The 115,343-nt window shown below is 36.9% G+C and carries 115 protein-coding genes, 1 tRNA gene, 3 pseudogenes and 1 other annotated feature; of the genes and pseudogenes, 39 read left to right on the top strand and 80 right to left on the bottom strand.

The window, feature by feature from the left end; all coding sequences use genetic code 11:
• Positions 1–902: 902 nt before the first annotated feature.
• From HMPREF2846_RS06165 to tarA, 6 genes and pseudogenes are all read right to left on the bottom strand, one after another.
• Positions 903–1,994: a YkvI family membrane protein gene (locus tag HMPREF2846_RS06165; protein ID WP_070626150.1), complete on the bottom strand. Its 1,092-nt coding sequence runs from the start codon at positions 1,992–1,994 to the stop codon at positions 903–905.
• 13 nt (positions 1,995–2,007) lie between these two features.
• Positions 2,008–3,344, bottom strand: a pseudogene (locus HMPREF2846_RS06160) (aspartate aminotransferase family protein).
• 241 nt (positions 3,345–3,585) lie between these two features.
• On the bottom strand, positions 3,586–5,493 hold the full coding sequence (gene thrS, locus HMPREF2846_RS06155) for a threonine--tRNA ligase (RefSeq protein WP_070626148.1): 1,908 nt from the start codon (positions 5,491–5,493) through the stop codon (positions 3,586–3,588).
• Between the two features lie 428 nt (positions 5,494–5,921).
• Positions 5,922–6,272: a DUF2200 domain-containing protein gene (locus tag HMPREF2846_RS06150; RefSeq protein ID WP_023015450.1), complete on the bottom strand. Its 351-nt coding sequence runs from the start codon at positions 6,270–6,272 to the stop codon at positions 5,922–5,924.
• Positions 6,273–6,304: 32 nt separating this feature from the next.
• Positions 6,305–7,501, bottom strand: coding sequence for an MFS transporter (locus HMPREF2846_RS06145; protein WP_070626146.1), 1,197 nt, complete (start codon positions 7,499–7,501; stop codon positions 6,305–6,307).
• Between the two features lie 235 nt (positions 7,502–7,736).
• Positions 7,737–8,492 carry an N-acetylglucosaminyldiphosphoundecaprenol N-acetyl-beta-D-mannosaminyltransferase TarA gene (gene tarA, locus HMPREF2846_RS06140; protein ID WP_061054889.1) on the bottom strand — a complete coding sequence of 252 codons (756 nt, stop codon included), beginning with the start codon at positions 8,490–8,492 and terminating at the stop codon, positions 7,737–7,739.
• Between the two features lie 137 nt (positions 8,493–8,629).
• Here tarA and HMPREF2846_RS06135 point away from each other — a divergent pair, with 137 nt between their 5' ends.
• The 3 genes from HMPREF2846_RS06135 to HMPREF2846_RS06125 all read left to right on the top strand — a co-directional run bounded on the left by HMPREF2846_RS06135 (position 8,630) and on the right by HMPREF2846_RS06125 (position 10,552).
• Entirely contained in the window at positions 8,630–9,187 is a 558-nt protein-coding gene (locus HMPREF2846_RS06135; RefSeq protein WP_070626144.1) for a sugar O-acetyltransferase, read from the top strand.
• A 110-nt stretch (positions 9,188–9,297) separates the two neighbouring features.
• The gene (locus tag HMPREF2846_RS06130; RefSeq protein ID WP_002481413.1) at positions 9,298–10,050 is read left to right on the top strand and encodes a M50 family metallopeptidase; all 753 of its coding nucleotides are present in this window, start codon (positions 9,298–9,300) and stop codon (positions 10,048–10,050) included.
• A 10-nt stretch (positions 10,051–10,060) separates the two neighbouring features.
• Entirely contained in the window at positions 10,061–10,552 is a 492-nt protein-coding gene (locus HMPREF2846_RS06125; protein ID WP_002481412.1) for a GNAT family N-acetyltransferase, read from the top strand.
• Between the two features lie 58 nt (positions 10,553–10,610).
• Here HMPREF2846_RS06125 and HMPREF2846_RS06120 read toward each other — a convergent pair whose 3' ends face one another.
• Positions 10,611–11,315, bottom strand: a complete 705-nt coding sequence (locus HMPREF2846_RS06120; protein WP_070626142.1) for a phosphatase PAP2 family protein — start codon at positions 11,313–11,315, stop codon at positions 10,611–10,613.
• Positions 11,316–11,471: 156 nt separating this feature from the next.
• Positions 11,472–12,128, bottom strand: a complete 657-nt coding sequence (locus HMPREF2846_RS06115) for a metal-dependent transcriptional regulator (protein ID WP_002481410.1) — start codon at positions 12,126–12,128, stop codon at positions 11,472–11,474.
• Between the two features lie 125 nt (positions 12,129–12,253).
• On the opposite strand from HMPREF2846_RS06115, the gene HMPREF2846_RS06110 reads away from it, so the two are divergent.
• The 5 genes from HMPREF2846_RS06110 (at position 12,254) to lif (ending at position 16,597) form a co-directional block, all read left to right on the top strand.
• Positions 12,254–12,967: a metal ABC transporter ATP-binding protein gene (locus HMPREF2846_RS06110; protein WP_023015455.1), complete on the top strand. Its 714-nt coding sequence runs from the start codon at positions 12,254–12,256 to the stop codon at positions 12,965–12,967.
• Between the two features lie 24 nt (positions 12,968–12,991).
• Positions 12,992–13,828: a metal ABC transporter permease gene (locus HMPREF2846_RS06105; RefSeq protein ID WP_002481408.1), complete on the top strand. Its 837-nt coding sequence runs from the start codon at positions 12,992–12,994 to the stop codon at positions 13,826–13,828.
• Positions 13,825–14,757, top strand: coding sequence for a manganese ABC transporter substrate-binding lipoprotein MntC (mntC, locus tag HMPREF2846_RS06100; protein WP_002481407.1), 933 nt, complete (start codon positions 13,825–13,827; stop codon positions 14,755–14,757). Before HMPREF2846_RS06105 ends, mntC begins: the two co-directional genes overlap by 4 nt.
• 382 nt (positions 14,758–15,139) lie before the next feature.
• Positions 15,140–15,234, top strand: a tRNA-OTHER gene (locus tag HMPREF2846_RS14360).
• A 121-nt stretch (positions 15,235–15,355) separates the two neighbouring features.
• On the top strand, positions 15,356–16,597 hold the full coding sequence (gene lif / locus HMPREF2846_RS06095; RefSeq protein ID WP_141751869.1) for a lysostaphin resistance FemAB family serine transferase Lif: 1,242 nt from the start codon (positions 15,356–15,358) through the stop codon (positions 16,595–16,597).
• A gap of 107 nt (positions 16,598–16,704) precedes the next feature.
• On the opposite strand, the gene HMPREF2846_RS06090 is transcribed toward lif, so the two are convergent.
• Positions 16,705–18,753, bottom strand: a complete 2,049-nt coding sequence (locus HMPREF2846_RS06090; protein ID WP_070626138.1) for a cation:proton antiporter — start codon at positions 18,751–18,753, stop codon at positions 16,705–16,707.
• A 329-nt stretch (positions 18,754–19,082) separates the two neighbouring features.
• On the opposite strand from HMPREF2846_RS06090, the gene HMPREF2846_RS06085 reads away from it, so the two are divergent.
• A complete protein-coding gene (locus tag HMPREF2846_RS06085) occupies positions 19,083–19,262 on the top strand; it encodes a DUF1659 domain-containing protein (protein WP_256274432.1) in 180 nt (59 codons plus the stop codon).
• 15 nt (positions 19,263–19,277) lie between these two features.
• Positions 19,278–19,490: a DUF2922 domain-containing protein gene (locus tag HMPREF2846_RS06080; RefSeq protein ID WP_002481403.1), complete on the top strand. Its 213-nt coding sequence runs from the start codon at positions 19,278–19,280 to the stop codon at positions 19,488–19,490.
• A gap of 52 nt (positions 19,491–19,542) precedes the next feature.
• On the opposite strand, the gene HMPREF2846_RS06075 is transcribed toward HMPREF2846_RS06080, so the two are convergent.
• A complete protein-coding gene (locus HMPREF2846_RS06075) occupies positions 19,543–19,767 on the bottom strand; it encodes a hypothetical protein (RefSeq protein WP_002481402.1) in 225 nt (74 codons plus the stop codon).
• A 321-nt stretch (positions 19,768–20,088) separates the two neighbouring features.
• Between HMPREF2846_RS06075 and HMPREF2846_RS06070 the strand changes: the two genes are divergently transcribed.
• Together HMPREF2846_RS06070 and sarA are read left to right on the top strand one after the other, a co-directional pair.
• Complete coding sequence (locus tag HMPREF2846_RS06070) at positions 20,089–21,012, top strand: efflux RND transporter periplasmic adaptor subunit (protein ID WP_070626133.1); 924 nt, start codon at positions 20,089–20,091, stop codon at positions 21,010–21,012.
• 326 nt (positions 21,013–21,338) lie between these two features.
• Positions 21,339–21,713, top strand: coding sequence for a global transcriptional regulator SarA (gene sarA / locus HMPREF2846_RS06065; protein WP_002481400.1), 375 nt, complete (start codon positions 21,339–21,341; stop codon positions 21,711–21,713).
• 138 nt (positions 21,714–21,851) lie between these two features.
• Here the strand turns inward: sarA and HMPREF2846_RS06060 are convergent, their stop codons facing one another.
• The 12 genes and pseudogenes from HMPREF2846_RS06060 to HMPREF2846_RS06005 all read right to left on the bottom strand — a co-directional run bounded on the left by HMPREF2846_RS06060 (position 21,852) and on the right by HMPREF2846_RS06005 (position 32,898).
• Positions 21,852–22,565: a hypothetical protein gene (locus HMPREF2846_RS06060; protein ID WP_002481399.1), complete on the bottom strand. Its 714-nt coding sequence runs from the start codon at positions 22,563–22,565 to the stop codon at positions 21,852–21,854.
• Between the two features lie 116 nt (positions 22,566–22,681).
• Entirely contained in the window at positions 22,682–23,188 is a 507-nt protein-coding gene (locus tag HMPREF2846_RS06055) for an SA0570 family protein (protein ID WP_002481398.1), read from the bottom strand.
• Positions 23,189–23,354: 166 nt separating this feature from the next.
• On the bottom strand, positions 23,355–24,179 hold the full coding sequence (locus tag HMPREF2846_RS06050) for an alpha/beta fold hydrolase (RefSeq protein WP_070626131.1): 825 nt from the start codon (positions 24,177–24,179) through the stop codon (positions 23,355–23,357).
• 39 nt (positions 24,180–24,218) lie between these two features.
• Positions 24,219–24,895, bottom strand: a pseudogene (locus tag HMPREF2846_RS06045) (HAD family hydrolase).
• A 58-nt stretch (positions 24,896–24,953) separates the two neighbouring features.
• Entirely contained in the window at positions 24,954–25,901 is a 948-nt protein-coding gene (locus HMPREF2846_RS06040; protein ID WP_070626176.1) for a FecCD family ABC transporter permease, read from the bottom strand.
• Between the two features lies 1 nt (position 25,902).
• Positions 25,903–26,808, bottom strand: coding sequence for an ABC transporter substrate-binding protein (locus tag HMPREF2846_RS06035; protein WP_070626129.1), 906 nt, complete (start codon positions 26,806–26,808; stop codon positions 25,903–25,905).
• Between the two features lie 136 nt (positions 26,809–26,944).
• Entirely contained in the window at positions 26,945–28,609 is a 1,665-nt protein-coding gene (gene argS, locus HMPREF2846_RS06030; RefSeq protein ID WP_002481393.1) for an arginine--tRNA ligase, read from the bottom strand.
• Positions 28,610–29,026 (bottom strand): YwiB family protein, encoded by a 417-nt coding sequence (locus tag HMPREF2846_RS06025; protein ID WP_070626127.1) that lies wholly within the window; start codon positions 29,024–29,026, stop codon positions 28,610–28,612.
• 130 nt (positions 29,027–29,156) lie between these two features.
• Positions 29,157–30,341 (bottom strand): amidohydrolase, encoded by a 1,185-nt coding sequence (locus HMPREF2846_RS06020; RefSeq protein WP_070626125.1) that lies wholly within the window; start codon positions 30,339–30,341, stop codon positions 29,157–29,159.
• A 156-nt stretch (positions 30,342–30,497) separates the two neighbouring features.
• Positions 30,498–31,025, bottom strand: coding sequence for a YwhD family protein (locus tag HMPREF2846_RS06015; protein WP_141751868.1), 528 nt, complete (start codon positions 31,023–31,025; stop codon positions 30,498–30,500).
• A gap of 64 nt (positions 31,026–31,089) precedes the next feature.
• Positions 31,090–32,388, bottom strand: a complete 1,299-nt coding sequence (locus tag HMPREF2846_RS06010; protein WP_057510145.1) for an HD domain-containing protein — start codon at positions 32,386–32,388, stop codon at positions 31,090–31,092.
• 33 nt (positions 32,389–32,421) lie between these two features.
• Positions 32,422–32,898, bottom strand: a complete 477-nt coding sequence (locus HMPREF2846_RS06005; RefSeq protein WP_057510144.1) for a GNAT family N-acetyltransferase — start codon at positions 32,896–32,898, stop codon at positions 32,422–32,424.
• Between the two features lie 424 nt (positions 32,899–33,322).
• Between HMPREF2846_RS06005 and HMPREF2846_RS06000 the strand changes: the two genes are divergently transcribed.
• Positions 33,323–33,556, top strand: a complete 234-nt coding sequence (locus HMPREF2846_RS06000; protein WP_070626121.1) for a hypothetical protein — start codon at positions 33,323–33,325, stop codon at positions 33,554–33,556.
• Between the two features lie 151 nt (positions 33,557–33,707).
• Here the strand turns inward: HMPREF2846_RS06000 and HMPREF2846_RS05995 are convergent, their stop codons facing one another.
• The 6 genes from HMPREF2846_RS05995 to pta form a co-directional block, all read right to left on the bottom strand.
• Positions 33,708–34,049: a YuzB family protein gene (locus HMPREF2846_RS05995; RefSeq protein ID WP_002481386.1), complete on the bottom strand. Its 342-nt coding sequence runs from the start codon at positions 34,047–34,049 to the stop codon at positions 33,708–33,710.
• A gap of 162 nt (positions 34,050–34,211) precedes the next feature.
• Positions 34,212–35,288, bottom strand: coding sequence for a phosphomevalonate kinase (locus HMPREF2846_RS05990; RefSeq protein ID WP_060803732.1), 1,077 nt, complete (start codon positions 35,286–35,288; stop codon positions 34,212–34,214).
• Complete coding sequence (gene mvaD, locus HMPREF2846_RS05985; protein ID WP_070626119.1) at positions 35,285–36,280, bottom strand: diphosphomevalonate decarboxylase; 996 nt, start codon at positions 36,278–36,280, stop codon at positions 35,285–35,287. Before mvaD ends, HMPREF2846_RS05990 begins: the two co-directional genes overlap by 4 nt.
• Positions 36,281–36,285: 5 nt before the next feature.
• A complete protein-coding gene (gene mvk, locus HMPREF2846_RS05980; protein ID WP_002481383.1) occupies positions 36,286–37,209 on the bottom strand; it encodes a mevalonate kinase in 924 nt (307 codons plus the stop codon).
• 460 nt (positions 37,210–37,669) lie between these two features.
• Entirely contained in the window at positions 37,670–38,509 is an 840-nt protein-coding gene (locus tag HMPREF2846_RS05975) for a lipoate--protein ligase family protein (protein WP_002481382.1), read from the bottom strand.
• Positions 38,509–39,498, bottom strand: coding sequence for a phosphate acetyltransferase (pta, locus tag HMPREF2846_RS05970; RefSeq protein WP_070626117.1), 990 nt, complete (start codon positions 39,496–39,498; stop codon positions 38,509–38,511). Before pta ends, HMPREF2846_RS05975 begins: the two co-directional genes overlap by 1 nt.
• 168 nt (positions 39,499–39,666) lie before the next feature.
• Between pta and hemQ the strand changes: the two genes are divergently transcribed.
• The 4 genes from hemQ (at position 39,667) to HMPREF2846_RS05950 (ending at position 43,479) form a co-directional block, all read left to right on the top strand.
• Complete coding sequence (hemQ, locus tag HMPREF2846_RS05965; protein ID WP_023015472.1) at positions 39,667–40,416, top strand: hydrogen peroxide-dependent heme synthase; 750 nt, start codon at positions 39,667–39,669, stop codon at positions 40,414–40,416.
• Between the two features lie 809 nt (positions 40,417–41,225).
• Positions 41,226–42,008, top strand: a complete 783-nt coding sequence (locus tag HMPREF2846_RS05960) for a threonine/serine exporter family protein (protein ID WP_002481379.1) — start codon at positions 41,226–41,228, stop codon at positions 42,006–42,008.
• Positions 42,009–42,023: 15 nt separating this feature from the next.
• Entirely contained in the window at positions 42,024–42,485 is a 462-nt protein-coding gene (locus tag HMPREF2846_RS05955; protein ID WP_002481378.1) for a threonine/serine exporter family protein, read from the top strand.
• Between the two features lie 205 nt (positions 42,486–42,690).
• Positions 42,691–43,479, top strand: a complete 789-nt coding sequence (locus HMPREF2846_RS05950) for a hypothetical protein (protein ID WP_070626115.1) — start codon at positions 42,691–42,693, stop codon at positions 43,477–43,479.
• Between the two features lie 592 nt (positions 43,480–44,071).
• On the opposite strand, the gene HMPREF2846_RS05945 is transcribed toward HMPREF2846_RS05950, so the two are convergent.
• The 5 genes from HMPREF2846_RS05945 to HMPREF2846_RS05925 form a co-directional block, all read right to left on the bottom strand.
• A complete protein-coding gene (locus HMPREF2846_RS05945) occupies positions 44,072–44,698 on the bottom strand; it encodes a DedA family protein (protein ID WP_023015475.1) in 627 nt (208 codons plus the stop codon).
• Between the two features lie 195 nt (positions 44,699–44,893).
• Positions 44,894–46,396, bottom strand: a complete 1,503-nt coding sequence (locus HMPREF2846_RS05940) for an APC family permease (protein ID WP_371099743.1) — start codon at positions 46,394–46,396, stop codon at positions 44,894–44,896.
• A 65-nt stretch (positions 46,397–46,461) separates the two neighbouring features.
• Positions 46,462–46,845 (bottom strand): DUF423 domain-containing protein, encoded by a 384-nt coding sequence (locus HMPREF2846_RS05935; RefSeq protein ID WP_002481372.1) that lies wholly within the window; start codon positions 46,843–46,845, stop codon positions 46,462–46,464.
• 20 nt (positions 46,846–46,865) lie between these two features.
• A complete protein-coding gene (locus HMPREF2846_RS05930) occupies positions 46,866–47,243 on the bottom strand; it encodes a DUF5327 family protein (protein WP_002481371.1) in 378 nt (125 codons plus the stop codon).
• Positions 47,236–47,901: a uracil-DNA glycosylase gene (locus tag HMPREF2846_RS05925; protein ID WP_070626113.1), complete on the bottom strand. Its 666-nt coding sequence runs from the start codon at positions 47,899–47,901 to the stop codon at positions 47,236–47,238. Before HMPREF2846_RS05925 ends, HMPREF2846_RS05930 begins: the two co-directional genes overlap by 8 nt.
• Positions 47,902–48,008: 107 nt before the next feature.
• Between HMPREF2846_RS05925 and thiD the strand changes: the two genes are divergently transcribed.
• The gene (gene thiD / locus HMPREF2846_RS05920) at positions 48,009–48,839 is read left to right on the top strand and encodes a bifunctional hydroxymethylpyrimidine kinase/phosphomethylpyrimidine kinase (RefSeq protein ID WP_070626111.1); all 831 of its coding nucleotides are present in this window, start codon (positions 48,009–48,011) and stop codon (positions 48,837–48,839) included.
• 207 nt (positions 48,840–49,046) lie between these two features.
• On the opposite strand, the gene HMPREF2846_RS05915 is transcribed toward thiD, so the two are convergent.
• Both HMPREF2846_RS05915 and HMPREF2846_RS05910 read right to left on the bottom strand, forming a co-directional pair.
• On the bottom strand, positions 49,047–50,594 hold the full coding sequence (locus HMPREF2846_RS05915; protein ID WP_070626109.1) for a bifunctional metallophosphatase/5'-nucleotidase: 1,548 nt from the start codon (positions 50,592–50,594) through the stop codon (positions 49,047–49,049).
• A gap of 21 nt (positions 50,595–50,615) precedes the next feature.
• Positions 50,616–52,247: a DNA-binding protein gene (locus HMPREF2846_RS05910; RefSeq protein ID WP_176745472.1), complete on the bottom strand. Its 1,632-nt coding sequence runs from the start codon at positions 52,245–52,247 to the stop codon at positions 50,616–50,618.
• A 187-nt stretch (positions 52,248–52,434) separates the two neighbouring features.
• Between HMPREF2846_RS05910 and HMPREF2846_RS05905 the strand changes: the two genes are divergently transcribed.
• The 4 genes from HMPREF2846_RS05905 to phnE (HMPREF2846_RS05890) all read left to right on the top strand — a co-directional run bounded on the left by HMPREF2846_RS05905 (position 52,435) and on the right by phnE (HMPREF2846_RS05890) (position 55,901).
• Positions 52,435–53,385: a phosphate/phosphite/phosphonate ABC transporter substrate-binding protein gene (locus HMPREF2846_RS05905; protein WP_070626105.1), complete on the top strand. Its 951-nt coding sequence runs from the start codon at positions 52,435–52,437 to the stop codon at positions 53,383–53,385.
• 137 nt (positions 53,386–53,522) lie between these two features.
• On the top strand, positions 53,523–54,296 hold the full coding sequence (gene phnC, locus HMPREF2846_RS05900; RefSeq protein WP_070626103.1) for a phosphonate ABC transporter ATP-binding protein: 774 nt from the start codon (positions 53,523–53,525) through the stop codon (positions 54,294–54,296).
• A gap of 1 nt (position 54,297) precedes the next feature.
• A complete protein-coding gene (gene phnE, locus HMPREF2846_RS05895) occupies positions 54,298–55,092 on the top strand; it encodes a phosphonate ABC transporter, permease protein PhnE (protein WP_002481364.1) in 795 nt (264 codons plus the stop codon).
• Entirely contained in the window at positions 55,089–55,901 is an 813-nt protein-coding gene (phnE, locus tag HMPREF2846_RS05890; RefSeq protein WP_002481363.1) for a phosphonate ABC transporter, permease protein PhnE, read from the top strand. Before phnE (HMPREF2846_RS05895) ends, phnE (HMPREF2846_RS05890) begins: the two co-directional genes overlap by 4 nt.
• Positions 55,902–56,509: 608 nt before the next feature.
• Here phnE (HMPREF2846_RS05890) and folE2 read toward each other — a convergent pair.
• The 3 genes from folE2 to HMPREF2846_RS05875 are packed head-to-tail and all read right to left on the bottom strand — an operon-like array spanning position 56,510 to position 58,442.
• Positions 56,510–57,388, bottom strand: a complete 879-nt coding sequence (gene folE2 / locus HMPREF2846_RS05885) for a GTP cyclohydrolase FolE2 (RefSeq protein WP_023015484.1) — start codon at positions 57,386–57,388, stop codon at positions 56,510–56,512.
• Positions 57,389–57,404: 16 nt separating this feature from the next.
• Positions 57,405–58,070: a bacillithiol biosynthesis deacetylase BshB2 gene (gene bshB2, locus HMPREF2846_RS05880; protein ID WP_023015485.1), complete on the bottom strand. Its 666-nt coding sequence runs from the start codon at positions 58,068–58,070 to the stop codon at positions 57,405–57,407.
• A 12-nt stretch (positions 58,071–58,082) separates the two neighbouring features.
• Positions 58,083–58,442 (bottom strand): YojF family protein, encoded by a 360-nt coding sequence (locus tag HMPREF2846_RS05875; protein ID WP_002481360.1) that lies wholly within the window; start codon positions 58,440–58,442, stop codon positions 58,083–58,085.
• Positions 58,443–58,782: 340 nt separating this feature from the next.
• Here HMPREF2846_RS05875 and nagB point away from each other — a divergent pair, with 340 nt between their 5' ends.
• The 3 genes from nagB (at position 58,783) to hxlB (ending at position 60,784) form a co-directional block, all read left to right on the top strand.
• Complete coding sequence (gene nagB / locus HMPREF2846_RS05870) at positions 58,783–59,511, top strand: glucosamine-6-phosphate deaminase (RefSeq protein ID WP_002481359.1); 729 nt, start codon at positions 58,783–58,785, stop codon at positions 59,509–59,511.
• Positions 59,512–59,602: 91 nt separating this feature from the next.
• Positions 59,603–60,235 (top strand): 3-hexulose-6-phosphate synthase, encoded by a 633-nt coding sequence (hxlA, locus tag HMPREF2846_RS05865; RefSeq protein WP_002481358.1) that lies wholly within the window; start codon positions 59,603–59,605, stop codon positions 60,233–60,235.
• Positions 60,236–60,238: 3 nt separating this feature from the next.
• A complete protein-coding gene (gene hxlB, locus HMPREF2846_RS05860; RefSeq protein ID WP_002481357.1) occupies positions 60,239–60,784 on the top strand; it encodes a 6-phospho-3-hexuloisomerase in 546 nt (181 codons plus the stop codon).
• Between the two features lie 214 nt (positions 60,785–60,998).
• Here hxlB and HMPREF2846_RS05855 read toward each other — a convergent pair whose 3' ends face one another.
• The 3 genes from HMPREF2846_RS05855 to tadA all read right to left on the bottom strand — a co-directional run bounded on the left by HMPREF2846_RS05855 (position 60,999) and on the right by tadA (position 63,194).
• Complete coding sequence (locus HMPREF2846_RS05855) at positions 60,999–61,565, bottom strand: NADPH-dependent FMN reductase (RefSeq protein WP_002481356.1); 567 nt, start codon at positions 61,563–61,565, stop codon at positions 60,999–61,001.
• A 21-nt stretch (positions 61,566–61,586) separates the two neighbouring features.
• Positions 61,587–62,456: a Cof-type HAD-IIB family hydrolase gene (locus tag HMPREF2846_RS05850; protein WP_002481355.1), complete on the bottom strand. Its 870-nt coding sequence runs from the start codon at positions 62,454–62,456 to the stop codon at positions 61,587–61,589.
• Positions 62,457–62,693: 237 nt separating this feature from the next.
• Entirely contained in the window at positions 62,694–63,194 is a 501-nt protein-coding gene (gene tadA / locus HMPREF2846_RS05845; RefSeq protein ID WP_002481354.1) for a tRNA adenosine(34) deaminase TadA, read from the bottom strand.
• Between the two features lie 64 nt (positions 63,195–63,258).
• On the opposite strand from tadA, the gene HMPREF2846_RS05840 reads away from it, so the two are divergent.
• The gene (locus HMPREF2846_RS05840) at positions 63,259–63,876 is read left to right on the top strand and encodes a deoxynucleoside kinase (RefSeq protein ID WP_023015487.1); all 618 of its coding nucleotides are present in this window, start codon (positions 63,259–63,261) and stop codon (positions 63,874–63,876) included.
• Positions 63,869–64,534, top strand: a complete 666-nt coding sequence (locus HMPREF2846_RS05835) for a deoxynucleoside kinase (RefSeq protein ID WP_002481352.1) — start codon at positions 63,869–63,871, stop codon at positions 64,532–64,534. Before HMPREF2846_RS05840 ends, HMPREF2846_RS05835 begins: the two co-directional genes overlap by 8 nt.
• Before the next feature lie 84 nt (positions 64,535–64,618).
• On the opposite strand, the gene HMPREF2846_RS05830 is transcribed toward HMPREF2846_RS05835, so the two are convergent.
• The 4 genes from HMPREF2846_RS05830 to HMPREF2846_RS05815 all read right to left on the bottom strand — a co-directional run bounded on the left by HMPREF2846_RS05830 (position 64,619) and on the right by HMPREF2846_RS05815 (position 67,122).
• Positions 64,619–65,422, bottom strand: a complete 804-nt coding sequence (locus HMPREF2846_RS05830) for an HAD-IIB family hydrolase (protein ID WP_241965726.1) — start codon at positions 65,420–65,422, stop codon at positions 64,619–64,621.
• A gap of 22 nt (positions 65,423–65,444) precedes the next feature.
• Positions 65,445–65,855 carry a hypothetical protein gene (locus HMPREF2846_RS05825; RefSeq protein ID WP_070626099.1) on the bottom strand — a complete coding sequence of 137 codons (411 nt, stop codon included), beginning with the start codon at positions 65,853–65,855 and terminating at the stop codon, positions 65,445–65,447.
• A 32-nt stretch (positions 65,856–65,887) separates the two neighbouring features.
• Positions 65,888–66,601 carry an HAD family hydrolase gene (locus HMPREF2846_RS05820; protein ID WP_070626172.1) on the bottom strand — a complete coding sequence of 238 codons (714 nt, stop codon included), beginning with the start codon at positions 66,599–66,601 and terminating at the stop codon, positions 65,888–65,890.
• Positions 66,602–66,726: 125 nt separating this feature from the next.
• Positions 66,727–67,122: a YbaN family protein gene (locus tag HMPREF2846_RS05815; protein WP_002481348.1), complete on the bottom strand. Its 396-nt coding sequence runs from the start codon at positions 67,120–67,122 to the stop codon at positions 66,727–66,729.
• A gap of 200 nt (positions 67,123–67,322) precedes the next feature.
• On the opposite strand from HMPREF2846_RS05815, the gene HMPREF2846_RS05810 reads away from it, so the two are divergent.
• Positions 67,323–68,150 (top strand): hypothetical protein, encoded by an 828-nt coding sequence (locus HMPREF2846_RS05810; protein ID WP_070626097.1) that lies wholly within the window; start codon positions 67,323–67,325, stop codon positions 68,148–68,150.
• A gap of 124 nt (positions 68,151–68,274) precedes the next feature.
• On the opposite strand, the gene HMPREF2846_RS05805 is transcribed toward HMPREF2846_RS05810, so the two are convergent.
• The 4 genes from HMPREF2846_RS05805 to HMPREF2846_RS05795 form a co-directional block, all read right to left on the bottom strand.
• Entirely contained in the window at positions 68,275–69,354 is a 1,080-nt protein-coding gene (locus tag HMPREF2846_RS05805; RefSeq protein WP_002481346.1) for a branched-chain amino acid aminotransferase, read from the bottom strand.
• Positions 69,355–69,627: 273 nt separating this feature from the next.
• Positions 69,628–69,759: a hypothetical protein gene (locus HMPREF2846_RS14685; RefSeq protein WP_256274415.1), complete on the bottom strand. Its 132-nt coding sequence runs from the start codon at positions 69,757–69,759 to the stop codon at positions 69,628–69,630.
• 162 nt (positions 69,760–69,921) lie between these two features.
• Positions 69,922–70,884 carry an L-threonine 3-dehydrogenase gene (locus HMPREF2846_RS05800; protein WP_070626095.1) on the bottom strand — a complete coding sequence of 321 codons (963 nt, stop codon included), beginning with the start codon at positions 70,882–70,884 and terminating at the stop codon, positions 69,922–69,924.
• Positions 70,885–71,087: 203 nt separating this feature from the next.
• Positions 71,088–71,552, bottom strand: coding sequence for a GNAT family N-acetyltransferase (locus tag HMPREF2846_RS05795; protein ID WP_070626093.1), 465 nt, complete (start codon positions 71,550–71,552; stop codon positions 71,088–71,090).
• Positions 71,553–71,672: 120 nt separating this feature from the next.
• Between HMPREF2846_RS05795 and HMPREF2846_RS05790 the strand changes: the two genes are divergently transcribed.
• The 4 genes from HMPREF2846_RS05790 to HMPREF2846_RS05775 all read left to right on the top strand — a co-directional run bounded on the left by HMPREF2846_RS05790 (position 71,673) and on the right by HMPREF2846_RS05775 (position 74,265).
• Positions 71,673–72,674 carry a choloylglycine hydrolase family protein gene (locus HMPREF2846_RS05790; RefSeq protein ID WP_070626091.1) on the top strand — a complete coding sequence of 334 codons (1,002 nt, stop codon included), beginning with the start codon at positions 71,673–71,675 and terminating at the stop codon, positions 72,672–72,674.
• A 108-nt stretch (positions 72,675–72,782) separates the two neighbouring features.
• Positions 72,783–73,802, top strand: a complete 1,020-nt coding sequence (locus HMPREF2846_RS05785; RefSeq protein ID WP_070626089.1) for a choloylglycine hydrolase family protein — start codon at positions 72,783–72,785, stop codon at positions 73,800–73,802.
• Between the two features lies 1 nt (position 73,803).
• Positions 73,804–73,995, top strand: coding sequence for a hypothetical protein (locus HMPREF2846_RS05780; protein ID WP_002481341.1), 192 nt, complete (start codon positions 73,804–73,806; stop codon positions 73,993–73,995).
• 78 nt (positions 73,996–74,073) lie between these two features.
• Positions 74,074–74,265: a hypothetical protein gene (locus tag HMPREF2846_RS05775; protein WP_002481340.1), complete on the top strand. Its 192-nt coding sequence runs from the start codon at positions 74,074–74,076 to the stop codon at positions 74,263–74,265.
• A gap of 109 nt (positions 74,266–74,374) precedes the next feature.
• Here the strand turns inward: HMPREF2846_RS05775 and HMPREF2846_RS05770 are convergent, their stop codons facing one another.
• Positions 74,375–75,562 (bottom strand): glycine C-acetyltransferase, encoded by a 1,188-nt coding sequence (locus tag HMPREF2846_RS05770; protein WP_070626087.1) that lies wholly within the window; start codon positions 75,560–75,562, stop codon positions 74,375–74,377.
• A gap of 215 nt (positions 75,563–75,777) precedes the next feature.
• Here HMPREF2846_RS05770 and HMPREF2846_RS05765 point away from each other — a divergent pair, with 215 nt between their 5' ends.
• Complete coding sequence (locus HMPREF2846_RS05765; protein WP_002481338.1) at positions 75,778–76,959, top strand: M20 family metallopeptidase; 1,182 nt, start codon at positions 75,778–75,780, stop codon at positions 76,957–76,959.
• Positions 76,960–77,115: 156 nt separating this feature from the next.
• On the opposite strand, the gene tuf is transcribed toward HMPREF2846_RS05765, so the two are convergent.
• The 28 genes and pseudogenes from tuf to HMPREF2846_RS05630 all read right to left on the bottom strand — a co-directional run bounded on the left by tuf (position 77,116) and on the right by HMPREF2846_RS05630 (position 108,078).
• A complete protein-coding gene (gene tuf, locus HMPREF2846_RS05760) occupies positions 77,116–78,303 on the bottom strand; it encodes an elongation factor Tu (RefSeq protein WP_002481337.1) in 1,188 nt (395 codons plus the stop codon).
• A 188-nt stretch (positions 78,304–78,491) separates the two neighbouring features.
• Positions 78,492–80,573 (bottom strand): elongation factor G, encoded by a 2,082-nt coding sequence (fusA, locus tag HMPREF2846_RS05755; protein WP_002481336.1) that lies wholly within the window; start codon positions 80,571–80,573, stop codon positions 78,492–78,494.
• Between the two features lie 112 nt (positions 80,574–80,685).
• Positions 80,686–81,156, bottom strand: coding sequence for a 30S ribosomal protein S7 (rpsG, locus tag HMPREF2846_RS05750; RefSeq protein WP_070626085.1), 471 nt, complete (start codon positions 81,154–81,156; stop codon positions 80,686–80,688).
• A gap of 70 nt (positions 81,157–81,226) precedes the next feature.
• Positions 81,227–81,640, bottom strand: coding sequence for a 30S ribosomal protein S12 (gene rpsL, locus HMPREF2846_RS05745; RefSeq protein WP_002481334.1), 414 nt, complete (start codon positions 81,638–81,640; stop codon positions 81,227–81,229).
• Between the two features lie 97 nt (positions 81,641–81,737).
• Positions 81,738–81,992 (bottom strand): ribosomal L7Ae/L30e/S12e/Gadd45 family protein, encoded by a 255-nt coding sequence (locus tag HMPREF2846_RS05740; RefSeq protein ID WP_002481333.1) that lies wholly within the window; start codon positions 81,990–81,992, stop codon positions 81,738–81,740.
• Between the two features lie 228 nt (positions 81,993–82,220).
• On the bottom strand, positions 82,221–85,832 hold the full coding sequence (rpoC, locus tag HMPREF2846_RS05735; RefSeq protein WP_226956325.1) for a DNA-directed RNA polymerase subunit beta': 3,612 nt from the start codon (positions 85,830–85,832) through the stop codon (positions 82,221–82,223).
• 197 nt (positions 85,833–86,029) lie between these two features.
• A complete protein-coding gene (gene rpoB, locus HMPREF2846_RS05730; RefSeq protein ID WP_070626083.1) occupies positions 86,030–89,581 on the bottom strand; it encodes a DNA-directed RNA polymerase subunit beta in 3,552 nt (1,183 codons plus the stop codon).
• 221 nt (positions 89,582–89,802) lie between these two features.
• Positions 89,803–90,408, bottom strand: a complete 606-nt coding sequence (locus tag HMPREF2846_RS05725) for a class I SAM-dependent methyltransferase (RefSeq protein ID WP_070626081.1) — start codon at positions 90,406–90,408, stop codon at positions 89,803–89,805.
• A 281-nt stretch (positions 90,409–90,689) separates the two neighbouring features.
• A complete protein-coding gene (gene rplL / locus HMPREF2846_RS05720) occupies positions 90,690–91,058 on the bottom strand; it encodes a 50S ribosomal protein L7/L12 (RefSeq protein WP_002481329.1) in 369 nt (122 codons plus the stop codon).
• Between the two features lie 44 nt (positions 91,059–91,102).
• Positions 91,103–91,606, bottom strand: coding sequence for a 50S ribosomal protein L10 (rplJ, locus tag HMPREF2846_RS05715; RefSeq protein ID WP_002481328.1), 504 nt, complete (start codon positions 91,604–91,606; stop codon positions 91,103–91,105).
• Between the two features lie 45 nt (positions 91,607–91,651).
• Positions 91,652–91,797, bottom strand: a sequence feature (ribosomal protein L10 leader region).
• Positions 91,798–91,937: 140 nt separating this feature from the next.
• On the bottom strand, positions 91,938–92,633 hold the full coding sequence (gene rplA / locus HMPREF2846_RS05710; RefSeq protein WP_002481327.1) for a 50S ribosomal protein L1: 696 nt from the start codon (positions 92,631–92,633) through the stop codon (positions 91,938–91,940).
• Positions 92,634–92,827: 194 nt separating this feature from the next.
• On the bottom strand, positions 92,828–93,250 hold the full coding sequence (gene rplK / locus HMPREF2846_RS05705) for a 50S ribosomal protein L11 (RefSeq protein WP_002481326.1): 423 nt from the start codon (positions 93,248–93,250) through the stop codon (positions 92,828–92,830).
• 152 nt (positions 93,251–93,402) lie between these two features.
• Entirely contained in the window at positions 93,403–93,951 is a 549-nt protein-coding gene (gene nusG, locus HMPREF2846_RS05700; protein WP_002481325.1) for a transcription termination/antitermination protein NusG, read from the bottom strand.
• Between the two features lie 14 nt (positions 93,952–93,965).
• Positions 93,966–94,172 (bottom strand): preprotein translocase subunit SecE, encoded by a 207-nt coding sequence (gene secE, locus HMPREF2846_RS05695; protein ID WP_023016303.1) that lies wholly within the window; start codon positions 94,170–94,172, stop codon positions 93,966–93,968.
• A gap of 46 nt (positions 94,173–94,218) precedes the next feature.
• On the bottom strand, positions 94,219–94,362 hold the full coding sequence (rpmG, locus tag HMPREF2846_RS13855; protein ID WP_081600403.1) for a 50S ribosomal protein L33: 144 nt from the start codon (positions 94,360–94,362) through the stop codon (positions 94,219–94,221).
• 112 nt (positions 94,363–94,474) lie between these two features.
• Positions 94,475–95,050 carry an RNA polymerase sigma factor gene (locus HMPREF2846_RS05690; RefSeq protein ID WP_002481323.1) on the bottom strand — a complete coding sequence of 192 codons (576 nt, stop codon included), beginning with the start codon at positions 95,048–95,050 and terminating at the stop codon, positions 94,475–94,477.
• 77 nt (positions 95,051–95,127) lie between these two features.
• A complete protein-coding gene (locus tag HMPREF2846_RS05685) occupies positions 95,128–95,658 on the bottom strand; it encodes an NYN domain-containing protein (RefSeq protein ID WP_002481322.1) in 531 nt (176 codons plus the stop codon).
• 3 nt (positions 95,659–95,661) lie between these two features.
• Positions 95,662–96,405, bottom strand: a complete 744-nt coding sequence (rlmB, locus tag HMPREF2846_RS05680; protein ID WP_002481321.1) for a 23S rRNA (guanosine(2251)-2'-O)-methyltransferase RlmB — start codon at positions 96,403–96,405, stop codon at positions 95,662–95,664.
• A gap of 4 nt (positions 96,406–96,409) precedes the next feature.
• Positions 96,410–96,811: a Mini-ribonuclease 3 gene (locus HMPREF2846_RS05675; protein ID WP_002481320.1), complete on the bottom strand. Its 402-nt coding sequence runs from the start codon at positions 96,809–96,811 to the stop codon at positions 96,410–96,412.
• Positions 96,804–98,204 (bottom strand): cysteine--tRNA ligase, encoded by a 1,401-nt coding sequence (gene cysS / locus HMPREF2846_RS05670; protein WP_070626079.1) that lies wholly within the window; start codon positions 98,202–98,204, stop codon positions 96,804–96,806. The genes HMPREF2846_RS05675 and cysS overlap by 8 nt, the downstream gene beginning before the upstream one ends.
• Positions 98,188–98,817 carry a serine O-acetyltransferase gene (gene cysE / locus HMPREF2846_RS05665; protein WP_172954255.1) on the bottom strand — a complete coding sequence of 210 codons (630 nt, stop codon included), beginning with the start codon at positions 98,815–98,817 and terminating at the stop codon, positions 98,188–98,190. The genes cysS and cysE overlap by 17 nt, the downstream gene beginning before the upstream one ends.
• A gap of 299 nt (positions 98,818–99,116) precedes the next feature.
• Entirely contained in the window at positions 99,117–100,571 is a 1,455-nt protein-coding gene (gene gltX / locus HMPREF2846_RS05660; protein WP_002481317.1) for a glutamate--tRNA ligase, read from the bottom strand.
• Positions 100,572–100,857: 286 nt separating this feature from the next.
• Positions 100,858–101,922 carry a PIN/TRAM domain-containing protein gene (locus HMPREF2846_RS05655; RefSeq protein WP_070626077.1) on the bottom strand — a complete coding sequence of 355 codons (1,065 nt, stop codon included), beginning with the start codon at positions 101,920–101,922 and terminating at the stop codon, positions 100,858–100,860.
• Between the two features lie 27 nt (positions 101,923–101,949).
• Entirely contained in the window at positions 101,950–103,320 is a 1,371-nt protein-coding gene (radA, locus tag HMPREF2846_RS05650; protein ID WP_070626075.1) for a DNA repair protein RadA, read from the bottom strand.
• A gap of 287 nt (positions 103,321–103,607) precedes the next feature.
• Positions 103,608–106,073, bottom strand: coding sequence for an ATP-dependent Clp protease ATP-binding subunit (locus HMPREF2846_RS05645; protein ID WP_023016302.1), 2,466 nt, complete (start codon positions 106,071–106,073; stop codon positions 103,608–103,610).
• 11 nt (positions 106,074–106,084) lie between these two features.
• Positions 106,085–107,089 (bottom strand): protein arginine kinase, encoded by a 1,005-nt coding sequence (locus tag HMPREF2846_RS05640; RefSeq protein WP_070626072.1) that lies wholly within the window; start codon positions 107,087–107,089, stop codon positions 106,085–106,087.
• Positions 107,090–107,092: 3 nt separating this feature from the next.
• Positions 107,093–107,497, bottom strand: a pseudogene (locus HMPREF2846_RS05635) (UvrB/UvrC motif-containing protein); the annotation flags it as partial.
• Positions 107,498–107,616: 119 nt separating this feature from the next.
• Positions 107,617–108,078: a CtsR family transcriptional regulator gene (locus tag HMPREF2846_RS05630; RefSeq protein ID WP_023016300.1), complete on the bottom strand. Its 462-nt coding sequence runs from the start codon at positions 108,076–108,078 to the stop codon at positions 107,617–107,619.
• Positions 108,079–108,249: 171 nt separating this feature from the next.
• Between HMPREF2846_RS05630 and HMPREF2846_RS05625 the strand changes: the two genes are divergently transcribed.
• The 3 genes from HMPREF2846_RS05625 to HMPREF2846_RS05615 all read left to right on the top strand — a co-directional run bounded on the left by HMPREF2846_RS05625 (position 108,250) and on the right by HMPREF2846_RS05615 (position 110,507).
• Positions 108,250–109,461, top strand: coding sequence for a NupC/NupG family nucleoside CNT transporter (locus tag HMPREF2846_RS05625; RefSeq protein WP_002481310.1), 1,212 nt, complete (start codon positions 108,250–108,252; stop codon positions 109,459–109,461).
• Between the two features lie 99 nt (positions 109,462–109,560).
• Positions 109,561–110,004, top strand: a complete 444-nt coding sequence (locus HMPREF2846_RS05620; protein ID WP_070626070.1) for an ASCH domain-containing protein — start codon at positions 109,561–109,563, stop codon at positions 110,002–110,004.
• Between the two features lie 17 nt (positions 110,005–110,021).
• Complete coding sequence (locus tag HMPREF2846_RS05615; protein WP_002481308.1) at positions 110,022–110,507, top strand: GNAT family N-acetyltransferase; 486 nt, start codon at positions 110,022–110,024, stop codon at positions 110,505–110,507.
• Between the two features lie 40 nt (positions 110,508–110,547).
• On the opposite strand, the gene pdxT is transcribed toward HMPREF2846_RS05615, so the two are convergent.
• Together pdxT and pdxS are read right to left on the bottom strand one after the other, a co-directional pair.
• Positions 110,548–111,126, bottom strand: a complete 579-nt coding sequence (gene pdxT / locus HMPREF2846_RS05610) for a pyridoxal 5'-phosphate synthase glutaminase subunit PdxT (protein WP_070626068.1) — start codon at positions 111,124–111,126, stop codon at positions 110,548–110,550.
• A gap of 1 nt (position 111,127) precedes the next feature.
• Positions 111,128–112,015 (bottom strand): pyridoxal 5'-phosphate synthase lyase subunit PdxS, encoded by an 888-nt coding sequence (gene pdxS / locus HMPREF2846_RS05605; RefSeq protein ID WP_002481306.1) that lies wholly within the window; start codon positions 112,013–112,015, stop codon positions 111,128–111,130.
• Between the two features lie 96 nt (positions 112,016–112,111).
• Here pdxS and HMPREF2846_RS05600 point away from each other — a divergent pair, with 96 nt between their 5' ends.
• From HMPREF2846_RS05600 to HMPREF2846_RS05590, 3 genes are all read left to right on the top strand, one after another.
• Positions 112,112–113,479, top strand: coding sequence for a MocR-like pyridoxine biosynthesis transcription factor PdxR (locus HMPREF2846_RS05600; protein WP_057510396.1), 1,368 nt, complete (start codon positions 112,112–112,114; stop codon positions 113,477–113,479).
• 19 nt (positions 113,480–113,498) lie between these two features.
• Positions 113,499–113,969, top strand: coding sequence for a GNAT family N-acetyltransferase (locus HMPREF2846_RS05595; RefSeq protein WP_002481304.1), 471 nt, complete (start codon positions 113,499–113,501; stop codon positions 113,967–113,969).
• A gap of 99 nt (positions 113,970–114,068) precedes the next feature.
• Positions 114,069–115,235, top strand: a complete 1,167-nt coding sequence (locus HMPREF2846_RS05590; RefSeq protein ID WP_226956283.1) for an MFS transporter — start codon at positions 114,069–114,071, stop codon at positions 115,233–115,235.
• Positions 115,236–115,343 lie beyond the last annotated feature (108 nt).

Raw genomic sequence — 115,343 nt, 5'->3', positions numbered from 1 at the left:
TTAGGATTGGTGTAAGGTACTCGGTGCTGTTTACTAACCTACTTTGAAACTCGTAAAGACTTTTCAAGGAGGTGATGCATGTAAACAGGAGCGAGTTTTTTATTTCCATATAACATTAAATTGAACTTACCTTATTAAACAACCATTCATTTCTATAAAAATTTTCAATACGCTACACTCACCACTATAGTAGTCTATTGAAACCAGCCCAATTATAACAATGTGCTTTACGTATAAGAAAACAGCCCATTCTATACGCACAAAGCTGATACAGCAGCAATTCTCTTGCAACCTCCTGTTTTAAAATGTTTGATTGAAAAAGCTAATCATAAACATTGCAAGATGCTGTCATAGCTACACAATAACCCTAACAACAACCGGTAAGTTCAAATTAAGTGCCAAATAGTAATCAGTATGCCTATAACAGCAATTGATGGTTAAAATAAAACTGCGTTAAAAATTTAAAACGCGCTAAGTATTGAAATAAGGTAACAATGCATATATTCTGCTGATTGAATTCCCACAATTCATCACCACCAGCAGTGCCCTCAACTTTCTTATGCTTCACGTTACTATTTCAAACTTACAACACAACCCTTACTCAAATAAAACAGAGTTTAAGTCGCTCTGAATGATAATCATCGATCAAACGCACACCTGTTATATGGAAATGAGCCCAAACAAAACGTTTAAACTCAATCTTGAAAATCACACGACGATTCAGAACGTGATTAGCCCTGCATTCTGAATCCTACCCTCATTAATAAAAATGTCAAAAAACCTGTGTTCAATTAAGCTCCCTCAACTACTTAATTGAAACACATGAAACTATAAAATAATAACCCTTAAAAATAAAACGCATTGCAGCTACCCTTTCTACTGCAATGCGTATTTTTTATTTCTTAAATTTTACTATTAGTAGTTTTGAATTTAGACCATATAGTTCGTGCGAAAATGACTATAACTAATGCTAATCCAACATATCCTACAAATGGATAAATCATTGCAACCAATTCTCCAAATGGAAGTGTACCTCCAGCCATAAAAACAATACCTAATAAAACAGTGATAAGCACACCAAATTTTGATGGAATAAAACGCATAAACTCATTTTTAATCAACCAATACATCGGTGCTGTTGTTGAATAAATACCTAGCAATATACAAATAGAGAAAATAGTCGCTACCCAAGGACTAATTGTATCTCCAAGATATAATACCGGTACTTCTAACTTTAATACGTTAGGATAATGTGCAAACATTGCTAATACCATGGCCAGCACAGCAGCCATTAAACCAGCTCCACCACAAATACCTGCAGCATATGCTTCTTTACGACTACCAGATTGTTGTCCAAGTTGAGTAAAGAATATCGTTCCTGCTAAAATATTATAGCAAAAGAACAAAATACTTGATTGCCACCAATGACCAGCAGGCTGTAAATCTTTAGCAGCTTGCGGTAATGTGTCTAAAGATGGTAATGAACCAATATTTTTTAGGAAGACCACTAAACAAATAGCGATAGTTAAAACAACAATAACTGGTCCGACTGCTCCAATAATATCCACCAGTTTTTTCAAGCCAAATATTACTGTTATCATTGTTACAATTCCCATACCTAAAAGTCCAACATAAGTTGGTGTTCCAAAATGTTCATTAGCAATTGCACCAGTACCTGAAATCATTATTACTACAATACTGAATAAAAATAATAACGTGAAATACTCTACCAATCTCCCTATTATTTTTCCGCAGTATAGTTTAAAAATGTCACCTGGTTGTGCTAATTGAAGCTCATAGCCTCTAGTCATTAATGTTACTCCTAAAGAACAAAATAGGAGTGCACTTAAAAATACACCTGCAATTCCTGCTTTACCGTATGAAGCAAAGAACTGCATTACTTCTTGCCCCGTTGCAAATCCTGATCCAATCAAATACGCCATATAGGCCCCACTTAACTTTAAAACATTCTTCCAATCAATTCCTTTTTCCATATAAACACCCCTATTACCAACCTTGTCCTTCAACTTGGTAACCATCTAATTTTCCATCGCGCAATTCTTCCATAGTTTCTGTTAATATATTCAATGCTTTATCTAACTCTTTATCTGTTATTACTAAAGGCGGCTGGAATCGTAGCACATTTCCTGCTACGGCAATAATTACTACTCCTCTTTCATAACAACGATTACAAATTTTTAAAGCAGCTAAATTATCTCTTTCTTTACTTTGTTTATCTTTTACAATATCTATTCCAATAGATAACCCTAGACCTCTTACATCACCTACAAATTCAAACTTATCAATCCAATTTTCCATATATTTTTTAGCGTATTTACCTTTTACGGCTGCTTTGTCAACTAACTTATCTTCTTCTAACATTTCTAAAGTTGCTAACGCCGCTGCACAGCTTACTGGATTTGCTCCCATTGTGAATAGATGAGCTGGTGATGCTAAACTATCCATAATTTCTTCTCTTCCAACAATTGCTGACATTGGCATTCCGCCTGCTAACGATTTTCCATATGCTACTAAATCAGGTTCAAAATTAAAGTGTTCTATCGAACTCCATTTTCCAGTTCTTCCCATTCCTTGTTGAATATCATCAACTGCAATTAAAATTCCATGTTCCTTACATAGCTTTTCCAAAGCTTCAAAATAACCTTCTACCGGTTCTAATAATCCTCCATCTCCTTGAATAGTTTCTACGATTACACACGCAACTTCATCTGGAGGTAAATATTTTTCAAACATTTCTTTTAAAGGTGCTAAATACTCATCAATAGTATTGGATTCTGTCGAACCATACATTCCTCTGTAATTATCTGGGAATGGGATGTGATACACTCCGGGTAATAACGGCCCTATTTTTTCCTCATGTTCAAACTAATCGCTGATAAAGAAATCGAACCAAATGTGGAACCATGATAAGCGTTGGTAAAACTAATAATATAAGGTCTACCAGTATAAGCTCTTGAAAATTTAATGATTCCATCACATGCATCAGAACCAGTAAGACCAAAAAGTACTTTTTTATTAAATTTCCCAGGTGATAACTCACACAGTTTTTCAGAAAGATTAGCTAGCGGCTCGTGATACATATAAGCCGGTGTATAATGAATCATTTTACTTGTTTGTTCTTGTATAGCCTTTACAACTTTCTCAGGTGTATGACCAACATTTTGTGAACTCGCACTTGATAATAAATCGATATATTCTTTTCCATCGATATCTGTTAATGTTGCTCCATGTGCGTAATCAATAATGAGTGGATAATAAGGTATCCGACCTGCTTCAGCAAAATATTTATGATCCCGATTAAATATTTCTTGAGCATTTCCCATTTAAAACATCTCCCTTTATTTTGCACAATTTTATTTGAATTTGTAGAGTCGAATACATGTAATATACTACTATTCTCTCTCGGTGTAAACAGATTATTTGAAATATTCTGATAAATAAGAATATATATAGGAGGTTTTATCTTTTTAAAGTAACAATATTATTTATATAGAAAAAGTAACCATTCTTAGAATGATTACTTTTTTAGGCTATATACTAATTTTTAATAAATATAACTTAAACTTACTCTACTGAGTTTAAAACATCTCTTTCTGCTTTTAATTGTTCGATGAAGTCTTTCACATCTACGCTAGTTTCTTCAGAAGCACCGCGTTTTCTTACCGCAACTGTACCATTTTCTACTTCGTTATCTCCCACAACAAGTGTATATGGTACTTTTCTTAAGTGTGCTTGACGGATTTTATAACCCATTTTTTCGTCTGAAAGATCTAAATCTACTCTGAAGCCTTCAGCTTTCAATTGACGTTTCAAGTCTTTTACCGCATCTAAATGCAAGTCTGCATTGACAGGAATCACTTCTAATTGTACAGGTGCTAACCATAATGGTAAGTTTCCGCCAAAGTGTTCAAGTAAGATACCGATAAAACGATCGCTTGAACCATAAATTGCACGGTGGATAACCACTGGACGTTCTTTTTCTCCGTCTTTATTAACGAAAGTTAAATCGAATTTTTCAGGCATTTGGAAATCTAGTTGTACAGTACCGCATTGGTGACTACGTCCTAATGCATCTTTGATGTGAATATCAATTTTAGGACCATAGAACGCGCCGTCTTTTTCATTGACTGTATATTCAAAACCATGTTGATTCAATACATTTTCTAATGATTGTTCAGCGAAATCCCAAAGTTCGATTTCACCCATAAAGTCATCTGGACGAGTAGAAAGTTCAATACTGTAATCGAAGCCGAAGACACTATAAACTTTATGAATCAAACCTAAGACATCTAAGATTTCTGATTCAATTTGGTCACGACGAACGAAGATATGTGCATCATCTTGGTTGAATGTTCTTACACGGAATAAACCATTTAAAGAACCGCTTAATTCATGACGGTGGACTTGACCGAATTCAGCCATACGAATTGGCAAGTCACGATAAGAATGTAAATGATTTTTGTAAATCAACATATGTCCAGGACAGTTCATTGGTTTTATTGCATAAGTTTGTTCATCTACTTCAGTGAAGTACATATTGTCTTGGTAGTGATCCCAGTGACCACTGTTTTTCCATAAAGTTTCATCCATGATAAATGGAGTGTAGACTTCTTCATAATCCGCTTCGAACTGTAATTGTCTCAACATATTTTGTAATTCTAAACGAATCACTTGTCCGTTATGCGCATAAAACGGCATACCTGGCGCAAATTCTGAGAATGAGAAGATATCTAATTCTTTACCTAAACGACGATGGTTCACTTGTTCATATTTATCAATAAACGCTTGATGGTCTTCTAAGGCTTTCGCATCTGCGAATGCAAAACCAGATACACGTTGTAATGCTTCGTTGTTCACATCACGTAACCAGTTAGTTGCGGATACTGCTTGTAAACTGAAGTGTTTCACTTTAGATAAGTTGTGTACTAAAGGTTGGTCGATAACCGCTGCGTAATCTCCATGCACCGCAACTTTCACAGGCTCTGCGGCTTGTTCAATATGATGTTGCATAAAAGCATTTTCATTAAATTGGTCTAATGCGTCTAATTTTGATAATTCACGAACTTCAATTGGATGATTGGCGCTTACTGCTTTTTGAATGTCTTTAGAAACTTTTTCTAAATCCCCTGCTTTCAAGTTTTCTTCAGGTTTGAAGTCTACAAAGAATTGTTCTTTGTTTACACCGAATCCCGCAACTTTTGCACCGTGTTTTTCTAGGACTTCACCTGCTAAATAACCTAAAGTATAACGAATGGCTTCTAACCCTTTTTCATCTTCATATGTCAAGAATTCAACTTGGCAATCTTCTCCGATGTATTCGTTCAAACCATAAAATGTGCCATCCACATTCGCAACCGCAACTTTTTTCGCAAAAGAACTGCCGATTTGTTGCGCAACTTGGTAAAGTGTTGTGCCTTGTGCCACCTCCAATTTGCGTTGATCTGGTAAAGTAACGATAACTTGTTCTGCCATAATTATTGCCTCCTTAAATTCTAATGGTTGATTTTATTCAATAAAAAAACTGCACTTATCCTCTGATAACAGGGACGAGTGCAGTTTATGCTCGTGGTACCACCCACATTCGAAACAAGTCATTAAACAAGACTTCAATTGGAGTTGCTCTCCTAGAAGTCTCAACTTGCTTCCTCATTAGAATGGCGTAACATGCCATTAGTCGGTATGCTTTCACATACATCTCAAAAGGAGTAAAACACAGTTTAAGTAATTAGAAAGCTTCCAGCCGCTGACTTTCTATCTCTGACTTAAATCTTGTATTTCATATCTTTTTCATCGAATCCGTTTTTAAATTAAGTACATTGTATCGTAACGATTACGATTCTGCAATATATTTTTTATAAGTTCATCATTTTGTAAAACTTGAAAACGTTTTATTCTTTAAATCATTTCCTCATTATTTTATTTAATGGCTTACCTTTTGCGAGCTCATCTACGATCTTATCTAAATAGCGAATTTCCTGCATTAAAGGTGCTTCAATGTTTTCAACACGAATGCCGCAAATGACACCCGTAATTAACTTGCGGTTCGGATTTAAGTCAGGTGCTTGCGCAAAGAAATCTTCAAACGGTACTCGCTCATCTAATACTTGTTGTAAACCTGCTTCATCATATCCTGTTAACCAAGTGATTACTTCATGCAATTCATCTTTTGTACGCCCTTTTTTCTCAACCTTTGTCACATAATGCGGATAAACACTTGCGAATGCCATATCATAAATTTTATGTCTTGCCACGCATGTCACTCCTCTGCTTGTATTTATTTCTATTATACCCCTTCTTTTGATGGCATGTTGATGCCGTTATCAAACACATCTTTTGGCACAATTTTAGTAAATACAACTACTATCATGACGAAAACTAATCCTGTAATCAGAAATACAAGCGTGTAATTGAAACCAAGAATAAAGCTGAAGAACATAATACTTAAAGGTTTGGTGAATTGACTGAGCGCAAAGCTGACAGAGAAGACCCTTGCTTTATAACTTTCCTCGATACGTTTTTGGAAGTAGATTTGAAGTGGAATATTACTGTATTGTGCGCTGAAACCTAATACAATATAAACGCCAATTAACGCTAACACCCCAGCTAAATTTCCCATTGCCATCATCGTAATCAATGCCAACGCAAAGAAAATCATCGCAATCGTGTAGCTCGATCCAATTAAATATAAACGTAAATTTTGTTTAGGCGGGAAAATCGCAAGAATGATACTGCCTAACGCCATGCTGATTGTTAAAGAAGCCTCTATCCATCCAAATGCACTTGAAGATACATGCATCTTTTGAATGGCTAACATTGAAATGCCAATCGGTATCGCATACAAAATAATATTAATCACTGCCAAATAAACCACCATCGTCGCTAAATCCTTTTTAGCCCATATGTAGTGAAAACCTTTTTTGAAATTATTGATGAAAGCTTGGTTCTCTTTTTCCACATGTCTGTTTAAAGGTATAAATGCTATCGTCAACATGGCGAGTGATTCAGTCACTAAAATCACATATCCCATTTGTTCAATAGAAAGGAATCCTACCACAATACCGCCGATTACTGGCGCTAAGAATGATGTGGCCATAATTACAATATTCCTTAAAGACACAAAGCGCTCTAATTGCTCCCCTGTTATCTTCGCTAAATTAGATTCAATGATTAAACCTACTGGCACATCAGTCGCAGTAAGCATCATCATTAAAATAACCAGTGCCCATAAATGATTTTGATACCCCACTAAAAACACAGTGATGGATAGCACGCTTAATAATTGCACAATGAAGATCATCTTTCGATTACTTTTATAATCGGCTAGGTTCCCCATAATTGGACCTAACACAATTTGAACTACAGCCATCATACCTATAACAAAACCGTATAATGCACCATTGCTTGTTTCTCTTAAAATATAAAACGAACAAGCAAAGAAAAAGATTTCCGAACCAAAGGTCGAAACTAAATCGAAAATCAATAATAGAATCCCTTTTTCATGTTGTCACCTCTTGATGTTTGTTGTTTATGCTCTTAAAGAAATGATTGTCACAAATCATGTCTCAATCATGCTTATCAAGACACTTCATATGTAAATGATACAACATTACTTTATTTTTCTAAATATTCAATACACATTATGTAGATATCATATTTTGTTCATAAAAAAGCCTGCTCTAACTTTCCTGTATTGTTAGAGAAGGCTCATTTAAATATTATTTACGCTTCAAACGTTTACGGAAAACTTTGGATACAAATCTAGGTAATCTGCGCATTCTTGCCATACGTTTCCAATCTGTAATCAAGCGATAGAACCATTCAAGATTCGTTTTACGGAAGAATAGAGGTGCACGCTTTTTTGTACCGCTATAAATCTCAATGGATCCGCCGACACCCATCAGTAATGTATGTTGAAGGCGATGACGGTGTTGTTTAATCCATTGTTCTTGTTTAGGATAACCCATACCGACAAAAACATAATCTGGATTAAATTTACTTACTTTACGAACCACTTGTTCATCTTTTAAATCAATATAACCGTGATGTGCATCGAAAGTCACATGAGGATATCGATGTTGTAGCTCTTGTTTGGCTTTTGCGACTACAGCTTCAGATGCACCTAATAAGAAGACACGCTGATGATAACGCTCAGCAATTTCTAAACACTTTGCCATAAATTCGATACCTGGCACACGTTCTTTTAACGGGGTACCTAATATTCTGCCTGCTTGAATAATCCCTGATCCATCTGGAATGATATAATCTGCTTCACTGATTAAATCATAATAACTTCGATTATCTAATGCGTAATCTACAATTTCAGGATTTGCAGTCACAACAAACATGTTATCAGTTGTATCTGTTTCTCTAAAATGCATGACCGCTTCTTTCATCTCGTCCATTGTGACGTTATCAAATTGAACAGACAAAATATCTACTTTATTCTGTTTATGCTTATGTTGAATACTCATCGCTTCAAACTCCTAACTTGCACCTCTGATTAATAAAAGTTCATTTCATCTTATTATACACGCCAGTTGAATTGATTGCATTCCTCACTATAAGTGGTAATCTGAATTTATTATGAGAATCAAAGAGGTTAGATACTATGACAAGTGAAAAAGACAAAATGTTGAGCGGTCAGCTCTATGACTCAAGAGATCCTGAGTTAGTAAAGGAACGTCATAAAGCACGCCACGCAACAAAAGCAATCAACAATGCCTTTTCTATTAAAGAACGTATGCATTTATTCCACCAAAGTGTAGGGGCTTGCGGTGAAGAAGTCTTCATTGAGCCAGATATCCACTTTGACTATGGTTATAACATTACAATTGGAGACCATTTCTATGCGAACTTTAATGCGACGATGTTAGATGTCGCAAAAATTACGATTGGCAATCACGTACTCTTAGGTCCTAACGTTCAGTTGATTACCGCAACTCACCCTTTAAATCCTAAAACACGTGCCGCTGGACTAGAGTTAGGCTACCCTATAACAATCGGTAATCATGTTTGGATTGGCGCAGGTGCGATTATTTTGCCAGGTATTACCATTGGCGATAATGTTGTTGTCGGCGCAGGCAGCGTCGTCACTAAAGATGTATCCACAAATCAAGTTGTCGCAGGTAATCCAGCACGTTACATCAAAGATGTGCCGAATGATTAAAATAGGTCCGAAGACGCAAGACGTAAATGCTAAAAATTCATACAATGAAGATAAATCATAAGTTGAGGTCATGTATCTCAACTTTTTCTAATTCAAGAAGAGGTTAAATTATGCAGTTGATTAAAGATATTCTGAGCACTTCTATGACGCTCCATTTATATTGGGTGGTATTAATCGCCATTGCTTATCTATTCGTGCATCGCAATCGTCATAAACCAAGTTTTGCGATTTTAGACATTATATTAAATTACATTCCGGTACTGACACATGAATTCGGTCATATTCTATTTAACAAAATCAGTGGCGGTCATACCGAGGATTTAGTGATTGTTACTTCTCCTAGAGAACGTATACAGACCTCGCGACAAGGCTTTGCGGTCACCAGAGCTAGAAGTAGAGTGACGATGATAATTACGACACTTGGCGGTTATGTGATGCCTCCGTTGATGTTGGCAGTCGGACTCTTTGCAGGTTACTATCATTATCCTTCACTCTTCGTATTCAGCTATCTAGCTATCTTTATTTATTTTGTGCTGATTACTTCAAGAAAAGGTATCCCTATTTTACTCACGCTCTTATTAGGTGTCATGATTTATGGTTTAGTTCAAAACGGTCAACCTGAATTCATTGTCATTATCTTATCATTGATTTACCACTTTATTTTAGGTGTGCTGTTCGGAGAGTTGCTACAATCGACTTGGACGATTATTACTTTGACTTTTACGAAACATGTTATCGACTGGGATGGTTTAGCTTTACGTCAATTAACCGGCATCCCTGTCGTAATTTTCAGTTTGTTATGGATTGCCTTTAACGTTTATATCGTGTACGCTATTATCACTATTCTACTTTTACAGAATTAAGGTGATAAAAATGGTAAAGCTTCGTCCAGCAACACAAGTCGATTTATCTTTATTTACAAAAGTTTATAATCAAGCCATCGCTGCACGTAACATCACAGCAGATATTGATGAAATGACAGAACAAGAAATGGCACACGTCTTTGATAAACACGATGCCATGCGTCCATTGTTTACAGTATACGATGAAGAAATGCGCCCAATTGGTTTTGCGAGTCTGAATTACTTTTACGGCAGACCTGCTTATGATGAAACTGCAGAAGTCAGTATCTATTTGGATCAACAGATTAGTGGGAAAGGTATTGGTACTAAAGTGATGCAACGTCTAGAACAAGAAGCCAAAGCGTTAGGGATTCGCTTCTTAACTGGCTATGTTTTCGCACAAAACATACCATGTAATAAATTATTTGAAAAACAAGGCTACGTTCTTTGGGGAGAAATGCCGCAAATCGCACACATCGATAATCAACGCTTAGACTTAAATATTTGGGGCAAACAAATTTAATAGAGATGAATAGATGAACAAAAGAAGCTTTGCGACACCGCAAAGCTTCTTTATTTTACTATTTTATATAAAACATCTTACCTTTTCGCAGTAAATTGATTTGAGGCAACTTCGTTAATAACAAGCGATATAGCAATATAGCACCCATTACCCAAACGATACCTAAAGAGACACCGCCTATCACATCAGTTAAAAAGTGTGCGTGAAAGTACATTCTTGAAAATAAAATACTTGCCCATAACACTGAAAGCAAACCAGCAATTGTCACTTGAATTGCACGATGTTTCACTTTCGGTAAAAACACCGCAAATATAATGATCACAATCAGCGTACTAGATAATGAATGCCCGCTTGGAAAAGAAAAACCTGTATCTGCTAACAAATGGTCATACGGACGATGACGATGAATGACATCCTTAAAAATAATACCTAAGATACCTCCTGAAGCCACTGTGCTTAACAACCATAAACTTAATACATAGTAACGCTTGAATAATAAAATAATCGCAATGACAATAGACATCACTACAAAGGTTAAAACATCTCCATATGTAGCCAGTGCATTCATATAATCATTAAGAAAGCCATGACCAAACTGCATTTTCGGTTCACCAAACGTTTGAATAAACCATCGTAATGTCGTTTGATCCATATATCGTAAAAAATCTAACTTTAAATAATTCCCAATCATTATAAACAAAAAGATCAGTAAGCTGACAACTAACACTATTTTTTCTGATTGATGTGCTGTATTCTCCTTCATCCTTATACCTCTTTTATCTTTTTTATTATTATATGACGATTTTTTGAATTATCCATAGGTACAAAGAATGATATACATCTCATTAATTAGAACGACAAAAAAGACGTAACCTAAATAGATTACGCCAATGATGAACCACTCTGATTCCTATTCTATTTATACGTCCGCTAATTCCCCAAAAATATGTGCCGCGTTTTCATAACTTAAAATAATTAATGGGTCATCCCCTTTTTGAATAGCAATAACTTCGTTAGTATCATCACGAGATATCACCGTCACCGCATCCCCGATTGAAATAAATTTACTAGAAAGATAAATTAATAATTTCGTACGGTCTCGTACACGACGAATCACGATTTGATCTCCTGCTTGGAATGTTTTTAAGGATTCATTGTAAATTTCTTCAAATTTACCATCTCTTGGGATGATACCGCCATGTGGGCATGTTGTCGGATAATTCAACAATGAGTCTAAACGTTCGACAAACAAATCAGACACTCTATGTTCAAGCACTTCTGCTTCTTGGTGCACTTCTTCCCAGTTGTATTTCAATATCTCGATTAAGAAAAGTTCTAATAAGCGATGACGCTTAATAATTTCTAATGTATGGTTGAAACCTTCTTCGGATAATTTGACACCCTTATAAGGTTTGGTAGTTACATAGCCCGCTTTTTCTAAACGATTGACCATCTCACTCACGGATGGGGGTTTAATATTTAAGTATTGAGAAAGTTTTTTATTTGTAACGAATGAAGTTGCGCCGCCATTATTCAAAATCGCTTTGAGGTAATCTTCTTTTTCTTCCGTTAACATCTTGTCACCGTTCCTTCCATCCAGATTCACTTTATTGTATCACGAAAAGACTTGACACGCGAAAATTCATGTCTTATGATGAAATAAATTAGGTTACCCTAAAAATTCTTTTAGGAGGTGTGATATTGTTAGAAATTGAGAATTTGGATTTGTATTTAGGCAATAAGCATGTCTTGCGAAACATCAACTTGTCTATTCCTGTTCACGGTGAAATCATCGGTATTATGGGTCCGAACGGTGCAGGAAAATCCTCATTAATCAAAGCGTTAATCGGAGAGTTTAAATCACAAGGTGTCCAATTGTTGAACAATCAACCAGTCGAATCACAACTTAAGAACATCACATACATACCGCAAAAAGCCTACTTAGATTTAGATTTTCCAATTGATGTTGAAAATGTCGTACTATCAGGCGCTTATAAAGAGATTGGGTGGTTTAAACGCCCTTCTGCACAAATTAAACAACGCTTAACTCAATTATTAGAAGAAATGGAATTAACACATTTACGTAAACGCCAAATTTCTCAATTAAGCGGTGGACAGCTGCAACGTGTATTAGTTGCACGCGCCTTGATGTCGACGAGCGAACTTTACTTATTAGACGAACCTTTTGTAGGAATTGATTTTACGAGTGAACAATTAATTATGCGTAAAATAGAAGGCTTAAAAGCCGAAGGCAAATTAATTTTAATCGTGCATCATGATCTATCAAAAGCAACTACTTATTTCGATCGTGTCATTCTGCTCAATCAAACTTTACGTTATTTCGGACCAAGCGAAGAAGCAATGACCACAGAACGATTAAACGAGACATTCATGAATCAACCACAGCGCCATTAAAGAATTAGAAAGAGAGTCAAATTTATGTACGAATTTATACAACAACTCACACAATATCAATTTTTAAACCGCGCTCTGATTATTTCCATTTGTGTCGGCATTGTGTGCGGAACAGTCGGCAGCCTGATTGTTTTAAGAGGGTTGTCACTCATGGGTGATGCGATGAGCCATGCTGTATTGCCAGGGGTTGCACTATCATTCCTCTTCAAAATTCCGATGTTTGTCGGAGCTTTAGTTACTGGAATGCTAGCCAGTCTATTCATCGGTTTTATTTCTGAACGAAGTAAAACTAAACAAGACGCAGCCATCGGCATCAGCTTCACAGCATTCTTAGCTACCGGAGTTATTATTATCAGCTTGATCAATAGTACGACGAACTTGTATCATATTCTATTCGGTAATTTGCTAGCGATTACCAATAGTGCATACTGGTCGACGATTGTGGTCAGCATAATAGTACTCTTGCTTATCATCATTTTTTACCGCCCATTAATGATTTCTACTTTCGATCCAACCTTTAGTAGAATGAGCGGTTTAAACACAACAGCCATCCACTACTTTGTGATGTTGCTCTTGTCACTTGTGACAGTTGCAAGCATTCAAACTGTGGGTATTATACTCGTTGTTGCACTGTTGATTACACCCGCTTCAGCAGCTTTTCTCATCACCAAGAAATTATGGTCTATGATGATTGTAGCCAGTCTGATCAGTGTAATCAGTTCAATAATCGGTATGTATTTCAGCTACATTTATAACATCCCTAGTGGTGCAACAATTGTCTTGTGTGCGTTTGCTATTTATGTCGGTACATTTATCTATTCTAAATTGACTCTCAAAATCAAAAAAGGAGTTACATCATGAAAAAATTAGTACCATTATTAGCTATCATGTTATTACTGTTAGCAGCATGCGGCGGAGGCAAAGATTCAAACTCAACAGCCTCTGATAATCATAAACTTAAAATCGTCACAACCAATTCAATACTATATGACATGGCCGACAACGTAGTCGGGGACCATGCGGATATACATAGCATAGTTCCTATCGGCCAAGATCCTCATGAATATGAGGTCAAACCTAAAGACATCAAAGCCTTAACAGACGCAGATATCATCCTTTATAACGGGTTGAATCTGGAGACAGGTAATGGTTGGTTTAAAAATGCTTTAGACCAAGCTGGCAAAACAACTAAAGATGATAGTGTCGTACGCGTTTCTAAAGATGTAAAACCAATTTACCTGAACGGTGCTGAAGGCGATGAGACAAAACAAGATCCTCACGCTTGGTTAAGTCTAGAGAACGGCATCAAATATGTAAAAACAATTCAGCAAGCTGCAATCAATCATGATAAAGCACACAAAGCAGACTACGAAAAACGAGGTGATGCTTATATCAACAAGCTTGAAAAGTTAAATAAAGACAGTCACGACAAGTTCGATGACATTCCTAAAGATCAACGCGCTATGATCACAAGTGAAGGCGCATTTAAATATTTCTCAAAACAATATAGCATCACTCCCGGCTATATTTGGGAAATTAACACTGAAAAACAAGGAACACCTGAACAAATGAAACAAGCAATTAAATTCGTTAAAGATCACAACTTGAAAAATCTATTAGTCGAAACAAGTGTCGATCATAAAAGCATGAAGAGCTTGAGTGAAGAAACAGGCGTTCCAATTTCAGGAGAAGTCTACACAGACTCTATTGGCAAAAAAGGCAGTAAAGGAGATTCCTACTACAAAATGATGGAATCTAACATTGAAACCGTTCATCAAAGCATGAAGTAAACAATTTATCCTTTCAATTAGCGGAAAAAGACCTCCTAGTATGTCCATTCCATTTCCGCTAATCCATAAATAATCTATCCTAAACATAAATAAGCTGTGGTCTTTCCTCCCACTGGACCACACACCACTTTAAGAAAATCGGTGCTTGCGATGACATCGATTTTCGAAGCGACAGTTCCCCTCAAGAGCTGTCGCTTTTTTTGTGTTTAATTCACTCAATCTTTCATCACAAGATCACATCTTTACCCTTTTAAATACAAACAACAAAAATTTAGTCATTTATTATATTTCTTTAAATATCTTCAATTGTTTATCTACAAAATATTTATAAATTTCCTTTACTTTTAGAAAAACTAAAGTTATGATTAATTTAGTTATTCATGGAGGGATACCCAAGTCTGGTTTAAGGGGGCTAATATTTATTTATTAATTAGGAGCACGTCAGTGCTTGCGTTGGTTCGAATCCTTCTCCCTCCGCTTAGTTTTAAACAATATTGATATCGGTTGATAAGTTAACAATTGCGGTTACTTAATCAATCGATTTTTTTGTGTATATCTAATCAATGTTAAAAAACTCTATATGAAAGTAGGTCTTTTTTTGAATTTTTCTAAGTTAAACATTCAAGAATTTGAAAATTTTGTTAATGAAAACGCATCACATTATACCCAATCATCCTCACATTTCAATTATCAAAATGAGCATCAAAATAATGTACATTTAGTCGGCGTAAAAAATGAAACAGGTGATGTATTAGCTGCTTGTTTACTGACTGAGGCACGTTGTTTAAAGTTCTTTAAATATTTCTATACACATCGCGGTCCAGTCATGAACTTTAAAGACCATGAGTTAGTCAGATTTTTTTATAAAAACTTAACGACATATCTAAAAAAGCATAACTGCTTATATGTTTTAACTGATCCTTACCTGTTAGAAAATATTCGAAGTTGTGACGGAGAAATCCTTGAATCTTATGATAACGAAACTTTTATGAATGTGATGAATTTATTAGGTTACCGTCATCAAGGGTTTACTACAGGTTATTCTCAAACAAGTCAGATCAGATGGTTGTCTGTCTTAAACCTAGAAAACAAAGATGAAAAACAATTGTTAAAAGAAATGGATTATCAAACACGCCGTAATATTAAGAAAACCTATGAAATGCAGGTGAAAGTCCGTGATTTATCAATTGATGAAACAGATCGATTTTTTAAATTATTTAAAATGGCTGAAGAAAAACACGGCTTCAAATTCAGAGATCAAAGTTATTTTGAAAGAATGCAGAAAACATACGCTGATAACAGTATGTTAAAGCTGGCTTACATCGATTTAGAAGAATTATTAGAGGCACAAAATGCGAAAGTCGCTGAGTTAAATACAGATATTGAAAATGTTCAAGCGGCATTAAAAGAAAACCCTAATTCTAAGAAAAACAAAAATAAATATGCGCAATACCAAAAGCAATTAGCAGCACAAGAACGAAAAATTACTGAAACGAAAAAATTGATAGAAACAGATGGACCTGTATTAGACTTAGCTGCAGCTTACTATATCTATAACCCTCATGAAGTTTACTACCTATCCAGCGGTTCAAACCCTAAATACAATGCCTATATGGGTGCGTACAGACTCCAATGGGAAATGATTCAATTTGCGAAAAATAAAGGTATTGATCGCTATAATTTTTACGGTATTACAGGAGATTTCAGTGAAGATGCTGAAGATTTCGGTTTTCAAAAATTCAAAGAAGGCTTTAATGCCCATGTTGAAGAATATGTCGGCGACTTTATTAAACCGATTAAACCTTTCTTTTACAAGATTTATCAATTGTTAAATAGATAAAAGTTAACAATTCTCAACTATCTAACAATTTATAATAGTTCTTTCTTTTATTTTACTATATGAAAAAGCACAGCCTGTTTGTTATGCAGACTGTGCTTTATTTAGAATTATGTTAAACGGTCCACTAAGACCATTTCATCATAGTTAATCGCTTCACGTAATTTTAAAGCTGTTTTTTCACTGATTTCTTCATCTTCGACCAATTCATTCAAAATATGTCGTTGTTCACGTAAAGCATTGAGCTTGATTCTAGCTACATTATTACGATGACCCGTTTTATTTGAGAAGATATTAGCCGCTGTCAGATTATCTGAACGCATTAAATAACTATCACAAATTGTGCCGATTTCTAATTTGTTATCAGCATTGGCTTCTTTTGTTAAACGTCTGACCACATTATAGTGGACAATGCGCATGATATTTGAGATTTCTTTTAAGTTCTGTTGCACATCTAATGAGGAAGATGCGTTTGTTTGTACACGCACACGACGTCTTAAAATAGCTACTTTAATGCGCATAATAATTCTGCGGATCAATGAAGCTTGACGATACACTTGTGTACGTTCGGCATAGCGCATATAGTTATCAAAATCACTTTGTGTAATTCTGCTTTCTTTCACGAGCTCGTTTAATGTTTCTGTCTCTGTATCAATCGCAATCCCTTGTAAGCGTTCAAGTTCTCTAGAGTTTTCATCATCATCGTCAATCACTTTCATAAAAGCAATACGATCATGATAAATTTTAATGACATTACCATAATTGAATGAAGTTTCAGGCGTCGCATGTCTTCTTAAGTAGTCAATTGTCTGTTCAAGAATATAGATACGGGCTTCTCTGAAACTCATTCCTTCCACTTCGACTTTCTTCATGACTGGTGTAATTAACGGTAATAAAACTTGAGCAATTACCAAACTTAATACCACCATACCTGCAGAAATAAAGAGTAAGTCATTACGATAAACAAATGATGTATGTTCTCCAAGCATATAAGGAAACGTCAAAGCAATGGCTAATGAAATCGTTCCATGTACTCCGCATAAAGTCATAATCATCGCGTATTTACTACGTTTAGGTTTCGTTTCTCCTTGTTCTTTATTCTCACCATCATTCATTGCGCGTTGGAATGGACTGACCGGTAAGTAGAAATACGGATATAAAACATACACCCATAAGAAACGAAATACATATACCGCTAAGGCAATCAAACCTGTAATTCCAAGTAAGAAGACTAGGTTCTGCGGCTCTGTTTTAATAATGTTTTTAACAGTTTCAGGTACAATATAGCCTAAAATTACGAATACAAAGCCATTTAATACATAACTCAATAAGTTCCATGTTTGTGTATAACTCAATTTCAACTGGTTACTGATTTGATTAATCCGATCACGCTCAAAACCATGAACTAGTCCTGAAATCACTGCCGCGATAATACCTGAAGCATGGAAGACTTCTGCCGCAAGATATGACACAAATGGTGTCAATAACTGAATGAATACAAACATATTATTGCTTTCTACACCTTTACGTGCCAATACAATGCGTAAACGAACTAAGATAATACCGACAAGCAGACCAATAACTAAACCGCCGATTGAAGTAATTAAGAACTGACCAATCGCATCCGTAATAGAAAATGCGCCTGTAATCAGTGCTGCGACAGCAATTTTGAATGAAATGATACCTGCCGCATCATTTAACAATGACTCCCCTTCTAAGATTGTCATAGAACCTTTTGGTAGAATTTTCCCTTTCGTAATTGCCGACACAGCTACCGCATCTGTCGGACATAAAACAGCAGCTAACGCAAAGCCGGCTGGCATGGGTAAGCTTGGCCATACCCAATGAATAAAGAACCCTACCCCTATGACAGTTGTAAATACTAAACCTAACGCCATCATCATTACTGGTTTTATGTAGCGCTTCAAACTCACACGCGATACATTAACACCTTCAATGAATAGTAAGGGTGCGATCAACGCAACCATAAAAACTTCTGTATCAAATCTAAAGTTTACCGGAATTGGTGTTAAAAAGATCAGCGCTCCTAAAATGATTTGGATAAACGCTAGTGGTACTTTAGGGAGAAATAATGAATGGATTAATGAACTTAAAATAATTGCTGCTATAAAGACCAAAAGACCTTCAATAATTTCCACAGCGTCACCTCTTTCTTTGTTGTATATACTTCATATATCTTTCTTCAATATCATTGAAGATTCCGACCATATATCAAGTGTCTATGTTTAATAATACTATAATCAATTGTGTGAAATCTATTCTAAAAACTTCATCATCTTATAGATATTGCGATGATTCATCTACCTTAGAGAAGAAGCTTTATATACCTGTTTAATTACCCCGTCACACACTCCTTCAAAAGTTTTTGAAATTAATTTTACAAAAGGGTGTGCTTTTTTTCTAGAAATTTCGATATATAGAGTGAGCAAGGAGGTGAACAGAAATAAAAACAATCAAAGAACTTGCAGTGACACTTATTCGTGTCGAAGACAAAAAAGAAGCAAAACCAGTTATCAAACGTCGTAGATTTGCCCGTTTAAACCCACAAAGCACTGAAGCACAATTAAACAGCTTCAAATCAGCTATTGAAAAATTAACAGGTGAAACATACGACAACATCGAAGTCACAACAGTAGAAACTTTATAAGAGGAGAATCAGATTATGACAAAATCACTAGAATTGATTTATATCAATGAAGCACACAAACCGGTCAAATTCCAAGTTCCAGATATTAAACAACAAGTATCTGAAGAATCTATCCGTAATGCGATGAGCACTTTGTTAGAAAGCAATGTATTAAATCCTCCATCAGGTAAAATCATTGCGATTAAAGGAGCACAAATCGTAGAAAAAGAAACACATGTTATCTTCTAATTAAATATAGCCGAGTTTGCTCAACATTTGAGTAAACTCGGCTATTTTTTGATTATTGCCTCGGTTGAATTACATCTCCGAAAAACACGCGTTTACTACCTAACTTTCTACATAAAGCATAATCATCATAAACATCCACGACTTGAGCTAAATTTTTATATGAATGCTTAGCGTTCAATACTTCTATAAATTGGTGCTGTTTAATACAAGCACTATGTCCTGCATCTATAAAAAATGTTTCCTCGTCTAACACCCGAATAATAGTCATTTTTGTCATGATGCGCCCCCCTTTTCCTACTTTTCATAAATCGCTTTATGTAAAACATCTCGTTTCAACAAATTATATATTGATATTTCAAAAAAATCTACAACTTTTACAATTTACAAATAAAAAGTGACACAATTTACCTATTACTTAACACAGAGCATAACGAGATTAAGTTGATATTCGTCGTTTTTCAGTGCATTTGTGTTATTTTTCTACTTTTTTTATATTTATTAAAAATATGCGACAAGATAATTAATTTAGGCGTTGCACCAACCATTATTTACATTGTATAATAACCAAGAAATTAAATAAGATGAGGTGAGCTTAATTTTGTTTAAACACCCCTGGTTGATTGCCTTAATACTCCTTCTCCTTTTAAGCGCAACTGCCGTCGGATTATATGTCGCATTCCGACATTACACACTTCAGGCAACTCAAAACGTTAAAACGTACACCGCAACCTATAACCGACCGATTCAATTTTCTGGTATTCAATCTGCTGAAACAACACAATCCTTTTACTATGATGCTCGTATGGGAAGCATCCATGACTGGTATAGTGCTGAAGGTAAAATGATAAAAAAAGATCAGCCATTGTTCGAATACTACAATAAAATACTTGAACAACAATTAACTGCAGTACGTAAGCATTTGAATACTTTAGATAGTCATCAGCATCGTCAAAACTTCCTAAATATGCATACCTATTTGGAACAAGAATATGATCGTATTCAGCTTGGACTCAGAACACAAGTCTTCAGTATGTCAGAAGGCATTGTCCATATTATTGATAAGCATCCAAGTAAGAAAAATCAATTATTTGCGCAAATTCACAGTTCAAAGCGTATAATTAAAGCTTATATTTCTGAGACTGAACTCAAACAATTGAAACTTAACCAATCTGTTGAAATTAAAACAAAAACAACGGAACAGTTTAAAGGCAAAATTTTGAGTATTAGTCATTATCCTGATGTTACAAAAAGTGAAACAAATAAATCTTATTACGAAGTTCAAATTTCTACTAATGGTGTTATACCGGTAGGAACTCACTTTCAAATTACGATTCCTACGCACTTAATTGCCCTTCCAAAGGACGTACTATATGATAAAAACGCAATATTAATTAAAAGAAATGAACAAATGGTTAAAAGAATTATTAAATACCATGAAAAATCGGGTATGGTTATTATTAGTGAAGGTTTATTACCGGGAGAAAAAGTTATTGCTCAACCCAAAAACTTCACATTAAACTAGAGTTCTTATATAATTAACCCATATCAAAAGGCTAAATAGAAAAAATAGACATTATCTTAATTTATAATGTGTAATTCAAATGATGTTCAATAAATTTTCTGGGTTCATTGGGTAATTTTTTGAAAGTATCATTTGTTTGAAATAGCCATTGTTTTATAATGTTTTTTTGTTTACATTTCATTTTTATTTAGTTATAATTAAATAAATAATAGGGGCAGGAATATTTTGATGCAATAGCATCTAGTCCCAATTATGAAATTAATGTTAATATTAGTCTATTTGCCAATAATACTACGATAATGGGAATGTCAAGGGAGGAAATACAAATGGCAGTATCAAAAATTAAAAATTCATCTGATCTTTTAGCAATGGTGACATATGCTGACAAGATGAAAAGCATTATTAAAAAAGAGTTTACAATCAGCTTCGAAGAGTTTGCAGTGTTAACTTTCCTTAGTCAATCAGATGACGAGGAATATTTCTTAAAAGATATTATTAATCACTTAAACTACAAACAACCACAAGTTGTTAAAGCTGTTAAAAATTTATCACAAGAAGATTACTTCGATAAAAAACGTAACGAACAAGATGAAAGAACTGTTTTAATCTTAGTAAATTCTAAACAACGTGAAAAAATCAATGAATTATTAAATCGTATTAACGAGCGTATCTTAACTGCAAACAAAGAAATCAAAATCTGATCAGCTGACGATAGATTATAAAGGATAATACAAAAAGCGTGATGCTTAGAATGACATACATTCAAAGCACCACGCTTTTTGTTTACAACGAAAATACGTATTTTATTGTCATTTTGTATTTTATTTGGACAACTCTTATTATTTCCCTCGTGTAGATAACTTGATTGAATAAAAGATAATAACCGCCAAGATTAATACCCAAATGATAATCGTACCGATTTGCGCTATATTAGGGTCTAAAATAACCGCATCAATCGTTTTTTGTGCTAACAATAAACCTACACCTGTAAATTCAAAACGCTTATAATACAGGCCTAAACCAGCCATAATTAAGCCGAAAAAGAACACAAAAATATGCGCATATTTCGTTACGACTATAACACCAAGATCAATATTCAAACCATGCAGTGCCACTAAAATAGCCGCCACAATCACAATGCCTATCCCTATCATCACTTCAGCTTTATTGCTATATAAATAATTCTTTCGCACAATCCTGAAATATACAAAAACAGTAATTGGAAAAATGATTAAACAATAGATGAGTGATAATCCTGTCGCAGCCTGAAATGGCACGAACTGTTTATCGTACAGGTAAGAGATTAATAAGAAATTGATAATGAAAAAGAGAATCGGATTCAGCTGTAAACCAAATAAGTTCCTTTGAATGGTTAAAATAATCTCTGCCGGTGCCTTTTTACGATATTCGATATAATCGACGTCATGCGCTTCAGATTTCGGTAAATCTTGACGAATTTTCTCTTTAATATCGTCAATCATGTTTGGCGCAATCCCTTTATAGTTGAAGTAATCACTGATATTTTCTAATAAAATTTTGTCATTCGGTCGCATGATGTGACTCCTTTAAATTTACTATCCTTACTAATTTATCATGGCACAATTGCTTAGTTCAATCAATATAAAGAAGACAGGAGTGTACAACACCCCTGCCTTTATTTCATGTATACTTATTTACCAATATCAATGCGATAAAGTTTTAAGTTTTTATCTTTTGGTGATTGGCTTGTAAATTGATAAGAAGTATCTTTATCTTTAATGTAACCGAAGTTTCCTGTAACTTCATTATAGTTATATCTCCAAGTGACCGTATTGCCTAACTGTTTACGTACAGTATTAAAGCTTGGGCCATCTGCTTTGTTGTATTTCATAGTAACGTGTGTTACCTTGCCGTGATCTTTTTGACCATCAGCAGTCACAATCAATAAGCCTTTGTCAGAGTTAAACTCATAATAATGTTTTGTTTTATCAGGTTTATAAGAGTACCCTGTGAGTTTTTGTGATTTCAAAACATCTTGGATGTTTTGACCTAGCTTAACGCCTTCTAGAGAAGTATCTCCGTGGTGGATTTGTTGAACGGTTTGAATCGTATTTCCAGACGCTGCATCTGCTTGAGAGATGCCTAGTCCAGTTACCACTGTTGCAGAAACAATAGCCGCTGAAAGTAATTTTTTCATAAGCAATAACTCCTTTGCTCTCTTTTTGTAAATTTCTTGTAACTTTTTCTGCGCTTATTACACTATACCCCTAATTACCCTTGATGTAATCAGTCTCTAGATGTAATCTTTTGTAATATTGTATAATATATTGGAGTTTAATTGCTAATATTAATGATTAAAAACTTTACTGTTGCGTAGTCACGCGTTTCTGCTCATCTTCTAATACTTCATTCACATTGATAAATGCTGTTACAGTTTCTAAGAAAGCTTTCTTTTCTTCACCCATCGGATACAATCCTGAATGTTCAAACGTTTCAACTTGTGCTTGAGCGATTCCTTTTGTATAAGTATCTAACTCTTGTGGTGTTAAACGTTCATCATATTTTCCGACGATAATTAATGCCGGTGCTTTAATTTGATGTAAGTTTAAATCAATTTCAGTTTGTTCAAATGATTTTGTTACCGCTTCTTTTTCAAGTCTTGTCATTAATGTCAGTGTATCAGAAAAGTGTTTCAACATTTTCCCTGCTTTTTTCGGTGAACCATACGTATGTTTATCTAAGAATTTTTGTTGTTTGTTTTCTTCTAACGTCCTGATTTGATCTGCGTACTTTCTGTATAAACGCGCTTCTGGCAATTCTGCTTGTAATGTTGCTGGGTTGATTAAAATAATACCATCACTATACTCAGCGTATTTAGACGCAAAATCTGCCGCAATCGTCGCACCCAGTTCTTGACCGATAAAGAATGCATGTTTGATATATAAGTAATCTAACAAGTCTTTAATATCTTCTACATAATCTGCAAAATCAATATTTAAAGGTTTATCTGAATAACCATGTCCACGTAAATCTACGCTGACGACTTGGTAATCATATGATAATTGCGTCGCAATATCATCGAAAATCGAATAGTTCTCAAAAGCGGAATGAATCAACACAACAGGTTGTCCGCTTCCCTTTGTTATATAATTTAACGTCGTATTATCCTTCGTCGTAAATAGTTCCATCTGCTTTTTCACTCTCCTTAGAATGTGGGGCGATTTTTGTTATATCTCTAGCAATTCTTCCAAAGTTGCAATTTCAAAGTCCATCTCTTCAGGTTCTGGTGCCAATTCTACTTCATCATCTTCATGATTGAACCATACACTGACCATACCCATTGCACGGGCCGGTGCAACATCATTCAAGGCATCATCACCGACGTACATCACTTCTTCAGGCTTAACATCTAATTGATCCATGATATCTTCAAAGATTTTAGGATGCGGCTTTCTAAACCCTACCATTTCAGAAGTAGATAAAAAATGAATATAGGATAAGATACCTAAGTTTTCTAAACGGTATTGTTTAATTTTAGATTTACCATTCGCAATCACACCTGTCAAATAACCTCTTTGGATTAAACGCTCTAGTGTATATTGTGTATCATGGTAAGGGAACACGTAACGATAAAAATGTGTTTCAAAATCGCGGAACAAATCTTTCCATGTTAAACGATCGACATGAAATCGTTTGATAATCGCTTTATACAGTTCAGGCTTATCATGATCTTCGTCATCGTCTAATTCAATAAACTGTTTTTAAAATCACGCGCTTGAACATGAACTAAATAATCATGAAATCGTTCATATTGTTCTTCAATAAACTTCTCTCTTGATTTATTACGATCCAACAGCGTGCCTTCTAAATCGAATACGACTGCCTTGATCCCCTCTAAATTCATAAGCTTCTCTCCTATAAATGCCTATTTGGCATCTGTGATTATTTCTTTATTCATCAGATTATTCATACGAGTGTTTCTGGGTTGCGATTAAATACCCGAGTACAGGTATTCCTAATAAAGCAAGAATGATACTTGCTGGAATTTCAATCGGATTCCATAATTGTGCACCTAACGTGTCCGCAAAGACCATCACTGTACCGCCGACAACGCCGTTCAGCAACATTTGTACACCTAATGTAGTCTGCGTCGTTCTTCTAATCAGCTGTGGCACAATCATACCGATGAAACCAATAATGCCGGTATACGAGACAATAATAGCTGTCATGATAGATGATAAAGTTAACACCATAAACATCATTTGTCTGACATTCAAACTTAAAGAACGTGCTTTCAACGTTCCGACTTGCAGTAACTTTACCTTCGGCAGCAGTAAGCCTAGTAGCACGATACATAACATCATATTGGGTGCAATCACGTATACTTCATGCAATTCTGCATTAGAAAAACCGCCGAACATATACATCACAATACTTTTCATTCTGCTTTCATCAAGTAGAATCAATAGATATAAAAACGCATTGAATAATGCACCTATCATGATACCTGATAATATCAACGCGCGCATCATATAACCTTGTGAAATTGCGGCAGTCACCCCTAAAACAATAGCTAAAGTTAACATACTTGCAACAATTGAAGCGAACGGAATCCATAAACTGCTTAAACCGATAAATACAGCTAAACCGCTACCTAAAACAGAACCGCTCGCTAAGCCTAAAGTCAGGCTATCTGCAAGCGGATTATTCAAAACGGTTTGAAACATCTGGCCGGCTATCGATAAACCGATACCAGCCAACAATGCCTCGAACACTCTCGGTAAGCGCACTTCAAACAAAATACTATGATTTAAGGGGTCCGACCAGCTGCCTAAATTCCAAAACAAGCTGATTGCGATACTCGCGATTAACGCGAGACACCATCCTATAATAATAGTGGTTTTTTTCATATTATTTTTCATCGCGGTAAATCGCATCTCTTAATGCTTTAAGGCCTTGGTCGATACGAGGACCTGGTCTTGAAATCGTATCACCATCTACCGCTTCAATTCGGCCTTTCTTCACAGCTTCTAAATTCTCAAAGCCGCCACGTTTACGAATAATTTTCAAGTAATCCGAACGTGTGATACCTTCTGTCGTAATTAAAACATTTGGGTCTTGTTTAATAATACTTTCCTTGCTGACTTTCTTCCAGCCTTCCAGATCTGCGAAACTATTTTTCGCATGCAGTTCTTCAATCATATAGTTGAAGAATGTATTTTTTCCGGCTGTATAAATCTCTGGTTCATGTGAGACTTCTAAAAAGACAGTCGGTGCTTTTTCATGCTTCGGCACATCTTTCAACACAGCGTCAACACGATGTTTTGTATCATAAACTAATGTGTCAGCTTGTGATTCACGACCTGTGATTTTACCGATTTGTTTGAACGTACCATAAATTTCGTCAAAGTTATGTGCTTCAGGTATGTAGACGACTTTAATGCCTTTTTTCTCTAAATCGCCTAATACTTTATCACCCATACCTTTTTGTGATACATGCGCCAAAATCAAATCTGGCTTTGCTTTTAATAACTGCTCTTTATTGAGTTTCATCGCATCAAACTTCTGTTTATGTTTAACACTCTTAGGATAGTCATCCACTGTAGACACTCCTATAACTTCTTTACCCAAACCGAGTTGATAGAGTATTTCAGTGTTACTTGGCATCAACGAGATAATACGATGATATTTTTGCGTTTGCTTTGTCTTTTCTTCTGATTGGTTTTTGTTGTCTGCTTTCTCTTTATTACTCGGTGCAGAACACCCAGCCGCAACTAAGATAATTAAGATTAAAAACACCCATAATTTCTGTTTCATCAATTTCTCCTCATACTTGTATTGTAAATCTCATTTTAGCATATTTACGCGGGCTGAGAAGATGAATCTTACAAAAATTTTACAAGTTTAAAAATAAAAAAAGAAGCACCCGTCAAGAATGCTTCTTTATATAATCTTACATCGTATGAGGAGCAGTTACACCTACTAATGCCAAGGCATTGCGTAATGTAATTTGTACTGCCGCAATCATAGAAACGTAAGCTTGTGTTTTAGCTTCATCGTCTGTTAAGACTTTATCAGCGTTGTAGAATTTATGGAAAGCTGCTGCTAATTCTTGAATATAGTTGGTTACACGATGTGGTGCGCGTTGTTCTGCAGCACTTTCAATCATCGGTTCAAATTCTGCAACTTTCTTCAATAAATCAATCGCTTTGTCATTTTTAATAACACTGAAATCTGCATTTTCAGATGGCACTACGCCACGTTCACCCGCTTGTTTTAAGATAGATGAAATACGCGCATGTGCATATTGTGCATAATAAACAGGGTTTTCAGCTGAGTTTTCTTTCGCAAGTTCCATATCAAAATCAAAGTGCGTATCTGGACTACGCATTGTTAAGAAGTAACGTGCCGCGTCAATACCGACTTCATCCATGATTTCACGTAATGTAATCGCGTTACCCGTACGTTTACTCATTTTAACTTCTTCGCCATCTTGCATTAAACGCACCATCTGCATGATTTGAATTTCAAGACGTTCTGCATCAATACCGTATGTTTCAACAGATGCTTTCAGACGGTTAATATAACCATGATGGTCTGCGCCGAATAAGTTGATCAAGATATCTTGGCCGCCGTCACGGTGGAATTTGTCATAGTGATATGCCACATCTGGTAAGAAGTAAGTGTATGTGCCGTCTTTTTTGATTAATACGCGGTCTTTATCATCATTAAAGTCCGTTGTACGTAACCAAGTCGCACCATCCGCTTCATACGTATGACCATTTTCTTTCATTAACTCTAAGACACGTTTGATTTCGCCTGAATCATATAACGTTGTTTCACTGAACCAATCATCAAAGTGTGTATTGAAATCAGCTAAGTCTTTTTTAAGTTTTTCCATTTCATAATCGACGCCTAATTGTCTGAACACTTTTAAGCGCTCATCATCAGGGAGTTCTTGTAGATCAGGGCGTTTTTCCGCTAAATCTTTACCGATATTCACGATATCTTTACCATGGTAGCCATCTTCAGGTAATTCTGCTTCTTTACCTAAAGCTTGATAGTAACGTGCTTCGATAGAACGTGCTAAATTCGTAATTTGGTTACCGGCATCGTTGATGTAATATTCACGTGTAACATCATAACCAGCCGCATCTAAGATATTACATAACGTATCACCGACTGCCGCATTACGCGCATGTCCGATATGCAAATCACCTGTTGGGTTCGCAGAAACATACTCCACTAAGATTTTTTGGTTCTTTTTCTTTTCAGAGCGACCAAAATCTGTGTCTTTTTCTAAAGCTTCAGGGATAATCGCAGTTAAGTATTGGTTATTTAAATAGAAGTTGATAAAACCAGGTCCTGCAATTTCGATGTTCTCAACATTCGCTTTAGATTTATCTAAATGGTCCACGATAGCTTGCGCAATTTCACGTGGATTACGTTTTGCGATTTTTGTTAGCACCATCGCAATGTTTGTAGAGTAATCCCCATTTTTTGGGTCTTTCGGAATTTCCACTTTGACTTCAGGAACTTCTTCTGCAAGTCCAGCGGCTTTAACACTTGCTGTTATTTCTTCAATTAATGTTTGTTTGACTTGATCAATAATATTCACTTACTTCAGCTCCTTATAGGTAATTTGGTAAAGGTATGTGCCCATCTTCTCTTCGTTTTGGAAGAGTTCATAACGAATTTTAAGTTTTGATTGGTCTGGTTGTACGTAATGATGAATGCTTAAAGTACGAATAGTTAAAGGAATTTTGCCTGTCGGTATCTCGTATAAAGATACGGTGTCTTTTCCTTCAACAAAATGCAGGTTCTGTTTAATATTCCCGCTGCGCATTAATCTAACTTCATCTTCTTGAATTTTCAATGTAATATGCACCGTCAAGTCTTCAACTTGTTCATCATAGCGGATAAATTCAACATTCCGCTTCTCTTGCCAAGTGCCATCTGTTTCAAATTCAAATTCATCAAACTCATCATCGCGTTCAATCGTCTGTAATGTTTGGATACGAATGTTTTGATTCAAAGACGCGCTCACCCTATTCTGAATTATTCATTAATATACCAAATTATAACATAAAGATACAGCACACACAGTGACTAAATTCACACTGTATGCGCTGTACATCATAAAATCAATTAAATTTTTCTGCTTATTAAGATTCATCCTTCAAATAATCTAATACAACCGTACCGACAGCTTCAGCCGCTGTCATCATTGAAGATTCACTGATATTAAATTTAGGATGATGATGCGGATAAACTTCACCTTCTTCAGGTGCTGCTCCTGCATAAATGAATACACTTGGTACTTCTTTCGCATAGTACGCAAAGTCTTCTGACGGCGGCCATGGATCACAACGTTCTACTTTTTGAATCGCAGAACGCTCTGCGTTATTTAAGGTCTCAGCTACGTACTCTGTAAAGTCTGGGTCATTGTATACTGCTGGATAATCATCTAGATACTCATAGTCGCAAGTCACACCGAACGTTGTTTCTAAACCATCGACGACACGTTGTAACTCTTGTGCGATTTTATCTTTCGTTTCATCATGCAAACCACGGACGTCACCTTCGATTTCCACTTTATCTTTAATAATATTGAACTGACCTTTCGCATCGAATGAACCGATTGAAACGACACCTGTTTCAAATGGGCTGATACGTCTTGCGACTACACTTTGTACCGTTGTCACAAAGTTCGCCCCCGCTACAATCGCATCATTTGCGTCATGTGGAGAAGAACCGTGTCCACCTTTACCGTGAATGACTAATTTAAAGTAACCACGTGCAGTTTGCACGTTGCCTTCACGATAATAAATCGTACCACGTTCACCATTACTCATCACGTGTACACCTAAGACATGGTCTACGCCCTCTAGCACACCATCTTTAATCATACCGATGGCACCACCTGGCGGCATTTCTTCAGCTGGTTGATGAATCACGACCACTTTTCCAGAAAATTGATCTTTCATTTCAATCAACGTTTCAGCCAAAATCAACATATACGCCGTATGTGCATCATGCCCGCACGCATGCATCACGCCTGGATTCTCTGACGCAAATGGCAGTCCTGTTGCCTCTTCAATCGGTAAAGCATCAAAGTCAGCACGAATCGCAATCGTTTTCCCTGGTTTACCGCTATCTATAGTGACTTTCACCCCATTGTCACCGACGTTTGTTTCTACTAAACAATCCTTATCTTTATAGAAATCCGCAATATACTTTGGCGTTTCTACTTCTTTAAATGATAACTCCGGATGTGCATGTAAATACCGTCTGATTTCGACCATACGTTCTTCTTTCTCTTGTAAACGTTTGATTAATTCTGAACTCATATGCCCTCTCCCCTTTTATTATTTAACTATTGTGATTATTCAAAATATAATACTTACACTCTAACATATTTATCCTTTTTAAGTATAAAAATAACTTAGTATTAAGAAAGAAAAACAGAAACCACATGACGTGATTTCTGCCTTTAATGATTGCTTTTATTTATCGTGTAGTGCTTCTTTCAATTCATCACTTGAGTTATCCCACATGTCTTTATCATGATTTTTTAAGAAATCACGGATAATCTCAATATTTTCATCACCGATATGATCAATGACAATTTTATGTTTCATAGATTTATCCATCATGTTGACATGTTCAGGCATACTCTTATAGCCTCTGCGGATTTTCTTGTTCACTAATAAATAACAAGCTGTCAATCCAGCATAGTAAGCACCTTGTTCACCACGTTCAGTTGTCACCCAGCATAACCAATAAGCTTTTGCTTCAGGGCCTTCAACAGTTTCTTTATCTGTAATCCATTTAACACCCTTTTCAACATTTGCACGTGCATGCATCGCACCAATATCAATAAATGCTTCTTTTTCTTGTAAATCTATAAATACAGGTGCAACGTTATCCAAACTGATTGCCCCGATATTCGTTCCTTTATGGCCATCTAACGGGTCATTTTTAATAATATTGAATTGAAAACCCTTATTCTCTGCCACAAGCCACACCTCCATTTTTAATTACCTTTATCTATTTTACCGTATCATCTGATACTTTTCGAACACAATCGTTTGACTATCAATTCAATTCGTTCAAAATACTGAGAATACGTTCACGAACTTTGTCATCTTCAATGTGATGCACCAGTTCTTTAGGATAATATAATTTATAATCTTGGCGATTAATGCCTGTAATACTTTGAATAATCATAGATTGACTGCTGATTTCTCTAATATTGCCATTACGTTGCAATAGATGAATCGGTTGGCGATTAGACCCCGGGCGGTCATAATCATAAGGCAAATCAGAGAAAGATTCACTGACGAAGTAATAATCTGGATTAATACCGCCCGCTTCAAACAGCTCTCTTAATTCATTCATCGTAATAATCGAGCCGTCAAACGGCAGATGTTTAAATAAATCGCGGTTAATAAAACGGCGTGCTAAGTCGCTTAAAATGGTATCATCTTCTTTAACCCAAGCTTTCAAGTAATACAGCACCACCGCTTCATCCAACTCTACATACTGTTCAATCGTCATCGTTCCTTCAAAGAACGGAATAAAGTCTTTAGGGAACAATTTAAATTGATAACCTGATTGATATAATTCCTTCGCACGTTTTAAACAATTGTTTAAAATCACTTCTCCAGCTCGACTTACCGGATGGAAATAAATCTGCCAATACATTTGGTAACGGCTCATAATAAAGTTCTCTACCGCATGCATCCCGCTTTCTTTAATCAACACTTCATCTTTAGTTGGACGCATTAATCTTAAAATACGTTCCATATCAAACATCCCATAAGAGACTCCTGTAAAATAAGCATCGCGTTGTAAATAATCCATACGGTCTGCGTCAATTTGTGATGAAATCATAGAAATCACCAGCTTATTCGGATGTGTTTTATTGATGACATCAGCAACAGCTTTCGGGAAATCCGGTGATACTTTACTTAATACCGCATTAACTTCTGTATCCCCTGTAATAATCGCTTGTGTAAATGCCTCGTGATCGGTATTGAAGATTTTCTCAAAACTATGAGAGAACGGCCCATGGCCTAAATCATGAAGGAGTGCTGCACATAATGCCAACAGACGATCATCATTATTCCATGCTTCACGTCCCGCAAATGATTCATCGATGATGCGACGTACAATTTCATAGACGCCTAATGAATGGCCGAAGCGGCTATGTTCTGCTGTATGGAAAGATAAATATAACGTACCGAGTTGTTTGATACGACGCAAGCGTTGGAACTCTTTTGTTTTCACCAAATCCCAAATTACTTGGTCTTTGACATGAATATAGCGATGAATCGGATCTTTGAATACTTTCTCTTCATATAATTTTTGAGTACCGTAATCTGTCTCAGCCATGAGTATCCCTCCATCGTGTTAGCGTTATTTTCATTAAAATGCTTTCTTCATCAAGGCAAGGTCCATTACTTCACCGTATACTTCACGGTTATACGCACGCACCATTTCAAATCCTTGTTGACGGTAGTATTCAACACCCTCTTCGTTTTGGTTATCCACTTCAAGATACACTGCATCATATTTTCCTTTAAAGTGTTCTAACCCTTTCTCAAGCAACGCCGTACCATAACCTTTACGTTGTGCTTTAGGGTGAATATAATGTGCAGATAAGAAAAGTTCGCTGCCGTTAATAAAGTTCGCAAACCCGACAATTTCGCCTTCTTCTTCTGCCACTAAAAATAATTGTTCTTTTAATCGTTTAAGTAAATGCTGCTCGTTATAAGCTGCTGTAAGCAATTCATTCACTGTTGTCGCAGCATAAATATTTAAATACGTGTCATACCATGCTTTTGTTGCCACATCTCTGATGCCGACAACATCTGCTGGTGTTGCTTCTCTCACTGTACGCATCGTTAATCACGTCTCCTTACATAGTTCAACTTTCAAAATGAATAAATTAATTATATCATATAGTTTCTCAAATTGTGGTAAAACGCACTCTCATTTTACCTTGTACTTATCATCTTTACCCTGTTTTTTCATTGTCTTTAACTTTTACATTTAAAACCCTTTTTTCATACTCTAATTTTTATTATACTTAAAACCTCTTTGCTCGATATTTACGTATTAAGCAAAATTCATGAAGGTGCTCTAACCCATATCGTGTATTAATTCCGCCCTATTTACACTAAAATTGAACAAAAAGTAAAGTTTTTGTAAAAAAGATGAATAACTCATATATAAGCGGGGTATATGAATTTTGCAAGAAGAAACTCAAGGTACCCTATCTAATTATGCTTAAGGGACTAAAAATTCAATAAAAGGTGATTAAAATATGGATGATACGAGCTTTGGTAACATTTATATTGACTCACAACCTGTTACGTTAGATTGGGACACTTTAGTTACAGATGAATCAGAAATGGTGGTAGATGGTATTCCACCTTCACTGATTGATAAATGGGTGAAATGTAAAGAATTAATCCCGTCTTATACTAAAGATAATTTACGTCACTTCTATACTAAAGATGTCTTAAATGCGTGCAGATCATATGTGGAAGTTTACTAAAAGAATCAAACATCACGAGTGCAGTCACATCATGTTCATTAAACAGTCAATATAGAAACGAATCTCGCGATAATTATAACGATAAGAAAGTAGGCCCGTTGTCTGGTAGCACACCAGTCATACGGGCCTGTTTTTTATATACTTTGTATCATTATTTTGCTTGTTTACGTTTGGCTAATTTTTCTTTTAATTTTCGATCTTGTTCTTCTTTTCTGCGTTTACGTTCTTCATTACGTTTACGTAAACGTTCTTCCTCTTCAGGGTCGCGAGGTTTTTGAAGTTGCTTCTCAACTTTTTCCATCAATTCATCTTCCGTCAATGCGGCTAATGGACGGTTATTCACGAAAGCAAATGTCTTTCTGCGACCTGGACCGCAGTATGATTGGCAGCCCACCTCTATTTCAGCATCTGGATCTAGTTTCTTTAATTTTCTTTCCAAGGATTTGCAATTTACGGCTTGGCAATCATCACAAATCAAAAATTTGTTTTTCACTGCTCTGTCCACCTCACTTTATCTCTATAATTTGTTTTAAACTATTTCAACTTTATCTATTTTACTCTTTTTCCGTAATTTTTCAAGCAACGATTTTGTGACCGCTTTAAACATCAAAAAACTGCCGCACCGTAAAGTTGACCGGTGAGACAGCCTGATGTCTTATTGTCCTTGATAAACGTGGAAAGGTAAAGGCTTAATCCGAGAGGCTTTCCAGCTTTCATAAATAGACTGGCGATGTTTTGAGTCGCCGATAATCGCAATTCCGCAATCTCCGCCGCCTGCACCTGATGTTTTGGCAGCTGCGCCGTAGGTTTCTGCGATATCACATAGTAATTTTAATTGTGGTGTTTCGATGTCTACAATCGCTTGTTTATCCATCATTTGGATGATTGAACGGTTGCGTCTAATCATCGCTTGCACACCTTTTAAGTTGTTGGTTTTGAATGCGTAGATAAGACGTTCTACACAAGATTGCGATTGTTCCAGGAAGCGGCTGTAGAAATCAGGATCTGATTTGAGACGCTTCACTTCACTGACTAAGTAAGGAGAAGAGGCTGGTGAGCCGGTCCAGCCAATTAAGACTTCCATGTTTTCTGGGGCTTGAAGCGGTTCTGTATAAAGACCTGGCCAGTTTTTCTTCACAACTTCTGCGACAGATGACGTTTCAATCTGCTGCATGACCCAGTCATGATCAAACGTACTATAAGCAAGCCAACCTGTGAAAACACTGACTGCAATATCACCGCATGAACTTAAACTTTGTAGTTTCATATTCGCAATGACCGCTAATTTATAAATATTCAGATTAGCTAAGTCTAACTCATAAAATTCATTTAAAGCTTTAACCACTGAAACCAATACTGCAGCACTTGAGCCTAAGCCATATTTATGGCCTGAAGCATCGTCTAAGTTACTATCAATCACTAAATTAAAGTGTCTTAAGGTTTTACCACAGCTTTTAGCGTATTGTTCAAACACTTCTACTGCCGTAATGACGTAAGCTAGTTGTTTCGCCGCATCTGCATCAGATACAGAAATCTTATCACCTTCTCTTTGGAAGGTAATCGGTTCATGGTGTAATGTTTTAGAATGAATAGAACCACCATTGTCTCCAGAAGCTTCAATGCTGGCAGTAACGAAACGATTTACTGCTATTAACACGGATTTATATCCGGGTTCTGTTACCGCATATTCACCTGCAATATAAAGTTTACCTGGGGCTTTGACTTGAATCATAGCTCATCTTCCTCATTTATAATTTCAACGCCTGTACCGATATCACTTGCGATGATCTGGTCTGAATCAAAATAAGTTGTTAATTTATCAATCACAGCTTGTTGATGTTGTTTTTGTACTAACACTTTTACATTAGGTCCTGCATCCATAGTAAAGTATGCGGGCAGACCTGCTTCACGACATTCATGCACTAAAGCCATCGCATCATAACTTTCAGGTACTAAATATGTAAATGGCGGTTGTGCACCTAAATTTGTCGCATGCATACGTAAACCATTTTCTTCAAAGACACGACCTAAGCGGTCAAAATCTTTATCGGCAATGGCAGCTTTTGCTTCAGCGATGTCCGCTTCTACATGATCTAACCAATACTGATAGAAACGTGATGTATTTCTAGTCAATGACATCCCTGCACGACTTTTAACCTTTTTAGATTTTTGATTAATGACTACAAAAATCATCGCTAAGTCATCTTCCCAATGATCTGCATCAATCGCGTGTGCATAAGAGGATTCATCATCATGTCCTTTTTCCCATTCCGCGAATCCGCCAAAGATACTGCGGCTTGCTGAGCCTGAACCACGACGTGCCAAGCGTGATAAGTCTTTATCAGAAAGGTTCATTTCTAACGCTTCATTACATGCAGCAGCTAAAGCCGCAAAAGCACTCGCTGAAGAAGCTAAACCAGCTGCTGTCGGTACAAAGTTTGTACTATCGATACGTGCGTGCAACGCTGTTCCTGCACGTTCTCTGACAAGATCTAAGTATGCTGAAATCTTTTGAGTTTCTTTTTCATCCACTTTTTCACCATTTAAGTAGAAGTAGTCTCGATCTAATTGCGCATCAAATGTTGCGCGTGTCTCTGTATAAAATTTATCTAAAGTTAACGATAGACTGTTATTCATCGGAATAATCAATGCTTCGTCAGCTTTCCCCCAATACTTAATCAGCGCAATATTGGTATGCGCTCTCGCTTTGCCCGTCTTCACCAATTGAATTAACCTCCTAAATTCTCAATCCATGTATGTTGCGCGCCTGCTTCTTTAACTGCTTGAGCGACTTTTTTCGCTGTCGCATAATCTTTCACTAAAGTAATCACACTGCCGCCACGTCCGCTTCCTGTCAATTTTCCAGCTACTGCACCTGCTTGTTTCGCCACTTGCAGTAAACGGTCAATCTTCGGATGACTGACAGTCAATGTAGATAAGTATGTTTGACACTCATTAAAAATCTCTGCTAAAGATTCAAAGTTATGTGTATTAATCGCTTGATTTGCTTTATGCACCAGACGTCCAATGCGTTCTATAAACGCCATATTTTCTTGATTGTTTTTCACTAATTCATGCACATCGCTGACAGCTTCTTTGGTATTCCCTTTTATGCCTGTATCTAAAACGACCATATAACCTGCCACATTCAAAGTTTTTAAAGGCGTAAAGACACCTTCTTGGAACCAAGTCGGTTTATTAGAAACAATCGTTTGTGCATCAATGCCGCTTGGTTTACCATGTGCGATCATTTCCGCCCAGTTTACATGTTCAATTAATGTTTCATCAGATAGCGGCTGATCCATAAAGTCAAATGCTGCTCTCGTAAAAGCAACCGCTACTGCAGCACTAGAACCTAACCCTCTTGAAGGCGGTAATTGTGCATCAATTTTTATCATTACAGGTGATTCAATATGATTTTCTTCTTCGAATCTGCTGATTAAAGCATGTAAATGTTCAGGGGCATCTGCAATTTCACCTTCGAATACATCACTGATCATCGTTGACACTGCCAATTCTGGCATTTCTTCAATTGTTACTGTCACTTTTCCAGAAGAAAATGGCATCGCAATTGCAGGTTGACCAAATGTTACCGCATGTTCCCCTACTAATATTATTTTCCCATTAGATTCTCCGTAGCCTGTTCGTGTCATATCACATCACCTTTAGCACTTTCCTAGTTTGTCATGGTATATCTATATTCCACCCTGTTTCTCTGCATGTTAAAACATCCAGTCACTCTCTTTATCTGGGTTGATAGAAAATGACAGGATTAAAAGATGCTGTCTGCGTCTTTTTGTCATTGATATATCCATAATTTATTTCCGACATTCCAATTTTTATCAATTAGCTTGTTTTCTTTTGATATATTTATTCAAACACCGTTTTATTATACCCTATTTTTTGCATTGTTTTATCATACCTAGGTTGTAAAATTAATACCTGATATTAAACTACTCCCCCATTTTACCGAAAATTGATGATGATTTAAACGATTTGTTCATATATCGGTCATAATTTTCACTTTCATGGGTAAATTACAAGAATATTTTTCAAGGCGCACAATATAAAAGGGATGCACCTAGCTTCTCAGCTATTTACATCCCTTTGTGCTTAATCGTCCATTTTAGCGTTGATTTTAGCATTACGTGCAATCATACGTTCGAAATATTTCTCAAAGCGTTCCCACTCTTCTTCACTGATAGGTTCCATATTCAATGTTCCACCTAAATCTTTGATGGCATAGAGTAGTTTAAACATCACATCTTGAACTGTCAGTTCGTGTCCGAACAACGTTTCAAGCGAAGCCATACAAGATGGATCGATATCTGGATATTTAAATTTTGTTTCTTCGCCTTGTAGAGCTTTGTCATAGAAAGCCTTCATCATTTCAGCACGTTCTTCACCTGAACCTTCCACACACAAGTATACTTGAACGGCAATGCCGCCTCTGACTCTGCGTTGTGAAATACCCGCGAATTTCTTATCATTAATACTTAAATCAAATTTTCCCGGGCAATAGGAGCGTTCAATTTCTTTTGTTTCAATCGTTACATGTTCATCTTCGAACATTTTATTTACAACTAAATACATTAAATTAAATGCTTCATCAATGGAAATTTCTGTCTTTCCTTTAAAAATCAACGAAAAGTTTAAAATACCTTGATCTAATACAACACCTAATCCACCAGAATTACGGACAATCACATTATAGCCGCGTTCATCGACTAAATAACGAATGCCTTCTTTCAGATGTGGCAGACGTGCATCATGTGTACCTAAAATAACGGTATGTTGATGAATCCAAGTGCGGACTACACTGCAAGATAAATCCTTGCCCACACTTTCTGAAAATGTGTCATCAAACGCAAAAGATTGCATAGGCGCAAACCCTGTTGAATGGTCTACATAGCGCCAATCTTTACCGTCAAAATAACGTTCAGCTAAATCCATTATTGTAATGTTTGCGCTGCAGTGATGATTGATAAGTTGTATACATCTTCAGTTGAGCAACCACGGCTTAAGTCGTTTACTGGAGAATTTAAACCTTGTAAAACAGGTCCGATTGCTTCATATCCGCCTAAACGTTGCGCAATTTTGTAACCGATGTTACCTGCTTCTAAGCTTGGGAATACGAATACATTTGCGTCACCTTTAATTTGTGCATCTGGTGCTTTTTTAGCCGCCACTTCTGGAACGATTGCTGCGTCGAATTGGAATTCACCATCGATAACAACATCTTTTAAGCCTTCTGATTCAGCTTGTTCTTGTGCAGCTTTTGTTGCTTCCGCTACTTTTTCAACATCGTCTGATTTTGCTGAACCTTTTGTTGAGAAGCTTAATAATGCTACTTTAGGATCCATGCCGAAGCTTTTCGCTGTTTTTGCACTTTCTACCGCAATTTCAGCTAAGTCTGTTGCTTCTAATGTAGGGTTGATTGCACAATCACCGAAAACATATTGTTCTTCGCCTTTAATCATGAAGAACACACCTGATGTTTTCGCAACACCTGGTTTAGTTTTGATGATTTGTAGTGCTGGACGAACTGTATCGCCTGTTGAATGTGCAGCACCGCTGACTAGTCCTTCAGCTTTACCTGCATAAACAAGCATTGTACCGAAGTAGTTTACATTGTTAAGCATATCTTCAGCTTGTTCTTTTGTCGCTTTGCCTTTACGACGTTCTACAAATGCGTCTACTAATTCTGGTTTCAAGTCGCTTGTTGAAGGTGTGATGATTTCAATACCTGAAATATCTAAACCTTTGTCTTTCGCTAATGCTTCAATTTTGTCTTGGTCACCTAATACAACAGGTGTTACGAAATCTGAAGCTTGTAATTTTGTTGCTGCAGTCAATACACGTTCGTCTTCACCTTCAGGTAATACAATACGTACATTCTTTCCTGAAAGTTTGTCTTTCAATACATCTAATAAACTAGGCATAATATCCTCCTTGAAAATCTCGCTTTTTAATATTTTTTCATCCATAATTATACGCCATTTACGAAGTAATTTCCACGTTCCGACCTTTAATCGATTTGTATGCTTTGTCTCTGTCTTTATGATAAAATTTGAATTGAATTAAAAGATATTTCAAAAGGAGCGATATTAATGAGTCAAGCAGCAGAAACATTAGATGGTTGGTACAGCCTCCATTTATTATATGCAATCGATTGGCCGACATTACGTCTTGTACCTAATGAAGACCGTCAAGAAATTGTCAAAGAATTCCAAGATTTCTTAGAAAAATTAGGTTCAGTACGTGAGCATCATAACGGTGACCATGTACTTTATAACGTAACAGGTCAAAAAGCTGACATTTTACTTTGGGTATTACGTCCTGAAATGCAAGAATTGAATGCAATAGAACTAGCATTGAACAAATTACGTATCGCAGATTACTTAATCCCGACATACTCATATGTTTCTGTCATTGAATTAAGTAACTATCTTGCTGGAAAATCAGACGAAGACCCATATGAGAACCCTCATGTAAAAGCACGTCTTTACCCTGAATTACCAGAAAAAGAATATATTTGCTTCTACCCAATGAATAAACGTCGTAACGAAACATATAACTGGTACATGCTTTCAATGGAAGAACGTCAAAAATTGATGTATGACCACGGTATGATCGGACGTAAATATGCAGGTAAAATCAAACAATTCATCACAGGATCAGTCGGCTTTGATGATTACGAATGGGGCGTTACACTATTCTCTGATGATGTACTGCAATTCAAAAAAATCGTTTATGAAATGCGTTTCGATGAAACAACAGCACGTTATGGAGAATTCGGTAGCTTCTTTATCGGCCATAGATTACCTGAAGACAGTCTAGAAAAATTCTTCAGTATTTAAATAACGCTACACAAAATAATATAACGAAACTAAGGGACTGATATCGATATCAGTCCCTTCTTTCATATATAAATAGCACCTGCTCTAAAATCAAAGAACAGGTGCACTTCTATGTATAAACTCCTCCAAGGGCTACAAGATAACGTACGTTATTAAGATGGAAGAGAACTCTACAACGCCCCTCTCGCTGTAAGTTCTCTTCAAGTAATCTATAGTAATGGTGTTATTCATTAATTAAAGCAGAAGACTAGACCAGCATTAAGAATTGAACGACACCTATGTACCACATGTACGCTGTCGACACAGCCTGTACGTTAGCGGCACGTTCTTCTCGGCATCATCCACTCTTAATGTCGGTAGCTTCTGCCGTCTAAGCGTACACATGTATGGCTTGAAATACAGTGCCGCTCATCCCTCGTGTAGTGTCCTTGGAGAACTCTGTCACTACTTGTTTAGCTGGTTAACTGATAAGCAGCCACTGTCGCTACTCAGTTAACATGCTTTAACAGCTAACCATTATAACTTTAACCGTTTTGAAATATTTGAAACATTAGATATAGTATGCAAGCATATTATGATACCTAATTAGAAATTATACACATAATATTTTACATTTATCATTTATTGTTTGTATATATCATTTTAACCTCTTTCCACTCTCCTATGTCACTGTTCTTGAAAAAAGTTTACATAATCGAAACGAAATCTTAGGTTGTTTCTCTATGTATTTTCCGACATAATAGGTATACTAATTGAATTTTCTAAAAAGTTTAATATTACATATACAACAAAGGAAAATGAGTGATGTTATGGAACTAGATAATAGAATAAGTTATATAGAAGATACCCCGAAAGAACGCCTTGCGAAAGATACTATCATGTTAGCAGGACGTATTTTATTAGAGTCCGGCGCTGAAGGCACACGTGTAGAGGGAACAATGACACGTATTGCCGAAACACTTGGTTTTTACGAAAGCAACAGCTTCGTCACAAATACAGTGATCAATTTTTTATTAGATAATCAAACGACACCACGCATGTATCGTATTGAGTCACGTGATACCAATCTAATCAAAATTTCACAGACAAACTCTGTTTCTCGTAAGCTTTCGGCAGGAAAAATTGACCTAGAAGAAGCCTATGAGACTTTAAAAAGGATTTATGATGCCAAACAAACCCATGATTTAATTTATAAAGGCATCGCAGCCGCAATTATTTCAATCAGCTTCTTATATTTACAGACTGGTAATTTTGTAGATATTGTTGCTACTATTTTTGCTGGAAGCTTGGGTTATTTGTTAGTCGAAATGTTATATCGTGCGAACTTAAAAACTTTATTTATCCCAGAGTTTTTAGGCTCTGTTGTCATTGGAGGCATTGCGATACTCGGTCATAACTTAGTACCAGACGGATCGCTTTCTGCGATTATCATCGCGGCCGTCATGCCGATTGTACCTGGAGTCTTGATTACGAATGCAATTCAAGATTTATTCGGCGGTCATATGATGATGTTTACAACCAAATCTTTAGAAGCATTAGTGACTTCATTCGGCATCGGCGCCGGTGTCGGCACAATGCTATTAATATTTTAGGAGGGTGATGACAAGATGCTATTTTGGATTTCACATTTTTTCTTTAGTTATATTGCGTCACTGTTCTTCTGTATTATATTCGATGCGCCGAAACGCATGTACTTTTATGCAGGTTTTGTAGGTGCATGTGGTTGGACGGTCTATATTATTTTATATTCCGGACTCCATATCCATACTATTTACGCCTCTTTCTTTTCAAGTCTCACACTCGGCTTAATCAGTCATATTATGGCACGTTTAAAGAAAGAACCTGTCATTATTTTTATGATTCCTGGTATTATTCCTTTAGTACCTGGAGGCTTAGCCTTTGATACAACCAAAAGCTTGATTATATTACAATTCAGCAAAGCTGTTCCAACTATGCTTGAGGTTACATTAATTGCTGGCGCTATCGCAATGGGCTTACTGTTTGCCGATCAGATTGCACGCTTAGTCATTACAAGCAAAAGCAAGCTAACGCCTAAAACAAAACACTAATCTATCACACCCCCTTATAAAAGCTATTGTGAAATGTGCTTTATAAGGGGTTGTTTCTACGTCTCTCCCACTTCAAAATAATTAATTTAAGTATCAAAACAAACTTGTTCTACATAAAAATAATATAAAAGCGCTTGCATTGAATTATCTGAAAATTTAAAATGTAAATAAAGGTATACATAACATCAGGAAGAAGGATAACATCATGAAAAAGTTCAAACTTGTTTTTAAAGGTTCGCTTTCTGAGAAGAAATTTCTAGAACAGAAAAAAGCTGAAGGTTATTATTTAACAGGTGTCATTAATGGTGTTTATACATTTAAGCACAATCCGAAAGTTAAAGACACTCAGCTTCAAACGCACTTTATAGAAACTAAGCATCTTAAAAATGAACATAACATTAAAGACACTTCTCCATTCTTTGCGATTACTACTAAAAAGCTCGACTTATCTCGATACGCCATTGTCTATACGTATTTAAAAGATAAAGACAACCCGATTTATAACAGTACGGATACTCGAATGACAGAGAATCTTTATTTAAAATATCTTCAAAATATATTCTTAGGCATCACCATGGCCATCATGTTTATATGCCTTGGTTTATGGATGTATTTGATTCAACAAAGCTATAAAAATTCTATAGCTACTGTACCGTTAAAGTTTATGTTGCTTATTTTATTAGGATTATTCATACTCACATTTATCATCAACTATCGTATTAAAACAACTTGTCCGACTCAAGTAGATGAAATTTATCTCAGCTATTCAGTATCTATACAATCAAAGGATGAAAAGCCTGATATTCAACCCCTGCAACATTTAGGGGCTTGGCGTTTTGTGACTGAGAAAAACGGAAAATATTATTATAATTTATATAGTAAACAGCCAAAAGAAATGCTTATCAACACCTTAAGCCACACCTTAAATATTCAACCAGATCACATTTTTGTATATTCACAATGGGACTTATTCCCTGTCTATATGCATTTCTAGACACTTAACATCATGAAGGAAGTAGCATCATGAATTGGAAGCACGTTCAATATTTTTAATTACGCTTATTATTATTCTAATATGCGGGGGCTATTTGATAATAACCAACTACTTATCACATAGTCCTGCATTACTAGACAAAAATAACTGTATCGATTTACTAGAGTATGGTGTCATTACTTTTATTGTCTTATATTTGATTCAAATCAGAAAGGAAAATAAACATAACTAAAACCATAAAATAAATACGCATACTTTCATCGTTTAGAAGGTATGCGTATTTATTTTACTTATCTTTCGACTTAAATCGCTTCATAACGATATTAAATACCATTATACAAGCTACTCCAAGTATCAATGGGATAGGCTCAAAGATATCCAGCTTATAGTTCACCGCAAGTATTACTCCAATTATTACAGTGATTACAACTAATTTTGTGATATTCATGGTGTCACCTCACTATTTCTTCAGACAAAATAGTGCCTTTCTTTTCAGTCTTAAAATAACGACATCAAACTACATATTCATACATATTATAATATAAAAATCGCCGTTATCCCTTTTTACTACTGAGGAAATAACGGCGATTGATTATTCATCTGATTTTGAGTTTTTAAAACGATTCTTCACAAAATAGATAATCGCAATAATAAGTAAAATAACTAAGACAATAAGTACGATATTTGAGAAAGAATCAAATGCGGCTGAAATTTTCGGCCATGCTTCTCCAGCTTGTTGACCTAAAATTACGAGCACTGTATTCCATATTAATGTACCAAGTGTGGTAAGTATAATAAACGATGTTAAAGGCATATTGGTTGTTCCTGCTGGTATAGAGATCAAACTTCTAATGACAGGAATAAATCGCGCAAAGAAAACAATCTTTTTACCGTGATTATCGAACCAGTCATCTGCCTTTTCGATATCACTCGCTTTAAAACGCAGAATTTTTCCAGTTTTACCATTCGCTAATTTCTGTAAACGTTCTGTAGATAATAAACGACCAACAAAGTAAAGTACAATTGCACCGAATACAGAACCTAATGTTGCCGCAATAATTACACCTACGATATTCATATCAGAATGTAACGTCAAGAAACCGCTGAAAGTTAAAATCAATTCTGATGGAATGGGTGGAAAAATGTTTTCTAATGCGATTAACAAGAATACACCGAGGTAACCAAATTGATCGATAAACTGCTCGACCATCTTTTCCATATCGTTCCTCCTAAGTGGATTTTCAACAAACACCATGGAATCTCCATTTTATTTGTTTTTAATAACTTATATTATTCCTTTAGTTAATGCAAGTAATTATGCGTGATTATAGTACAGTTGTATCTTTTAAAACTTATGATTTCATAAGAAAAGAGCGATGAACCTGTAATTAGATCATCGCTCTTAATATATAATTTATGCTTTTGTTTGAGTAGGTTCAGAGTCTGGTTCATCTAAGATTTCATCTACTTTTTGTTGACTTGTATCTAAGATTAGTCGACTCAGTTCGTCTTTATCCATATTTTTTAATTTTGGATAACGTACAACGAAGAATGCTAAGCCTAGAACTAACCATACAATCAACGCAATATAAGATGGTGTTGATAATGCGGCTGGTGATCCTGGGATTAAGAGTAATCCTAAGAAAATAAACGCAAAGATTGAACCGACAATCGCAAACGTTTTATAAATCGGTGCGTAAGTATTACTTTCTTTATTATAACTGAATAATTTCGTTGCTGATAAACATGTCACAAGATATGCGACAGATACACCTGTTGAAGACATATCTACAATCCATGTCAATGCAGTACGTCCTAACCAAGGTGCGATTAATGTTAAAGCACCTAAGAATAAGATTGCGACATATGGCGTCTTAAATCTTGGGTGGATTTTACTGAATACACCAGGCATAATACCTGAACGTCCCATTGAGAATAACAAACGACTTGAACTCATTAAGAAACCATTAAGTCCTGTGAAAATCCCCATAGTAATTGCTACAGCTAAGACAAATAAACCAATATAGCCAAAGGATTGTTGTGTCACAGCACCTGTTACCCATAAGTCGCTGTTTTCTGCGCCACGGCTGCTTAACCAGCCCGTATATAAAATCATTAAAACGTATGTGCCAGCTGCCGCAAGCAAGCTATAAACAATCAATTTAAATGTTTTATTCGGCGCAAAGTCGAATTCTTCCGCGGTTTGTGGAATATTATCAAATCCGACATACGCCCAAGGTGCGACAGCTACAATCATAATAATTGATGTAAACCATCCTTTTTTCTCGTCAGCTAAAGGTTGTAAGTTGCTCAATGAGAAACCACTACCGAAAAATGATCCGAAAAACATTAATAATACAACAACTACCATTGCAATACAGAAGTAGTACTGCAGACTACCTGAAACTTGTGCACCACGAATGGTAATAAATGTAAAGAGTAAAAGTAAAGCTGTTGCGATAATAATTTCGGTAATGTAAACATCCCATCCAGCGATGGTATATAGCTTACCGTGTTCAAGTACGCCCGGCATCATAAACTTCAAGAGTAAGCTAAACGCAGTGGCATTCAATGCGACCACACAAATATAACCGAATGTCAGGAACCATGATGAGAAGAAGCTGACATACCTCCCGAAGCTTAAATAACTGAACGCAAATGCACCCCCAGATACTGGGAAGTGTTTCACTAATGCGCCATAACTCACGCCAATAATAATCATTAGTAATGCACCAATTGTAATCCCGATTGCTGCTGCGATAGAACCAGATTGACTGATCCAGTCCCCTGGTAAAATAAATGACCCCCAACCTATACATGAACCATAGGCAATGGCCCATACAAATTTCTCAGATAGGTTTTGTTGTAAATCTCCTCGGTCTACTTTTTTATGGTGTCTTTTCTCTATTTTTCCCATAATAAAAATTCACCTCATTCGATACATTATACCCTGTGAGGTGAATTTTTGAACCGTTTATTAGTTTATTTTTTTAATTTTAGTGTTTGTACGAGTAAAGTTACCCAAGAAGCGATAAATAACACTCCGCCGATTGGTGTAATTGCACCTAACGGTTTAATTTGTGTTAATGATAAAGTGTATAATGAGCCACTGAAGATAACAATACCGCCAAGCATCATCCAGCCTGCAGCTTTTAAGTTCAATTTAGTTGTACCGCTTAAGATACCAATACCGATTAAACCTAAGCTGTGATACATTTCATATGTTGTTGCTTTGTTCCATACATCTAAATAATGCGGTGATAATTTATCTGCTAATGCGTGTGCACCAAACGCACCAGTCGCAACTGAAAGTGCTGCACACCCAGCGCCAATTGCTACGAACGTTTTCATCGTTTTAAAGTTCATATACAGTCTCTCCTTTGTAATTAAAAGTCAAAAATAGAATCGCCATTTCCTAATTCGTCATCAGTTACCATTTTATTAGAGTTCCCCGGTGGTGTCGATAAATTCGATGAGTTCTGTTGCGATGACACTTTCCCGCCCATCGCTTTAATTTCTGCCGCTGATACTTGTGAATGTGAACTTGTCGTATAACTTGGAGACGTCACTGAAGGCGCTTGCTGATACGTCATACTTGTTTGTTTTGATGAACGTGCAGGCACGTCACTTGAATCACTATCTGTATACAGTGAAGTCAGTGTATGAATCGCATACATATGCTTGCTGAATTCCGCTTCACTCGCCGCTTCATCCGCTTGTACTAATTCACGTTCAATTAACGCAATTAACTTCTCTTTATTCATCCATAGCCTCCTCACCACACCAATTTATTGGTGTTTGATAATGTGCTTCTAAATAAGCATTCGCTTGAGAATACGGCTTAGATCCAAAGAAACCGCGATACGCTGATAATGGACTTGGATGTACTGACTTAATCACATCATGTTTAGACGTATCTATTAACTTCTCTTTTTGTTGTGCAGGTTTACCCCACAAAATAAAGACCACATGGTCACGCTGTTCAGAAACGGTTTTAATAATCTCATCCGTAAAGATTTCCCAACCGATACCACGGTGTGAATGAGCTTCACCTTTACGCACAGTTAAGACAGTATTTAATAATAACACGCCTTCTTTCGCCCAATCTTGCAAGTGAGATACTGTTCTCTTGCAGCCGATATCATCTTCTAGTTCTTTATACATATTGCGTAAAGAAGGTGGAAACTTTCCTTCTGGCTGAACAGAGAATGCTAGTCCATGCGCTTGTTTAGGGCCGTGATATGGGTCTTGGCCTAAGATAACGACCTTTACTTTATCAAAAGGCGTTAAATCAAACGCTTGATATATATTTTCTCTATCAGGATAAACTATTTTTGTCGTATATTCTTTTTCTAAAAAATCATGCATTGCTTTGAAATCATGACGACTTGTTATATCATGAAATACTTCAGACCACTCCATGGTATCACCTCAAAACTATGATAACACACGATATATCAAAAAGTTCAATCCACCCTTGTAAACATGTTATTATAGAGTAAAAGAAACGTTAGGGAGTGTATGAACATATGGCATTGAAAAAAGTATTAACAATTGCAGGCTCAGATACAAGTGCAGGAGCTGGCATGCAAGCAGATTTAAAAACATTCCAAGAATTAGACACTTATGGAATGGTTGCTTTAGCAGCAATCGTGACAATGGACAAAGAAACATGGTCACACGATGTAACACCAATTCCTTTCGACGTATTTAACAAACAATTAGAAACAGCAATCTCTATTGGACCAGACGCTGTCAAAACAGGTATGTTAGGTACTGAAGAAGTCATCAAACGTGCAGGAGAAGCATTTGAAGAGTCAGGTGCGAAATACTTCGTTGTTGACCCAGTTATGGTTTGTAAGGGTGAAGATGAAGTACTCAACCCAGGTAATACAGATGCAATGATTAAATATCTATTACCTAAAGCAACAGTTACAACACCTAACCTATTTGAAGCTGGTCAGTTATCTGGATTAGGCACATTAAAATCTATCGATGATATGAAAAAGGCAGCTAAAATCATTTATGATCAAGGTGCACAAAATGTAGTCATCAAAGGTGGTAAAGCATTAGATCAAGAAAAATCTTATGACTTATACTACGACGGCGATAAATTCTATCAATTAACAACAGATATGTTCCAACAAAGTTATAACCATGGTGCTGGTTGTACGTTCGCAGCAGCCACAACTGCCAACCTAGCAAACGGCCAATCACCTAAAGAGGCAGTTGTTAACGCAAAAGCATTCGTCGCATCTGCAATTAAAAATGGTTGGAAAATGAACGACTTCGTAGGTCCTGTAGACCACGGTGCTTATAACCGTATCGAAAAAATCGATGTAGACGTTCAAGAAGTTTAATCTAATAATCAATAAAATGAATGTCAGAATATAAATGTTCCAATATTCAAAAGGACGATTTTCGCAAAATGAAAATCGTCCTTTTACAATTTAATAAACCTTCTAATACACGTTTGTGTTTCAAAGCCAAGGAAAATCTAGATCTTTTCTTTGGCTTTATTATTTTGATGAATCCAATTGGTACTATTCATATAAATACACACCTAGTTATACTTCCACTTTGAAATCAGTAACATTTGGAATCTTAAGTTCTGGGTGCGCTTGCAGATAATCAATAATCAGTTGTGCTCCTTCAGTTTGAATATCTTCAACAATTTTATCCGCACTGAACATCGGATAATTCCCCCCGCCTACTGCACGATAGTTATTTAAGACAACCTTATAAGTCTCTTTCATATGGATCGGATTCCCTTGATAATCTAATTGCACGACACGTGAACCGACAGGGTTGCTGACTTTAATGGTATAACTGATACCTGAGTAAATATCATAATTGTAATGTTGCGGCTTGGGATAAATGAATTCTGGGTTCACAGTGACTTGGCCATCCTTGACAGAAAAATATTCTGCAGTTAATTCAATCGCATCTTTAATATCCTGTCCTGTCAGTTCAAGTACATTGAACGTATTAGGAAATGGATAATTATTTAAGACATCCCGCATAGTCACTTCGTTTCCGAATCCACTAGACAAATCAAACAACGCAGATGCTGCAATATCAGCACCGCTCACATCCATTAAGATGTAATTTAAGAAATTAATGTAAGGATGCGGTGTTGTGCGGGCGACAAATGCATCATCTACAATCATCGTCTCCTCTAATCGCGCAATCGGCACATCTAGCCAAGCATCCACTTCCGCATCAAATGCGGCCATTTTTTGTGCGAATTCAGGCTCTGTATCAGAAGCAGGTGTTAATGTTTCATTACTAAGCAGACTGACTTCCGCATTTTGTATTTTGCCTCTTTCAACGTCTAAGATGATTCTTCCTACCTTCTCACCTTTCGCACCGGGCTGGATGACTGGGATATCATAAACAGTTTCCGCAATTTCACGATGTTGATGTCCTGTGATGAGTAAGTCAATATCTTGATGGAACTGTTTCAACATCGCATAACCTTCGTTTTCTCCTGTCAGGTCTTCCGTCGGTTCGCCTGTTGTTAAATCACATTCAAAACCACCGTGATAACAAACCGCAATGATATCCGCATGCGCTTTCACTTCTGGCAGCCAACGTTCTAAAGCGGTTGCTGCACTTTCGAAGGTAAGACCTTCAATATGTGCTGCTTGTTCCCAATGAGGAATATATTGTGTCGTTAATCCGATGATTCCGATAATCAACCCGCCGCGTTCAATATAGCGTACACCGTGGCCTGTGAACGGTTCGCCATCTTTTAAAATATTAGCAGACAGTACAGGATAATTGAGTGCCTCTAGTGTCTGGTTTAAATACGACATACCGAAGTTGAATTCATGGTTGCCGATTACACCTGCATCGAATTTGAAATGGTTATAAATATACGCTAATTGTTTTGCTGAACCAAGTTCTTTGGCTAGATAATGACCCAGCGGAGAACCTTGTAAGAAGTCACCGTTGTCAATGAGAACGTGAAGCGGGTAATTGACTTTATCCTGATTGATGAGTTGTTCCGCATGTAATAAACCCATCGGCAATTGTTGTTGTCTTTCTTGATAATTCGTCGGGAAAATATATCCATGCACATCACTGACGATGTAAAAAGCTATCTGTGTCACTGTGATTCCTCCTGAAATACGTTAATTGATTTGAATAGGTTGTGTCTTAATCGTTGTATCGCCTTGTTTTAACCTTACATTTGCGTCACCTTTAAAATCAGAAGCTGTTTTACCTTCGAATGTTAATACAGCATTGCCTTGACTACCTGTTTTCACTTGTTGCGGTGTACTGTAACCTGGCGTTGTATTTTCTCCAAATATACCTAATTGTTGACCGCCTTCTGCATAAATTCCTAGACGTATATTAGAGAGTGTTTGATTTTTCGGTTGATGCTTTAATGTTACTTTAACTGAAAATGTACTGCCCACCTCTAAATTACTTGGTAATTCGAAAGACACCCCGCTGCTGTTTAATTTCGTATTAGATGTGTTGCCATCCGGCTCTTGATTGTCTTCTGGTTGTTCTGGTTTTACAGTATCATCCTTATTTTCTTTTGCGCCAAAGCTGCCTGCCGCAAAAGTAGAACGGTCATACCACTTATAATGGCTTGGTGGTGTATTCCAAGGCTCTTGTTGCGGTTCTGTAGAATTTTCAGGTTGCTCGAAATCTTTTAGTGCAGTGGCTTTATCTTTTGAAACACCTAATCCTGTAATTGAATCTGCATTTTCTGATTTACCTAACCATGTCGTAAGATTTTTAAGCAATTGTGCGTTGTCTGCTTCTTTAAACCCATCATATGTCTTCTTAGCTTGACCGTTATCTTCACGTTTATATTTAGGAGAACTATCTTCTACTAATGAAGAATCTCCAATAAAGGCTGCTTTACCTTTTCCGACTTTTGAAACCGCAATATAAGGTCCCTCTGCTTGACCGCCGCCATTATAAACACCTTCGTCTACCGCATGTCTCCATTTCTGCTTAGCAGTCAGACCCTCAGGTGTGAAAACAATTCCTTTAGCTTTATCAGGATTTGTAATCGCAAGTGTAGAACCTGCATGCATTGTGACACTTTTGACATTGTCTGTGATTCCTAAACCTTCTTTCCCTTGTAACATATGAGAGGTTGTTAAATTATTTAAAGCGTTATATCTAAAGCGTACGCCAAATGTTTGTGCTAACCAGTCTGTACTTTGAACATCTTGCATCGCTTTAGATTTACGTTCCCCGTCCGTCATACCTTTTGTCATATCTGAATATGCGCCTCTGCGATAACCATTCATCGCTTCTGATGAATCAATTCGGTTTAAGTTGCGATCAGCGTTATAGTGATCAGAAATAAATAGAATACTGCCTCCTTGTTGTGTGAAATCAGTCATTGCTTTTTGTTCTGAGGTTTTAAAAGGAATGTTTGCTTCTGGAATAACCAATATCTTTTTATCTTTTAAGGCTTGTGGTGTGATATTAGATTCCCCGCGCAGTTCTGTCACCTTATACCCTTGTTTCGTAATACTGTTTGCATAATCTGAGAAGCCGCCATCAATCGTCCAATCTGCTGCTCCCGCAGTTTGCCCGTGTGAATTATCAAATACTACTTCTCCTTTTTGGTTCGTACCGATAGTCGGTGCTGCTTGTGCAGCATTTGAGTATGTATCAATTGGAACAGTAGTGATGGAAATTGTAGAAATAGCTAAAGCTGCAAAAATTTTGTTTAATTTTCTCACTTTTAAAATACCTCCAAATGTAAATTCTGTCTTTATTATAGAACCTGTCATAGTTTAGAGATATAAGATGAACGCAAATTTACAATAACTAAATTTAGATTTAACAATATTAAACTAAATAATTGATTATATTAAATATTTACCTAAACTTAACAATTAATATATTGTATCATATTTACACCGTGTATATAATGAACCTGTATCAAATTTTATACATATGGAAGGGGTTAACAACGTAATGAAAGCACGTTCATCTTTTAAGGTATTACTTATTTTGATGATGGCAGTTATTTTATTTGTTTCAGCATGTGGAAAAGGAAGTTCATTAGACAACAAGAAAGAAAGCGACAGTAAAGGCGAAGATTACAAACCTAAAGAATTAACTGTACAGTTTGTACCTTCACAAAACGCGGATAAGTTAGAAGCGAAAGCGAAACCTTTAGAAAAATTATTATCTAAAGAATTAGGCATCCCAGTAAAAGTTTCTGTTTCTACAAACTACAACACAATTGTAGAAGCGATGAAATCTAAAAAAGTAGATGTTGGTTTCTTACCTCCTACTGCATATACATTAGCGCATGATCAAAAAGCTGCTGATGTATTACTACAAGCACAACGTTTTGGTGTAAACAAAGATGGTTCTGATTCTAAAGAATTAACAGACAAATACAAATCAGAAATTTTAGTGAAAAAGGATTCAGGCATTAACAGCGTGAAAGATTTAAAAGGTAAGAAAATTGCATTACAAGATGTTACTTCTACAGCGGGTTATACATTCCCTGCCGTTGAAATGGATAAAGAAGGCGTGAACGTCCTTAAAGATATGAAAGTCGTTAACATGAAAGGTCATGATCAAGCGATTATCTCATTGATGAATGGCGATGTAGATGCGGCTGCTGTATTCCAAGATGCACGTAAAATTGTGAAAAAAGATGAACCTAATGTCTACAAAGATACAAAAGTATTGAAATTAACAAAAGACATTCCAAATGACACGATTTCAGTACGTAGCGACATGGATCAAAAATGGAGAGACAAATTGAAAAAAGCCTTTAAAGATATTGCTAAAACAAAAGAAGGACATCAAGTGATCAGTGATGTTTATTCACATGAAGGCTATACAGACAGTAAAGATTCTAACTTCGATACAGTAAGAGAGTACGACAAAAAAGTTAAAGAAATGAAATAATTCAAGTTAAGAAAAACTGACTGAACCTAAGCGTATCTCAGCAAGATTGAACTCTGTTAGCAAGTATGTGCAGAAGTTAATCTTTTGAGTACGCTTATGTTTTTATCTCGATACTTAATTTAGAAAGGACTACTATTATGAGTCAGATTGAATTCAGAGATGTAAGTAAAGTATATGATAATGGCCATGTCGGTTTAGACCATATCAACTTAAATATTGAAAAAGGTGATTTTGCGGTTATCGTCGGGCTATCGGGTGCTGGTAAATCAACCTTATTACGGTCGATTAACCGTCTGCATGATATTACCGAAGGCGATATTGTGATTGATGGAACATCCATCTCCAAAGCATCAGGTAAGAAATTATTAGAAACGCGTCGTAATATCGGCATGATTTTCCAAAACTTTAATTTGGTGAAACGTTCTTCTGTAATGCGTAATGTGCTGAGTGGCAGAGTCGGCTATCACCCTACTTGGAAAATGGTCTTAGGTCTTTTCCCTAAAGAAGATAAAATCAAAGCATTAGAGGCTTTAGACCGTGTAAACATTTTAGATAAATATAAATCACGTTCAGATGAATTATCAGGTGGTCAACAACAGCGTATTTCTATTGCTCGTGCACTCTGCCAAGAACCTTCTATTATTCTGGCAGATGAGCCTGTGGCTTCTTTAGACCCCTTAACAACTAAACAAGTCATGGATGATTTGAAACGTATTAATGAAGAATTAGGAATTACCATCATCATTAACTTGCACTTTGTGGACTTAGCACGCGAATATGGTACACGTATTATTGGCTTACGTGACGGTAAATTAGTCTTTGACGGTGCAGTCGATGAAGCAACAGATGAAGCATTCAATAAAATTTATGGACGTTCGATTAATGATGATGAGAAGTTAGGGGTAAATTAATATGACACCCCACAAAAATTATGCAGAAATGCTGAATCATAAAATGTCGTTTAAAACAGCGATGACCACTATATTAGTATTGTTTTTAGTGTTTTGGAGTGTCTTATATACGGGATTCAGCTTTAGTGATTTGATTTATGGTTTACCGCAAATCGGGACCCTATTCACTCAAATGTTTCCACCTGACTGGAGTTATCTTGAACAGATACTTAATCCCATGTTAGATACAATCAGAATGGCAATTGTCGGGACATTTATCGGTTCTATCATCGCAGTACCTATTGCCTTATTGTGTGCAAAAAATATTTCACGTTCTAAATGGATTGCGATGCCAGCACGTTTCATCTTAAATATCGTGCGTACTATCCCCGATTTATTATTAGCCGCTATCTTTGTAGCAGTCTTTGGTATCGGCCAAATCCCCGGGGTATTAGCAGTGATTGTTTTAACAATCAGTATTGTCGCGAAATTATTATATGAAGTACTAGAAGCTATTGAACCTGGACCACTTGAAGCGATGACGGCTGTCGGTGCGAATAAAACAAAGTGGATTATATTCGGTGTTGTACCGCAAGCTTTAGCTTCTTATGTTTCTTACGTACTCTTTGCGTTCGAAATCAATATTCGAGCCGCTGCAGTGTTAGGTTTAGTCGGTGCCGGAGGTATCGGATTGTTTTACGATCAGACGCTGGGATTATTCCAGTATGACCGTACGGCTATGATTATTTTATTTACATTGGTCATTGTGGTGATTATTGATTACATCAGTTCGAAAGTGAGGGAACAACTCACATGACACAATCTAAAGCAGAATTATTAAAACATTATGGCAGTCCTCGCACAAAGTTAAAGTATGGCATTATTTCCGTGGTAATAATAGCCTTATTGGTTTGGGCCTTTGCGGGTATTCCCGCCTTAGAAATCAAACAAAAGTCGCAACAAATCCTTGGGTCCATTATGCATGGTTTAACACATCCAGATTGGGGATTTGTCTATCAGCCTGGTGGTGAAGATTTATTACGCGGATTATTAGAAACCTTTGCGATTGCGGTTGTAGGTACCATTATCGCAGCGGTCATTTGTATTCCTTTAGCCTTCTTAGGTGCTAGAAATATTATACGTTTCAGACCTATATCAGGCGTCAGTAAATTTATTTTAAGTATCATTCGTGTCTTTCCAGAGATTGTGATGGCTTTGATTTTTATAAAAGCTGTTGGACCAGGGTCATTCTCTGGTGTACTCGCACTAGGTATTCACTCAGTAGGTATGCTTGGTAAATTATTCGCAGAAGATATTGAAAACATCGATTTAAGTGCTACTGAGTCATTAAAAGCGAGCGGTGCGAATAAAATGAAGACGTTAGTCTTTGCGGTCGTCCCACAAATCTTACCGACATTCTTATCCTTGATTTTATATCGCTTTGAGTTGAATTTGCGTTCCGCTTCCATTTTAGGTTTGATTGGTGCAGGCGGTATCGGCACACCGTTAATCTTCGCCTTACAAACACGTTCATGGGACCGTGTCGGCATTATCTTAATCGGTTTAGTCATTATGGTCGGTATTGTGGATTATATTTCAGGTAAAGTACGTGAAAAAATCGTCTAATCGCTTTGTTGAGTCATTTTATTGAACAACTCAATCTCAAAAATCAATTGTAACGCTCTCGGCAATTAGTCCTAGATAAAGTTGATACCATAGCCTCATGTATTTTATGTAGAGATATCATACAATAATCAATGTAGAGGAAACGCAAGTAATGTATGCATCCTAAATCAATCCTAAAAGCATATTCTATAAATAATCGTTACACCTTTCTACCCACCCAAACAAAAGGACAGACGTTTCCTCTACACCGACATAAACAATGCTTAAAGTCGCAACTAACCTCCTAAATTAATCATAGAACATATCCTAAAATATGCATGCGACGGCATTAACAGTTAATCTAATCATTGAATTTAAAATCGACAAGTATGTTTCCCCTGACGTAAATTGTCGATCACCCTAAAAAATAGAGCACTGCTTAGCTTACGAGGTTGTCCCTCCTCACAAGCAACCTGAAGTCCCAACAGGTTAGATGCAGTGCTCTATTTTTATTTGCGATATTTATCATGAATTCAGTGAACTTTTAAACTCACGCCCATTTTCTACATATTAAAAGACCTTCCCAAGCAATGTCATACCATTACTTAAGAAGGCCTTGTTTCATTCTATTATTTTCTATATTTCAACTTCGCAAAAGCATCGTGTTGATGAATAGATTCTTCATTACGACATTCAATGTCAAAACCTTCAATCCAATCCACTTCTACTAAGTCTGCAGCGATTAAACGGATTAAATCTTCCACAAAACGAGGGTTTTCATAAGCACGTTCTGTAACGCGTTTTTCATCTGGACGTTTTAAGATTGGGTAAAGAATTGAACTTGCGTTAGCTTCCATCGCATCTAAAATTACTTCTTTATAGTCAGACGGTAGTGTCGCTTCACGATTCAAGTACGTTTTTACAGTAATTACTCCGCGTTGGTTATGTGCAGAATACTCACTGATTTCTTTTGAACATGGACATAAAGTAGTTACTTTCGCTTCCATTGTCAGCTCTTTACGTGTCACTTTATCCCCTTCAACTGCCATGCCATACGTTACATCCGCATTGCCGACAGCTTTTAAATTCGTAACGGGACTATAGCGATTAAAGAACCACTTACCTGAAACATCTACCCCTGCTGAAGTTTGTTTCATGTGTTTTTGAAGTGTATCTAATACCGTATGCAGATTATCAAATGTTAATGCTACACCGTTATCATAATGTTTCTCAACACTTTCTAAGATACGGCTCATATTAATACCTTTTTCTTCTCTCGTTAAGCTAGTTGAAAATGCGAAAGTACCTGCCGTTTGATATTCATCTATAATCACGGGATATACTAAATTTTTAATCCCGACTTCTTCAATTTCAAATAAAAAATCTTTGTGCGTGCTTTGTAGATCTGTCATTTCTTCTTTTACTGTTGGTTTTGTACCTTTAATAGGATCAACAGAACCGAAGTGTTTCCAACGACCTTCTCGTGTCGATAAATCAAATTCAGTCATCTGTGTGCCCCTCCACTCATGATTCAAAATTGTAAGTCCAATACGTTTCTTGTTCTAAGAAACTTTTGGCTGTATCTGGAACTTGCGGTTCAGCTAACTGATGCAAGAATGGTCCAGATTGAGATGCATGTGCTTTGAATGCATCTAATTTTACTTCTCTATAATCAGTAATATCGTTAATGATATCAGGCATACCTAACTCATCAATCGCATCATTGCTAAAAGCAACTAATTGTAAACGTGGACGTTCTGCTTTAGGCATACGTCCTACTGTTCTAACTACCGCTTCTGCTGTTGCTTCATGATCTGGGTGTACCGCATAACCTGGATAGAATGAAATGATTACTGAAGGATGCAATTCATCAATCAGACTTTTAACCATCCCGTCCATTTTTTCATGTGGTTCGAATTCCACTGTTTTATCACGGTAACCCATCTTTCTTAAATCTTTAATACCAATCGCTTTTGCTGCGTCTTCCAACTCGCGCTCTCTGATTTTCGGCAGAGATTCACGTGTCGCAAATGGCGGATTTCCTAAATTACGTGCCATTTGACCTAAAGTCAAACAAGCATACGTAACTGGAACACCTTCATCAATATAACGTGCTAATGTTCCTGCTGATGAGAACGTCTCATCATCAGGATGCGGAAATATAACTAATACATGACTTTCCTCTGACATGATACGTCCTCCTTATATTTCAAACGGTACAGCACTGATTTCAAGCGCTGCCGCTAATTGCCCTTCATAATTAAAACCAGCGAGCAAGAATTCATTATCCTCGTTCACTTCATAATGTGTCAGTCCTTGTACATAAACCCATCCATTATCTTGTAGTTTCAAACCCACTCTGAATGGTTCTTTGCCACCGCCCTTAAGTTTGGCATGTTCAAAGACTACTTTGATATTTCTTAAAAACGTTCCAGCATTAAAGACACGTTGATCAAAATGGTTCGCATACGCACCATTTGTTGTTTCAACATGCAGGTATACAGGTTGATCTACATAAGATGCCAGTAACGTTTGTACTTTCTCATATTCTATCGGCTCCAAGCTGCTCACTCCCTTACACTAAGCAAAATCAAATGTTGAACCCCATCTATATCGTGTTATTCTTGATTTATTTATCAATCTCTTTATCATTTAATTGTACTAAATCCTCGTCAATAAATATAACCTACTGCTCATTCTTGAATTAACGATAGGTTTTCTCGGTTATCAATTCTTAAATTAGAAACAATATTTACATTATATAACTGTTCCTCCACTTTCTAAAGAGGTTATTGAAATATTCCTATAATTTGAGGGGGATTTACTATCTGTTTAAACTTCACCTCGTTATAATGGACATGTATGTCTTCATATATAGATACAAATAAGGAGGTCACACAACGTGAAAATTATTAATTTAGGGGATAAAGAGAAAGCATCATTCTACACAGCTTACGAGCTGTTCAACCAAATGAACGAGAATCCTGAAAGTAAACTAGGTCTAGCAACAGGAGGTACAATGGTAGATGTTTATTCTGACTTAGTTAAACTGATGGAATTAAATGACTTAGATGTTTCTAATGTAGAAACATTCAACTTAGATGAATATGTCGGTTTATCAGCCGATCATCCAGAAAGTTATCATCATTATATGCATGAAGTGCTATTCGATCGCTATCCACACTTCAAAGAAGAAAATGTGCATTTACCAATCGGTGATGCGAAAGATTTAAACGCTGAAACTGCAAGATACGAACAACTGGTTAAGGATAAAGGGCCTGCAGATATCCAAATTTTAGGTATCGGGGAAAATGGTCATATCGGGTTCAATGAACCAGGTACAGAAAAAGACAGTATTACACGTGTCGTAGATTTAACTGAAAGTACGATTCAAGCCAATAGCCGTTACTTCGATAACGAAGAAGATGTGCCGAAACAAGCTATTTCAATGGGTCTTTCTACAATTTTATCTGCAAAACGTATTATCTTATTAGCGTTTGGCGAGAAAAAGAAAGATGCGATTACAAAACTTGCGAGCGGCATTCAAGACAAAGATGTCCCAGCAACAGTTTTATACGATCATCCTAATGTAGAGGTTTACGTAGATAACGCAGCTGCACCCGAACAGTAAAATTCACTGTTGTTTGTCAAAAACTAAAAAGGGTAAATAATCTAAGTAAAGCAAAAGTTACAACACATACATTATGAAAGGATGAATCATTTTGGAACTACAATTAGCAATTGATTTATTAAATAAAGAAGACGCTGCAGAGTTAGCTAACAAAGTGAAAGATTATGTCGATATCGTAGAAATCGGTACTCCTATCATATATAACGAAGGTCTGCCTGCCGTTCAATATATGGATGAAAACATCGATGGTGTTAAAGTTCTAGCAGATATGAAAATTATGGACGCTGCAGACTATGAAGTCAGCCAAGCAGTTAAATTCGGTGCTGACGTTGTAACAATCTTAGGTGTTGCTGAAGACGCTTCTATCAAAGCTGCTGTCGAAGAAGCACACAAAAATGACAAACAATTATTAGTAGATATGATTGCTGTTCAAGACATTAAACAACGCGCTAAAGAATTAGATGAAATGGGTGCTGATTATATCGCAGTACACATTGGTTATGACTTACAAGCTGAAGGTAAATCTCCATTAGATGATTTACACACAGTTAAATCTGTTATCAAAAATTCTAAAGTTGCCGTTGCTGGCGGTATCAAACCAGATACAATCAAAGATATCGTAGCTGAAGAACCAGACTTAGTGATTGTTGGTGGCGGTATCGCAAATGCCGACGACCCAGTAGAAGCAGCAAAAGCTTGCCGCGACGCAGTTGAAGGGAAATAAGCTATGGCAAAACTACAATATCAATTGATTTTAGATGAACTGAAAACGACGTTATCTAATGTTAAAGATCAAGATGTTGAAAACTTTGAACAAGCAATCAAAGATGCCAAAAATATTTTCGTAGCAGGTAAAGGTCGTTCTGGATTCGTCGCAAATGGATTTACAATGCGCTTGAATCAGCTTGAACAACCTGCATTTATCATTGGCGGTATTACAACACCTTCTATCCATGAAGGCGACTTGTTTATTGTCATTTCAGGTTCAGGCAGTACAGAACACTTACGCCTATTAGCTGAAAAAGCTAAAGATCAAGGTGCACAAGTGGCGTTAGTCACAACAAAACCTGATTCTAAAATCGGTGAATTGGCAGATGTCACAATCGAATTGCCTGCCGGAACAAAACATGATGCTGAAGGTTCAGCACAACCTTTAGGCAGTTTATTCGAACAAGCTGCACAATTATTCTTAGATGCTGTTGTATTAGATTTCATGAAAGACTTCAATATTGATGAAACTACGATGCAACAAAATCATGCGAATTTAGAATAAATCACATTAAAGGCCTGTAAGCTTTTGAGTTTATCTCTTTAACTTACAGGCCTTTTCTTTATGCTTTTTAGTAACCATATAACTTAACTATTTTACCTCTTCATAAAAAACCTCTGCTTAAATAGTCCACAAAGTAAAATCACCTTGCACCACCACTAAGCAGAGATTATCAAACAGGATATTTTATCAGCTGAACTAACACGCTTGCATCCTTTTATTTTAAATGTTCATAAGGACGGCTTTCTGCGAATGATACAATTTGTTCAACGAATAAACGAGAACGTAATTGGAATTCTTCGTCTTGTAAGAAGAATGTACCATCATCTAATTTGCCGTAATCTGAATCATGTGTCGCAATTTGGGTAGGCACTGCGATACCTAATAAGGTACGTACAATTAAGCGTAAGTGAGAAAGTGGTTCTGCACTTACAATACCGCCGCTGTTCCCCATTAAGCCGACTGGTTTCATTTTGAAGTCATCCATTGTCAGATGATCTAAAGCGTTCTTTAAGATACCAGAATATGAACCATGATAGTTCGGTGTACCTAAAATAATAAAGTCCGCTTCTCTCGCCTTCTCTTGTAAATCTTTCACATTAGCTTGATAATCATCTGGCGGATTACTTGCGCCAGAAACATCTAATGTATGGATTGGACGCTCAGCTAAATCAAAAATTTCCGCTTCAACATCCTTTTCATTGAATTGTCCCTTTAAGTATTGTGCCAGTGCTTTTGTGTGCGAATCAATACGCGCACTGCCTACGATAATGACACCTTTCATTCAATAGTCACCCCAGTTAATTTATTTTGATTGCTCTTCCAGCATTTTGTTGATTGCTTTGCCGACACCACTGTTTTGGTTGTTATCTGTCACATATTTTGCGTATTCTTTCACTTCAGGCATCGCATTTTCCATTGCGACAGGATAACCCGCTTTTTCAAGCATCGATACGTCATTCATGTTATCACCAATTGCCATGACATCTTCCATATTGATACCGAGTTGGTTTGCGATTTCTTCTAACGCAATCCCTTTTTGCGCATAAGCGTTTGTGATTTCGATATTACCTCGTGCTGATGATGAAATTGCTAAGTTTGTGTGTTTCGCAAGTTCTGCACTGACACGATCAATTTTACCGATATCACTGTCAAACGCTAAAATTTTCATCACAATTTCACCAGGTCTTTCACTGATTTGATCATAATTATCAACTACTTTTAATGTGCCTTGATCAATACGATGTTGAATATGGCGATGTATTTTTTCTACATCTGCTTTTTGACCTGCATGTTCTGCAATATCAATATAAATATCTAAATCTCTTTGAGGATCTTCAGTATAAATACCAAGGTTAGTATAGACTTGGTAATAAATATCCTCTCGATCTAGAACATGTGTAATTTGTTCAATCATTTCATGATTCAAGCTTGATGTATGCATAATATCGAATGATTCATCACGAACCTCTGCACCATTCAAACAAATATATGGGACTTTCAATCCAGTCGGTTCCACAGGCGCATTGGCTTCATAGAAAGCACGACCTGTCGCAATCACGACCGTAATCCCTTGTGCCTGCGCTGCTTTAATCGCTTTAATATTTTCCTCTGAAATTTCATGTGCTGCATTTAATAATGTTCCGTCCATATCTGTCGCAATTAGTTTAATCATGAATTAACCTCGTTTCTTTTGTCTTAGCCGTAGTGTCGTAAAATTACTTTTCACAACAAAGTCTAACCTCATTCTATCAAATTTTGATAACAAACTTCTATCGTCTGTTTGTACGATTTATGAGGGTAAAAACTATCGGCATTACTCATTCTTAACTATCTCTTACTTTTTAACGCTTTTCAAACAAAAAGATGTCCACTTCTTAAAAGCAGACATCTTCATTCTTCTAAAGTTGTTTTAACTGTTCAAGTCATTAGCCTCTTGCGATTGCTTAGCTTGTTTCTTCTTGTTTCTTAATTGCTTGAAGAAGTTCCGCAACATATCACCGCATTCTTCTTCTAAAACACCACTCACAACTTCTGCACGATGGTTGAAACGCGATTCTTGAAGTAAATCCATTAAACTGCCGCTACAACCGCCCTTTGGATCAGCAGCGCCATAAACAACGCGTGGAATACGGCTCATAACAATCGCACCAGAACACATCACACAAGGTTCTAAAGTGACATATAAAGTACAATCTTCTAAACGCCAACTCCCTACTGCTTCAGCTGCTTTTTCTATCGCAATATGTTCCGCATGGGCTGTCGGAAGTTGAATCGTTTCTCTTAAATTATGTGCACGTGCTATAATTTCATCGTCTTTAACAATGAGTGCGCCAATCGGTACTTCACCGATAGCTTCAGCTTTTTTGGCTTCATCTAATGCAAGTTTCATATATTTTTCATCTATTGTCATATGTTCAATCCCTTACCATGTGATACAATTACTATTGTCTATTTTAACACTTGGAGTGTTGTTTATGAATCAACCTTATATCGCTATTGAAGGGCCTATAGGAGTAGGCAAATCCTCTTTAGCACATCGCTTAAGTCAATCTCTTGATTATCATGAAGCACAAGAAATCGTGGATGAAAATCCATTTTTATCTGATTTCTATGACGACATTTCAAAATGGAGTTTCCAGACTGAAATGTTCTTTTTATGTAACCGTTACAAACAGGTTCAAGATCTAGAACAACTACATAACGGTATTGTCAGTGACTATCATGTTTATAAAAACAAAATCTTTGCGCGTCAAACACTGACAGATACAGAATACAACAAGTTTGACCGTATTTACGATATTCTGACTGAGGATCTTATGATGCCGGACATCGTAATCTTCCTCGATGCAGATTTAGAAGTATTAAAACAACGTATCGCCAAACGCAATCGCAGCTTCGAAGCACAAATTGAAGATGATTATCTTTTAAATTTAAAAGAAGCTTATCATCACTTCTATGAATCTTTAGAAGCCGAAGGCAAAATGGTGAAACGCATCGATACAACAAACTTGGATTTCGTCAATCACGCTGACGATTACGAGTATCTATTAAACATTGTACAATCAATGATAGGAGGCAACACGCATGAATAATTACGGTATCCCTCAAGATGCGGTGATTACAATCGCAGGTACTGTAGGCGTCGGTAAATCGAGCTTAACACGTGCCTTAGCTAAAAAATTAAACTTCCGCACTTCTTTCGAGAATGTGGACCATAATCCTTATCTAGATAAATTCTATGATAACTTTGAACGTTGGAGTTTCCACCTTCAAATCTATTTCCTTGCGGAACGCTTTAAAGAACAAAAACGCATGTTTGAATATGGCGGGGGCTTTATCCAAGACCGTTCTATTTATGAAGACGTTGATATCTTCGCAAAAATGCACGAAGAACAAGGGACGATGACACCTGAAGACTTCAAAACATACTCAGAATTATTTGAAGCGATGGTCATGACACCTTACTTCCCAAAACCAGACGTTTTAATTTATTTAGAATGTGATTACGATGAAGTGATTGAGCGCATCAAACAACGCGGTCGCCAAATGGAAATTGATACAGATCCAGAATACTGGAAAAAATTATTCCGTCGTTACGAAGAATGGATTTCAAGCTTCAATGCCTGCCCTGTCGTACGCGTGAACATTAATGAATATGATCTGCATGAAAGTTTAGACACGCTAGATCCAGTGTTAGATAAAATTGCGCATGTGATTGATGTCTATCGTAATGTAGATACTAGAAAATAATAAGCAAACAAAAAATCATGTATCTCTGCTCTTAACTGAGTGAGATACATGATTTTCTTTTACTCTGAATAAACTTGTATGAAGTTATTTATCAAAGAAACGTTTAATTTCATCATTCAAACCTTTATAGTAATCATAACGTGTGACTGGGAATTTATCTTTCATATCATCATCTGTGCTATTATGCATCACAAACGGATGACCGATATGACTTAAATAAATCTCATCATTACCACTGTCACCGAAACCTAGTACACCTTCTGAATCAAGATCATACATATCTAACAGGTAGCGCACAGCGAATAACTTGCCAGCGTTTTTAGGTGTAAAGTGTACATCATACGCATCTTCAGGGTCACCTGCTTTAGGATTCGTTTTATTATAATGTACCGCATAGTCATAAGCCGCTGCTTTATCTTGTAAATCTTTTAAATTCTGCTCGTCTTTTTCTTCATCGCCTTGTGCATAATAGTAATATTCATACAATGTTTCTTCATCTCTGAATTCTCTTTGCGGATGAAGTTCAACTTGGTGTTCTGACTCGAAGCTGTCGATAATTTCATCAACTTTTTCTTTAGTGAACGTTGTTTCTGAAACAGCTTCTTCATAATCTTTAGAACGTTGATATTCGCCTTTATCATCTAGTTCAAATAATTTGGAACATAAGTCAGAAAAGATAAAGTCTGGTTTATATTCCATTTCCGCATGTTCCATTTTCTCTATAATACTTTCAAAGATACTGCCTGATAACACTGCAGTAATCACTTGGTGCTTTTCTTCAGCTTGTTTCAGTGTCGATTCAAGTTCACGTAGTTCAGGAATATCTTCTTTCGTGGTTTGATGCTTATAATACGTTTCGTCAAAATCAAATAAAATTAATTGACGCATCATATCATCCCTCCAACCTTGGTTATAATTCTAACTCTTCGCGGTAAATCACAGGTTCATAATCGTCATCATTGATAGCTTTACTATAATAACCTTCATCTGTTTCTTTTAAACCAAAGGCTTCTGCCTTATCCGCTTCACTTGTGCCAATATAACTTTGACCTTTCGCATCAAAAAACAAATCAAAAAGCGTACCGCCATAACGTGCTTCATGTTTCAAATCATATAATGCATCGACGTCTTGACGTTTGACGTCTTTATAAAACAATGTATGGCTCGAATACTTTGTTGTTTTCGCTTCAAAACCTAAAGACTGCGCTCCGGCATCTTCTGTGACCAAATGCAAAGTCTTGCCAAAGTCATTTAAGACGCGAAACACTTCTCCTTGATATTCTGCATAACGTCCATCTAATACTGTATGTTGTTCTTTCATGATTTTCACCTCATTTAATGTGTGACGATAATTTAGGATTCTGTATCTTCACCCTTTAAAATAGAAACAATTTCTGGCGCTTTCTCTACGACATAATCCGCATGTTTAAATTCATGCGCTTGACCTACGCCTGTCAATACAGCTACAGACAGTCCTAAGCCAGCGTTAACAGCGGTTTGTATATCATTAGGTGTATCGCCTACAATTGCGATTTCTTCCGCTTTAAGCCCCTTCTCTTGCGCAAAGAGCGGCTTTAATACAGCTGGGTCTGGCTTTTCAGCCGCATTAGATTCAGTAGAGATGACTAAATCAAAGAACGCTTCTGTATCTGTAGATTCAATAAATCGATCTGTGCCTTTCTTCGTATCACTCGTAATAATTCCAATATGATATCCATCTGCCTTTAATGTTTCTAACGCTTCCACCATCCCATCAATCCATTTAATTTCAGGAACTCTATGGTCAATGAGATATTGACTCGTCTTGCGTGTCCACTCGCCCACATCTTCTCCAGCTAACGCATTGAAATTCTGAATAATTTCATCTAGCGAACCACAGGCCATCGGTGTACCAGGTTCTATTTGATTCTTTTCTTTATTCACACCTAAAGTCTGGTAAGCATGTGCTTGATCTTCTTCTGAAATAAAACGTTCCACAAACTGATCTACCATTTGAATACCAATCTTCATCCAACTCATATCAAAATCAATGAGTGTGCCATCTTTATCAAATAAGATCCATTTAATTGTCATCAGTTTCCACGCTTCTTTCTTTATACTTTTATTTCATTTTATCAATTTATGAATTAAGAAGGAAATTAAAAAAGGCTTACACCCTTTGTATTGGATGTAAGCACAAAATGCATCAACGATTAATCTTTCTCACAGTTTTGACGGTCCTTTGATGGTTCTGGTAACGTCTTGACTAACGTAAACAATACAATCGTTTGGAAGGTCACCATAATCAATAAACCAATTCTGATATAGAAGTTATCTAGCATATAAAGCGAAAATGCGATAACAATATATAAACTCAATAAAATTTTGAACTTCTTCTTTAAAGTAAAGCCTCTATCTCTTTTGAAGCTTTCCACATATTCACCGTAAACCTTTGTACTCACTAACCAACGATTAAATCTTTCAGAACTTCTTGAAAAACAAACAGCTGCTAAAAGTAAAAAAGGTGTAGTTGGCAACAAAGGTACAACGATTCCTATAAAACCAACGATAGCTGAAATTAAACCTATCGTAATTAAAATATATCTCATAAAAGCACCTCTACCGATAATCATTTTCAATTATACAATAGAATACAGACTAGTAAACAATAATATGTTTGCTTATACGAATAAGATGCATCTCGTATTTTCATTAATATTTATACAGTTAGGAACTCAAATCATCATTCTAGGCAAAAATGTAATTCTATTCTATATAAATGATATGATGACAAAAAAGGGGGAGTAAAATGTGGGATTCAGTTTTATCTATTATAGCTAGCATTCTTACGATTTCTAGCTTTGTTTTTGCTTTTACAAAAAGGCCTTCCGAAAATAAAAATATCAGTCAAACCAATATAGGATCAACCAACTCAATAACAAATAATAATATTAAAGTAAACAATTCATATCAACAAGTAAAATACATACCCAATCGTCAAAATATAAATAATACTGATGAAAATTGGGGTTACATAATTTTTATTAGCTTAGGTATGTTACTTTCAATTGCACTATTTGTAAAATTCAATTTTATCATCTTAGGTTTATCTTCTATTCTAGTATTACTAATATCAATTTTAACCATTTATAGATTGCGCAAAGAAGCACTAGGTCTTAGAAGTTATATCTACTTTGCTATAAAATATATTAGCATACTATTAATTATAATTACTTGTATTATATATATACCAAGTGTAGCAGAAAGGTTGAATGAGAAACTATCGAATATAGATGTATCGAATTCTTCGAACTTTATAGCTTCGATCTTTAAAATGGGACAAGAAACCTTTTTATATATTAAATCCTTACATTTTCCTAGTTACAGTGCTTTCACTTTGATTTTCCGATTTATTGCAGTCGTAATAATTTTTATGCTTTTATTCGCAGATATAAGCAAAAAATCGTTTTCCAACGCTATCTCTATGCTATATAAGAATAAAAACAGTGTTTTTCTACAATACTTTTCATTGTTCGTAATATTGCTTATTCTTATTGTATTCATTCATTTCTTTTACTTTGAAGATGTCATTTCAAATGTACTATATCCTATTTATGATTGGTTTTCTATCAAATAATCTTACGCTTTAATAAAAACCATCACTTTCTCACCACTATATTAATGACAAAACAGGTCAGAAACACACTGTTATCTGTGCTTCTGACCTGTTTTTTTATCACTATTTATAATTCTTATTCGAATTATTTTTTAGGAACTACAACTCTCCAGCCGTGTTTGTCTTCTAATTTACCACTTTGGATACCAGTATATTGGTCATATAAGTGTTGAGTGATTTTACCTGTTTCGTTATTATTGATAACGATTTCGCGGTCTTCGTATTTTAAGACACCTACAGGTGAAATAACTGCAGCTGTACCTGTTCCGAAGACTTCATCTAATTCACCTTTATCATACGCTTCGAATAATTCATCTACAGATACACGACGTTCTTCTACTTTATAGCCAAGTTCTTTAGCTAATTCGATTACTGTTTTACGTGTAATACCTGGTAAGATACTACCGTTTAATTCAGGTGTAACAAGTGTACCATTTTCAACGAAGAAGATGTTCATGCTTCCGACTTCTTCGATGTATTTTTGTTCTACACCGTCTAACCATAATACTTGGTCATAACCTTCTTTGTTTGCGTTAGATTGTGCTAATAAGCTTGCTGCGTAGTTACCAGCTACTTTCGCAAATCCAACACCACCACGTACGGCACGAACGTATTTATCTTCTACATAAATACGTGTTGGTTTTAATGCGTCTCCGCCATAGTATGAACCAGAAGGAGATAAGATAATTAATAGTTTGTAGTGAGATGCTGGATGTACACCTAAACCTGCTTCAGTCGCAAAGACGAATGGACGAATGTATAATGATTGACCTTCCCCTTCAGGTACCCAGTCACGTTCAACATTCACAAGTTCTTTTAATCCTTCTAATAATAACTCTTCATCAATTTGCGGCATTTCTAAGCGTGCTAATGATTGATTAATACGTTTGAAGTTTTGGTCAGGTCTGAATAAATCAACCTCTCCATTATGTTTGTATGCTTTTAATCCTTCAAAGACTGCTTGGCCATAATGAAGTCCTTGTGCAGCGGGATCAAGTTCGATCGGTGCATAAGGAGTAATCTTCAAATCATGCCAACCACCTTTATCTTCATCGTAGTCATAACTTAACATGTAATCAGTGAAGTGTTGACCGAATCCTAAGTTACTTGGATCTGGTTTTTGTTTAAGCTCTTCACGTTTCTCGAATTTAACATTTTCTGACATGATTTCTGCCTCCTAAAATTGTGCTTATAAATAAGATAATACTAAAATTATAGCAATCTAAGTCTGTGTATTCAATGAGTTTTTAGAAAATTTAAAAAATACGCCCCTAATCAAATCCTCTATTGAACACAGTTATTTATATCTCTCTTTAACATTTCCCCATTGATACAAATTAAAAGTTGCTATATTCCTTACACTTCCATTATTGTACAGTCTATTTCTGAATGCAACTGTGAGCAATCTCATTTTCACTTTGCATAGACGATCTATTCATTAAGAACATCCACTTCCTTTATCAGCATCTAATGTCGCACTGACTCCATATGGCAAGATACACTTTGGTTCATTATGGCCAAAGCTGCCATTAGCGATGACAATTTTATGTTCTAGGTTTTGTTCTCGCAAAATTTTTAACCATAACGCTTCTATCTCTTGATGATGTTGTCATCTAATCGTCACCCACTTAACATTAGTCTACTGCCATTATACATAATAATTAACAGGACGAACATTTTCTATAGGTCCTAGAAAACATTCAGCCCTGTTGATTTAATTCATATGCTTATATTATTTTTGTGTTGCTGCTTCTTTCTCTCTAACCCCTTGCAACATAGCTTCTGTCATCTTGTCTAAATCATATTTAGGTGAGAAGCCCCATTCATTTCTTGCACAACTTGTATCAATCGCATCTGGCCAGCTATCTGCAATACCTTGTCTGATTGGATCTACTTCATAGTGCATTTTGAATTCTGGAATTTGTTTACGAATAGATTCGGCAATTTCTTCTGGCTCGAAACTCATACCGCTTAAGTTAAAGGCACAACGATTTTCAATATTTTCTTCTGGTGCTTCCATCAATTTAATAATTGCGTCGATCGCATCATCCATAAACATCATATCCATGTAAGTATCTTTACCGATAAAGCTTGTATACTCACCTTTACGTACCGCCTCAAAATAAATCTCACAAGCGTAATCTGTTGTACCGCCGCCTGGTTCTTTCACAAATGAAATTAAGCCAGGGAAACGTACGCTTCGTGTATCTACACCAAACTTAGTATGGTAATACTCGCATAATAACTCACCTGATACTTTGTTTACACCGTACATAGATGTTGGTCGTTGAATCGTTAACGCAGGTGTATCACGTTTAGGTGTTGTTGGCCCGAATGCCCCGATAGAACTTGGTGTAAAGAACTGTACATTATGATGGCGTGCCGCTTCTAACGCATTGACTAAACCACCCATATTAATATTCCATGCCAGCATTGGATCTTTCTCAGCTGTCGCAGACAATAATGCGGCCATATGCATTAAAGCATCTGGTTGAAATTCCTCTACAACCTCATTCATGCGTGCTGCATCTGTTACATCTAATATCGCAAACGGTCCGTCTTTGATTAGAGAATCCGCTTCTGGTTCTCTAATATCCGTTGCTAAAACATTATCTGTTCCATAAATCTCACGACATTTTAATACAAGTTCAGTCCCGATTTGCCCTAGTGCGCCAGTAATCATAATTCTTTTCATATTTCTCTCTCCCCTTTGAAAAGTGCGCTAAAGAACTGTAGTATTTCTGAGGTGTACATTCTCTTGTTATTTAACACTATATTTTTATAAATGCTTATTAATGTATATACCATACGTACAAAAATAAGTAAAGCGCTTACATTTGAAAAGAGCAAAATTATACTTTTCTATTTATTTCAAAGATACATCATTTAGATAAACCATCAAATATTTTTACGACAATGCTTTTGAAGAAATTCATAACCTTCTTTCTCATAGAAATCAACAGCCGCGTTATTTTCCCCCCAATAATCCAATTCTACTGTGTCACACTGCTCTTTTTCTGCTACCTCTTCTATATACTGCATGAGTGCATGCCCATAACCTTTATGCTGAAATTCTGGTTCAATACTGATTTGATGAATATACAACGTCTTCTGCCCATAACGAAATGGCGTTTCATATAACGTTACCAATTGCGCCCACAAGTACCCAGCAGCTATTCCTGTATCCGTTTCAATGACTAATAAATAATGCTCAGGTTGATGCATGAGCTTTTGAAATAGATCTAGCGTATCCAAATAATGATAAGGCTTAAAAATATCTGGGTAGGCTTGATGATGTATGTCATGGACAGTTTGATTTAAACCTGCTAATAAAGCTGCATCCTCACATATTTTAATTTCCAACAGTATCCCTCACTCTCAACACCTTATTGGCATTACTTTATTCGAAGTCTTGACTTGCGTCATGTTATGATTATTGTAACGTTTTTTTGTACTGATTACTGTTTTTAAGGAGGCACATTTATGTGTACGAGTTTTGCATTTACATCTCAATATGATGCGAACTATTTAGCACGCACCATGGATTTCTCATTTAGTTTGAATTCTTTCCCGAAGGCTATTCCTAGAAATTATGAATGGACAAGCAACAATGGTCGTGACTTTAAATTAAATTACGGCTTTGTAGGAACTGCAATGACAGTCAATGGTGTGGTATTCGGAGATGGCATAAACGAAAAAGGATTATCCATTGCTGTGTTATATTATCAAGGAGAAGCTTCTTATGCGACTTCTACTTCTAATGACAATATCAATCTAGAACCTGAAGAATTCATTATGTGGTTTTTAGGCATGAATGAATCTATCAGAGACTTTAAAGAACAAGCAGATAATGTTCGTTTACTTAAACAAGTAAATCCCGCATTAGACAGCGTTCCACCACTACACTTTATGATTACAGATCAATCTGGTCAAAGTATCGTTGTGATTCCTTCAGACGGTCAACTGATTATTAAAGAGAATCCCATTCGTGTATTAACGAATAACCCTAACTTAGAATGGCACTATCAAAATGTGAGACAGCATACACACTTCAATATCGAAGCGCCCTCACCGTCACTCTTAGGCATTGAGAGTGTAAAACCTTTTGGCGTTGAATCTGGTACTGAAGTTCTGCCGGGCGGTTATACTTCCCCATCTCGTTTCGTTAAAATGGCTTATTTCCGTCAATTTATCGAAGATGCGGAAGATGAGAATAAACGACTCAACAACTTATTTAAATTACTCGATACTGTCAGTATTCCAAGAGGTGTCGTTTTAGACGAAGGTACGATTTATTACACACAATACCAAGCTATCGTCGATACACACCATCTCACTTATTACTTTAAAGACTATAACGGTTCAGATGTATACCAAATCAAACTGACTGATGAGATTTTAAACGCAAGTGATGCGATTACTTATACAGTAAAACCTAAATTAAATCTGGTTGATTTAACTGAAGAAGCTTCAGACCATCAGTAAATAGAACTAAACGGAGAAGCACATAGAGAAGCTGCTCCGTTTTTTCTATATCCATATGGTATTATCAATTCGATTATAACTTTTAATGGTATTAAGGGGCTGATACATATGTGTACGAGCTTTACCTTTACTTCACAATACGACACAACTTACTTAGCACGGACCATGGACTTTGCGTTTGAACTGAAAGCTTTTCCTAAAGTTATCCCAAGAAACTATCAGTGGGAAACAACTTATGGACAAACCTTCACTTTTGACTATGGTTTTGTAGGCAGTGCGATGAAAATAGACGATGTGATGTTCGCAGATGGCATCAATGAAAAAGGTCTTTCTATCGCAATTTTAAACAACAATGACTTTGCGACATATAAGCCTGCACCCGCTTCACATCATATTAATTTAGGTCCAGAATCATTCATTATGTGGCTTTTAGGTACGAACGCATCTATTTCACATTTAAAAGAAACGATTGGTAATGTGAGGTTGATTGATGAACAAAACCCTGTACTTGGTAAAACACCTGCCTTTCATTTCATCGTCACTGATCAAACAGGTCAAAGTATTGTTCTTGTGCCAAATGGTGGTAAACTGATTTTGAAAGATAATCCGGTACAAGTTCTGACTAATCACCCTGACTTAGAATGGCACTATCAGAATTTACAACAGTACATAGCTTTTAATACTGATTCATCAGCATCCATCACACTTGGTGATAAACAAGTAGATCCAATTCATGTCGAAACAAATACTGAAATATTGCCTGGAGGTTATACCTCGCCAGCACGTTTCGTTAAAACTGCTTATTTCCGTCAAATGATTGAAGATGCTGAAGACGACACGATGCGCTTAAATAACCTATTCAAATTATTAGACATTGTCAGTATTCCGAGAGGCATCGTACTCCACGAAGGGCAGCCTCATTATACGCAATATCAATGTATACTCGATTGCGAACACTTAACGTATTATTATAAAGACTATAACAGCTCAGATATTTATACGATTCAACTGACAGACGTCTTACTAGATTCAAAAGAAGAGAAAACATATGAAATTAAGCCACAATTAAATTTAAAAGATATCACCCTGTCACAACACGATTCACACCATGATGAAGGAGTAGATTAATATGTATGATGAACAATTTAAAAAAGAGTATCAAGCTGCTGTATGTGCTTATACTAAAAAGTTTAAAGAAGCTCCTAGTAGAATGCTTTTACGGGGTATGCCTGCTGAAGATGCTTTGGAACTTATGAAAGACTGTGTGAAAGATAACGAACCATTGGAAAAGTTTTATTTAGATAATCACTACTTGAGTTAAGTACGTTCGTGTATTCACTCAACGGATAAAATGAATATATACGACACCTCTGAATCAACTACAAAGGAATGAAAAACTATGTATGATGACAAATTGATTGATGCCTATGAAGCTGCTGAAAAAGCTTATGAGAAAAAATTTGGAGAACCACCAGGCAGAATGTTTTTGAGACAAATGACACTTGAAGAATCATTAGAACGTATTGAACAATGTATCAAAGATAACGAACCATTAGAGAAGTTTTATCTTGATCATAGATATATCACTTAAACAATAAAAGAAATGACTCAACTAAGTATCTAATACACTGATTTCTAAAATAAAAGCGGAACCGTTCAATTAACTGAACAGTTCCGCTTCATTGTTTCTATAAAGCTACTTAGATTACGCCTAGTTCTTTACCTACTTTTTTATACGCCTCAAGTGCTTCATCTAACATTTCTTTAGTATGTGCAGCTGTAGGCATATTACGTACACGTCCTGTACCACGTGGTACTGTTGGGAAGACGATAGATTTCACATAAACTCCTTCGTCTTTTAGACGTTTACTGAATTCTTGTGTTTGTTTTTCATCACCAATAATTACAGGTGTGATTGGTGTTTCTGATTCACCAATATCATAACCTAGTTCTTTTAAGCCGTCTTTAAGATAATTCGCATTTTCCCAAAGTTTGTCATGCAGTTCTGTAGAATCCATAAGTTTACGTACAGCGGCAGTAATCGCTGCTGAAGATTCTGGTGTTAAAGATGTTGAGAATAAGAATGGACGTGATTGTACTTTCAACCAGTCGATTAACTCTTGTGTCCCAGCGACATAACCGCCGACCACACCAATTGCTTTAGATAATGTACCGATGTGGAAATCGATTTTATCTTGTAAACCGAAGTGTTTTACTGTGCCAGCACCTTTACCCATAACACCTGATCCGTGCGCATCATCGACATAAGTGATTAAGTCAAACTCTTCCGCAATCTCAACGATTTCAGGTAACTTCGCTACATCACCATCCATACTGAACACACCATCAGTGATATACATCACTTTATTGTATTGACCTGATTCCACAGCTTCTTTCGCTTTTTGACGTAAGTCGTCCATATCTGAATGATTTACGCGAATAATTTTAGCTTTAGATAAGCGGCAACCATCGATAATAGAGGCATGGTTTAACTCATCTGAAAGAATCGCATCATTTTTATTCATAACCGCAGAAATCGCTGCCATATTACAATTAAAACCAGATTGATATGCAATCGCTGCTTCTGTTCCTTTAAATTCAGCTAATGTGTTTTCTAAAGTTTCATGAACATCTAGTGTACCGTTGATTGTACGTACTGCACCTGCACCGACACCATAATGATCGATTGCTTCTTTCGCAACTTTTTTCAAGTCTTCGTCTGTTGCTAAACCTAAGTAATTGTTTGAAGAAAGATTGATATACTTTTCGCCGTTGATTGTAATTTCCGGTCCATTTGCCCCTTCGACAATATCAATCTCGTTGTATAATCCATTATCCTTTAAATATTGAATGTTTTCGTCTAAAAAACCATGTAATGATTGAACCATTGGTTGATTATCCCCCTTGTGTTAGATTACATATATCATAACGTATTTTATTATAATAGAAAAGTTAACACTGATTAGTTATTTTGAAAAAACAAAATTTTGTATATTAAAAGGTCGAAATGACGCGTTATTTTAACATGAACGTTTTAAGTTTATTCTGTGGAACGCGTGCTATAATAAGGACATCTATATTAATTACAGAAGAGGTGAATACCATGTTGAATTGGTATCAACTTGCGCACGATAAAGAAAAAACTATGATTCAACTCAGAAGACATCTCCATCAATATCCTGAGTTATCATTTGAAGAACATAACACCCACGACTATATCGTTAATCAGCTCGAACAATTAGACTGTACGATTCGTAGACCTGTAGGAAAAAACGGTATTGTCGCAACATTTAAAGGCCAAGGCGAAGGCCCGACAGTCGCCTTACGTGCTGACTTCGATGCCCTTCCAATTACTGAACTGAACGACAAACCTTATCGTTCTAAAAATGAAGGGTGTATGCATGCGTGTGGTCACGATGGCCATACTGCGATTCTCTTAGGCGTTGCTCAAATTATTAATGAACATTTAGCACATTTAAAAGGCAACGTCGTATTAATCTTTCAATATGGTGAAGAAATTGTTCCTGGCGGTGCCCAACAAATGATTGATGACGGTGCTTTAGAAGGTGTAGACAGTGTTTACGGCAACCACCTATGGAGTGGTTATCCCACAGGCATCATTTATTCACGTCCAGGCGCCATGATGGCTTCACCTGATGAATTTACCGTTACCATTCAAGGTCAAGGCGGTCACGGTGCTAAACCGCATGAAACGATTGACCCGATTGTGATATTAGCTGAATTTATTCTAAGCGCACAAAAAATCGTTTCACGTACGGTCGATCCGATTAAACAAGCTGTAGTTACTTTCGGAATGATTCAAGCCGGTTCATCAGATAGTGTGATCCCCGACTCTGCGATGTGTCGAGGTACAGTGCGCACATTTGATTCTGAGCTCCAAACACATATCATGAATAAACTTGATAAGCTTCTACAAGGGCTTGCGCTTGCGAATGATATTGAATACACAATGGATTATGAACGTGGCTATGTCCCTGTGCATAATAATGAACAAGCTTATGAAACAGTTAAGCAAGCCGCTCATGATATGAATTTACGCTTTACTGAAGCAGATATGATGATGGTGGGCGAAGATTTCTCAGCTTATCAACGTGTGAGACCTGGCGCTTTCTTTCTAACAGGATGTGGTAATGCGCAAAAAGGTACAGACTACCCTCACCATAACCCTTACTTTGATATTGATGAAGCTGCATTGAAATACGCAGCTGCCGAGTTCTTAAAAATATTAGAATTAGAAAATGTTTTATCTTCTGAACGTCTTTAAATCAAAACAAAAATGCGTACACATGTAGAAATGATGTGTACGCATTTTTTATGTTAAACAACACACGACTAGAGCGTATCAATAGAAAAATATGTAAAAAAAGAGCCCCTCACAAGAGGAGCTCTCTATTAAAAATCAACTTAAGTTAAGTCGAAATTATGCTTGGATTTCAGTAACAACGCCTGATCCTACAGTACGTCCACCTTCACGGATAGAGAAACGAGTACCGTCTTCAATCGCGATTGGAGCGATTAATTCAACAGTCATTTCTACGTTATCGCCAGGCATAACCATTTCAGTACCTTCTGGTAAGTGAACAACGCCAGTTACGTCAGTAGTACGGAAGTAGAATTGTGGGCGGTAGTTAGTGAAGAATGGAGTATGACGTCCACCTTCTTCTTTAGATAAAACGTAAACATCAGCTTTGAATTTTGTGTGTGGAGTAATAGAGCCAGGAGCTGCTAATACTTGTCCACGTTGTACGTCTTCACGTGCAACACCACGTAATAAAGCACCGATGTTGTCACCAGCTTCAGCGTAGTCTAATAATTTACGGAACATTTCTACACCTGTAACTGTTGTTTTCTTGCTTTCTTCAGTGATACCGATGATTTCAACTTCTTCACCGACTTTGATTTGACCACGTTCAACACGGCCTGTTGCTACAGTACCACGACCAGTGATTGAGAATACGTCCTCAACTGGCATCATGAATGGTTTATCAGAGTCACGTTCTGGAGTTGGGATGTAGTCATCTACAGCTTGCATTAAGTCTAAGATTTTTTGTTCGTATTCTGGGTCGCCTTCTAAAGCTTTTAATGCAGAACCAACGATAACTGGTACATCGTCACCAGGGAAGTCGTATTCAGATAATAAGTCACGAACTTCCATTTCAACTAATTCTAATAATTCTTCGTCGTCAACCATGTCAGCTTTGTTTAAGAATACAACTAAAGCTGGTACACCAACGTTACGTGATAATAAGATGTGTTCACGAGTTTGTGGCATTGGACCATCTGCAGCAGATACTACTAAGATACCGCCGTCCATTTGAGCAGCACCAGTGATCATGTTTTTAACATAGTCAGCGTGTCCTGGGCAGTCAACGTGAGCATAGTGACGTTTGTCAGTTTGATACTCGATGTGTGAAGTATTGATTGTAATACCACGTTCTTTTTCTTCTGGAGCGTTGTCAATCATGTCGTATGATTGTGCTACAGTGTCACCATTTTTTGCTAATACAGTTGCGATTGCAGCTGTTAATGTTGTTTTACCATGGTCAACGTGACCGATAGTACCAATATTGGCATGTTCTTTTGAGCGATCGAATTTTTCTTTAGCCATTATGAAATCTCTCCTCTTCTTGTTAAAAAGTTATTTAAATTATCTCTCATGATAGTTTCTCACCATCATGAGAGCTTTATTGTTAAGTTGTATAAAGGACTAATTCCTTTATAAAGCATTTTCCGCAAAAAATCAATTCAGGAGACCTGTCAAGTCAGTTCTTGTGCAAGTTCCTAAAGGGAATTTAATTATTCACCTTTATTTTTCTTGATGATTTCTTCAGAAATTGATTTAGGTACTTCTTCATAGTGATCGAAGTACATAGTGTAAGTACCGCGACCTTGAGTGTTAGAACGTAATGAAGTTGCGTAACCGAACATTTCTGAAAGTGGTACGAATGCACGAACCATTTGAGCGTTACCACGAGGTTCCATACCATCAACACGTCCACGACGAGCTGTTACGTCACCCATGATGTCACCCATGTATTCTTCAGGCATTAAGATTTCAACTTTCATCATTGGTTCTAAGATTACTGGATCTGCAACTTTAGCAGCTTCTTTAAGTGCTAATGAAGCAGCGATTTTGAAGGCCATTTCAGATGAATCGACATCATGGTAAGAACCATCGTAAAGTTTAGCTTTAACGTCGATTAATGGATAACCAGCTAATACACCGTTTTCCATAGCATCTTTAAGACCAGCTTCAACTGATGGAATGTATTCACGTGGAACTACACCACCAACGATAGCGTTTTCGAATTCGAATCCTGCGCCAACTTCGTTTGGTGTGAATTCAATGTGAACATCACCGTATTGACCACGACCACCAGATTGACGAGAGAATTTACCTTGAACTTTAGCTGGTGTTTTGAATGTTTCACGGTATGAAACCATTGGCGCACCAACGTTAGCTTCAACGTTAAATTCTTTTTTCATACGGTCTACAAGAATGTCTAAGTGAAGCTCACCCATACCGCCGATGATAACTTGTCCAGTTTCTTCATCAGTGTGTGCATGGAATGTTGGGTCTTCTTCTTGTAATTTAACTAAAGCTTGAGTCATTTTATCTTGGTCAGCTTTAGATTTTGGTTCTACTGACAAGTGAATAACAGGTTCTGGGAATTCCATTGATTCCAAGATAATGTCATTTTTCTCACCACATAAAGTGTCACCAGTACCAGTTTCTTTAAGACCTACCGCAGCTGCGATATCGCCTGAGTAAACTGTGCTGATTTCTTTACGAGTGTTCGCGTGCATTTGTAGTAAACGACCTACACGTTCACGTTTGTCTTTAGTAGAGTTTTTCACGTATGAACCAGAGTTCATAGTACCTGAGTACACACGGAAGAATGTTAATTTACCAACGTAAGGGTCAGTCATAACTTTGAATGCTAATGCAGCGAATTCTGCATCATCATCTGCTCTAGCAACGATTTCTTCATCAGGATTGCTAGCACGGTGACCAATGATTGGTTTAACATCTAATGGTGATGGTAGGTAGTCAATTACAGCGTCAAGCATTAATTGAACACCTTTGTTTTTGAATGCAGTACCGCAAAGTACTGGGTAGAATTCGATATCTAAAGTAGCTTGACGGATTGCTGCTTTCAATTCGTCAACTGAAATTTCTTCACCTTCAAGATATTTTTCCATTAAGTCTTCGTTAACTTCTGCAACTGATTCGATTAATGTTTCGCGAGCTTCAGCTGCTTTCGCTTTGTAGTCTTCTGGAATTTCGATTTCTACGACTTCTTCACCGAATTCACCATTGTATTGGAAACATTTCATTGTAACTAAGTCAATGATTGCTTCGAATTCGTCTTCAGCACCGATTGGTAATTGAACAGCTTGAGCGTTTGCATCCAAACGATCATGTAAAGTGCTTACTGCGTATTCGAAGTTCGCACCGATTTTGTCCATTTTGTTTACGAATACGATACGAGGAACTCCATAAGTTGTAGCTTGACGCCAAACTGTTTCAGTTTGTGGTTCAACACCTGATTGAGCATCAAGTACTGTAACCGCACCGTCAAGTACACGTAATGAACGTTCAACCTCAACTGTGAAGTCTACGTGTCCTGGTGTATCGATAATGTTGACACGGTAATCATGCCATTGTGCAGTTGTTGCTGCTGATGTGATTGTGATACCACGGTCTTGTTCTTGTTCCATCCAGTCCATTTGTGCCCCACCATCGTGAGTTTCACCAATTTTGTGGATACGACCTGTGTAAAACAAGATACGTTCAGTTGTAGTTGTTTTACCAGCGTCAATGTGGGCCATGATACCAATGTTACGAGTTTTTTCCAAAGAAAAGTCTCTAGCCATTGTATTTTTTCTCCTTCCAGTAATTACTTGAGTAAATACTTTGAATATGGCGATGCCCTAAGCATGCCTTGGAATATACCATTTGAACACGCTCAGGGTTAAACCTTGAATCTTACCAGCGGTAATGAGCGAATGCTTTGTTCGCTTCAGCCATTTTGTGTACATCTTCACGTTTCTTAACTGCGCCACCTGTATTGTTAGCTGCATCTAAGATTTCGTTAGCTAAACGTTCTTCCATAGTTTTTTCACCACGAAGACGTGAATAGTTAACTAACCAACGTAAACCTAAAGTCGTACGACGCTCTGGACGTACTTCTACAGGTACTTGATAGTTAGAGCCACCTACACGGCGTGCTTTAACTTCTAATACTGGCATGATATTGTTAATTGCTTCATCGAATACTTCCATTGCATCACGACCACTGCGTTCTTGTACAAGGTCAAATGCTGAATAAAGAATTCTTTGAGCTGTTCCGCGCTTACCATCTAACATGATTTTGTTAATCAATTTAGTCACTAACTTAGAGTTGTGAATTGGATCTGGTAAGACGTCTCTTTTTAGTACTGATCCTTTACGAGGCATAATCAGAGTCCTCCCTTCATATTATAGTATAATCTCAAAATTTATCTCGAAAATTTACGTAATCTTAAACTTATTTTTTAGGACGTTTTGTACCGTATAATGAACGGCTTTGCATACGACCTTCTACACCTGAAGTATCAAGTGCACCACGAACGATATGGTAACGCACACCAGGTAAGTCTTTTACACGACCTCCACGTACAAGTACAACACTGTGTTCTTGTAAGTTATGGCCGATACCAGGGATATATGCGTTTACTTCGATGTTGTTTGATAAACGAACACGAGCATATTTACGTAACGCTGAGTTAGGTTTTTTAGGTGTCATTGTACCAACACGAGTACATACGCCACGTTTTTGTGGTGAGTTCAAGTCAGTAAATTGTTTTCTCATACTGTTAAAACCTTTGTTCAAAGCTGGTGAATCTGATTTCTTAGCTTTGCTTTTTCTTGGTTTACGTACTAATTGGTTAATAGTAGGCATTTAAGATGTCCTCCTCTCCTGTTTTATAATCCCACACATCCAGGTGGTTCATTTTTAGGTTAAATAAAATTTAGTAAGCGCAATTACTTACTAATTCTCATTTCAATAGAGCAACGACTGCTGCATCTACGTTGATACCTGCATATTCTCCTAAAGCTTTTTTACTTTCGAAAAATGAAACAGGAATATCGCTATGATTGATCTTACTTAACACGTCTGACAGCAAATAAACTTCAACGTCTTGAGCAATAATCAATGATGTAACTTGGTTCTTCTTGAGTGCTTTGAGCGTCTCTTTCAAACCAACAACCTTATGGTGTTTGTTTAAGCGTGCAACTTTTTCATTAGACATTGATTATCCTCCAAAGTTCTGCTTGCATCAACATTTTTAATAGTAACACTTTCCATAGGTTGCGTCAACACAATTATTTAATATAATGCTGACTTTTTTAATGATAACAAATTCGGTGAAAATTTCAACAGATATCCTTAATCCTCTCTGTATTTCAAAGAATAGAAAAGCCAATACCGGCTTTCTAATTCAGAAAGTGGTATTGGCTGATTTATAATCTAAAGTTTATTATTGCGGTGTATTTGTATCCGCTGCAAGTTCCTCAACTGCTTCTTTCACTTGAGGGTCGATATGTTTTTCGTATTTAGCTTCGCTATAACGTCTCATACCTGTACCTGCAGGAATCAATTTACCGATAATAACGTTCTCTTTAAGACCAAGTAAGTCATCGCGTTTACCTTTGATGGCTGCATCTGTAAGGACACGAGTTGTTTCTTGGAATGATGCTGCTGATAAGAAGCTTTCTGTTTCAAGAGACGCTTTCGTAATACCAAGCAATACTGGTTTTGCAGTTGCTGGACGTTTGCGGTCTTTGAATGCTTCTCTGTTTGCATCTGTAAAGTTGTGGATGTCTACTAATGAACCTGGTAATAGTTTTGTATCACCAGCTTCAATGATACGTACTTTACGTAACATTTGACGAACCATAACCTCAACGTGTTTATCGTCGATTTCTACACCTTGCATACGGTAAACTTTTTGAACTTCTTTAAGCAAGTAGCTTTCTGTCGCATTTAAGCCTGCTACTGATAAGTAGTTCTTAGGTTCGATAGAACCTTCAGTTAAGACTTCACCGCGTTCAACGTGTTGGCCTTTTTCAACTTTAAGACGTGAAGTACCTGAAGCAAGATAAGATCTTGTTTCGTTAGCACCTTTGATCACGATTTCTTGTTGACGGTCTTTCGCAAGTTTGATGTCTTCGACTGTACCTTCAATGTCAGTAATAACTGCTTGACCTTTAGGGTTACGTGCTTCGAAGATCTCTTGGATACGTGGAAGACCTTGAGTGATATCGCTTCCGGCTACCCCACCTGTATGGAAGGTACGCATTGTAAGCTGTGTACCTGGTTCACCGATAGATTGTGCTGCGATTGTACCAACCGCTTCACCCACTTCAACTTTTTCACCAGTCGCAAGGTTTTTACCGTAACATTTTTCACATACACCATGACGTGTATTACATGTAAATGCTGAACGGATGTACATTTGTTCAATGCCTGCATCAGTGATGCGTTTTGCGATTTCTGGTGTAATCAATTGATCTGGTTTCACAAGAACTTCATCAGTTTCTGGATGACGTACCGTTTCTTTAGAGTAACGGCCTTCAATACGTTCGATGAATGGTTCGATCATTTCTGTACCTTCTTTGATGTCAGATACAAGTAGACCACGGTCAGTTCCGCAATCTTCTTCACGAACGATAACATCTTGCGCAACGTCAACAAGACGACGAGTAAGGTAACCTGAATCGGCAGTTTTAAGTGCTGTATCGGCAAGACCTTTACGCGCACCGTGAGTAGAGATGAAGTACTCTAACACTGTTAAACCTTCACGGAATGAAGATGTGATTGGTAACTCGATGATTTTACCAGATGGTGCGGCCATCAGACCACGCATACCAGCTAACTGAGTAAAGTTAGATGCGTTACCACGGGCACCAGAGTCACTCATCATGAAGATTGGGTTCGTTTTTTCTAGGGATTTCATCAATTTACCTTGAATTTCATCCTTAGCATCTGTCCAAATTTCAACGACAGCATTGTAACGTTCTTCTTCAGTGATTAAACCACGGTTATATTGTTTTTGAACACGTTCAACTAATTTTTCGTGTTCATCTAAGATTTCTTGTTTATCAGGTAATACCACGATGTCAGATACACCAACAGTGATACCTGCTTTAGAAGAGTATTTGAAACCTAAGTCTTTCATACGGTCAAGCATCATTGATGTATCAGTAATGCTGAAGCGATTGAACACTTCTGCAATGATATTTCCTAAGAATTTTTTGTTGAATGGTTCAACAAGTTCTTGGTCTTCAAAGTATGCTTTTAAGCCGCCTTCGCCTAATTCGCTTGCGCTGACGAAGTATTTATCAGGTGTTTTATCTTCTAAGTTTGTTTGAGACGGTTCATTAATATAAGCAAATGAATCCGGAATGATTTCGTTAAAGATTACTTTACCGACAGTTGTCGTCAAGATCTTACGATTTTGTTCTTCAGTGAATGTAGGGTTATTGAATGAACCTGCATGTACACCAATACGTGTATGCAAGTGTACATAACCATTTTGGTATGCTTTCAATACTTCATTTGCATCGTTAAAGATTGCACCTGTATTCACTGCATCTTTACGTTCTAAAGTAAGGTAATAGTTACCAAGTACCATATCTTGTGATGGTGTAACAACTGGTTTACCATCTTTAGGGTTCAAGATGTTTTGAGCTGCAAGCATTAACATACGTGCTTCTGCTTGTGCTTCTTTAGATAAAGGTACGTGAACGGCCATTTGGTCACCATCGAAGTCAGCGTTATAAGCTGTTGTTACCAATGGATGTAAACGAATCGCACGGCCTTCAACTAATGTTGGTTCGAACGCTTGGATACCTAGTCTGTGCAATGTTGGAGCACGGTTAAGGAGTACTGGGTGTTCTTTGATAACGTCTTCTAAAACATCCCATACTTCATCTTCCATACGTTCAATTTTGCTTTTCGCATTTTTGATGTTTGTCGCAATTTCGCGTTGAACTAATTCTTTCATTACGAAAGGTTTGAATAATTCTAACGCCATTTCTTTAGGTAGACCACATTGATACATTTTAAGTCCTGGACCTACTGCGATAACAGAACGACCAGAGTAGTCAACACGTTTACCTAATAAGTTTTGACGGAAACGACCTTGTTTACCTTTCAACATATGTGAAAGTGATTTTAATGGACGGTTACCTGGACCAGTTACTGGACGGCCACGACGACCATTATCGATTAATGCGTCTACTGCTTCTTGCAACATACGTTTTTCGTTTTGAACGATAATACCAGGCGCACCTAAGTCTAATAAACGTTTCAAACGGTTATTACGGTTGATAACACGACGGTATAAGTCGTTCAAGTCACTTGTCGCAAAACGTCCGCCGTCTAATTGAACCATTGGACGGATTTCTGGTGGGATAATTGGAAGTACATCCAAAATCATCCATGAAGGTTCGTTACCAGAGTTTCTGAATGATTCAACAACTTCTAAACGTTTGATTGCACGAGTCAATCTTTGTCCAGTTGCTGATTCTAATTCAGTACGTAAGTCTTTCAACTCTTCATCTAAGTCAATTTCAGATAATAGGTCTTTAATACCTTCAGCACCCATTTTCGCTACGAATTGACCAGGGAATTTATCATAATAGTCTCTGAATTCTGCTTCAGAAAGTAATGATTTTTTCTCAAGACCTGTTGGGCCTGGATCAACCACAACATATGAAGCGAAGTAGATAACTTCTTCAAGTGATCTTGGAGACATATCTAATAGTAGACCCATACGACTTGGGATACCTTTGAAGTACCAAATGTGTGAAACTGGTGCCGCAAGTTCAATGTGGCCCATTCTTTCACGACGTACTTTTGATTTCGTTACTTCAACGCCGCAACGGTCACAAACCATGCCTTTATAACGTACACGTTTGTACTTACCGCAACTACATTCCCAGTCTTTTGTAGGTCCGAAAATTCTTTCACAGAATAAACCATCTTTTTCAGGTTTTAAAGTACGATAGTTGATTGTTTCAGGTTTCTTAACTTCACCGTATGACCATGAACGAATCTTTTCAGGTGAAGCAAGGCCGATTTTCATATAATGGAAATTATTTACATCAATCAAGGAGCCTACCTCCTTCAATTTAGATTAGCTGTGCTATTTGATTGATAAATGATCAATAAATTGAAAAATATTAAAGGTGCATAAAGGCAATGCAGTACATTGCCTAATGCAGCCTTACAATATTTGAATTTTTAACATTACGCTATTTGCTTATTGAACACCGAAATGAATTAGTCAGTTGTTTCTTTTTGTGATTCAGGAATTGAAGATTGTTGGATGTTTACTTTATGATCGTGCACATCGTCTTCATCCATATCTGACATTTCAATTTCTTTATCATTTTCATCCATGACTTTAACATCAAGACCTAAACTTTGTAATTCTTTCATCAATACGCGGAATGATTCCGGAACACTTGGTCTAGAGATGTTTTCACCTTTAACGATCGCTTCATAAGTTTTTACACGACCTACAGTGTCATCAGATTTATAAGTTAGGATTTCTTGCAATGTGTATGCAGCACCATAAGCTTCAAGTGCCCATACCTCCATCTCACCGAAACGTTGTCCACCGAATTGTGCTTTACCACCAAGTGGTTGTTGTGTAACAAGTGAGTATGGTCCAGTTGAACGCGCATGTAATTTGTCGTCAACCATGTGTGCAAGTTTCAACATGTACATTACACCAACAGAGATACGGTTATCGAATGGTTCACCTGTACGTCCATCATATAATACAGTTTTACCATCTCTTGCCATACCTGCTTCTTCGATCGTAGACCATACATCATCATCGTTGGCACCATCGAATACTGGTGAAGCTACATGGATTCCTAAGTTTTTAGCTGCCATACCTAAGTGTAATTCAAGTACTTGTCCGATGTTCATACGTGATGGTACACCTAGTGGGTTTAACATGATATCGATTGGTGTGCCGTCTGGTAAGTAAGGCATATCTTCTTCAGGAACAATCTTAGAGATAACCCCTTTGTTACCGTGACGACCGCACATTTTATCCCCAACGTGGATTTTACGTTTTTGAACGATGTAAACACGTACTAATTGGTTTACACCTGGAGATAATGAATCATCGCCATCTTCACGATTGAAGACTTTGACATCTAGTACGATACCGCCTGCACCATGTGGTACACGTAATGACGTATCACGAACTTCACGTGCTTTTTCACCGAAGATTGCGTGTAATAAACGTTCCTCAGCAGTTAATTCAGTTACACCTTTAGGTGTTACTTTACCAACTAAGATGTCGCCATCTTTCACTTCTGCACCTACATAAACGATACCGCGTTCATCTAAGTTTTTAAGTGCGCTTTCAGCAACGTTAGGAATGTCACGTGTAATTTCTTCAGGTCCAAGTTTTGTATCACGTGCTTCAGATTCATATTCTTCAATATGAATAGAAGTATAAACGTCATCTTTAACAAGACGTTCACTCATGATAACAGCATCCTCATAGTTATAACCGTCCCAAGTCATGAATCCGACTACTACGTTACGTCCAAGTGCCATCTCACCAAGTTCCATTGAAGGACCATCTGCTAAGATTTCACCTTGAGATACAACGTCGCCGACTTTAACAATTGGGCGTTGGTTGTAACAAGTACCTGAGTTAGAACGTTTAAATTTAGCTAATCTATACGCATCTACTTCGCCTTCGTATTCTTGACCATCTTCTTCAATAATACGACGTACTTTAATTTCATTAGATTCTACATGTTCTACACGACCAAAATGCTTGTTGATTACAGCAGCACCTGAGTCACGTGCAGCCACATGTTCCATACCTGTACCTACGAATGGAGATTCAGGGTTCATCAATGGTACTGCTTGACGTTGCATGTTCGCACCCATTAACGCACGGTTAGAGTCATCGTTTTCTAAGAATGGGATACATGCTGTCGCTGCAGATACAACTTGTTTAGGAGAAACGTCCATATAGTCCATTTTCTCTCTATCCATAGTTGTGTTGTTACCACGGAAACGACAAACGATTTCTTCGTCTAAGAAACGACCTTCGTCATCTAAACGTGAGTTCGCTTGCGCAACAACATAGCTGTCTTCTTCGTCTGCAGTAAGGTAATCGATTTGATCTGTTACCGCATTTTTCTCATGGTCAACTTTACGATATGGTGTTTCAATGAAACCAAATTCATTAACACGCGCATAACTTGATAATGAGTTGATTAAACCGATGTTCGGACCCTCTGGTGTCTCGATTGGACACATACGGCCATAGTGAGAGTAATGCACGTCACGTACTTCCATTTGTGCACGTTCACGTGTTAAACCACCAGGTCCAAGTGCAGATAGACGACGTTTATGTGTCAACTCTGCTAATGGGTTCGCTTGGTCCATGAATTGTGATAATTGAGAGCTACCAAAGAATTCTTTGATAGATGCAATCACTGGACGAATGTTGATAAGTTGTTGTGGTGTAATAGAATCTGTATCTTGAATAGACATTCTTTCACGAACGACACGTTCCATTCTTGATAAACCGATTCTGAATTGGTTTTGAAGTAATTCGCCTACTGAACGTAAACGACGGTTACCTAAGTGGTCAATATCATCTGTTTGACCTACACCATACAATAAGTTGAAGAAGTAAGACATTGACGCAACAATGTCAGCTGGTGTAATACATTTCACTTCTGAATCAGGGAATGCATTACCGATAACTGTTGTTGTACGGCCTTCTTCATCATTTGGTACATAAATTTTAATTGATTGTGTTTCAACAGGTTCGTTTACGATGCTGTCATCTAACTCATCCACTTCGATGTTTGCGTTAGATTCTAAAACATCCATAATTTCGTCTAGTTTACGACGGTCTAAAACTGTGCCTTCTTCAGCAACAATTTCACCTGTTTCAGTATTAACAATCGGTTCAGTCAATTTTTGGTTGAATAAACGATGTTTCAAATGAAGTTTTTTGTTCATTTTATAGCGACCAACACTTGCTAAGTCATAACGTTTCGGATCGAAGAAACGAGAGTAAAGCAAGCTTTTCGCGTTTTCTACTGTAGGTGGTTCGCCAGGGCGTAAACGTTCATAAATTTCTAATAGTGCTTGATCTGTATTTTCAGTACCATCTTTTTCTAAAGTGTTACGTAGGTATTCGTTGTCACCTAATAAATCAATAATTGATTGATCAGTTGAATAACCTAAAGCACGTAATAATACAGTTAATGGTAATTTTCTTGTTCTATCGATACGAACATAAACGATGTCTTTCGCATCAGTTTCGAATTCTAACCAAGCACCACGGTTAGGAATTACTGTCGCATCATAGTTTTCACGACCATTTTTATCGATTTTTTCATTGAAGTATACGGATGGAGAACGAACTAATTGTGATACAATAACACGCTCAGCACCATTGATCACGAAAGTACCTGTATCAGTCATTAATGGGAAATCACCCATGAAGACTTCTTGGTCTTTCACTTCTCCTGTTTCTTTGTTAATAAGACGCACTTTGACACGAAGAGGTGCAGCATAAGTTGCGTCGCGGTTCTTAGATTCCTCTAAATCGTATTTCGGTTCACCCAATCTATAATCTACAAATTCTAAAGAAAGGTTGCCTGTGAAGTCTTCGATTGGAGAAATGTCACGGAACATTTCTAATAAGCCTTCTTTTAAGAACCATTCATAAGATTTAGTTTGAATTTCAATAAGGTTTGGTAATTCTAAAACCTCAGAAATTCTCGCGTAATTTCTACGTTTACGATGTCTTCCATATTGGACAAATTTACCTGCCAAACAGATTCACCCCTCAAAAATTGTTCGAATGTCTCTTACATATTAAAATAAACAAAACGGTAACAAGACAAAAAGAAAACGGCAGCACACCCGATGACACCATTTTCTATTCTGCGTTATTAAAGATTTACTTTGTTATTTTATACGTAAAAGTACACACTTCTTGAACATAAATTTTTACATTCTATAACTATATCAGAAATTAATATGGTTGTCAATGGTTAACGCTTGCTTTTCAAAATGTAATACCCTTTCTCTTTGGTTAGGGTTTCTACATTACCAAAAACAGCTTCCATCTTCTTTTTCGTCGAAGGCATACCTTGCTTTTTCTGAATTACAACGTATAATTCACCTTCAGCTCTCAACTTCTCATGTGCGTCTTCTAAAATGCCATGAACCACTGACTTCCCTGCCCTGATTGGCGGGTTCGTCACGATCATGTCACAAGAATTATCCGGAACTTCAGCTAAACCATCACTCTCTTTTACAGTGACATTTTCAATATGGTTTTTCTCACTATTTTCTTTTGCTAAATCTAGTGCTCGGTGGTTCACATCCAACATAATAACATGGTGATGCGGAGATACTTTCGCAATCATCAAACCAATCGGTCCATAACCGCACCCCACATCAACAATCGTCTTCTTAGGTCCTGGTGGATGTTCTTTTAAAAACGTACGAACTAATAAATCTGAGCCAAAGTCTATTTTCCCTTTAGAAAATACACCTGCATCAGTCACTAGATTCAATTCATTTTGATGATAATGGTATTTAAATGTCTCTTTATGACTTTCAACTTTAGGATCTTTGTCATAATAATGACTCATGCTTACACCTCATTACTTTACATTAGAAGCTGTTCGAGTATACTCTTCCATTTCAACAAAGACAAGTCTACCCTTTACTTTAAGGATACACATTTCATCAGTCATTTGCTATAAATACCTTTCGTTCTATAATGAGTTGTACTCATTAGAAAAACCCCGTTAACTCAATAACGGGGTTTTCATTTCTCAAAGAATTCAGGCTGTGAAACTAAGTTTCACACATTAACAATGGTTATTAGCCTCGTTCTCTTTTCATTTAGTTATTGGCTGTGGCAATAGAATTATTTTAATTCTACAGTTGCGCCAACTTCTTCTAATGTTTCTTTAAGTTTTTCAGCTTCTTCTTTAGGTAAAGCTTCTTTGATTACTTTAGGAGCGTTGTCTACTAATTCTTTAGCGTCTTTCAATCCTAAACCAGTTGCGTCTTTAACAGCTTTAACAACTTTGATTTTAGATGAACCAGCTGAAGTTAACTCAACGTCAAATTCAGTTTTTTCTGCTGCTGCGTCTCCGCCGCCTGCTGCACCTGCTGCTGCTACTGGAGCTGCTGCAGTTACACCAAATTCTTCTTCGATTGCTTTTACTAAGTCATTTAATTCTAATACTGACATTTCTTTAATTGCTTCAATGATTTGTTCTTGATTAGCCATTATATATTTCCTCCATTTTTTAAATAATTAATTGTGTGTACTGATTATTCAGCACTTTCTTCTTCTTTAGATTCTCCAACTGCTTTAACCGCATAAGCGAAGTTGCGTACAGGAGCTTGTAATACAGAAAGTAACATAGAAACAAGACCGTCGTGTGATGGTAATGAACCAACAGTTTTAACTTCTTCTGCTGAGATAACGCTACCTTCCATTACGCCTGTTTTAATTTCTAAAGCTTCGTGATCTTTAGCAAATCCAGCGATAACTTTTGCAGGAGCAACTACATCATCAGTAGTTGTTGCAACAGCTGTTGGACCTGTTAAGAATTCGTCAAGACCTTCGATTCCCGCTTGTTCAGCAGCACGACGTAACATAGTGTTTTTGTAAACTTTGTACTCAACACCAGCTTCACGTAATTGTTTACGTAATTCTGTTACTTCTTCTACTGTTAAACCACGGTAATCTACGATTACTGTTGAAACAGAATTTTTAAGTTGATCAGCGATTTGTTCAACTAATTGTTTTTTCGCTTCAATAATTCCAGACATTTAGACACCTCCATACATATTTTGTTCGGTGCTTTTTTTGAGCTTTACCCAATAAAAAAAGCACTTTCACCCTACGGCAAAAAGTGCTTGAAAGTTTCATAGTTCACGTTCAAGTCAATTTTAGCCTCGGTAGGATCAAGTTTTAAGTTATCTCTAACTCCTACTGTCTTAGGTAAAATAATCACATTTATCAATATAACTGTTTCAATGTGATATGTCAATAAGTAATTAAAAAACTAGAGAAAATATTTTCAGCTGTCTCAGATATGAATCGATACGATTGGCACTTTGCAACTTTTACATTTTCTCTAGTTCTTAAATTTCATTTATATTATAGTTTGAAGTTTGAAGTATCTACTTTAACACCAGGACCCATTGTAGTTGAAACTGCAACAGACTTGAAGTAAGTACCTTTAGCTGAAGCTGGTTTAGCTTTTGCTAATACATCTTGGATAGTGTTGAAGTTATCAACTAAATCCTCAGTACTGAATGATACTTTACCGATTGAAGCGTGGACGATACCAGCTTTCTCAGCACGGTATTCTACTTTACCTGCTTTGATTTCTTCAACCGCTTTTTTAACATCCATAGTTACTGTGCCAGTTTTAGGGTTAGGCATTAAACCTTTAGGTCCTAATACACGACCTAATTTACCAACTTCGCCCATCATGTCCGGTGTAGCTACAACTACATCGAAGTCGAACCAGCCTTGTTGGATTTTGTTAGCGTATTCTGATTCGCCTACGTAATCAGCGCCAGCTGCTTCTGCTTCAGCAGCTTTGTCACCTTTCGCGAATACTAATACACGTTGTGTTTTACCAGTACCGTGTGGTAATACTACTGCACCACGGATTTGCTGGTCATTTTTACGAGTATCGATACCTAAACGGAATGCTACTTCTACAGAAGCGTCGAAGTTTGCAACGCTAGTTTCTTTAGCTAAGCTGATTGCTTCTTCAACAGCGTAATAAGTATTACGGTCAACTTTTTTAGCAGCATCTAGATACTTTTTACCTTTTTTAGCCATTTATATTTCCTCCTTTAGTGGTTTTAGCGGAATGTCCTCCCACATTACTTGCTTATGCAAGTTAAGAGCAGATGACCTTGTGAGCTGTTCGCAATTTTTATTCATTGGATTAACTTTACTGTCATCTGCCATGTTTGTTTCACGTTTCTGATTGTTATTCGTTTCGTTAGATGAGCAAACTCATCTTTACGCTATTATTCTACAGTGATACCCATACTACGAGCAGTACCTTCAACAATACGCATTGCTGCTTCGATGTCTGCTGCGTTTAAGTCAGGCATTTTAGTTTCAGCGATTTCACGTACTTGATCTTTAGTTACTGTAGCAACTTTGTTTTTGTTAGGTTCACCAGAACCTTTGTCAACGCCAGCTGCTTTTTTAAGTAGTACTGGAGCCGGTGGAGTTTTAGTGATGAATGTAAATGAGCGATCCTCATACACACTGATTTCTACCGGAATGATTAAACCTGCTTGTTCTTGTGTTCTCGCGTTGAATTCTTTACAGAATCCCATAATGTTCACACCTGCTTGACCTAATGCTGGACCAACTGGTGGTGCTGGGTTCGCTTTACCTGCAGGAATTTGCAATTTAACTACTTTTTCTACTTTTTTAGCCACGATGTGCACCTCCTTGATATCGTGATGTGGTCACAGGGCTCAATTTTGCCCTCCCACTCTTAAAACATTTCGTGACGAAATGGCCTCCTTCTTCCAAAGGACGACCATAGTATTATATCATTGAAAAATTGTAAAATCAACACCTATTCGAATTACAATTTTTCGATTTGATCAAACTCAACTTCAACCGGAGTTTCTCTGCCAAACATATCTACTAATACTGTAAGCTTGAATTTATCTGCTTCGATTTCTTGTACTTCACCGACTTGGTTGGCAAATGGGCCAGACTTGATACGAACTTGTTCTCCAACTTCGACTTCAACATCAATTGTTTTTTCTTTCATTCCCATTTGTTTTAAAATAAAGCGGACTTCATCCGGCAACAGCGGGTTAGGTTTTGATCCAGCACCTGCTGAACCGACAAATCCTGTTACACCTGGTGTATTACGTACTACATACCATGACTCATCTGTCATGACTAACTCTACCAAGACATAGCCAGGGAAAGTTTTTTTCGTGATTTTCTTCGCTTTACCGTCTTTAACTTGTGTTTCCTCTTCTTCAGGTATGACAACTCTGAAAATCTGTTCTGTCATATTCATTGATTCAACACGTTTTTCTAAATTTTTCTTAACTTTATTTTCATAGCCAGAGTAAGTATGCACGGCATACCAACGCTTTGCTCCAACTTCTTCAGACATGCTGTCACTCCTCATTAACTAATTAATTCTATTAATCTACCGATTCCCAAATCTAAGGCATAGAAGAAGATTAAGAAAAATAACACTGTAACAATTACAATTGTTGTGTATTTCACGAGTTCTTGACCAGTCGGCCAGCTCGTTTTCTCCATCTCAGATATAACGCCTTTGAAGAAACTCTCTTTTGGTGCTTTTGATTTTTTGTTTTTATCTTCAGCCATTGTCGTACCTCCAATTAATCAATAATTTCATCTTGGCCTTTAGCAATTACTTCGATTCCTTGTGTACTGTATGCGCATTGCACTTTTTGCAATACTTCTTTAACACGAGTCTTTCTGCAAGGTTGCTGTTCTTTGGTACGGTATAGTTTCTATTGCCGCAAATTTCACAGTTAAGCGGGACTTTCTTCATAATACCTTCACCTTACCTATATTAAATACTCACTAACTATACATAAGAAACCCTCAAATTGTCAAACGTCTAGTGAATTGTAAGTTGTATCTATAAGTGTAACGAAACGCAATTATGCATCCAATAATTCCTGCATTTTACGTAACTTCACTTTACTACGATGAAGGGCATTATAAACCGCCTTTTCACTTAAATCCATCGCTTGTGCTGTTTCACTTGGGGAATAATCATCCAATATATATTGTACTACTTCTCGCTCTAATTTGCTTAATTTCTTACAACAATTAAGCAGAATTTCCGAACGTTCTTTTAAAATGAGTTGTGCTTCGACAGATGGCAATTGCGTACGATAACTACACTCCGCTTCTTGAACAAGACAATCTTGTTGTAATCTCAGCCGCTTCTGTCTTCTGTAATAATCATATTTAGAAGTGCTGACTAAGCGATTGAAATAATGTTCAAACGGAATCGTTTCTATCGTTTTAAAATGATAAATATTTCTGCTGATTCTTAAGGAGATGTCTTGTATCAAGTCATCACAATCATGCGGTGCAATCGAAGGATGAATCAGCCGACTGCGTATAAACGGCTGCAACACTTCTAGTAATTGATGCATCGCGTGATCGTCATGCATTTGTGCAAGATGTATAAGAGAGACAATATCTTGAGGTATGGAAGTTTTCTGCATTACGGTAAGTTCGATCCTTTCATAAAAGTGAACTTATCATAGCGGAATGCTGATGAAATAAGCAATGTACAGAAATCTTATTTTTCTTGGTCGCCTCTTCTGATTTTTTCAAATTCTGATAATACTTCATCTGTGAGTTGGATACGTGTTCGAGGTTTATTATTATTGAACGTTTTCATTGATGACTCAACACTCGCTTCATTCAACTTAATGTTCTGCCACATTTCTCGAGACGAAATACGATAAGCACCCGTACCGAAGATAGCGTGCTGTTCACTCATATCACTCGTAACAACAGCAATATGGGTTGTATGTTTGTCATATAGCCCATATACAAATCGTTCTATAAAGCTGTCAGCTGTTTCATGTTCTTTTGTGAAAATCGTTCGTACCCCGTGGTAATAAAATTCACTTTCATTACCTTCTTGTTCATAAGCGTCAAACACACATATCACATCGTCTGCCACAGTTGCTTTATAGTTGCCGATAGCCAGCAACAACTTTTCTCTGGCTTCTTCTAAATTCTCTTTAGCCAATTCTGATAAAGCACGACTATGACCAATCATATTGTAACCGTCGATGATTAAATACCGATCCTTGTGCTTCATAGCTTATTCTCCAACCGGGTGACGTTTTCGATAAATTTCATACATCATTAAGCTTGCGGCAACAGATGCATTCAAACTGTTAATATGACCGACCATAGGGATTTTAATATAAAAATCACACTTCTCTTTAACAAGTCGGCTCATACCATGTCCTTCGTTACCGATAACAATGGCAAGTGGCATATCTGCACTCATTTGACGGTAATCTGTTGCGTTATCAGCTGCAGTCCCTGCAATCCAATAACCTTCTTCTTTTAACTTATCCATCGTTTGAGATAAGTTTGTTACACGTGTTACCGGAATGTGTTGAATCGCACCTGCAGACGCTTTAGCAACTGTTTGTGTTAAAGCAACAGAACGACGTTTCGGTATAATGACACCATCTACACCTGCTGCATCCGCAGTTCTTAAAATGGAACCTAGGTTGTGCGGGTCTTCTAGACCATCCAGTAACATTAATGTTGGTAAATGATCTTGTGCTTTAAGTTTCGCAAGCAAATCATCTAGCTCTACATATTCATATGGCGCAACCAATGCTGCGACACCTTGGTGCGGTGCTTCAGCTAATCCGTCTAATTTCGTTTTTGGGACGGTCTGCACAATCAATTTTTGCTTTTTTGCATTTTTTAAGATTTCATCAAGTTGTTGCTTTTTCACGCCATCTTGAATCAAAATCTTGTTGATGGGATGCCCAGAAGTAATTGCTTCTTTCACGGCATGTCTCCCTACAATTACTGAATCTTCCACATCCTCACTCCCTTTCTTCGACTTCAGTCACAATACGCTCAAGCAATGATTCCAATCGGTCTGATTGATGATCTAAATATAAGAAACCAATCACCGCTTCCAAACCAGAGCTTTTACGATACGTCTGAATGTCAGTATTTTTCGCTTTTGTATGGCTTTTCGCATTACGCCCTCTGCGCACAATTTCTAATTCTTCTTCTGTAAACCAATCCGACTGCATCAAACTTTCCAACGTAATAGCCTGGCTTTTCGCAGACACAAAACGTTTTGCTTGTTGATGCAGACGATTCGGTTTTGCACGCAATTTCAAAATGATATGCGTTCTGACATATTGATCTAAAACTGCATCCCCCATATATGCTAAAGATAATGGGTTCAGCAGTTTGATATTTTCTTGATTATCCACGTTTGAATCTCACGCCTTGCGGTGTATCTTCAAGGATAATATTTTGTGCTTTTAATTCATCACGGATTTCATCCGCACGTGCATAATCTTTATTTTTACGCGCTTGATTACGCTCTTCAATCAAGGCTTCAATGTCTTCATCTAACAATTCATCATGTTGTTTGCCTTTTAATGGAACTCCTAAAACGTCGCTGAAGATTTGGAATACTTCTTTAAAGCGTTCAATCACTTTTTTAGATGTTGTGTTTTCCATCACATATTTATTCGCAAGTTTCGCTAAATCATACCAAGTTGTAATCGCATTAGCAGTATTGAAGTCATCATCCATAACCGTTTCAAATTGTTTTAACAATGCATCAATTTGTTCAATATAATCTGATTGTTCTTCGATATCTGAAGCAATCGCTTCTCTTTCTTCAATCGCTTGATAACTATTACGGATACGTTCTAAACCAGCTTTCGCTGATTCGACTAATTCCATGTTGTAGTTGATTGGACTGCGGTAGTGTACGCTGATCATAAAGAAACGTAATACATCAGGGTCTACTTCTTTAATAATGTCATGTACAAGTACGAAGTTGCCTAATGACTTACTCATTTTTTCATTATTGATATTAATGAAACCATTATGCATCCAGTAATTCGCAAATGTTGCATGGTTATGCGCTTCTGATTGTGCAATTTCGTTTTCATGGTGTGGGAATTGTAAGTCACTGCCGCCTGCGTGGATATCAATCGTTTCACCTAATTCATGATATGCCATCACTGAGCACTCGATATGCCAGCCTGGACGTCCTTTGCCGAATGGGCTGTCCCAGCTGATTTCTCCAGGTTTCGCTTTTTTCCATAACGTGAAGTCTAATGCATCTTCTTTTTGTTCGCCTGATTCAATACGTGCACCGACTTTTAAATCATCAATAGATTGATGACTTAATTTACCATATCCTTCAAACTTACGCGTTCTGAAGTAAACATCGCCTTCACTTTCATAAGCATAACCTTGTTCTACTAGGTTTTGGATAAATGCGATGATATCATCCATATGGTTCATAACACGTGGATTAGATGTTGCTTTTTTGACATTCAACGCACCTGTATCTTCATAGAAAGCTTGAATGTAACGGTCAGCGATTTCTTGCACACTTTCATTCAACTCTTTTGAACGTTTGATTAATTTATCATCCACGTCCGTAAAGTTAGATACATAATTAACGTCATAACCTTTATATTCAAAATAACGACGTACAACATCATAGTTGATAGCTGGACGTGCATTACCGATATGAATATAGTTATAAACTGTTGGACCGCAGACATACATCTTAACCTTGCCTTCTTCTATCGGCTTAAACGGTTCTTTCTGTCTCGTCAATGTATTATATAATGTAATCATCTTGAATCTCTCCATTCTTCACTTGCTCTAGTTGCTTTTCTAATTGTTTCATTTGTTCGTAAATCGGGTCTGGTAAGTTGAGATGATCAAAGTTTTTACCGATACGTTTACCATGTTGTTTCACGATATGGCCAGGAATACCGACAACTGTGGAATAGCTTGGTACATTGGTTAATACAACTGAGTTCGCACCAATATTGACATTAGAGTCTACTTTGATATTTCCTAAAATCTTTGAACCTGCCGCAATTAAGACATTATCGCCAATGTCAGGGTGACGTTTACCTTTTTCTTTGCCAGTACCGCCAAGTGTGACACCTTGATAAATTGTAACGTTATCGCCAATCGTACAAGTTTCACCAATGACCACACCCATGCCGTGATCGATAAATAAACGTTTGCCGATTTTAGCACCTGGATGAATTTCAATACCAGTGAAAAAGCGTGATATTTGCGAAATAATACGTGCAGCCACGTAGTGCTTTTTATTATAAAGTTTATGTGCAAGCAAGTGATTCCATACTGCATGCAATCCTGCATACGTTGTTACTACCTCAAATGATGTCTTAGCTGCAGGATCTTGTTCGAATACCATTTTTATATCGTCTCTCATTCTTTTAAACAAGTTATTCCCCTCCTATTTATAACGAAAGCACCTCTAACAACTTAATGTCAGAGGTGCTTCGCACGGTTCCACTCTTCTTCAGCATACAAAAAAACTATTTTTATATACTCTCTCAAATCCCGTATTTATCATTGTCTGAACCAAGGTGCATTCAATAATGTTCAAGATGTGCTCGCAGCAACCGCACACTCTCTGGACTTGAACCATTATCTACTAATCCTTAGTAGTAATTACTTTTAATAATAGGTGGTTTATGCTGAAAATTCAAGCAAGGTTACCCACTAAAATTATAGATATTTTTTCAAACGTTTTAATACCTTTTCTTTACCTAATACTTCCATTGTATTCGGTAATTCCGGTCCATGCATTTCGCCTGTTACCGCAACACGAATCGGCATAAATAATTGTTTACCTTTGATACCTGTTTCTTTTTGTACAGCTTTAATTGTTTTCTTAATTTCAGCCGCTTCAAATGGCTCTAATTCTTCTAGTTTGCCATATAAGTGTTCCATCAATTCAGGTACTTGTTCCCCATTGATAACTTCTTGTTCTTCTTCATTTAATGCAACTTCATCTCTGAAGAAGATTTCAGAAAGCGGTACGATTTCACCGGCATAACTCATTTCTTTTTGGTATAAACCAATTAACTTGCGACCCCAATCTAAATCTTCTTCTGAAGGTGATTCTGGAATCAACCCTGCATTGATTAAGTGAGGTAATGCTAATTCAAAGACAGTTTCTGAGTCTTTTTGTTTCATATATTGGTTGTTTACCCAAGCTAGTTTTTTCTTATCGAAGAATGCTGGTGATTTTTGTAAACGATTTTCATCGAATAATTTAATGAATTCTTCTTTAGAGAAGATTTCTTCTTCACCTTCTGGTGACCAACCAAGTAATGTGATGAAGTTGAACAATGCTTCTGGCAAGTAACCTAAGTCACGGTATTGCTCGATGAATTGTAAGATTTGGCCATCACGTTTACTTAATTTTTTACGTTGTTCGTTGACGATCAATGAAATATGGCCGAAACGTGGAGGTTCCCAACCGAATGCTTCATAAATCATTAATTGTTTTGGTGTATTTGATACATGGTCATCACCACGGATAACATCTGAGATTTCCATATAATGGTCATCTGCAGCTACCGCAAAGTTATAAGTCGGTACACCGTCTTTTTTCACAATAACCCAGTCGCCGATGTTATCAGATTCGAATGACACTTCACCTTTAACCATGTCATCAAATTTATATACTTTGCCTTTAGGCACACGGAAACGAATTGAAGGTTTGCGTCCTTCTGCTTCAAACGCTTCTTGTTCTTCTTTTGTTAAATGTGCGTGTTTACCACCATAACGAGGTGTTTCACCACGTGCGATTTGACCTTCACGTTCTGCTTCTAATTCTTCTTCAGTCATGTAACATTTATACGCTTTATCTTCTGCTAATAATTGTTCTACTAAAGGATCATAGAATTTACCACGTTCAGATTGACGATACGGACCATAACCTCCGTCTTTATCTACAGATTCATCCCAATCAAGACCTAACCATTTCAGGTTGCTGAATTGAGAAGATTCGCCGTCTTCTAAGTTACGTTTCTTATCCGTATCCTCAATACGTACGACAAAGTCCCCATCATAGTGTTTAGCAAATAAATAGTTGAATAGTGCTGTTCTAGCGTTTCCGATATGCAAATAACCAGTCGGACTTGGTGCATATCTGACTCTTACGCGTTCACTCATTATTTCGTTCACTCCTGTATTTTTAGATTATTGATTAAAGAAAGTTCGAGAACTCAACTATCTCTAATAATTCAGAGACAGTGATACTTCAGAATGTGCTTGATTATTCATGATAAACCAAGGTCAAAAGCAGTGATAAGACCTATCTGTTTGACTGACATAAATAGCCAGGCAGTTCTGTACCCATTCTTACTTATTGTAGCATTACAAGCCTTATTTGGTAAGCCCATTTGCTTACACGAATCAACTCTGTTTACCCTTCTGTTCCATGTGAAACAAGGGATGCTCACTGTTGAATTAATTTCGCAAAGACAATTCGTCCAGATGATGTTTGTAAAATACTAGTAATTTCAATTTTGACATGTTGGCCAACTAAGGTTTTCGCATCATCAATGACTACCATAGTGCCATCTTCTAAATAGCCGACACCTTGTCCAGGTTCTTTACCCATCTTAGTTATTAATAAATTCATATGGTCGCCTTGGCGCACAGCTGGTTTTACCGCTTCAGACAAATCATTCACATTCAACACTTTAATACCTTGTACACGTGAAATCTTATTCAAGTTGAAATCGGTCGTAATTAAATCAGCTTTATATTTATGCGCAAGTTTAATCAATAGCGCATCGATATGATTATAAGACTTCTGCGGATGGACAATGCGAGAAGGATGGTCTGCATCATGAATTTGGTTTAAAATATCCAAGCCGCGTTGTCCTTTTTCTCTTTTCACACTATCTGTCGAGTCTGCGACCACTTGCAGTTCATTGATTACACCTTGTGGAATCAAAATCTCTCCATCTAGAAAGCCGCATTTGATTATCTCTAAAATCCGACCGTCAATGACTGCGCTCGTATCTAAAATTTTAGGGTTCGCACGTAAAGCATTCGTTGAGGCAGAACGTGCCATTTTCTCTGGTAATAAAGCCAACATCTCATCACGTTTCTTCAAACCAAATTGAAAACCTAAATAACTTAAGAATACTGTAATGATAATAGGAAGAACATGAAGGAATAAAGATGATCCGATAATATTTAAAATAAATGCGATCATTACAGAAATAAAAAGTCCCATAATCAAACCTATGGCTGCAAAGAGGATTTCAATTGCGCTGTGTCGCATAATAAAACCTTCTAATTTACGCAAAGCTCTGGTGATTTTAGGAATCAACAAACCAAATAAAACAAAGAATATAATCATACCAATGATGCCAGCAATATATTTATTAGTCAGCCATACATAAGTATGTGCAAAACCTGTATCGCGCGCAATATCAGGTATGATTAATATCCCCAAACTGATACCTAAAATCATATAACTGATGATGACAATGGTCTTTACAATATTCATCTGATAGCCTCCTTTCTCTCTGTGGTATCAGCTTTTCATCAATGCAAAGTTCAGTGCTTCATGCACACTGGTTACACCGACAACTTGAATATTATCTGGGAAGTCCCAACCTCCTATATTGGTTTTAGGAATAATCACACGTTTGAAACCTAATTTCGCTGCTTCTTGAACACGTTGTTCAATACGTGAGACACGTCGTACTTCTCCTGTCAGACCTACTTCACCGACGAAACAATCCATGCCGTTGATAGGTTGGTCTTTAAAACTAGAAGCAACCGCTGCGATAATTGCTAAATCAACAGCTGGTTCTGTTAAACGCACGCCGCCTGCAACTTTGACATAAGCATCTTGTTGTTGCAGCAAGTAACTTTCTTTCTTCTCTAACACTGCCATTAATAAATTTAAACGGTTATGATCGATACCAGTCGCCATACGTCTTGGGTTATTAAATGTTGTCGGTGTCACTAATGCTTGCACTTCAATTAATAAAGGACGTGTACCTTCCATTGTCGGAACAATTGTAGAGCCAGCTACATTCGTTGAACGTTCTTCTAAGAACATCTCTGAAGGGTTCTTAACTCCTTTCAAACCGCTATGTTTCATTTCGAAGATTCCCATTTCATTCGTTGAACCGAAACGGTTCTTCACTGCACGCAGAATTCTATATGCATGATGTTCGTCCCCTTCGAAATATAGTACCGTATCTACCATATGTTCTAATAAACGTGGACCTGCAATTTGTCCTTCTTTCGTCACATGACCGACGATAAAGGTTGCGATATTCATTTGTTTCGCAATCCCCATCAGAATTTGCGTACTTTCTCGTACTTGTGAGACAGAACCAGGCGCTGAACTGATTTCCGGATGATACACTGTTTGAATCGAGTCTACCACCACTAAGTCTGGTTGTGTTTGTTTAACAGCTTCTTTAATAACTTCTAAATCTGTTTCCGCAAACACGTTTAATTGACTTGAATCTTCTTCTAAACGATCTGCTCGCAATTTCGTTTGATTCAGTGATTCCTCACCTGTAATATAAAGTACTTTTTTATTTTGAGATAACGCAGAACAAATTTGAAGTAATAATGTCGATTTACCAATACCAGGGTCCCCACCGATTAACACAAGCGAACCTTGGACAATACCGCCACCTAAGACACGATCAAATTCTCTCGAACTTGTATGGATACGCGGTGTAGATTCATGTTGGACATCATTTAACTTTGTTACTTTAGCTGTTTGTTCTCTTGTACGCATCCCTCTACCACTTGGAGCTTCTTTTTGCGTCATAACTTCTTCCATTTGGTTCCAAGCACCACAATTCGGACATTTCCCCATCCATTTCGGTGATTGATAACCACATGCCATACATTCAAATGTCACTTTCTTTTTTGCCAAATTTACACCACCTATTTTTTCGTGAAAAACATATCTATTTTACACCTTCTAGGGTTTAAAAGCTATCATTGATTCTTTCTTATTCTAAACCTGAAAACACATTTCATACAATCATCTGACTCTCATCTTTAACCACATCATACCAAATTTCTTTAAAACTACATATTATATTCTCTTTAAACTATCAAAATTACAACATATAAAAAGACTCCTTTTAAACAGCCATGTTATAAATACTGCTTAAAAAGGAGTCTTGATCTATTTATCTGGTTTAACCATTACGTTTATTACGCTTTTGTTTTTGTTTCTTCAGTTTCTTTTGTTTGGCGATCATTGATTTTGTATTCAAATTTGTCGCCATTGTGATCCACAACTACGTCTTTACCTTCTAATTGGTTACCGTCTAGGATTAACTCACTTAAGTTATCCTCAACTGTTTTTTGAATTGCTCTGATAAGTGGACGTGCACCATATTGAGGATCGTAACCTTCTTCTGCGATTTTTTCTTTCGCAGCTTCTGTCACTTCGATATTAATATCTTGTTCAGATAGACGATCAGTAAGGTTGCTGACCATTTTTGTTACGATTTCTTTCAATTCAGCTTTATCCAATTTGTGGAAGACAATAATATCATCAACACGGTTTAAGAATTCAGGACGGAATGCATTTTTCAATTCTTTCATCATTGTACTGCGAATTGTTTCGTAATCTGCACCTTCGTCGCTGCCGCCGCCGAAACCAGCAAAGCGTTGATCTTGTAATTCTTGTGCACCGACGTTTGAAGTCATGATAATGACTGTGTTACGGAAGTCTACACGACGACCTTTTGTATCAGTTAAGAAACCATCATCTAAGACTTGCAACATAATGTTGAAGACATCAGGATGTGCTTTTTCTACTTCGTCGAATAGAATAACTGAGTAAGGTTTACGTCTTACTTTTTCAGTCAATTGACCACCGTCATCATGACCTACATAGCCTGGAGGCGCTCCGACTAAACGGCTCACTGCGTGTTTTTCCATGAACTCACTCATGTCTACACGAATCATCGCATCTTCATCGCCGAACATTGATTCAGCTAATGCGCGTGCTAATTCTGTTTTACCTACACCTGTTGGTCCTAAGAAGATAAAGCTTCCGATTGGACGTTTAGGATCTTTCAAGCCTGCACGTGCACGGCGTACTGCTTTACTGATAGATGTCACAGCATCTTTTTGACCGATGACACGTTTATGCAATGTGTCTTCTAAGTTCAACAGACGTTCTGATTCTGTTTCATTTAAGCGTGTTAATGGAATACCAGTCCAGCCTGCAATCACTTCAGCAATATCATTTTCTGTTAATGATGTGTTTGCGCCGCCTTGTTTGTTTTTCCATTCATTTTTCGCTTCTTCATATTGTTTTTCTAATTTTGTTTGTTTATCACGAAGGTTTGCAGCATTTTCGAACTCTTGTGAATGTACAGCTGCATCTTTTTCGTTTTTCACTTTTTCGATTTCTTGTTCAATTTCTTTTAAGTTTGAAGGAGTCGTATGACTTTTCAATCTTACTTTTGAACTTGCTTCATCGATTAAGTCGATTGCTTTGTCTGGTAAGAAACGATCTGAAACATAACGGTCACTTAAACGTGCTGCTGCTTCAACCGCTTCATCAGAAATGTTGATACGGTGATGCGCTTCATAACGATCACGTAATCCTTTTAGGATTAAGATTGTATCTTCAACTGTCGGTTCATCCACTTGTACAGGTTGGAAACGACGTTCTAAAGCTGCATCTTTTTCAATGTGTTTACGGTATTCATCTAACGTTGTTGCACCGATAGCTTGTAATTCACCACGTGCAAGTGCTGGTTTTAAGATGTTAGATGCGTCAATGGCACCTTCAGCACCGCCTGCACCGATTAATGTGTGCAATTCGTCGATGAATAAGATAACGTTACCTGCTTGATGAATTTCTTCCATAACTTTTTTCAGTCTTTCTTCGAATTCACCACGGTATTTTGTACCGGCAACAACTGTACCCATGTCTAGAGACATCACACGTTTACCTTTTAATGTCTCAGGCACTTCATTATTTACAATAGCTTGTGCTAAGCCTTCAGCAATTGCTGTTTTACCTACACCAGGCTCACCGATTAACACTGGGTTGTTTTTAGTACGACGGCTTAATACTTCGATGACACGTGTGATTTCTTTATCACGGCCGACAACAGGATCTAATGTGCCGTCTTTAGCAATCACTGTTAAGTCACGTGCTAAACCATCAAGTGTCGGTGTGTTGTTAGATTTTGCAGTTTGTGCATTTTTATTGCTCATTTCTGGGCTGCCAAGTGCTTTGACAACTTGAGCACGCGCTTTAGTGATATTTAAATCCAAGTTTGCGAATACACGTGCAGCTACACCTTCGTTTTCACGGATTAAACCAAGTAAAATGTGTTCTGTACCTACGAAATTATGGTGTAATTTACGTGCTTCATCCATTGAAAGTTCAATCACTTTTTTCGCTCTCGGTGTATAGTGCAATGTGCCGATGTGTTCTTGACCTTGACCAATTAATTTTTCTACTTCTGTAACAACAAGGTCTTCTGTGATACCGAAACTTTCTAATACTTTTGCGGCAATACCTTCTGGTTCTTTCATTAAACCAAGCAATAAGTGTTCAGTTCCGATATTTGAGTGATTCAAACGAATCGCTTCTTCTTGTGCATGTGCTAAGACACGTTGTGCACGTTCTGTTAATCTACCGAATAACATAGCAAAACCTCCTATTTTATATGTTCTCTAATAATATTTGCTCTTTGTTCTTTAATTGAAATTTGTTGTGCTTCGTCAATCAAGAATGGGGATTGAATCGCTACCATCATTTGATTGAAGTTGAATTCTGGTAAATCAATATAACCTAAATCAATACCTAACTTGACCTCACTGAGTCTCGTCGATGCTTCTTCCATAGACATTATGCGACTGTAGCGCAATAAACCAAGTGAGCGATAAATGCGATCTTGCATCTCAACTAAGTTATGATAATCCAGTTGTTTGCGAATCTGCATTTCCTCCGCAATAATTTGTTGGACGATTTCAGTTAACGTTTCAATAATTTGTTCCTCAGTTCTTCCCAAGGTTAATTGGTTTGAAACTTGATAGATGTGACCATAAACTTGAGAACCTTCTCCGAAAATACCGCGAATCGTAAAGCCGAAACGGTTAATAGTTTGAGCAATGCGATTCATACGCTTCATGATAGAAAGTCCTGGAAGGTGCAGCATCACGCTTGCACGCATTCCTGTACCAATATTCGTTGGACACGTTGTTAAATAACCTAAATCTTCATCAAAACTGATATCAAGTGCTCTATCTAATTGGTCATCTATTTCTGAAGCTTCTTGATAAAGTGCTTCTAAATCCATATCTGAACTCATGGTTTGAATTCTAATATGATCCTCTTCATTTACCATTATGCTTAATGATTCATCATCATTCAACAATACCGCTGAAGCCGGCTGTTCAATCAGTTCTTTACTGATCAGATGCTTCGCTACTAATTTTAATTTATCTGTATGCGTGATGGTCTGCATATTTAATACTTTTAAATCAGGCAGTGCATCTTGGACTTCATTAATGACTTTTTGTCCTTCTACATCTGAAGTAAACATTAAGGGATGAACATGATTGTTCAAGTTTTTCGCAAGTCGTATACGTGAAGACATCACGACAGGCGTTGTTTCATTCTGCTGCATCCAACTACTCATGTACATTGAATGTTCGCTCATGTGTTATCCCTCGCTTTCTTCTTGTAGTGCTTTAATTTCATCACGAACGACAGCCGCTTCTTCAAACGCTTGTTGTTCTATTAATTCTTGTAAATATTTATTTTTAGCTTCTATTTTTTTCTTTAATGCGAGTTTGTGCTGAGAGGAGACAGGCGTTTTACCGACATGTTCAAATTGTCCGCCTTGCACACGTCTGACAATATCTACAATATCCTCTTTAAAGGTAGTGTAACATTGTGCACACCCAAACTTCCCTTTATACGCAATATCTTTCATTGTCATATGGCAAGTAGGACACTTCTTCTCTTCTCTGACGCTTAAGTCTTCTAATTGAATACCATGCTTAGACGCCAAATGTTGAAGTATTTGTTTTATAACAAAAGAGCCTTCCATGTCATCTTGATTGTTCTGCCATGTAGGTTCCTCTTCATTACTTTGTGCTTTAATTCTATTGTGTTCTTGTGACTTAAGTGCGTTTGTTTTTGTTCCATGTGCAAATGTGTCAGCCATGTGCAGCCTCCTAACTATTAATAGTAATTAATGACCGGCAATAGCTGTTTCAATATGTTTGCGCGGACAATGTCCCTTGCAGCAACATCCATTCTTAACGTATCTCTATCTACCACTGCAAGCATCATTTTCGCTTCGCGTAATGTTATATATTGATTATCAAGCAATCCTTCGATCACATAATGTGCTTGTTGTTGAGAGATTGAATCGCCGATGATTTGTAAGAGGTGATCAATATAACCTTTCGTATCCTTGGTTTCAACCTTAGTGATTCGGATATAACCTCCACCACCGCGTTTACTTTCGATTTCATAACCGTGTTCATTGGTGAATCTTGTCTTAATTACATAATTAAGTTGAGAAGGCACACAGTCAAAACGTTGAGCAATATTCGCTCGTTGTATCTCAACAACATCTTTATTTGATTCTTCAAATAAATGCTTAATGTACTGTTCTATGATGTCGGACATATTATGCATGGATATCACCCCTTTTTTGACCTTCTTTGACTATATTATATGACCAACTTTGACCTTTTTCAACCAATATGATTTAAAAAATTTGCGACATCGTCAAAAATAGGATGTTCGAAAGCGCTTTTTTCCTGTATGATATTGGATGAAATAAAAAATAAAAGGATGAGAAATAACATGCATATACTTATTGCTTTAATAGGGATTGTCTTCTTCTTAGCCCTCGCACTTGTTGTTAGTTCTGACAAGAAAAACGTTAAGTGGCATTACGTTGGTATCTTGCTTGTGATTCAATTTATCTTCGCGTTTGTTCTCTTAAAAACAAATGCAGGAATCACAGTCATCGGCGGTATTGCGAAAGGCTTCGCCTATCTGTTATCAAAAGCTGCAGAAGGAGTTAACTTTGTATTTGGAGGCTTTAAATACGTCAATCCAGATCAACCGCCATTCTTCTTCAACGTATTATTACCGATTGTCTTCATTTCAGCAATTATCGGTATCTTACAATACACTAAGATTTTACCAATGATTATTAATGGTTTAGGTTTTTTGATCTCTAAAATCAACGGCATGGGTCGTTTAGAATCATATAACGCAGTTGCAGCTGCTATTTTAGGACAATCAGAAGTATTCATTTCATTGAAGAAACAATTACCATACATTCCGAAGCACCGTTTATATACATTAACTGCTTCAGCAATGTCGACAGTATCCGCTTCAATTATCGGTGCTTACTTCACACTGTTAGACCCTAAATATGTCGTAACAGCAATTGTATTAAACTTATTCGGCGGATTTATTATCGCATCAATTATCAATCCATATACAGTTGATGAAAAAGACGATAAATTATTAGTAGAAGAAACAGGTCAAAAACAATCTTTCTTCGAAATGTTAGGTGAATACATTTTAGACGGATTTAAAGTTGCGGTTATTGTAGGGGCAATGTTAATTGGTTATATCGCAATTATTGCTTTACTTAATGGCCTTGTCAGCGGTATCTTTACAGCTGTATCAGGCGGTTCAATTAAATGGGACTTCCAAACATTAATCGGATTTGTCTTTGCGCCATTCGCATTCCTAACAGGTATTCCTTGGGATGACGCAGTTAAAGCAGGTTCATTAATGGCTACAAAATTATTATCAAACGAATTCGTTGCGATGTTAGACTTAGGTAAAATGCATGGTTTATCAGAACGTGCAATCGGTATTACTTCTGTCTTCTTAGTATCATTCGCAAACTTCAGTTCTATCGGTATCATTTCTGGTGCCATCAAATCATTAAATGATGAAAAAGGTGACTTGGTTGCACGTTTCGGACTTAAATTACTATTCGGTGCAACACTTGTATCATTCATCTCTGCAGCTATCGCAGGTCTATTCATGTAAATCATATTTAAACGGCTTCCTCAATCAGGGAGTCGTTTTTTCATATTGCATTCCAAACCACTTTCGTGTAAAGTAACACTTAATTATGGAGGTGTCATAATGAATATCGATGAATTTTGGGACAAATTCATAACTGAATATCCTATTTATCAAGACGCTTCTTATACCGCCTGGCAATTCGGTGTCGATGCTACAGACTTAGCTGAGTTAGTCTCACAAGGTATCAAAACTGCGACAACCAGCGGTTTAGCTTTCTACATTGAGGAAGAAGGGCCTCTACCAAAAGTCAACGATTTGAGTATCGTTCTAGATGCGCAAGATCATCCTGTTTTTATTATTAAAAATACTAAAGTATATCAAGTCCCTTTCTGTGAAGTATCAGAAAAACACGCATATAAAGAAGGAGAAGGTTCTCGAACCTTAACATATTGGAGAAACGTCCATCGCGACTTTTTCATACCTGAATACGCAAGCATTAATCAAACTTTTAATGAAGATCAAATCATGGTCTGTGAAGAATTTGAATGTCTATTTACTAAATAAATAAAGCAGGTGAAATTATGGACTTAAATAAGATACAAATCAGTAAGTTTCAAGCATCAGATACACAAGCGGTTGTGGATTTAATATGTCATACACTCAGAACTACCAACATCAAAGACGAACCGAAAGAAGATATTGAAAGTTACGTAACAGAAACCACGCCTGAAAGCATTCAACATAAAGCAGAGCATATCAACTTCTATGTCTTTAAATTAAACAATCAATTAATCGGTACAGGTGCGATTGGTCCTTACTATGGCAGTGAAACAGAATCATGCTTCTTTTCTATTTTTGTTTCTCCTGATTATCAAAAATTAGGTATAGGTAAACTGATTATGGATACTTTAGAAGATGACTATTATTATCATCGCGCAAAACGTCTCATTATCCCTGCTTCAATAACCGCAGTACAATTTTATCGAAAGCGCGGCTATGATTATATTAACCAAAACAGCACACCTGACCATGAAGGATTAATATACTTAGAAAAATTTCCAGACTAAAAAAACGAGCAACCGTTATGGCTGCTCGTTTTTTGAATGATTATACATTCGCTTTTTTACTTTCAGCAACAATATGTTCGATGAAGTACTGTGTTACTCGATAATCATCTGTTAATTCCGGGTGGAAAGAAACACCTAAATAATTACCTTCTTTAACGGCAACAATTTTGTCGCCGACTGTACTTAATACTTCTACATTGTCACTGTTTACTTTTTCAATATGCGGTGCTCTGATGAAGACCGCTTCAATATCCTCTGCGATACCTTTAATATCTAATTCAGACTCAAAGCTGTCCACTTGTCGCCCAAACGAATTACGTTCTACAGTGATATCTAATTTCTTCAAATACCCTTCTTCACCGACGATGTCTTGTGCTAAGACAATCAATCCGGCACATGTACCGAACATCGGTAAATCTGAGTTGACTAAAGCTTCTTTAAATCCATACAGATTCATCAAACGACGTAATGTCGTTGATTCACCGCCTGGTAAAATTAAACCGTCGATTTCTTCTAATTGTTCAACACGTTTGATTGCGATACCTTCGTGGCCGCTGAGCTCAATGTGGCACAAATGTTCACGTACTGCGCCTTGTAGTGCGAGGACTCCGATTTTCATCTTACCAGCCACGCTCTTGCATACGTTCTTCTAATGAAAGTTGATTTACATCTAAGCCTCTCATTGCTTCACCAAGCTCTTGAGCTAATTTACCGATTAATTCGTAATCAGTGTAGTGTGTTGTTGCTTGAACAATTGCTTTTGCGAATTTTTCAGGGTCTTCTGATTTAAAGATACCTGAACCTACGAATACACCGTCAGCACCTAATTGCATCATTAACGCTGCGTCTTGAGGTGTCGCAACACCGCCTGCCGCAAAGTTAACTACTGGTAAACGACCATTGTCTTTAATTGATTTTAAGACTTCGTATGGTGCACCGATTTCTTTTGCGAATGTCATGATTTCATCATCTGGCATAACTGTTAATTTAGCCACTTCTGAATTCACTTGACGCATATGACGTACTGCTTCAACGATGTTACCAGTACCTGGTTCACCTTTCGTACGTAACATTGCTGCACCTTCACCGATACGACGTGCTGCTTCGCCTAAGTTACGGCAACCGCATACGAATGGTACAGTGTAGTCGCTTTTTAATAAATGATACTCTTCATCAGCAGGTGTTAATACTTCTGATTCATCGATGTAGTCTACACCCATTGCTTCTAACACACGTGCTTCTGTAATATGTCCGATACGGCATTTAGCCATAACTGGAATTGAAACAGCATCCATTACTTCTTGAACAATTTTAGGATTACATGCACGCGCAACACCACCAGCTGCTCTGATATCTGATGGTACACGTTCAAGCGCCATAACTGCTACTGCGCCTGCTTCTTCTGCAATTTTAGCTTGTTCTGCATTGACAACGTCCATGATTACGCCGCCTTTTTGCATTTCAGCCATTCCACGTTTTACTCGATCTGAGCCTACAATTTTAGACATTCTAAATACCCCTTTTCTCATTGATTAAATCCAGTGTAAAGGATAAACTGATAGTGTTAAAGGACCAATTTCGATAAATATTAGGAGGCCAGTTGAATGAAACAACCTTTATATATGCAGCTTTATCAAAAGTTGAAGGAACAAATCATTGAAGGCCAGTATCAATCTGGTGACCGTTTCCCTTCTAAACGCCGACTTGCTGAACATCATTCACTCAGTAATACAACAATTGAACATGCATACCAATACTTACTAGATGAAGGTTATATCTATTCAAAGCCGCGGTCAGGCTATTATGTATCAGATATTGAATCACTGCCAGTAGTCACAAAAGAATCTCCAACTGCAGTGATTCAACAAACTCAAAAAGAAACAACTACACGTTATCGCTTTGATTTGGCACGTATTGATACAGAACACTTTCCGTGGCAACAATTTCGTAAGTACGCGCGTGATGTCTTTGATGAATCTATGCCAGATATTTTACAGCCTGGAGATCAACAAGGTGAATTCAGATTAAGACAAGCCATTGCACATTATCTCTTTAATAGTCGCGGTGTGAATTGTCATCCCGAACAAATCATTATCGGTTCATCCACTGAACAGTTAATCAACCAAGTAACGGATATACTCACTGACCGTTCTTACATCATTGAATATCCAAGCTATCCACCTATTAAGCAAGTGTTGGATAAAAAAGAATTAGCTTATAAACAAGTCCCTGTTACTAAAAAAGGAATTGAGATGTCACAAGTTTTCAATTCCAATCGCCAAGTGGTATATGTGACACCCTCGCATCAATTCCCGACTGGCTATGTGATGAACTTAAAGACCCGTACACAACTCATCAACTGGGCCCAACAACATAAAGACCGTTTCATTATCGAGGATGATTATGATTCAGAGTTCCGCTATTTCAGTAAACCGATTCCTGCACTTCAAAGTTTAGATAAGACAGGAAAGGTTATTTATATCAGTACCTTTTCTAAATCATTATTCCCAAGTTGCCGTATTGCGTTTATGGTGCTGCCTAAAGCACTGATGAAAAATTATCACGATTTACCTAACAAAGAAGGTAATACAGTCCCTGCCCCAATGCAGTATACAGTGGCGCAATTTATGGAAAACGGTTCATTTGATCGCCATTTGAATAAAATGCGTAAAGTTTATCGCCATAAACTGACTTATATCTTAGAAGCTTTAAAGCCCTATCAAAATCAACTCATGATTGAAGGTGCCACAACCGGCATGCATTTTACATTAACAGTTCAAAACGGCATGCATTTAGATGAGGTGTTACAACGTGCGAAACAAAATCATGTCAAACTCATCCCATTAATCAATTATATGAAGAAAGAGAATTATGATGTTACAGCACCGAAATTTATCATCGGGTTCGGGGGGATCCCAGATAATGAATTAGAAGCACATACTAGTGTATTGATTCAAACACTGACAAAATGACTTAAAGGAGAAAAACAATATGTCTGACGTTCAATTAGTCCCATATGATTCTAAATATGATCAAGATCTTGAGAAGTTTACAATTGCTGAAGCAGAAAGTGCTTTTGCGCTCTTACCCTTTGCGGCTCTTGAAGATTTAGCACCTGGAGAATATCCTGTCGTTGTTTTACATCAACAACATCCAGTTGGCTTTATGAGGCTGAATCAAAATGATGAAGGTGCATCCTTAGCACAAAATTCAAATGCTGTCTTAGTAAAATCTTTCTCTATTACGGAACGTATGCAAGGCCAAGGTCTAGCACAAGCAGCTTTGGCACAATTACCTGACTATGTGCGTACTCATTTTCCAAATACTGATGAAATCGTACTTTCAGTTAATTTTAAAAATCCTAAAGCCATTCATGTCTATCAAAAACTTGGCTATATCGATACTAAACGTATATTAGAAGGTCCAGCTGGTCCGCAACATGTGATGTCTTATCAATTTTAAATATGTCACCTTTTTATAAAACATCATATAGTGCATTGACGCTATTTAAAGGTTCACGTATAATCGAGTCCATATTTGCGAATTTTCGGAGGTGTCATTTTGAAGAAATATCCTATTGCGATATGGATGCTTGCGATCGGCGCATTTGCGATTGGAATGACAGAATTTGTCATCATGGGCTTACTACCCAATATCGCACGTGATTTCCATGTGACGGTCAGTCAAGCTGGTCAATTAATTACAGGCTATGCCTTAGGTGTCGCAATTGGCGGACCTATTTTGGTTATGATAACCATCAAACTTAATCGAAAATATTTATTAATGCTTTTAATGGCTATTTTCATTATTGGTAACTTAGCTTCATCATTCAGCACAAGTTACGGCTTCATGATGACAGCTAGAATTATCACTTCACTTGCGCATGGTTCTTTCTTTGGAATCGGATCTATTTTAGCCGCAAGTATGGTACAACCGCAATATCGCGCAAGTGCCATGGCGTTGATGTTCATGGGACTATCTTTAAGTAATATTTTAGGTGTACCTTTTGGAACATTAATCGGTCAACAATTCGGATGGGCGATGACTTTTGTGATTATAGCTATTATCGGAATATTAGCGTTGATTGGTATTATGATTTTTGTTCCTAATCAAAAAGAGCGTCAAGCTTCATCTGTATTAGACGAATTGAAAATCTTAAAAGAAAAGCGTTTATGGTTAACGCTCGCAGTAACCCTGTTTGGTTTCAGCAGTGTCTTTGCGTATTTTACTTACATTTCATCAGTATTAATAGATGTCACACATATTAAAGAAAATCTCATTTCCTTTATGTTGATTATCTTTGGTGTGGGTGTCACGCTAGGTAACTTAATCGGTGGTAAACTTGCGGATTGGAATTTGAATAAGGCGTTACAATTAATTTTTACAATCTTCATCCTCTATTTCGGAATTCTGTATTTCATGCAGTTCAATGGACTTGTAATGGTACTTGGCGTCTTTTTATTTGGAGTTATCGGATTTAGTATGAGTCCCTCTCTTCAATATAAGAGCACATTGATTTCACAAGATGCGCCTACGTTAGCCAGTACATTGAATCAATCTGCCTTCAACTTAGGCAATGCGTTAGGTGCGTTTGTAGGTGGTTTAGTTATCACACACTTACCTGTAGCCTCATTAAGTTTAATTGCACCTTTGCTTACACTAATCGGTTTGATGTTCTTATTAATATCTATTTATGTCGAAAAACAACATTCATCTATTACTTCATAAACATAATCGCCCACTCTGTGTACCATTAAATACAGAGCGGGCGATTTATTTATTCATCCCATTATATAGGCATAAAAAAAAGAGACCCTTTACAGGATCTCGTGTTTG

It is taken from the genome of Staphylococcus sp. HMSC056G08, assembly GCF_001812305.1.
Lineage (GTDB): Bacteria > Bacillota > Bacilli > Staphylococcales > Staphylococcaceae > Staphylococcus > Staphylococcus simulans.
The sequence above is the reverse complement of the archived record's forward strand: the minus strand, read 5'-3'. Positions and strand labels throughout refer to the sequence as shown.

Bases quoted from the DNA above. Each gene is read 5' to 3' on its own strand.
- gltX (WP_002481317.1), bottom strand. From the start codon at position 100,571: ATGAGTGAACGCGTAAGAGTCAGATATGCACCAAGTCCGACTGGTTAT.
- HMPREF2846_RS06015 (WP_141751868.1), bottom strand. From the start codon at position 31,025: ATGGAGGTGTGGCTTGTGGCAGAGAATAAGGGTTTTCAATTCAATATT.
- HMPREF2846_RS05620 (WP_070626070.1), top strand. From the start codon at position 109,561: ATGAATATCGATGAATTTTGGGACAAATTCATAACTGAATATCCTATT.
- cysE (WP_172954255.1), bottom strand. From the start codon at position 98,817: ATGAGAGACGATATAAAAATGGTATTCGAACAAGATCCTGCAGCTAAG.
- HMPREF2846_RS06010 (WP_057510145.1), bottom strand. From the start codon at position 32,388: ATGGCTGAGACAGATTACGGTACTCAAAAATTATATGAAGAGAAAGTA.
- HMPREF2846_RS05975 (WP_002481382.1), bottom strand. From the start codon at position 38,509: ATGGATTTAGCTGAACGTTATTTTGACGGTAAAGATTGGCGCTATGTA.
- HMPREF2846_RS06060 (WP_002481399.1), bottom strand. From the start codon at position 22,565: ATGCGACCGAATGACAAAATTTTATTAGAAAATATCAGTGATTACTTC.
- HMPREF2846_RS06135 (WP_070626144.1), top strand. From the start codon at position 8,630: ATGACAAGTGAAAAAGACAAAATGTTGAGCGGTCAGCTCTATGACTCA.
- phnC (WP_070626103.1), top strand. From the start codon at position 53,523: ATGAGTCAGATTGAATTCAGAGATGTAAGTAAAGTATATGATAATGGC.
- HMPREF2846_RS05850 (WP_002481355.1), bottom strand. From the start codon at position 62,456: ATGATTAAACTAATTGCGACAGATATGGACGGAACATTATTAAATGCA.
- rpsG (WP_070626085.1), bottom strand. From the start codon at position 81,156: ATGCCTCGTAAAGGATCAGTACTAAAAAGAGACGTCTTACCAGATCCA.
- HMPREF2846_RS05690 (WP_002481323.1), bottom strand. From the start codon at position 95,050: ATGCAGAAAACTTCCATACCTCAAGATATTGTCTCTCTTATACATCTT.
- cysS (WP_070626079.1), bottom strand. From the start codon at position 98,204: ATGATTACATTATATAATACATTGACGAGACAGAAAGAACCGTTTAAG.
- HMPREF2846_RS05830 (WP_241965726.1), bottom strand. From the start codon at position 65,422: ATGCGTCAATTAATTTTATTTGATTTTGACGAAACGTATTATAAGCAT.
- HMPREF2846_RS05630 (WP_023016300.1), bottom strand. From the start codon at position 108,078: ATGCATAATATGTCCGACATCATAGAACAGTACATTAAGCATTTATTT.
- thrS (WP_070626148.1), bottom strand. From the start codon at position 5,493: ATGGCAGAACAAGTTATCGTTACTTTACCAGATCAACGCAAATTGGAG.
- HMPREF2846_RS06020 (WP_070626125.1), bottom strand. From the start codon at position 30,341: ATGAGTTCAGAATTAATCAAACGTTTACAAGAGAAAGAAGAACGTATG.
- HMPREF2846_RS05645 (WP_023016302.1), bottom strand. From the start codon at position 106,073: ATGTTATTCGGTAGATTAACAGAACGTGCACAACGTGTCTTAGCACAT.
- HMPREF2846_RS05770 (WP_070626087.1), bottom strand. From the start codon at position 75,562: ATGGTTCAATCATTACATGGTTTTTTAGACGAAAACATTCAATATTTA.
- tadA (WP_002481354.1), bottom strand. From the start codon at position 63,194: ATGACAATAGATGAAAAATATATGAAACTTGCATTAGATGAAGCCAAA.
- HMPREF2846_RS06035 (WP_070626129.1), bottom strand. From the start codon at position 26,808: ATGAAACAGAAATTATGGGTGTTTTTAATCTTAATTATCTTAGTTGCG.
- HMPREF2846_RS06165 (WP_070626150.1), bottom strand. From the start codon at position 1,994: ATGGAAAAAGGAATTGATTGGAAGAATGTTTTAAAGTTAAGTGGGGCC.
- HMPREF2846_RS05990 (WP_060803732.1), bottom strand. From the start codon at position 35,288: ATGATTCAAGTCAAAGCCCCAGGTAAACTTTATATTGCAGGTGAATAT.
- thiD (WP_070626111.1), top strand. From the start codon at position 48,009: ATGGCATTGAAAAAAGTATTAACAATTGCAGGCTCAGATACAAGTGCA.
- mntC (WP_002481407.1), top strand. From the start codon at position 13,825: ATGAAAAAATTAGTACCATTATTAGCTATCATGTTATTACTGTTAGCA.
- HMPREF2846_RS05810 (WP_070626097.1), top strand. From the start codon at position 67,323: ATGTGGGATTCAGTTTTATCTATTATAGCTAGCATTCTTACGATTTCT.
- HMPREF2846_RS06075 (WP_002481402.1), bottom strand. From the start codon at position 19,767: ATGACAAAAATGACTATTATTCGGGTGTTAGACGAGGAAACATTTTTT.
- HMPREF2846_RS05640 (WP_070626072.1), bottom strand. From the start codon at position 107,089: ATGAGCGAACATTCAATGTACATGAGTAGTTGGATGCAGCAGAATGAA.
- mvk (WP_002481383.1), bottom strand. From the start codon at position 37,209: ATGACACGAACAGGCTACGGAGAATCTAATGGGAAAATAATATTAGTA.
- HMPREF2846_RS05925 (WP_070626113.1), bottom strand. From the start codon at position 47,901: ATGGAGTGGTCTGAAGTATTTCATGATATAACAAGTCGTCATGATTTC.
- HMPREF2846_RS06125 (WP_002481412.1), top strand. From the start codon at position 10,061: ATGGTAAAGCTTCGTCCAGCAACACAAGTCGATTTATCTTTATTTACA.
- rplA (WP_002481327.1), bottom strand. From the start codon at position 92,633: ATGGCTAAAAAAGGTAAAAAGTATCTAGATGCTGCTAAAAAAGTTGAC.
- HMPREF2846_RS05945 (WP_023015475.1), bottom strand. From the start codon at position 44,698: ATGGAAAAGATGGTCGAGCAGTTTATCGATCAATTTGGTTACCTCGGT.
- HMPREF2846_RS06040 (WP_070626176.1), bottom strand. From the start codon at position 25,901: ATGAAAAAAACCACTATTATTATAGGATGGTGTCTCGCGTTAATCGCG.
- HMPREF2846_RS05785 (WP_070626089.1), top strand. From the start codon at position 72,783: ATGTGTACGAGCTTTACCTTTACTTCACAATACGACACAACTTACTTA.
- HMPREF2846_RS05685 (WP_002481322.1), bottom strand. From the start codon at position 95,658: ATGAAGCACAAGGATCGGTATTTAATCATCGACGGTTACAATATGATT.
- HMPREF2846_RS06050 (WP_070626131.1), bottom strand. From the start codon at position 24,179: ATGGAACTATTTACGACGAAGGATAATACGACGTTAAATTATATAACA.
- HMPREF2846_RS05765 (WP_002481338.1), top strand. From the start codon at position 75,778: ATGTTGAATTGGTATCAACTTGCGCACGATAAAGAAAAAACTATGATT.
- pdxT (WP_070626068.1), bottom strand. From the start codon at position 111,126: ATGAAAATCGGAGTCCTCGCACTACAAGGCGCAGTACGTGAACATTTG.
- rpsL (WP_002481334.1), bottom strand. From the start codon at position 81,640: ATGCCTACTATTAACCAATTAGTACGTAAACCAAGAAAAAGCAAAGCT.
- HMPREF2846_RS05950 (WP_070626115.1), top strand. From the start codon at position 42,691: ATGAAAAAGTTCAAACTTGTTTTTAAAGGTTCGCTTTCTGAGAAGAAA.
- tuf (WP_002481337.1), bottom strand. From the start codon at position 78,303: ATGGCTAAAGAAAAATTCGATCGCTCAAAAGAACATGCCAATATTGGT.
- hemQ (WP_023015472.1), top strand. From the start codon at position 39,667: ATGAGTCAAGCAGCAGAAACATTAGATGGTTGGTACAGCCTCCATTTA.
- hxlB (WP_002481357.1), top strand. From the start codon at position 60,239: ATGGCAAAACTACAATATCAATTGATTTTAGATGAACTGAAAACGACG.
- bshB2 (WP_023015485.1), bottom strand. From the start codon at position 58,070: ATGTCAGAGGAAAGTCATGTATTAGTTATATTTCCGCATCCTGATGAT.
- HMPREF2846_RS05805 (WP_002481346.1), bottom strand. From the start codon at position 69,354: ATGTCAGAAAATGTTAAATTCGAGAAACGTGAAGAGCTTAAACAAAAA.
- folE2 (WP_023015484.1), bottom strand. From the start codon at position 57,388: ATGACTGAATTTGATTTATCGACACGAGAAGGTCGTTGGAAACACTTC.
- rplJ (WP_002481328.1), bottom strand. From the start codon at position 91,606: ATGTCTGGAATTATTGAAGCGAAAAAACAATTAGTTGAACAAATCGCT.
- HMPREF2846_RS05935 (WP_002481372.1), bottom strand. From the start codon at position 46,845: ATGAACTTTAAAACGATGAAAACGTTCGTAGCAATTGGCGCTGGGTGT.
- HMPREF2846_RS05855 (WP_002481356.1), bottom strand. From the start codon at position 61,565: ATGAAAGGTGTCATTATCGTAGGCAGTGCGCGTATTGATTCGCACACA.
- fusA (WP_002481336.1), bottom strand. From the start codon at position 80,573: ATGGCTAGAGACTTTTCTTTGGAAAAAACTCGTAACATTGGTATCATG.
- pdxS (WP_002481306.1), bottom strand. From the start codon at position 112,015: ATGTCTAAAATTGTAGGCTCAGATCGAGTAAAACGTGGAATGGCTGAA.
- HMPREF2846_RS06005 (WP_057510144.1), bottom strand. From the start codon at position 32,898: ATGCGTACAGTGAGAGAAGCAACACCAGCAGATGTTGTCGGCATCAGA.
- HMPREF2846_RS05910 (WP_176745472.1), bottom strand. From the start codon at position 52,247: ATGACAGGTTCTATAATAAAGACAGAATTTACATTTGGAGGTATTTTA.
- HMPREF2846_RS06105 (WP_002481408.1), top strand. From the start codon at position 12,992: ATGTACGAATTTATACAACAACTCACACAATATCAATTTTTAAACCGC.
- HMPREF2846_RS06055 (WP_002481398.1), bottom strand. From the start codon at position 23,188: ATGAAAAAATTACTTTCAGCGGCTATTGTTTCTGCAACAGTGGTAACT.
- HMPREF2846_RS06115 (WP_002481410.1), bottom strand. From the start codon at position 12,128: ATGTTAACGGAAGAAAAAGAAGATTACCTCAAAGCGATTTTGAATAAT.
- rpmG (WP_081600403.1), bottom strand. From the start codon at position 94,362: ATGAAGAAAGTCCCGCTTAACTGTGAAATTTGCGGCAATAGAAACTAT.
- HMPREF2846_RS05800 (WP_070626095.1), bottom strand. From the start codon at position 70,884: ATGAAAAGAATTATGATTACTGGCGCACTAGGGCAAATCGGGACTGAA.
- HMPREF2846_RS06120 (WP_070626142.1), bottom strand. From the start codon at position 11,315: ATGAAGGAGAATACAGCACATCAATCAGAAAAAATAGTGTTAGTTGTC.
- HMPREF2846_RS05790 (WP_070626091.1), top strand. From the start codon at position 71,673: ATGTGTACGAGTTTTGCATTTACATCTCAATATGATGCGAACTATTTA.
- HMPREF2846_RS05930 (WP_002481371.1), bottom strand. From the start codon at position 47,243: ATGAATAAAGAGAAGTTAATTGCGTTAATTGAACGTGAATTAGTACAA.
- HMPREF2846_RS05655 (WP_070626077.1), bottom strand. From the start codon at position 101,922: ATGAATATTGTAAAGACCATTGTCATCATCAGTTATATGATTTTAGGT.
- HMPREF2846_RS05725 (WP_070626081.1), bottom strand. From the start codon at position 90,408: ATGAGTCATTATTATGACAAAGATCCTAAAGTTGAAAGTCATAAAGAG.
- HMPREF2846_RS05775 (WP_002481340.1), top strand. From the start codon at position 74,074: ATGTATGATGACAAATTGATTGATGCCTATGAAGCTGCTGAAAAAGCT.
- sarA (WP_002481400.1), top strand. From the start codon at position 21,339: ATGGCAGTATCAAAAATTAAAAATTCATCTGATCTTTTAGCAATGGTG.
- HMPREF2846_RS05600 (WP_057510396.1), top strand. From the start codon at position 112,112: ATGAAACAACCTTTATATATGCAGCTTTATCAAAAGTTGAAGGAACAA.
- secE (WP_023016303.1), bottom strand. From the start codon at position 94,172: ATGGCTGAAGATAAAAACAAAAAATCAAAAGCACCAAAAGAGAGTTTC.
- HMPREF2846_RS06000 (WP_070626121.1), top strand. From the start codon at position 33,323: ATGGATGATACGAGCTTTGGTAACATTTATATTGACTCACAACCTGTT.
- HMPREF2846_RS05960 (WP_002481379.1), top strand. From the start codon at position 41,226: ATGGAACTAGATAATAGAATAAGTTATATAGAAGATACCCCGAAAGAA.
- HMPREF2846_RS05780 (WP_002481341.1), top strand. From the start codon at position 73,804: ATGTATGATGAACAATTTAAAAAAGAGTATCAAGCTGCTGTATGTGCT.
- HMPREF2846_RS05940 (WP_371099743.1), bottom strand. From the start codon at position 46,396: ATGGGAAAAATAGAGAAAAGACACCATAAAAAAGTAGACCGAGGAGAT.
- HMPREF2846_RS05955 (WP_002481378.1), top strand. From the start codon at position 42,024: ATGCTATTTTGGATTTCACATTTTTTCTTTAGTTATATTGCGTCACTG.
- HMPREF2846_RS06130 (WP_002481413.1), top strand. From the start codon at position 9,298: ATGCAGTTGATTAAAGATATTCTGAGCACTTCTATGACGCTCCATTTA.
- phnE (WP_002481364.1), top strand. From the start codon at position 54,298: ATGACACCCCACAAAAATTATGCAGAAATGCTGAATCATAAAATGTCG.
- HMPREF2846_RS05905 (WP_070626105.1), top strand. From the start codon at position 52,435: ATGAAAGCACGTTCATCTTTTAAGGTATTACTTATTTTGATGATGGCA.
- HMPREF2846_RS05825 (WP_070626099.1), bottom strand. From the start codon at position 65,855: ATGAAAGAACAACATACAGTATTAGATGGACGTTATGCAGAATATCAA.
- HMPREF2846_RS06080 (WP_002481403.1), top strand. From the start codon at position 19,278: ATGACAAAATCACTAGAATTGATTTATATCAATGAAGCACACAAACCG.
- HMPREF2846_RS05840 (WP_023015487.1), top strand. From the start codon at position 63,259: ATGAATCAACCTTATATCGCTATTGAAGGGCCTATAGGAGTAGGCAAA.
- pta (WP_070626117.1), bottom strand. From the start codon at position 39,498: ATGCCTAGTTTATTAGATGTATTGAAAGACAAACTTTCAGGAAAGAAT.
- HMPREF2846_RS05740 (WP_002481333.1), bottom strand. From the start codon at position 81,992: ATGTCTAATGAAAAAGTTGCACGCTTAAACAAACACCATAAGGTTGTT.
- HMPREF2846_RS05595 (WP_002481304.1), top strand. From the start codon at position 113,499: ATGTCTGACGTTCAATTAGTCCCATATGATTCTAAATATGATCAAGAT.
- HMPREF2846_RS05815 (WP_002481348.1), bottom strand. From the start codon at position 67,122: ATGAGATATATTTTAATTACGATAGGTTTAATTTCAGCTATCGTTGGT.
- tarA (WP_061054889.1), bottom strand. From the start codon at position 8,492: ATGAGTATTCAACATAAGCATAAACAGAATAAAGTAGATATTTTGTCT.
- nusG (WP_002481325.1), bottom strand. From the start codon at position 93,951: ATGTCTGAAGAAGTTGGAGCAAAGCGTTGGTATGCCGTGCATACTTAC.
- HMPREF2846_RS05625 (WP_002481310.1), top strand. From the start codon at position 108,250: ATGCATATACTTATTGCTTTAATAGGGATTGTCTTCTTCTTAGCCCTC.
- phnE (WP_002481363.1), top strand. From the start codon at position 55,089: ATGACACAATCTAAAGCAGAATTATTAAAACATTATGGCAGTCCTCGC.
- rpoC (WP_226956325.1), bottom strand. From the start codon at position 85,832: ATGAAAATCGGCCTTGCTTCACCTGAAAAGATTCGTTCATGGTCATAC.
- HMPREF2846_RS05835 (WP_002481352.1), top strand. From the start codon at position 63,869: ATGAATAATTACGGTATCCCTCAAGATGCGGTGATTACAATCGCAGGT.
- HMPREF2846_RS05615 (WP_002481308.1), top strand. From the start codon at position 110,022: ATGGACTTAAATAAGATACAAATCAGTAAGTTTCAAGCATCAGATACA.
- rplL (WP_002481329.1), bottom strand. From the start codon at position 91,058: ATGGCTAATCAAGAACAAATCATTGAAGCAATTAAAGAAATGTCAGTA.